The 112,849-nt window shown below is 68.7% G+C and carries 110 protein-coding genes, 1 tRNA gene and 1 pseudogene (2 of these 112 cut by a window edge); 46 read left to right on the top strand and 66 right to left on the bottom strand.

Annotated features, from left to right (window positions below; translation table 11 throughout):
• From nirB to GVY39_RS04910, 4 genes are all read left to right on the top strand, one after another.
• Positions 1-585, top strand: partial view of a nitrite reductase large subunit NirB gene (gene nirB, locus GVY39_RS04925; RefSeq protein WP_159920715.1) — the end only. 1,941 nt of this gene lie to the left of the window's left edge; the window shows 585 of its 2,526 coding nt (coding positions 1,942-2,526); the start codon falls outside the window, past its left edge; it ends in the stop codon at positions 583-585.
• Between the two features lie 64 nt (positions 586-649).
• Positions 650-1,051: a nitrite reductase small subunit NirD gene (nirD, locus tag GVY39_RS04920; protein WP_159920717.1), complete on the top strand. Its 402-nt coding sequence runs from the start codon at positions 650-652 to the stop codon at positions 1,049-1,051.
• Positions 1,052-1,057: 6 nt separating this feature from the next.
• A complete protein-coding gene (locus tag GVY39_RS04915; RefSeq protein ID WP_159920719.1) occupies positions 1,058-2,299 on the top strand; it encodes a uroporphyrinogen-III synthase in 1,242 nt (413 codons plus the stop codon).
• A complete protein-coding gene (locus tag GVY39_RS04910; protein WP_159920721.1) occupies positions 2,296-3,021 on the top strand; it encodes a sirohydrochlorin chelatase in 726 nt (241 codons plus the stop codon). The genes GVY39_RS04915 and GVY39_RS04910 overlap by 4 nt, the downstream gene beginning before the upstream one ends.
• A gap of 181 nt (positions 3,022-3,202) precedes the next feature.
• Here GVY39_RS04910 and GVY39_RS04905 read toward each other — a convergent pair whose 3' ends face one another.
• Positions 3,203-3,967, bottom strand: coding sequence for an SDR family oxidoreductase (locus GVY39_RS04905; RefSeq protein ID WP_159920723.1), 765 nt, complete (start codon positions 3,965-3,967; stop codon positions 3,203-3,205).
• A gap of 468 nt (positions 3,968-4,435) precedes the next feature.
• On the opposite strand from GVY39_RS04905, the gene GVY39_RS04900 reads away from it, so the two are divergent.
• A complete protein-coding gene (locus tag GVY39_RS04900; RefSeq protein WP_159920725.1) occupies positions 4,436-7,291 on the top strand; it encodes a TIR domain-containing protein in 2,856 nt (951 codons plus the stop codon).
• Between the two features lie 39 nt (positions 7,292-7,330).
• Here GVY39_RS04900 and GVY39_RS04895 read toward each other — a convergent pair whose 3' ends face one another.
• A complete protein-coding gene (locus GVY39_RS04895; protein WP_159920727.1) occupies positions 7,331-8,344 on the bottom strand; it encodes a GlxA family transcriptional regulator in 1,014 nt (337 codons plus the stop codon).
• A 141-nt stretch (positions 8,345-8,485) separates the two neighbouring features.
• Between GVY39_RS04895 and GVY39_RS04890 the strand changes: the two genes are divergently transcribed.
• Entirely contained in the window at positions 8,486-9,397 is a 912-nt protein-coding gene (locus tag GVY39_RS04890; RefSeq protein WP_159920729.1) for an NAD-dependent epimerase/dehydratase family protein, read from the top strand.
• A gap of 22 nt (positions 9,398-9,419) precedes the next feature.
• On the opposite strand, the gene GVY39_RS04885 is transcribed toward GVY39_RS04890, so the two are convergent.
• Positions 9,420-10,301, bottom strand: coding sequence for a sigma-70 family RNA polymerase sigma factor (locus GVY39_RS04885; RefSeq protein WP_159920731.1), 882 nt, complete (start codon positions 10,299-10,301; stop codon positions 9,420-9,422).
• 239 nt (positions 10,302-10,540) lie between these two features.
• Here GVY39_RS04885 and GVY39_RS04880 point away from each other — a divergent pair, with 239 nt between their 5' ends.
• The 4 genes from GVY39_RS04880 to GVY39_RS04865 all read left to right on the top strand — a co-directional run bounded on the left by GVY39_RS04880 (position 10,541) and on the right by GVY39_RS04865 (position 14,001).
• Entirely contained in the window at positions 10,541-11,713 is a 1,173-nt protein-coding gene (locus GVY39_RS04880; protein WP_159920733.1) for a serine hydrolase, read from the top strand.
• Positions 11,714-11,747: 34 nt separating this feature from the next.
• Entirely contained in the window at positions 11,748-12,194 is a 447-nt protein-coding gene (locus tag GVY39_RS04875) for a DoxX family protein (RefSeq protein WP_159920735.1), read from the top strand.
• A gap of 49 nt (positions 12,195-12,243) precedes the next feature.
• Positions 12,244-12,753 (top strand): carboxymuconolactone decarboxylase family protein, encoded by a 510-nt coding sequence (locus tag GVY39_RS04870; RefSeq protein ID WP_159920737.1) that lies wholly within the window; start codon positions 12,244-12,246, stop codon positions 12,751-12,753.
• A gap of 270 nt (positions 12,754-13,023) precedes the next feature.
• A complete protein-coding gene (locus GVY39_RS04865) occupies positions 13,024-14,001 on the top strand; it encodes an alpha/beta hydrolase family protein (RefSeq protein WP_159920739.1) in 978 nt (325 codons plus the stop codon).
• A gap of 18 nt (positions 14,002-14,019) precedes the next feature.
• On the opposite strand, the gene GVY39_RS04860 is transcribed toward GVY39_RS04865, so the two are convergent.
• Complete coding sequence (locus GVY39_RS04860; RefSeq protein ID WP_159920741.1) at positions 14,020-16,200, bottom strand: hypothetical protein; 2,181 nt, start codon at positions 16,198-16,200, stop codon at positions 14,020-14,022.
• A gap of 508 nt (positions 16,201-16,708) precedes the next feature.
• Between GVY39_RS04860 and GVY39_RS04855 the strand changes: the two genes are divergently transcribed.
• A complete protein-coding gene (locus GVY39_RS04855) occupies positions 16,709-17,038 on the top strand; it encodes a TfoX/Sxy family protein (protein WP_159920743.1) in 330 nt (109 codons plus the stop codon).
• Positions 17,039-17,044: 6 nt separating this feature from the next.
• Here GVY39_RS04855 and GVY39_RS04850 read toward each other — a convergent pair whose 3' ends face one another.
• Complete coding sequence (locus tag GVY39_RS04850) at positions 17,045-18,748, bottom strand: metallophosphoesterase (RefSeq protein ID WP_159920745.1); 1,704 nt, start codon at positions 18,746-18,748, stop codon at positions 17,045-17,047.
• A gap of 188 nt (positions 18,749-18,936) precedes the next feature.
• Positions 18,937-19,635, bottom strand: a complete 699-nt coding sequence (locus GVY39_RS04845; RefSeq protein WP_236565283.1) for a TetR family transcriptional regulator — start codon at positions 19,633-19,635, stop codon at positions 18,937-18,939.
• 194 nt (positions 19,636-19,829) lie between these two features.
• Between GVY39_RS04845 and GVY39_RS04840 the strand changes: the two genes are divergently transcribed.
• Both GVY39_RS04840 and GVY39_RS04830 read left to right on the top strand, forming a co-directional pair.
• A complete protein-coding gene (locus GVY39_RS04840) occupies positions 19,830-20,288 on the top strand; it encodes a nuclear transport factor 2 family protein (protein WP_159920747.1) in 459 nt (152 codons plus the stop codon).
• Positions 20,289-21,712: 1,424 nt separating this feature from the next.
• Positions 21,713-22,144 (top strand): nitroreductase/quinone reductase family protein, encoded by a 432-nt coding sequence (locus GVY39_RS04830; RefSeq protein WP_159920751.1) that lies wholly within the window; start codon positions 21,713-21,715, stop codon positions 22,142-22,144.
• On the opposite strand, the gene GVY39_RS04825 is transcribed toward GVY39_RS04830, so the two are convergent.
• Together GVY39_RS04825 and GVY39_RS04820 are read right to left on the bottom strand one after the other, a co-directional pair.
• On the bottom strand, positions 22,130-22,576 hold the full coding sequence (locus GVY39_RS04825; RefSeq protein WP_159920753.1) for a hypothetical protein: 447 nt from the start codon (positions 22,574-22,576) through the stop codon (positions 22,130-22,132). The two genes, GVY39_RS04830 and GVY39_RS04825, sit on opposite strands and share 15 nt — an antisense overlap.
• A 264-nt stretch (positions 22,577-22,840) precedes the next feature.
• On the bottom strand, positions 22,841-23,494 hold the full coding sequence (locus tag GVY39_RS04820) for a TetR/AcrR family transcriptional regulator (RefSeq protein ID WP_159920755.1): 654 nt from the start codon (positions 23,492-23,494) through the stop codon (positions 22,841-22,843).
• A gap of 74 nt (positions 23,495-23,568) precedes the next feature.
• On the opposite strand from GVY39_RS04820, the gene GVY39_RS04815 reads away from it, so the two are divergent.
• The 4 genes from GVY39_RS04815 (at position 23,569) to GVY39_RS04800 (ending at position 27,817) form a co-directional block, all read left to right on the top strand.
• On the top strand, positions 23,569-24,162 hold the full coding sequence (locus GVY39_RS04815; RefSeq protein ID WP_159920757.1) for an ester cyclase: 594 nt from the start codon (positions 23,569-23,571) through the stop codon (positions 24,160-24,162).
• An 18-nt stretch (positions 24,163-24,180) separates the two neighbouring features.
• The gene (locus GVY39_RS04810) at positions 24,181-26,808 is read left to right on the top strand and encodes an AAA family ATPase (RefSeq protein ID WP_159920759.1); all 2,628 of its coding nucleotides are present in this window, start codon (positions 24,181-24,183) and stop codon (positions 26,806-26,808) included.
• 11 nt (positions 26,809-26,819) lie between these two features.
• Positions 26,820-27,029, top strand: a complete 210-nt coding sequence (locus tag GVY39_RS04805; protein WP_201295150.1) for a transposase — start codon at positions 26,820-26,822, stop codon at positions 27,027-27,029.
• Positions 27,030-27,370: 341 nt separating this feature from the next.
• A complete protein-coding gene (locus tag GVY39_RS04800; protein ID WP_159920761.1) occupies positions 27,371-27,817 on the top strand; it encodes a cupin in 447 nt (148 codons plus the stop codon).
• 56 nt (positions 27,818-27,873) lie between these two features.
• Here GVY39_RS04800 and GVY39_RS04795 read toward each other — a convergent pair whose 3' ends face one another.
• Both GVY39_RS04795 and GVY39_RS04790 read right to left on the bottom strand, forming a co-directional pair.
• Positions 27,874-28,083: a hypothetical protein gene (locus GVY39_RS04795; RefSeq protein WP_159920763.1), complete on the bottom strand. Its 210-nt coding sequence runs from the start codon at positions 28,081-28,083 to the stop codon at positions 27,874-27,876.
• Positions 28,080-28,322: a hypothetical protein gene (locus GVY39_RS04790; protein ID WP_159920765.1), complete on the bottom strand. Its 243-nt coding sequence runs from the start codon at positions 28,320-28,322 to the stop codon at positions 28,080-28,082. Before GVY39_RS04790 ends, GVY39_RS04795 begins: the two co-directional genes overlap by 4 nt.
• A gap of 748 nt (positions 28,323-29,070) precedes the next feature.
• On the opposite strand from GVY39_RS04790, the gene GVY39_RS04785 reads away from it, so the two are divergent.
• The 3 genes from GVY39_RS04785 to GVY39_RS04775 are packed head-to-tail and all read left to right on the top strand — an operon-like array spanning position 29,071 to position 30,395.
• Positions 29,071-29,955, top strand: coding sequence for a helix-turn-helix transcriptional regulator (locus GVY39_RS04785; protein ID WP_236565285.1), 885 nt, complete (start codon positions 29,071-29,073; stop codon positions 29,953-29,955).
• Positions 29,945-30,151, top strand: a complete 207-nt coding sequence (locus GVY39_RS04780) for a DUF397 domain-containing protein (protein ID WP_159920767.1) — start codon at positions 29,945-29,947, stop codon at positions 30,149-30,151. Before GVY39_RS04785 ends, GVY39_RS04780 begins: the two co-directional genes overlap by 11 nt.
• Positions 30,152-30,188: 37 nt before the next feature.
• Positions 30,189-30,395, top strand: coding sequence for a DUF397 domain-containing protein (locus GVY39_RS04775; RefSeq protein WP_159920769.1), 207 nt, complete (start codon positions 30,189-30,191; stop codon positions 30,393-30,395).
• A gap of 109 nt (positions 30,396-30,504) precedes the next feature.
• On the opposite strand, the gene GVY39_RS04770 is transcribed toward GVY39_RS04775, so the two are convergent.
• The 10 genes from GVY39_RS04770 to GVY39_RS04725 form a co-directional block, all read right to left on the bottom strand.
• Positions 30,505-30,810, bottom strand: a complete 306-nt coding sequence (locus tag GVY39_RS04770; RefSeq protein WP_159920771.1) for a gas vesicle protein K — start codon at positions 30,808-30,810, stop codon at positions 30,505-30,507.
• Positions 30,803-31,042, bottom strand: coding sequence for a gas vesicle protein (locus tag GVY39_RS04765; RefSeq protein WP_159920773.1), 240 nt, complete (start codon positions 31,040-31,042; stop codon positions 30,803-30,805). The genes GVY39_RS04770 and GVY39_RS04765 overlap by 8 nt, the downstream gene beginning before the upstream one ends.
• Positions 31,039-31,833, bottom strand: coding sequence for a GvpL/GvpF family gas vesicle protein (locus GVY39_RS04760; RefSeq protein WP_159920775.1), 795 nt, complete (start codon positions 31,831-31,833; stop codon positions 31,039-31,041). Before GVY39_RS04760 ends, GVY39_RS04765 begins: the two co-directional genes overlap by 4 nt.
• A complete protein-coding gene (locus GVY39_RS04755; RefSeq protein WP_159920777.1) occupies positions 31,830-32,264 on the bottom strand; it encodes a gas vesicle protein in 435 nt (144 codons plus the stop codon). The genes GVY39_RS04760 and GVY39_RS04755 overlap by 4 nt, the downstream gene beginning before the upstream one ends.
• On the bottom strand, positions 32,261-32,557 hold the full coding sequence (gene gvpO, locus GVY39_RS04750; RefSeq protein ID WP_223521868.1) for a gas vesicle protein GvpO: 297 nt from the start codon (positions 32,555-32,557) through the stop codon (positions 32,261-32,263). Before gvpO ends, GVY39_RS04755 begins: the two co-directional genes overlap by 4 nt.
• Positions 32,558-32,621: 64 nt before the next feature.
• Positions 32,622-32,852 carry a gas vesicle protein GvpG gene (locus GVY39_RS04745; RefSeq protein ID WP_159920781.1) on the bottom strand — a complete coding sequence of 77 codons (231 nt, stop codon included), beginning with the start codon at positions 32,850-32,852 and terminating at the stop codon, positions 32,622-32,624.
• A 4-nt stretch (positions 32,853-32,856) separates the two neighbouring features.
• Positions 32,857-33,618 carry a GvpL/GvpF family gas vesicle protein gene (locus tag GVY39_RS04740; protein WP_159920783.1) on the bottom strand — a complete coding sequence of 254 codons (762 nt, stop codon included), beginning with the start codon at positions 33,616-33,618 and terminating at the stop codon, positions 32,857-32,859.
• Positions 33,618-34,028, bottom strand: a complete 411-nt coding sequence (gene gvpJ, locus GVY39_RS04735; RefSeq protein ID WP_195069460.1) for a gas vesicle protein GvpJ — start codon at positions 34,026-34,028, stop codon at positions 33,618-33,620. Before gvpJ ends, GVY39_RS04740 begins: the two co-directional genes overlap by 1 nt.
• Positions 34,025-35,179: an SRPBCC family protein gene (locus GVY39_RS04730; protein WP_159920785.1), complete on the bottom strand. Its 1,155-nt coding sequence runs from the start codon at positions 35,177-35,179 to the stop codon at positions 34,025-34,027. The genes gvpJ and GVY39_RS04730 overlap by 4 nt, the downstream gene beginning before the upstream one ends.
• A gap of 5 nt (positions 35,180-35,184) precedes the next feature.
• Complete coding sequence (locus GVY39_RS04725; protein ID WP_159920787.1) at positions 35,185-35,898, bottom strand: hypothetical protein; 714 nt, start codon at positions 35,896-35,898, stop codon at positions 35,185-35,187.
• Between the two features lie 309 nt (positions 35,899-36,207).
• Between GVY39_RS04725 and GVY39_RS04720 the strand changes: the two genes are divergently transcribed.
• Positions 36,208-36,663 carry a VOC family protein gene (locus GVY39_RS04720; protein WP_159920789.1) on the top strand — a complete coding sequence of 152 codons (456 nt, stop codon included), beginning with the start codon at positions 36,208-36,210 and terminating at the stop codon, positions 36,661-36,663.
• An 88-nt stretch (positions 36,664-36,751) separates the two neighbouring features.
• On the opposite strand, the gene narI is transcribed toward GVY39_RS04720, so the two are convergent.
• The 13 genes from narI to GVY39_RS04655 all read right to left on the bottom strand — a co-directional run bounded on the left by narI (position 36,752) and on the right by GVY39_RS04655 (position 52,280).
• A complete protein-coding gene (gene narI, locus GVY39_RS04715) occupies positions 36,752-37,510 on the bottom strand; it encodes a respiratory nitrate reductase subunit gamma (protein ID WP_159920791.1) in 759 nt (252 codons plus the stop codon).
• Positions 37,507-38,187, bottom strand: coding sequence for a nitrate reductase molybdenum cofactor assembly chaperone (narJ, locus tag GVY39_RS04710; protein WP_159920793.1), 681 nt, complete (start codon positions 38,185-38,187; stop codon positions 37,507-37,509). The genes narI and narJ overlap by 4 nt, the downstream gene beginning before the upstream one ends.
• Positions 38,184-39,893: a nitrate reductase subunit beta gene (narH, locus tag GVY39_RS04705; protein WP_236565307.1), complete on the bottom strand. Its 1,710-nt coding sequence runs from the start codon at positions 39,891-39,893 to the stop codon at positions 38,184-38,186. The genes narJ and narH overlap by 4 nt, the downstream gene beginning before the upstream one ends.
• A 71-nt stretch (positions 39,894-39,964) precedes the next feature.
• Entirely contained in the window at positions 39,965-43,648 is a 3,684-nt protein-coding gene (locus GVY39_RS04700; RefSeq protein WP_159920797.1) for a nitrate reductase subunit alpha, read from the bottom strand.
• A 587-nt stretch (positions 43,649-44,235) separates the two neighbouring features.
• Positions 44,236-44,919, bottom strand: a complete 684-nt coding sequence (mtnC, locus tag GVY39_RS04695) for an acireductone synthase (RefSeq protein ID WP_159920799.1) — start codon at positions 44,917-44,919, stop codon at positions 44,236-44,238.
• Entirely contained in the window at positions 44,916-45,491 is a 576-nt protein-coding gene (locus GVY39_RS04690) for an acireductone dioxygenase (protein WP_159920801.1), read from the bottom strand. The genes mtnC and GVY39_RS04690 overlap by 4 nt, the downstream gene beginning before the upstream one ends.
• Entirely contained in the window at positions 45,488-47,134 is a 1,647-nt protein-coding gene (gene mtnA, locus GVY39_RS04685) for an S-methyl-5-thioribose-1-phosphate isomerase (RefSeq protein WP_159920803.1), read from the bottom strand. Before mtnA ends, GVY39_RS04690 begins: the two co-directional genes overlap by 4 nt.
• A gap of 78 nt (positions 47,135-47,212) precedes the next feature.
• The gene (locus GVY39_RS04680; protein WP_159920805.1) at positions 47,213-47,554 is read right to left on the bottom strand and encodes a DUF1330 domain-containing protein; all 342 of its coding nucleotides are present in this window, start codon (positions 47,552-47,554) and stop codon (positions 47,213-47,215) included.
• Positions 47,555-47,725: 171 nt separating this feature from the next.
• A complete protein-coding gene (locus tag GVY39_RS04675) occupies positions 47,726-47,896 on the bottom strand; it encodes a hypothetical protein (RefSeq protein ID WP_159920807.1) in 171 nt (56 codons plus the stop codon).
• A 611-nt stretch (positions 47,897-48,507) separates the two neighbouring features.
• Complete coding sequence (locus tag GVY39_RS04670) at positions 48,508-50,250, bottom strand: NTP transferase domain-containing protein (protein ID WP_159920809.1); 1,743 nt, start codon at positions 50,248-50,250, stop codon at positions 48,508-48,510.
• An 82-nt stretch (positions 50,251-50,332) separates the two neighbouring features.
• On the bottom strand, positions 50,333-51,088 hold the full coding sequence (locus tag GVY39_RS04665; RefSeq protein ID WP_159920811.1) for a VOC family protein: 756 nt from the start codon (positions 51,086-51,088) through the stop codon (positions 50,333-50,335).
• A gap of 54 nt (positions 51,089-51,142) precedes the next feature.
• Positions 51,143-51,454 (bottom strand): MGMT family protein, encoded by a 312-nt coding sequence (locus tag GVY39_RS04660; protein WP_159920813.1) that lies wholly within the window; start codon positions 51,452-51,454, stop codon positions 51,143-51,145.
• 4 nt (positions 51,455-51,458) lie between these two features.
• The gene (locus GVY39_RS04655; protein ID WP_159920815.1) at positions 51,459-52,280 is read right to left on the bottom strand and encodes an alpha/beta fold hydrolase; all 822 of its coding nucleotides are present in this window, start codon (positions 52,278-52,280) and stop codon (positions 51,459-51,461) included.
• Between the two features lie 27 nt (positions 52,281-52,307).
• Here GVY39_RS04655 and GVY39_RS04650 point away from each other — a divergent pair, with 27 nt between their 5' ends.
• Complete coding sequence (locus GVY39_RS04650; RefSeq protein ID WP_370523769.1) at positions 52,308-55,739, top strand: ATP-dependent helicase; 3,432 nt, start codon at positions 52,308-52,310, stop codon at positions 55,737-55,739.
• 55 nt (positions 55,740-55,794) lie between these two features.
• Positions 55,795-59,706 carry an ATP-dependent DNA helicase gene (locus tag GVY39_RS04645; RefSeq protein WP_304654069.1) on the top strand — a complete coding sequence of 1,304 codons (3,912 nt, stop codon included), beginning with the start codon at positions 55,795-55,797 and terminating at the stop codon, positions 59,704-59,706.
• Here GVY39_RS04645 and GVY39_RS04640 read toward each other — a convergent pair.
• Positions 59,663-60,076 carry a hypothetical protein gene (locus tag GVY39_RS04640; RefSeq protein ID WP_159920821.1) on the bottom strand — a complete coding sequence of 138 codons (414 nt, stop codon included), beginning with the start codon at positions 60,074-60,076 and terminating at the stop codon, positions 59,663-59,665. The two genes, GVY39_RS04645 and GVY39_RS04640, sit on opposite strands and share 44 nt — an antisense overlap.
• 621 nt (positions 60,077-60,697) lie before the next feature.
• On the opposite strand from GVY39_RS04640, the gene GVY39_RS04635 reads away from it, so the two are divergent.
• Positions 60,698-61,753, top strand: a complete 1,056-nt coding sequence (locus tag GVY39_RS04635; RefSeq protein ID WP_159920823.1) for a TrkA family potassium uptake protein — start codon at positions 60,698-60,700, stop codon at positions 61,751-61,753.
• 46 nt (positions 61,754-61,799) lie between these two features.
• The gene (nudC, locus tag GVY39_RS04630) at positions 61,800-62,705 is read left to right on the top strand and encodes an NAD(+) diphosphatase (RefSeq protein ID WP_159920825.1); all 906 of its coding nucleotides are present in this window, start codon (positions 61,800-61,802) and stop codon (positions 62,703-62,705) included.
• A gap of 43 nt (positions 62,706-62,748) precedes the next feature.
• On the opposite strand, the gene GVY39_RS04625 is transcribed toward nudC, so the two are convergent.
• Positions 62,749-62,979 carry a mycoredoxin gene (locus tag GVY39_RS04625; protein ID WP_086007524.1) on the bottom strand — a complete coding sequence of 77 codons (231 nt, stop codon included), beginning with the start codon at positions 62,977-62,979 and terminating at the stop codon, positions 62,749-62,751.
• A gap of 218 nt (positions 62,980-63,197) precedes the next feature.
• Here GVY39_RS04625 and GVY39_RS04620 point away from each other — a divergent pair, with 218 nt between their 5' ends.
• From GVY39_RS04620 to GVY39_RS04610, 3 genes are all read left to right on the top strand, one after another.
• On the top strand, positions 63,198-65,345 hold the full coding sequence (locus GVY39_RS04620; RefSeq protein ID WP_159921293.1) for an ATP-dependent DNA helicase UvrD2: 2,148 nt from the start codon (positions 63,198-63,200) through the stop codon (positions 65,343-65,345).
• Positions 65,346-65,457: 112 nt separating this feature from the next.
• Positions 65,458-65,796 carry a hypothetical protein gene (locus GVY39_RS04615; RefSeq protein ID WP_159920827.1) on the top strand — a complete coding sequence of 113 codons (339 nt, stop codon included), beginning with the start codon at positions 65,458-65,460 and terminating at the stop codon, positions 65,794-65,796.
• Positions 65,797-65,934: 138 nt separating this feature from the next.
• The gene (locus tag GVY39_RS04610) at positions 65,935-66,258 is read left to right on the top strand and encodes a WhiB family transcriptional regulator (RefSeq protein WP_159920829.1); all 324 of its coding nucleotides are present in this window, start codon (positions 65,935-65,937) and stop codon (positions 66,256-66,258) included.
• Between the two features lie 160 nt (positions 66,259-66,418).
• Here GVY39_RS04610 and GVY39_RS04605 read toward each other — a convergent pair whose 3' ends face one another.
• From GVY39_RS04605 to GVY39_RS04595, 3 genes are all read right to left on the bottom strand, one after another.
• Entirely contained in the window at positions 66,419-67,762 is a 1,344-nt protein-coding gene (locus tag GVY39_RS04605) for an AarF/ABC1/UbiB kinase family protein (protein ID WP_159920831.1), read from the bottom strand.
• Positions 67,763-67,813: 51 nt separating this feature from the next.
• The gene (locus GVY39_RS04600; protein WP_159920833.1) at positions 67,814-68,686 is read right to left on the bottom strand and encodes a hypothetical protein; all 873 of its coding nucleotides are present in this window, start codon (positions 68,684-68,686) and stop codon (positions 67,814-67,816) included.
• Between the two features lie 85 nt (positions 68,687-68,771).
• Entirely contained in the window at positions 68,772-70,184 is a 1,413-nt protein-coding gene (locus GVY39_RS04595) for a zinc-dependent metalloprotease (RefSeq protein ID WP_159920835.1), read from the bottom strand.
• Between the two features lie 127 nt (positions 70,185-70,311).
• Between GVY39_RS04595 and GVY39_RS04590 the strand changes: the two genes are divergently transcribed.
• Positions 70,312-71,337, top strand: coding sequence for a PDZ domain-containing protein (locus tag GVY39_RS04590; RefSeq protein WP_195069449.1), 1,026 nt, complete (start codon positions 70,312-70,314; stop codon positions 71,335-71,337).
• Between the two features lie 18 nt (positions 71,338-71,355).
• Here GVY39_RS04590 and GVY39_RS04585 read toward each other — a convergent pair whose 3' ends face one another.
• A complete protein-coding gene (locus GVY39_RS04585) occupies positions 71,356-71,937 on the bottom strand; it encodes a PPA1309 family protein (RefSeq protein ID WP_159920837.1) in 582 nt (193 codons plus the stop codon).
• A gap of 210 nt (positions 71,938-72,147) precedes the next feature.
• Here GVY39_RS04585 and GVY39_RS04580 point away from each other — a divergent pair, with 210 nt between their 5' ends.
• Positions 72,148-75,153, top strand: a complete 3,006-nt coding sequence (locus GVY39_RS04580) for a UPF0182 family protein (protein WP_201295151.1) — start codon at positions 72,148-72,150, stop codon at positions 75,151-75,153.
• Positions 75,154-75,292: 139 nt separating this feature from the next.
• Here the strand turns inward: GVY39_RS04580 and GVY39_RS04575 are convergent, their stop codons facing one another.
• Positions 75,293-75,838 carry a transglycosylase family protein gene (locus tag GVY39_RS04575; RefSeq protein ID WP_159920841.1) on the bottom strand — a complete coding sequence of 182 codons (546 nt, stop codon included), beginning with the start codon at positions 75,836-75,838 and terminating at the stop codon, positions 75,293-75,295.
• Positions 75,839-76,349: 511 nt separating this feature from the next.
• Here GVY39_RS04575 and GVY39_RS04570 point away from each other — a divergent pair.
• Positions 76,350-76,423, top strand: a tRNA-Met gene (locus GVY39_RS04570).
• A gap of 93 nt (positions 76,424-76,516) precedes the next feature.
• Here GVY39_RS04570 and GVY39_RS04565 read toward each other — a convergent pair.
• Genes GVY39_RS04565 through GVY39_RS35190 form a run of 4 tightly spaced genes read right to left on the bottom strand, consistent with a single transcriptional unit; the run spans position 76,517 to position 78,271 of the window.
• A complete protein-coding gene (locus tag GVY39_RS04565; protein WP_159920843.1) occupies positions 76,517-76,846 on the bottom strand; it encodes an SH3-like domain-containing protein in 330 nt (109 codons plus the stop codon).
• Positions 76,843-77,553: a thiocyanate hydrolase subunit gamma gene (gene scnC, locus GVY39_RS04560; RefSeq protein ID WP_159920845.1), complete on the bottom strand. Its 711-nt coding sequence runs from the start codon at positions 77,551-77,553 to the stop codon at positions 76,843-76,845. The genes GVY39_RS04565 and scnC overlap by 4 nt, the downstream gene beginning before the upstream one ends.
• Positions 77,550-77,849: an SH3-like domain-containing protein gene (locus GVY39_RS35195; protein ID WP_159920847.1), complete on the bottom strand. Its 300-nt coding sequence runs from the start codon at positions 77,847-77,849 to the stop codon at positions 77,550-77,552. The genes scnC and GVY39_RS35195 overlap by 4 nt, the downstream gene beginning before the upstream one ends.
• Positions 77,846-78,271, bottom strand: coding sequence for an SH3-like domain-containing protein (locus tag GVY39_RS35190; RefSeq protein WP_159920849.1), 426 nt, complete (start codon positions 78,269-78,271; stop codon positions 77,846-77,848). The genes GVY39_RS35195 and GVY39_RS35190 overlap by 4 nt, the downstream gene beginning before the upstream one ends.
• Positions 78,272-78,916: 645 nt before the next feature.
• On the opposite strand from GVY39_RS35190, the gene GVY39_RS04545 reads away from it, so the two are divergent.
• Complete coding sequence (locus GVY39_RS04545) at positions 78,917-79,723, top strand: VOC family protein (RefSeq protein WP_159920851.1); 807 nt, start codon at positions 78,917-78,919, stop codon at positions 79,721-79,723.
• A 230-nt stretch (positions 79,724-79,953) separates the two neighbouring features.
• On the opposite strand, the gene GVY39_RS04540 is transcribed toward GVY39_RS04545, so the two are convergent.
• Together GVY39_RS04540 and GVY39_RS04535 are read right to left on the bottom strand one after the other, a co-directional pair.
• Positions 79,954-80,619 carry a response regulator transcription factor gene (locus GVY39_RS04540; RefSeq protein WP_159920853.1) on the bottom strand — a complete coding sequence of 222 codons (666 nt, stop codon included), beginning with the start codon at positions 80,617-80,619 and terminating at the stop codon, positions 79,954-79,956.
• Between the two features lies 1 nt (position 80,620).
• A complete protein-coding gene (locus GVY39_RS04535) occupies positions 80,621-81,778 on the bottom strand; it encodes a sensor histidine kinase (protein WP_236565288.1) in 1,158 nt (385 codons plus the stop codon).
• A 224-nt stretch (positions 81,779-82,002) separates the two neighbouring features.
• Between GVY39_RS04535 and GVY39_RS04530 the strand changes: the two genes are divergently transcribed.
• Positions 82,003-82,923, top strand: coding sequence for a sterol desaturase family protein (locus tag GVY39_RS04530; protein WP_201295152.1), 921 nt, complete (start codon positions 82,003-82,005; stop codon positions 82,921-82,923).
• A 233-nt stretch (positions 82,924-83,156) separates the two neighbouring features.
• Here GVY39_RS04530 and GVY39_RS04525 read toward each other — a convergent pair whose 3' ends face one another.
• Positions 83,157-83,963 (bottom strand): nuclear transport factor 2 family protein, encoded by an 807-nt coding sequence (locus GVY39_RS04525; RefSeq protein WP_159920855.1) that lies wholly within the window; start codon positions 83,961-83,963, stop codon positions 83,157-83,159.
• A gap of 222 nt (positions 83,964-84,185) precedes the next feature.
• On the opposite strand from GVY39_RS04525, the gene GVY39_RS04520 reads away from it, so the two are divergent.
• A complete protein-coding gene (locus GVY39_RS04520; RefSeq protein WP_159920857.1) occupies positions 84,186-85,535 on the top strand; it encodes a TIGR01777 family oxidoreductase in 1,350 nt (449 codons plus the stop codon).
• A gap of 434 nt (positions 85,536-85,969) precedes the next feature.
• Here the strand turns inward: GVY39_RS04520 and GVY39_RS04515 are convergent, their stop codons facing one another.
• On the bottom strand, positions 85,970-86,815 hold the full coding sequence (locus tag GVY39_RS04515) for a MerR family transcriptional regulator (RefSeq protein ID WP_159920859.1): 846 nt from the start codon (positions 86,813-86,815) through the stop codon (positions 85,970-85,972).
• A gap of 588 nt (positions 86,816-87,403) precedes the next feature.
• On the opposite strand from GVY39_RS04515, the gene GVY39_RS04510 reads away from it, so the two are divergent.
• On the top strand, positions 87,404-87,949 hold the full coding sequence (locus tag GVY39_RS04510) for a lipocalin family protein (protein ID WP_159921301.1): 546 nt from the start codon (positions 87,404-87,406) through the stop codon (positions 87,947-87,949).
• A gap of 155 nt (positions 87,950-88,104) precedes the next feature.
• A complete protein-coding gene (locus GVY39_RS04505) occupies positions 88,105-89,427 on the top strand; it encodes a deoxyribodipyrimidine photo-lyase (RefSeq protein WP_159920863.1) in 1,323 nt (440 codons plus the stop codon).
• A gap of 13 nt (positions 89,428-89,440) precedes the next feature.
• On the opposite strand, the gene GVY39_RS04500 is transcribed toward GVY39_RS04505, so the two are convergent.
• Positions 89,441-90,040 carry a hypothetical protein gene (locus GVY39_RS04500; protein WP_159920865.1) on the bottom strand — a complete coding sequence of 200 codons (600 nt, stop codon included), beginning with the start codon at positions 90,038-90,040 and terminating at the stop codon, positions 89,441-89,443.
• Between the two features lie 515 nt (positions 90,041-90,555).
• On the opposite strand from GVY39_RS04500, the gene GVY39_RS04495 reads away from it, so the two are divergent.
• The 3 genes from GVY39_RS04495 (at position 90,556) to GVY39_RS04485 (ending at position 93,034) form a co-directional block, all read left to right on the top strand.
• Entirely contained in the window at positions 90,556-91,092 is a 537-nt protein-coding gene (locus tag GVY39_RS04495; protein ID WP_236565289.1) for a hypothetical protein, read from the top strand.
• A 22-nt stretch (positions 91,093-91,114) separates the two neighbouring features.
• Positions 91,115-91,915, top strand: a complete 801-nt coding sequence (locus GVY39_RS04490; RefSeq protein WP_159920867.1) for a PIG-L deacetylase family protein — start codon at positions 91,115-91,117, stop codon at positions 91,913-91,915.
• Between the two features lie 768 nt (positions 91,916-92,683).
• A complete protein-coding gene (locus tag GVY39_RS04485; RefSeq protein ID WP_201295168.1) occupies positions 92,684-93,034 on the top strand; it encodes a hypothetical protein in 351 nt (116 codons plus the stop codon).
• 656 nt (positions 93,035-93,690) lie between these two features.
• On the opposite strand, the gene GVY39_RS33830 is transcribed toward GVY39_RS04485, so the two are convergent.
• From GVY39_RS33830 to GVY39_RS04475, 3 genes and pseudogenes are all read right to left on the bottom strand, one after another.
• Positions 93,691-94,725: a hypothetical protein gene (locus GVY39_RS33830; RefSeq protein WP_201295169.1), complete on the bottom strand. Its 1,035-nt coding sequence runs from the start codon at positions 94,723-94,725 to the stop codon at positions 93,691-93,693.
• Positions 94,726-94,815: 90 nt separating this feature from the next.
• Positions 94,816-95,216 (bottom strand): annotated as a pseudogene (locus GVY39_RS04480) (transposase); the annotation flags it as partial.
• Between the two features lie 171 nt (positions 95,217-95,387).
• Positions 95,388-95,987, bottom strand: coding sequence for a TetR/AcrR family transcriptional regulator (locus GVY39_RS04475; protein ID WP_201295153.1), 600 nt, complete (start codon positions 95,985-95,987; stop codon positions 95,388-95,390).
• 63 nt (positions 95,988-96,050) lie between these two features.
• Between GVY39_RS04475 and GVY39_RS04470 the strand changes: the two genes are divergently transcribed.
• A complete protein-coding gene (locus GVY39_RS04470; protein WP_159920871.1) occupies positions 96,051-96,455 on the top strand; it encodes a DUF6463 family protein in 405 nt (134 codons plus the stop codon).
• 18 nt (positions 96,456-96,473) lie between these two features.
• Here GVY39_RS04470 and GVY39_RS34240 read toward each other — a convergent pair whose 3' ends face one another.
• Together GVY39_RS34240 and GVY39_RS34235 are read right to left on the bottom strand one after the other, a co-directional pair.
• A complete protein-coding gene (locus GVY39_RS34240; RefSeq protein WP_321212363.1) occupies positions 96,474-96,746 on the bottom strand; it encodes an ATP-binding protein in 273 nt (90 codons plus the stop codon).
• A gap of 11 nt (positions 96,747-96,757) precedes the next feature.
• Positions 96,758-97,177, bottom strand: coding sequence for a nuclear transport factor 2 family protein (locus GVY39_RS34235; protein ID WP_159920873.1), 420 nt, complete (start codon positions 97,175-97,177; stop codon positions 96,758-96,760).
• Positions 97,178-97,351: 174 nt separating this feature from the next.
• On the opposite strand from GVY39_RS34235, the gene GVY39_RS04455 reads away from it, so the two are divergent.
• On the top strand, positions 97,352-98,134 hold the full coding sequence (locus tag GVY39_RS04455; RefSeq protein ID WP_159920875.1) for an SDR family NAD(P)-dependent oxidoreductase: 783 nt from the start codon (positions 97,352-97,354) through the stop codon (positions 98,132-98,134).
• 18 nt (positions 98,135-98,152) lie between these two features.
• On the top strand, positions 98,153-98,635 hold the full coding sequence (locus GVY39_RS04450; protein ID WP_159920877.1) for a biotin/lipoyl-containing protein: 483 nt from the start codon (positions 98,153-98,155) through the stop codon (positions 98,633-98,635).
• 8 nt (positions 98,636-98,643) lie between these two features.
• Here GVY39_RS04450 and GVY39_RS04445 read toward each other — a convergent pair whose 3' ends face one another.
• The gene (locus GVY39_RS04445) at positions 98,644-99,033 is read right to left on the bottom strand and encodes a lipocalin-like domain-containing protein (RefSeq protein WP_159920879.1); all 390 of its coding nucleotides are present in this window, start codon (positions 99,031-99,033) and stop codon (positions 98,644-98,646) included.
• A 29-nt stretch (positions 99,034-99,062) separates the two neighbouring features.
• On the bottom strand, positions 99,063-99,554 hold the full coding sequence (locus GVY39_RS04440; RefSeq protein ID WP_159920881.1) for a luciferase family protein: 492 nt from the start codon (positions 99,552-99,554) through the stop codon (positions 99,063-99,065).
• A 102-nt stretch (positions 99,555-99,656) separates the two neighbouring features.
• Here GVY39_RS04440 and GVY39_RS04435 point away from each other — a divergent pair, with 102 nt between their 5' ends.
• A complete protein-coding gene (locus GVY39_RS04435; protein ID WP_159920883.1) occupies positions 99,657-100,031 on the top strand; it encodes a helix-turn-helix domain-containing protein in 375 nt (124 codons plus the stop codon).
• Between the two features lie 126 nt (positions 100,032-100,157).
• On the opposite strand, the gene GVY39_RS04430 is transcribed toward GVY39_RS04435, so the two are convergent.
• From GVY39_RS04430 to GVY39_RS04400, 7 genes are read right to left on the bottom strand one after another with little or no spacing between them, the layout of a single operon-like run.
• Complete coding sequence (locus GVY39_RS04430) at positions 100,158-100,919, bottom strand: alpha/beta fold hydrolase (RefSeq protein WP_159920885.1); 762 nt, start codon at positions 100,917-100,919, stop codon at positions 100,158-100,160.
• Positions 100,920-100,921: 2 nt separating this feature from the next.
• Complete coding sequence (locus tag GVY39_RS04425) at positions 100,922-102,184, bottom strand: FAD-dependent oxidoreductase (RefSeq protein ID WP_159920887.1); 1,263 nt, start codon at positions 102,182-102,184, stop codon at positions 100,922-100,924.
• Positions 102,172-103,167: an MBL fold metallo-hydrolase gene (locus GVY39_RS04420; RefSeq protein WP_201296024.1), complete on the bottom strand. Its 996-nt coding sequence runs from the start codon at positions 103,165-103,167 to the stop codon at positions 102,172-102,174. The genes GVY39_RS04425 and GVY39_RS04420 overlap by 13 nt, the downstream gene beginning before the upstream one ends.
• Positions 103,125-104,057 carry an aromatase/cyclase gene (locus tag GVY39_RS04415; protein ID WP_159920889.1) on the bottom strand — a complete coding sequence of 311 codons (933 nt, stop codon included), beginning with the start codon at positions 104,055-104,057 and terminating at the stop codon, positions 103,125-103,127. The genes GVY39_RS04420 and GVY39_RS04415 overlap by 43 nt, the downstream gene beginning before the upstream one ends.
• Positions 104,054-104,308, bottom strand: a complete 255-nt coding sequence (locus tag GVY39_RS04410; RefSeq protein WP_201295155.1) for an acyl carrier protein — start codon at positions 104,306-104,308, stop codon at positions 104,054-104,056. The genes GVY39_RS04415 and GVY39_RS04410 overlap by 4 nt, the downstream gene beginning before the upstream one ends.
• A 24-nt stretch (positions 104,309-104,332) precedes the next feature.
• Positions 104,333-105,547, bottom strand: coding sequence for a ketosynthase chain-length factor (locus GVY39_RS04405; protein WP_159920891.1), 1,215 nt, complete (start codon positions 105,545-105,547; stop codon positions 104,333-104,335).
• Positions 105,544-106,812: a beta-ketoacyl synthase gene (locus tag GVY39_RS04400; protein WP_159920893.1), complete on the bottom strand. Its 1,269-nt coding sequence runs from the start codon at positions 106,810-106,812 to the stop codon at positions 105,544-105,546. The genes GVY39_RS04405 and GVY39_RS04400 overlap by 4 nt, the downstream gene beginning before the upstream one ends.
• Positions 106,813-107,011: 199 nt before the next feature.
• On the opposite strand from GVY39_RS04400, the gene accD reads away from it, so the two are divergent.
• Both accD and GVY39_RS04390 read left to right on the top strand, forming a co-directional pair.
• Positions 107,012-108,697 (top strand): acetyl-CoA carboxylase, carboxyltransferase subunit beta, encoded by a 1,686-nt coding sequence (accD, locus tag GVY39_RS04395; RefSeq protein ID WP_159921311.1) that lies wholly within the window; start codon positions 107,012-107,014, stop codon positions 108,695-108,697.
• Between the two features lie 10 nt (positions 108,698-108,707).
• Entirely contained in the window at positions 108,708-110,057 is a 1,350-nt protein-coding gene (locus GVY39_RS04390) for an acetyl/propionyl/methylcrotonyl-CoA carboxylase subunit alpha (RefSeq protein WP_159920895.1), read from the top strand.
• Between the two features lie 59 nt (positions 110,058-110,116).
• Here GVY39_RS04390 and GVY39_RS04385 read toward each other — a convergent pair whose 3' ends face one another.
• From GVY39_RS04385 to GVY39_RS04375, 3 genes are all read right to left on the bottom strand, one after another.
• Positions 110,117-110,983, bottom strand: a complete 867-nt coding sequence (locus GVY39_RS04385) for an AfsR/SARP family transcriptional regulator (protein ID WP_223521279.1) — start codon at positions 110,981-110,983, stop codon at positions 110,117-110,119.
• Positions 110,984-111,166: 183 nt separating this feature from the next.
• Complete coding sequence (locus tag GVY39_RS04380) at positions 111,167-111,838, bottom strand: class I SAM-dependent methyltransferase (RefSeq protein WP_159920899.1); 672 nt, start codon at positions 111,836-111,838, stop codon at positions 111,167-111,169.
• A gap of 122 nt (positions 111,839-111,960) precedes the next feature.
• A complete protein-coding gene (locus GVY39_RS04375; RefSeq protein ID WP_159920901.1) occupies positions 111,961-112,164 on the bottom strand; it encodes a hypothetical protein in 204 nt (67 codons plus the stop codon).
• A 464-nt stretch (positions 112,165-112,628) separates the two neighbouring features.
• Between GVY39_RS04375 and GVY39_RS04370 the strand changes: the two genes are divergently transcribed.
• Positions 112,629-112,849 carry the beginning of a mycofactocin-coupled SDR family oxidoreductase gene (locus tag GVY39_RS04370; protein WP_159920903.1) on the top strand. The gene runs 610 nt beyond the window's last position, so only the first 221 of its 831 coding nucleotides appear in the window; the start codon lies at positions 112,629-112,631; its stop codon lies beyond the right edge, outside the window.

Genomic DNA, 112,849 nt, shown 5'->3' with positions numbered 1-112,849 from the left:
TCGGTCGGCATGGCCGTGCTGCTGGAGAAGCGCTACCGCGGCCTGCGGTCGCCGCACAAGCTCAAGCTGGCGGTCTCCGGCTGCGCCCGCGAATGCGCCGAGGCGCGCGGCAAGGACGTCGGTGTGATCGCCACCGAGAACGGCTGGAACCTCTACGTCGGCGGCAACGGCGGCCTCACCCCGAAGCACGCGGTGCTGCTGGCCGGTGAGCTCGACGACGAGACGCTGATCAAGTACATCGATCGGTACCTGATGTTCTACATCCGCACCGCCGACCGTTTGCAGCGCACCGCCCCGTGGCAGGAGGCGCTGGAAGGCGGCATGGATTACCTCAAGCAGGTGATCTGTGAGGACAGCCTCGGCATCGCCGAGGATCTGGAGACGGCGATGGCCCAGCATGTCGCCGGCTACCGCGACGAGTGGGCCGCGGTGCTGGAAGACGAAGAGAAGCTGTCTCGCTTCGTGTCGTTCGTCAACGCCCCGGAGGAAGCCGATCCGACGATTTCCTTCGACGAAACCGGGGAGCGGAAGGTTCCCGTCCTGCTCGGACTGCCGGAAGTCCCGGTCGCCACGCAGGGGAAATGACCGCTTAACCGCTTGGAAACAGAACGTCGGTACCAATGAGTAAGGCGTTTGGAGGATGACACCGATGACCGTGATCGATACCCCCGGCATCGCCGCAGCTACCACCACAGGGTGGACGCAGGCATGCCGTCTCGACTACCTGATTCCCGGCCGCGGCGTTGCGGTGTTGCTGAAAGGCGGCCGTCAGGCCGCCCTGTTCCTGCTGGAGAACGGCATGCTGTATGCCGTCGGCAATATCGATCCGATCGGCCGGGCGGCGGTTATGTCGCGCGGGATCGTCGGCGATCGCGGCGGGGTGCCCGTCGTGGCCTCGCCGCTGCTGAAGCAGGCTTTCTCCCTGGTCGACGGGCGTTGCCTGGACGACGAATCGGCGATGCTGCCGGTGTACGCGGTGCGCGTGGACGACGGCATCGTTTCGATTTCCAACGAGCCGGTGTCCACCGCGCTCGCGTCCTCGGATGGATGAACGCCAATGACAACAGTTGACGCGGGCGAAAGCCTGGCCGGATTCACGGTGGGTATCACGGCGGCCAGACGGGCGGAGGAGTTCGCCACGCTGCTGGAACGGCGCGGCGCGACCATCGTCTCGGCGCCGGCCATCCGGATCATCCCCCTGTCCGACGACAACGAGCTGGAGCGGGTGACCAGGCAGCTGGTCGCCGATCCGCCGCAGATCACCGTGGCCACCACGGGAATCGGCTTCCGCGGGTGGATGGAGGCTGCCGAAGGCTGGGGCCTGGCCGAGGACTTGCGCGCGACGCTCGGGACCACCCGGATGCTCGCCCGCGGCCCGAAGGCCAAGGGCGCCATCCGCGCCGCGGAACTGCGCGAGGAATGGTCGCCCGCCTCCGAGTCCTCCGCCGAGGTGCTCGATCACCTGCTCGGTGAGGGCGTGGAGGGCGTCCGGATCGCGGTGCAGCTGCACGGCGCCACCACCGAGTGGGAGCCGGTGCCCGACTTCTGCGAGGTCCTGCGCTGCGCGGGCGCCGACGTCGTGCCGGTGCCGGTGTACCGCTGGGTGCCGCCGGAGGACCAGGGGCCGATGGACAACCTCATCGAGGCCATCGTCACCTCCGGCATGGACTGCGTCACCTTCACCAGCGCGCCCGCCGTGGCGTCGATGCTGATGCGCGCCAAGGAAACCGGGCTGCTGGAAGGGTTGCTGTACGCGCTGCGCGGTCGGGTGTTGCCCGCCTGCGTCGGCCCGATCACGGCGGCGCCGCTCGAGGAGCTCGGGGTGCCCACCTCGATGCCGGGCCGGGCCCGGCTGGGTGCGCTGGCCCGCCACGTCGCCGAGGAACTGCCCCGGCGCGCCAACCGGATTCACGCCGCGGGACACATCATCAGCGTGCGTGGCGCGTGCGTGGTGGTGGACGGTCAGGTGCGTCAGCTGGCGCCCGCCCCGATGGCCCTGATGCGCTCGCTGGCCCGCCAGCCCGGCCGGGTCGTCTCGCGTGAGGACTTGCTCGCCGCGCTGCCCGGCGGCGGGGATGACACGCACGCGGTGGAGACCGCCATCGCCCGTCTGCGCGCCGGACTCGGCACGCCGAAAGCGATTCAGACCGTGGTCAAACGCGGGTACCGGCTCGCGCTGGACCCGGCGGAATGTACCGACAACAACCCCAGGCCCACCGCGACAGGAGGACCGCAAGTGCCCGGCGTCGGAATTCCGACCCGGGCACCTCGGTACATCCAGGCTGCGGGGAGCTGGTGACCGCTCCCGCCCTGGTGCTGGTGGCCCACGGGACCCGCAGCACCAAGGGCGTGCAGATGATCGCGGCGCTCGCCGAAGCCGTGACGAAGCAACTCGGGGAGAGCCCGTGGGTGCGCACGGCATTCGTCGACGTGCTCGGTCCTTCGCCGTCGGAAGTGCTGCGCGATCTGGTGACGCCGACCGGGGAAACCGTTCCCGCCGTGGTGGTTCCGGCGTTCCTGGCCTCGGGTTATCACGTCTACCAGGATGTGCCGCGCGAGGTGGCCGACAGCGCCCATCCCGCCGTGGCGGTCACGCCCGCCATGGGGCCGGATCCGGCGCTGGCGCGGATCATGGCGATGCGGCTGCGCGCGGCGGGCTGGACGCCCGGTGACGCGGTGGTCTTCGCCGCCGCGGGCTCTTCGGACGCTCGTGCCCGCCAGGATGTCCGGCGCGCGGCCGCACTGCTGGCCGAGCGCCTCGGTTCCGCGGTACGTATCGGCTACGTCGCGACCGGTGCGCCGCGCGTGCCGGACGTGGTCGCCGAACTGCGCGCGGCGGGGGAGCGCCGGGTCTTCGTCGCCTCCTACCTGCTCGCACACGGCTTGTTCCAGCAGCGCCTGCGCGAGGCGGGCGCCGACGGCGTCGCCGAGCCCATCGGCGTGCACCCGGCGGTGGTCCGGTTGATCGCCGACCGCTACCGGGTCGCCGCGGGCGAGATGGTCCGGGCGCGGGCGCACTGAGCAGTACGCGTATGGGGCAAACGTGCCTCAGCGGAGGGTTGCAGGTGCGCGGGATCGTGGAGAGCGCCTGGCACTGCGGGCTGGACCGTCGCACCCTGGTGTGATTCGACCGTGGATGTCGCGATCGGCCTGGTGGTTCTCGTCGCGTCGGCATCCGGTGTGATGCGCCACGCCGATGCTCCTACTCGGCGGTGTAGGCGTTCGTGGGATTCGAAGCGACGAATTCCGCCCAGGTCTGCTCGCCATCGGGATGATCCGGACAGGTGTTCACCCCCGCCCGGAAAGCGCGCCCGACCCGTCCGGGCACCGGCAGCGCGACGATCCGGCGCGGACGCCGCCGGGCGTCCCGCCACACCCGAGCCAGCTGCGCCATCGTCAGCACCTCCGGACCCCCGAAGTCGGGAGCACGACCGAGCGGACCGCCCTCGACCAACTCGGCGATCCGCCCCGCCACGTCAGCGGCAGCGACCGGTTGGAAACGGAAGCTCGACGGCAACGGCGCCACGGGCCACCCTTCGACGGTCTGCAAGACGGCCCCGAGCAACTCGTGGAACTGGGTCGCCCGCAGGATCGTGTGCGGCACACCGCTGTCGATAATCGCTCGTTCGCAGGCCACCTTGTTGCGGTAATACCGGAACGGAATGTCATCGATCCCGACGATCGACACGTAGAGCAGGTACCGGACCCCGCGTGCGGCCCGGAGCAGATTCTCGGTCTGCGCTATATCCGGTCGGCCCATGCGACGGGAATCGGAGGCCGCGTGCACGACCACCTCGGTTCCGGCCACAGCCTCCGCCACGCCCGCGCCGCTGCGCAGATCCCCGATGTGTGTGCCCGCGCCCGAGCGACGTGAAAGCACCCGCACCTCGTGGTCCGCTTCACGCAACCGAGCGACCACGAGCCTGCCGAGCGCACCGGTTCCGCCGGTGACGAGAATTTCGGCCATGCACCATCATTACCGGTGACGCCCGGCGGCATGCGGGAGGTCGCTGTCACTGGTGAGTCGCTCGGAGCGTGATAGCCCAGCCGCCGAGGCGCTGTCTCGGTCGCTACCCTGCCAATTCGTGGTCGCGTGCCCCCCAATCAATTGGGGGATAGGCCCGAGACCCCCATTGCTGGTACCAAGTTGGGTGCGACAGTTGGATAGTCGCCACGGCGCCGCGGGAATCTCGACAATCGGGAGGGGGCCTTATGCCCGTGCAAGGACCGATTCCGCGTCGGGGGTCGGCTGAGACATCCGCAACGTGGGTGCTGGAGCTGCCGTGGGCACGGTAGCCGGAATATGCTCCGTCGCGCGGGCGCAAGGAAGTGCAGCGCCTACGTCGATGGATGCGACCGACCGCATTCCCGGTGAGCCGCGCCCAGGCGCGGTAGAGCGCGAGGCGAGTTCGTGAGCGTGCTGCGTCGAAGGCGAATGACGCGTTCGGACACCGGGTACGGGGCCTTCCTGTCCTACAGCGGTGACCGAGACCGGGCCTTGCTTCCCTCGGTACAGAACGCGATCGAGAAGCTGCCGCGACCGTGGTACCGCTTTCCGCGGATGCGTGTGTTCCTCGACTACAGCGGCGTCTCGATCGGTCCCGAACTGTGGGGCAAGATCGTCGCCGGTCTGTCGCGTTCGAAGTGGCTCGTCGTGATCGCGTCCCCCGAGGCTGCCCGGTCGGCGTGGGTCGACCGGGAGATCGAGTGGTGGCTGGCGAATCGATCTCCCGAGACGATCCTGCTGGTTCTCAGCGCCGGTTCTCTGGAGTGGGACGAGCAAGCAGGCGACTGGGACCGCGCCCGCTCGACCGCGCTGCCGCCGCGTCTGTTCGGGGCCTACGCCGCAGAGCCGGTATACAAGACGATCAAGTGGCGCGAGGGCGCGGACGGAGTCCCGTACCCGGACATCGACGCCATCGCGGTGAGCATTGCCTCGGTGGTCCGCGGCGTCTCCGAGGCGGACGTCAAGTCCGAGGGCTACCAGCAGACCAAGCACAACTTGCGCTGGGCGCAGGCCGCCATCGTCACGTTGGCCATGATGCTGGTCTCGGCGCTGGTCGCAGGGTTCGTTGCCTGGGTGCAGAGCAATCGCGCCGAGGAGCAGGCAGGGATCGCCACGGCCCGGCTCATGGCTTCTGTCGCCGACACCAGACTGACCACCGATGTTCGCGCGGCCCTGCTGCTGGCCGTCGCGGCATACCGTCTCGACCCGAGCCCGCGCCACCATGCCGCGCTGCTGCGGGCGAATCTGGCCAGTCCAGGCGTCGCCCGGTACGTTGCCGCGCCCGCGGACGTCGCTGTCCTGCGCAGCAGCGCCGACGGCCGAACCGTGGTCGCCGGACTCGCCGACGGGCAGGTGGTGACGTGGGCGCCCGGTGATCCGGCGACGACTCCCGTCGCGGGCTTGCCCGGCCGGATTCGGTCGGTGGCCGTCGCCGCGGACGGCCGGACCGTCATCGCCACCGATGGTGTGTCGACCACGTTGTGGCGCGGGGATTTCGGCCGACGCGATTTCGGCGCGCCGAATCAGCGCAGCGCCGATGTCGTCGCGATCTCCGAGTCCGGGAAGTTCGGCGCGGTCCACCGGAGCCATACCGACGCGGCCGGGAGCTTCGAAGGTGCGGTCGATGTCATCGACGCGCTGTCCGGAGGGGTTGTCTCCTCGCATCCGACCGGCCGAGAGATGCGGAGCATGGTATTTCCCGACGACACGACGTTGCGTCTGCTCGACACCGGCGGCCACGTGCGAGAGATCTCCCTGCGAGACGGGGCTGTCGCGGACATCTCACCCCTGGATGCGGACTACGTTTGCGGTGTCGGACAGAAGGTCGGAGAACTGTCGGCCGACGGGTCCTCGTTCACGTGTGGAGTCATGCCCGGCCTTCCGGTCCCGGTGTTCCGGCTGCGCGCGACCCCGGATGCTCCTCGCCCGGAGGACGGGTACGCCGGTGTCGCCATGCCCAGCCGCTGGTCGCCCGCCGTGCTCAGCCGCACGGGACGCACGGCAGCGGTGCCCAGCGACGGCCGTGGCTTCTATGTTGCCGACGTGACGGCCGGCATCAAGCCTCCGGAGCCGCCGCCGCTGATCACCGGCGCCGCCGTAGATTTCGACCGAGCGCTACTGCGGTTCCTCGGAACTTCCGAAACGCGGCTGGTGTCGGCCTCCGGGCCGCTGATCACCCTGTGGGACCTCGAGCAGCGTGACCGCCTGGCGAAATCCATCGCCGTGCCGATCGTCAAAGGATGCAACTCTTGTGAGCCCAGCTTGTCCCTCTCGCCGGACGGGCGCACCGCTGTGATCGAGGGTCAGCACAAGAATCCGGATACAGCCGTGCTGAACAGCGACGTGGTGATCATTCAACAACTCGGACCGGACTCGTCCCAGCAGCACCTCATACCAGGACTGTCCGCCACTCCCGCGTGGCGACCGGACGGCACCGTGCTGGCTCTCGCCGCGAATCCCGTCTCCGGCGCGGAACGTCGCGTACCCGCGCGCAAGCCAGAGGTGTCAACGCCGTTCGAGGTGGCGGTCCTGTCCTCTCCGCCCCCGTATCTACGCGTCCGCGCGGCCGGAGTATCGCCCTCTTCGCCCACCGCGGTGTCGATGGACAGCAGCGGCAGGGTGTACGTGCACAATTTGGCGACCGGCGGTATCGAGACGGAATCCCTGCTGGCAGGCGGCGCGGTCGACTCCGACGAGGCTCAGGAAGCGGTGATCGACGCGACCGGTGAGTGGCTGGCTGTGCGCGATGCCGACCACATCTCGGTCTACGACTCGTCCGAACGGCAGAGTGCGCACGATCTCGAGGGCAAGGACGTGCAAGCGATGCTGTTCGCCGGACCGCATCTGCTGATCCGCAGACAGGACAGTATCGAAATCTGGGATCGGACCGGCTCCATCCGTGAGCGGACGATTCCCTTCCGCGGCACTCGGGGCGCGACCTCGCAGCTTTCCGCCGCGGCGGACGCGGCCGTGGTCGTCGCGACAGACCAGGCAGGCTACTCGACGCTTTTCGCGGCCGACGGCACGAATCTGGGGGAGATAGAGCCCGATTCCGTCTGGCACGTCCAATCCGCTGTCGCCTTGTCCCCTGATGGACGGCGTCTCGTGACGGTAAGCCCCGGTCCCGAATTCTCCGGGGGCGCCGATGGCACGCTGATCGAACGCGACATCTCGCCGGAGGGCTTGATTCGGACCGCTTGCGCGCATGCCGCCACCGATCTCACCGACGCCGAGTGGGACGCCCTGATAGGGATCGCGCGTCCTGCCGAAGCCCGCTGTCCCTGAGGTGCACAGCCGTAGGTCTGAAGGGTGAAGCGACCCCGATCAGCTGCTAGGGGTTGCTCGTGGGAGGTCGGACTCAGCGGACCATTTTTCTTTCGTGTTCTGGTGCGCCGGTGAGCGGGTGAAGGACGCGCGATAGCTGCTCGGCGGCACTCCGACATGTCGAATCATGTGCTGGCGCAACGACTCCGCCGAGCCGATGCCGCTGTGCCTGGCCACCTGGTCCATCGGCAGCGTGGTGGATTCGAGCAGTTCCCTGGCGCGTTGCAGGCGCTGGAGCAGCAACCATCTCTGCGGGCTCATACCGGTCTCCTCGTGGAAGCGGCGAGTCAGCGTTCGGACGCTGGTGCGCGCGTGTCCGGCCAGGTCGTCCAGCGACAACGGGGTGTCGAGTCGTCGCAGCGCCCATGCGCGGGTATTGGCCAGGGTCACGCCCTTCTCCGCGGGTATGGGCGCGTCCACGAACTGAGCTTGCCCGCCGGGGCGCACCGGGGTGACGACGGCGGCTCGGGCGGCGGCGTTCGCCACCGTCGCGCCGTAGTCGGCGCGGATCAGGTGCAGGCACAGGTCGATCCCGGCCGCCGCGCCCGCGGCGGTGGTGATCGGGCCGTCCTCGACGAACAGCATGTCGCTGCGGACCGACACGTCCGGATGGTTCGCCGCCAGTTCGTCGGCCAAGGCCCAATGCGTGGTGGCGGTGCGGCCGGACAGCAGGCCGGCTTGCGCCAGGACGAAGGCGCCGCTGCAGATCGAGGTGACGCGTTTGCCCGCGGCCACTGCGCGACGCAGGGCGGTGAGCGTGGCGACGTCGGCATCGGCGCGGCTGCCGGTGCTCGGCACGACGACGGTGTCCGCTTCCTCGATCGCTTCCAGGCCGCGGGAGACCACCACGTCGAATCCGCCCAGGCCCGCGGGCAGTACGCCGGGCACGGCCGTGCACACCACGATGCGGTAGCCGGGTCGGCCGTCCACCATGGCCGCGCCGAGCACCGTTTCCGGCATGGCGAGGTCGAAAGCCTTGACCGGGGGAACCGCGACGACGGCGACAGTCTGCATGGCCTGATCCTTGGGATAGTTGGCAATCCGGCCAGTAGCCTACCCGACCGCGCGGCGGCAGGCTGAGTAGCACGCGATCAGCGAACGGTATGCGCTCCGGCGCTGGTCGTGTGAATGCTGTTGTAGTAGAGAGGAATTCGCATGCGTTCGCATGTCATCGTCGGTCGCGGAGCTACCGCTTCGGCCACCGCGAAGCTACTCGCCGAGTCAGGCGACCGGGTACGCATGGTCAGTCGCAGTGGCGCGGGCCCCGAGAACCCGAGCATCGAGCGCGTGGCGCTGGACGCGGTCGACACGGCCGCGCTGGCCGCACTCGCCGAGCAAGCCGACACCGTGTTCAACATGGCCATGCCCGCGTATCACACTTGGCCGCAGACCGTTCCGCCGCTGTTCGGGTCCATTCGCGCCGCCGCGGAACAGGTCGGCGCGACTTACGTGATGTTGGGCAACCTGTACGGCTACGGTCCCGCCGACGGCCCGCTCACCGAGCAGTCGCCGCTGGCGGCCACGGGACCGAAAGGCCGCGTACGTGCCCGGATGTGGCAGGAGGCCGAACGGGCCCACCGCGCGGGTCGCGTGCGCGCCGTCGAAGTGCGGGCCGGGCAATTCGTGGGCGCCGGCGCCGCCTCGCTGTTCTCGATACTGGCCGAGCCGAATATCCGCGGCGGCCGGTTGGCGTTGCTGCCCCAAGCGCTCGACCTGCCCCATGCCTACACCGCGATCGGCGACGCCGCGGCGGCCGCCGTCGCGGTCGCGCGCGACGAACGCGCCTGGGGGCGCGCCTGGCACGCGCCCACCATCACCGCGACCGTGCGCGAGCTGGCCGGACGATTCGCCGCGGCGGCCGGTGCGCCCGAGCCGCAGCTGGCGGTCATGAGCGATCGCGAGCTGGCGCTGCTGGCGATCACCGACCCGTTCTGGGGCGAGCTGTTCGAGACCTACCACATGTCGCACGCGACCTTCACCGTCGACGACTCGGCCATCCGCGACACGTTCGGCTTGAAGGCGTCCGACCCGGACGAGGTGTTCGCGGAGGTCGTGCGCGCCGCTTGACCGATCGAACAGCCGATTCGCCTTATCCGAGGACTGCGGTCAGGTCCAGGTGCGCGAGTCGGTCGTGGTCGGCGAGGATGTCGATGGCGGTGATACGGCCGCCGACGACAGTGAAGCTCATGATCGAGAACGGGGCGCCGTCGAGGGTGTTGACCAGTCCGGCGACGCCGTTGACGACCGCCGGGTTGACGGTGCAGAGGGTGGCCATGCGCTGGAAGGTTTCGGCTTGCCCGGCGACGGCTGTCGCGCCCCGGATCACGCGCATCGCCTCGCCGGCGTCGGCGCGCAACACCACGTCGGGGTCGAGCATTCGCAGTAGTTCGTCGAAATCTCCACCGCGTGCGGCGGCGAGGAAGGCATCGACGACGCGGCGTTGCCGGGACAGGTCCGGGTCGGGGCCCGGTGTCGCGCCTCGGACCCGGCGCCGCGCCTGGCTGGCCAGCTTCTTGGCGGTTTGCGGCGTGCGATCCACGATGGGCGCGATCTGTTCGTACGGCATGGCGAACATGTCGTGCAGGACGAAGGCGAGTCGCTCGGCCGGGCTCAGCGATTCCAGCACTATGAGCAGCGCCAGTCCCACCGAATCGGCGAGCAGCGCTTGTTGTTCCGGGCCGGGCGTGGTCTCGCTGGTGATCACCGGGTCGGGTAGGTGGTGGGCCTCTAACGGTTCCTCGTGGCGGCTCTTGCGTGCCCGCAGCATGTCCAGGCAGACCCGTCCGACGACCGTGGTCAGCCAACCGCCCAGGTTGCCGACGCCGGCGGCGTCGGTGCGGGCCAGGCGCAGCCATGCCTCCTGAACCGCGTCGTCGGCTTCGGTGAGCGAGCCGAGCATCCGGTAGGCGACCGACCGCAGGTGTGTGCGGTGCTCTTCGAACCGGTCGGCCAGGAACTGCTCATCGTGCACGGGATCCTCCTCGATTTCTTCCCGAACCGATGACGAACCGGCGACGGAAAACGTGACCCTATCCCTTCGCCGGTCCGTCGTGCGGCCTGGCCGACCCGTCGGCGAGATGCGCGGCCGAAGGGCTCGCCAGCGCTTCGACCAGGAGTTCTCCGTGCTGCGGTCACAGTCTGTTCCCGCTGTACGTCAGTGCACCGGAACACGATCCGCAAAGCCGGGCAACTGTCGAAGGGAACAACACTGTGAACGCGATCGAAGTACACGGCACCGTCGCCGAGGGCTACGAACAGGTGCGTGCCGAGTTCGCCACCGTGGTCGCCGAGGAGAACGGGGAATCGGGCGCGCAACTGGCCGCGTTCGTCCGCGGCCGCCAGGTGGTGGACCTGTGGGCGGGCGCGGAGGTCACCGGGACCACACTCACCGGCCTGCACTCATCTACCAAAGGGGCCGCGGGCCTGGTGATGGCGCTGCTGATCCAGGACGGGGCTCTCGACGTCGACAAGCCGGTCGCCCACTATTGGCCGCGGTTCGCAGCCGCGGGCAAGGAGCGCATCACGGTGCGAGACGTGCTCGTGCACCGAGCCGGGATCATCGGGGTCGACGGTGGTTGCACCGTCGCGGAACTGGCTGACGAGCAGATCATCGCCGAGCGGCTGGTGGAGCAGCGGGCCTACTTCGCGCCGCGCACCGTGCACGGCTACGGCGGGTTCGTCATGTACGCGATCCTGGGTCAGGTGGTGCGCGCGGTCACCGGAAGCACCATTCAGAAACTGTTCGAGCAGCGCGTCCGCGCCCCCTATGGGCTGGACGTATACCTGGGTCTGCCCGAGGAACTGGATCACCGGTACCTGCCGATCCTGCCGTGGCGGGCGACGCCGGAGATGGAAGCGGCCTTCGCCGCGAACTCACCGAACCCGCACAGTATGGCCGGGATCTCCTACAACCTCAACGCGCGCGGCTTCACCGCCGCCGACGTCATGGCGCTGCCCAACGACACGAAAGTGCGCCGCCTCGGGCAGGGTTCGGCCGGCGGCGTCGGCAGTGCGCGCGGCCTGGCGCGGATGTACGCGGCGGCCACCACCGGCGTCGACGGACGGCCACCGCTGTTGTCCCTGGAAACCATCGCCACCATTTCCGCAGTCCATTCCAGCGGCGCGGACTTGGTGCGCGGGAACCGCGCACCCTACACGTTGGGATTCGAGGCCAAGAGCCTGCTGCATCCGTTCCTCGGCGTACACGCCTTCGGGCACACCGGCTCCGCGGGCTCGGACGGATTCGCCGATCCGCACAGCGGTCTCACCTACGGCTACACCCGCCACCGCGCGGCGTTCGCGTTCAACGCACCCGAGAACGGACGGCTGGCCGCCGTCCTGCACCGCGCCGTGACCGACACCGACGTCGCGTCGGCCGCCTGACTCCCCTCCATCGACCATCAGGAGCGACACGAACATGTCCACTCACACCACCTCGAAAATCCGCACCCGCGGCGTGAAACTCGCGCGCTGGGTTCCCGTGGCCGCCGTGCTGGCCGAGACCGCGGTCGGCGCGTACTGGGACCTCGCGCGGATCTCCTATGTCCGTGAGTCGTTCGACCACCTCGGCTACCCCATGTACTTCGCGACCATCCTCGGCGTCGCCAAGACCGCAGCGCTCGCGGCGATCCTCACGCCAGGCCATCCCCGCACCAAGGAATGGGCCTACGCCGGACTGGTCTTCGTCTACGGCGGCGCCGCCGCGTCCCACGTAGCCGCCGGTGACGGCCCGGACAAGTGGGCGATGCCGCTGTTCTTCGCCGTCGCCACCTTCGCCGCGCGCGCCTGGCTGCCGCAGGGCGGCTCCACCACAGCCGCCCTGCGCGCACTCGGCGGCTCCCGACGCCGGCCCCAGTACGCCTGACCGATCACACCAACCACAGATTCACCCCGAGAGATAAGGAAACCGGACCATGAACGCGAACACCACCACCCAGCAGCGCAGCGGCTCCCGTCTGCCCAACCCACAGCAGCTCGTCCCGGCACTGGGAGAGGTCGGCGCGGCGCTGTTCAAGGCCACCGGCACCGGAGCGATCCCGCCGGCCACGGTCAGCCTGGTCCAACTGCGCGCCGGCCAGATCGTCGGCAGCACCTACCTGGCCATCCTGCACGCGGGCAACCTGCGCACCGCCGGTGAATCCGAGGAACGCATCGCCGCGGTGGCGACTTGGCGTGACGCCCCGTATTTCACCGAGCCAGAACGCGCCGCGCTCGCCTTGGTCGAGGCCGTTCTGCAACCCGCACCGCTCGGCGAGCGAGTGCCCGACGAGCTCTACGCCCGCGCGGCCGAGTACTACGACGACAAAGCCCTGGCCACGCTCGCGATGGCCATCGGCCAGGTGAACTTCTTCGTCCCGCTGGCCCTCATCGGCAAGCCGCTGCCCGGTCGGCCGCAGGCCGAGCAGTGGACCCCCGCCTTCTGACGGTTCGACACCACCGGCCGCGGGGCCGGGTCACCCGCCCCGGCTCCGCAGCGGCGCCGTCCCTCGCCAGGTCACCGACCGCGAACGGCCGAGGACGTGCCGACGGCCGTACCGGGGCCACATCAACTGTCGTTGCTAAACAATAGCTAGATTTGAGAAAATCGCCGAGTCTCCGCTGTTCATCCCACTTCAAATGCGAATTCGTGAGCATTCGGTAACATGCTGGATGGATGCCTCGAGGGCTTGGGCGGGCGTGATAGGAACTCATTCATGTACCGGCTCCTGCGATGCCTGGTTCCACTTCTCGCGGTATGCGCCGCCTTCGTCCCGCCCACGACAGCCGCCGCCGCTCCCGGCGCTCGCATCATCGATGTGCGCTCGCTGGGCGGGCGGGAATTCGAAGTCGTAGTCCATTCGGGAGCGATGGATCGCCCCATCACGCTGTGGGTCTCGCATCCGGGTTCCGGCGCACCCGCGCTGTACCTGCTCAACGCCGTGGACGGGGGTGAGGAGGGCGGGCCGTGGCCCCGGCGCACCGACGTCGCGGCGTTCTTCGCGGACAAGCCGGTCAACGTGATCGTGCCCATGGGCGGGCGCGCCAGCTACTACAGCGATTGGTCGCGCGACGACCCGGTGCTCGGCCGGAACAAATGGACGACGTTCCTGACCAGGGAACTGCCGCCGCTACTCGCGGCCAGGTTCGGGATGAACGGCCGCAACGCCGTCGCGGGACTGTCCATGTCGGCGACCTCCGCGTTGAACCTCGCGATCGGCGCGCCCGGCCTGTACCGGGCGGTGGGCGCGTACAGCGGGTGCCCACGCGTCAGCGATCCGATGGGCCAGGCGATCGTCGCGGCGCAGCTGGCGGTGTTCGGCGCGGACCCGGCCAATATGTGGGGTCCGCCTGGTGACCCGGCCTGGTCCGAACACGACCCGATGGTGCAGACAGAGCGGCTGCGCGGTGTGGCGCTCTACATCTCGGCGGGCACCGGCGTGCCGGGACCCCACGAGACGCTCAGCGATCCGGGCATCGACGGCAACCCCGGCCGGCTGGTCGACCGGCTGCTGGTCGGCGGGGCCATGGAAACGGTGATCAACGGCTGCACCCGGGCGTTCCTGGACCGCTTGAATGCCCTCGGCATCCCGTTCACGGCGAATCTGCGCCCCGTGGGCACGCATGCCTGGACGTACTGGCAGGACGACGTGCACGAGTCGTGGCCGATGTTCGCCAGTGCGCTGGGTGTCTGACCGGGCAGCCTGTCTCCGCTACGGATTCCAGGGGTCGAGCCCCCCTTCGGGATCGAGGTGGTCGAGGTTGGCCACCCGCCTGGCCGAGCGCATCAGGGCTTCGCGGTTGATGTCGGTCGGGTTCTCGTAGTAGGCCCGAGCCGCCTCCTGATGCATGGTCGCGACCCGGTGGCCGATCGCCCAGCGGGTGTCACGGCCCGCGCCGTCCCACTCGTCCGGGGTGATCGCCGCGCGCAATGCCCGGTCCGAATGCCAGTTCTGCTCGACCCGCTGAACGAACGCCTGGTCGATCGCGGCGCCGGGGGCCGGTGCGTTGCTGTGCCGGACGAAGCTGTCCGCCGAGATGACCGCCTGGGCGGCGAAGGCGTCGTGTGCCTCGTGGCCGACGTGATTGTCCACCGCCCATGCCGCCGCGATCGCCTTCTGCAACGGTGCGAAGCTGTACGGATTCTGCGATGCGGTCGATTCCTGGACGGAGTACGCCGTCAGCGCGTGCGTGACCCGCTCGTTGGTGGCGCCGGAGGAGAGCAGGACGGAATGGATACGCGAATCGGGAACCTTGTTGTCGCGTAGCACTTTCAGAGCGCGAGAGACGCCCAGTTGGGTGTGCATGCCCCCGGCCTCCGTGGCCGCGGCGACCGCGACACCTCGCCAGTTGGTGCGGGCGAGCTGATGCTCGATGTATCCCTCTTCGCGGCTGGTCAAGATCCTGTTGGTGGAGCGTTCGATCCTGCGTCGTGCGCCGGCCAGCGGATTCAGCGGATTGACCCTTCCGCCGGCGAGCCAAGCCGTCACCGGCGAGGTGTTGATGGCGCTGAGCGTGGTGAGCGTGTTCATCAGCCCCATGCCGGGCGAGGTCTTCCCAGTGCCGCCACCACCCATGCCGAGGGCTGTGCCGCTGCTGCCGGCCGCCTTGCTCGAACTGCCCTGGATCGCGAGACCGAATCGGTTGGCGATCCAGTCGTTGCCGCGGGTCAGGCCGTTGCTGAGGCGTCTGAGCTGGAATATGGCGACGATCTCGACGGTGCCCGCGATGACGATCACCGCCATGACCTGGCCGCGAGCCTGCGCGAACAGGTTTCCCATGAAAAGAATGTAGACACCGAGAAATATGGTGTACGCCGTCATTCGCGCCGCGGCGACGAAGCTGTCCACGACATTGCGGACCAGAAATGTCTGCGTGGGGCCGTACACGAACCCGCCCGCGGCGAAGCCGAATATCGACATGATTCCGTGGTAGATCGTGTCCAGCGCGGCCTTGATGACCTTGAGCCCCAGGTACATCGCGAAGATCAGCAAGATGCCGCCGCAGGTCAACAGCATGAATCCGGTGGCGACCTGCCCCATGGACGGATTCTGGGCCTTCGCTTGCGCGGCGGCGTCTCCGCATGCCTTCATGCCGCTGATCACCCGGGCGTCGTCACCGGCCGACACCCCGGCCGACCATGCCGACCGGCAGGCGGGCCGCTGGTCGACCGTATGCCCGAAATTCCACACTTGCAGCGGCTGCCGGGCGAAGTTGTCGGCCAGATCGCTCTGCATCGTCGCCACCAGTTGGGTCGGATTCGGGTCGGAGTTCCCGTTCAAGCCCGCCGCCACCGAGATGCCCAGATCACGGCCCTGGGCCAGCAAACCGTCCGAGGACAGCACATCCGCCAGTGGCTCGGCGAGGAACAGCGGCCCCAGTAACGCCACGCCCACCATCGTCACCACCTGCATGGTGGCCTTCGCGTGATAGCCGCGCACGATGAACCACCCGACGAAGAACGCACCGATGCTCGCCGCGGTGACCAGCATGAGCGGCGTCGCGATCTGATCGGCCAGAGCATCGGCCACGCCACGCAACGCCGCGCTGAACATGTCCAGCCACCGGAAGCTCAACGCGTAGCCGATCAGCCAGATCGCCGTCGTCACGATGGCTATGTAGCCGATGAACTCCAAGCCCAGCACGGCCCACAGGATGGTGGCGCGCGGCTTGAACAGGCTTTCGTCACCGGTCGCGAAGCGATAATCCGACAGCGCGATCCCCGACGAGTCGCGAACGTTCATCCAGCTGAGTCCGTCGATCTCGGATGTCTCCGCCGTGGCGCCCGCCGCGTCCTGGGCGACGGCAAGCGCGCCGATGAAACCGGGGAACACGAATAGCGCGAATGCGGTCAGGCCGAACCAGATCGCCCTTCGCCGCCAAGGACTCGCCATGACGAGTGACCGCAGGCCGGGCCCGCCGCCGTGGATATGCCGGATTACGCGGAACTCGCGGGGGACTCGGACCGGAAGCCGTTCGGACGAGCTACGGCTGACAGTGCGGGATCGCACCGCTGGGGAGCAGATGTGCACGGAAGAGTCCTTCGTCCCGTCTTCGGGGGCGCGGTCGACTGCGAATGCTGAAACCGGTTGCACGCGAGCGGTAATGACAGTTCCCACCCGCGTCTCATGCCCTGTATTACAGACAGGTACGGAAACATCCGCTTGAACGGTCAATGACATCCAGACGGCTCGGGGGTGTACGTACGTACCTGGAGGAGCACGTTGGAGACAGTGCGAAATGCACTGGCATACAACTGTTTTCGGTAACCGATGGCTACTCGCTCGGCGGGCGGGAGCCTGTGCAGACCGTCTCGACCTCGCAGAAGTGCGACAGAGGACACGTGAACGGCCGGGATCGCGAAATCACCGCGTTGTCGTACTCCGGGCGGACAATGCCGCTATGGCATACGACGAAGAGTTGGCCGAGCGAATCCGGGAGCTGATCGCGCCCGGCCCCGAACTCACCGAGCGCAAGATGTTCGGCGGCCTGAGCTTCCTGATCAGCGGAAATATGGCGGTGGCGGCCAGCGGGCAGGGTGGGTTGCTGGTGCGGGTCGGTCCCGGCGAAGGTGAGCGGCTACTCGGTGACGCCGCGCGGCCCATGGTCATGGGCGGGCGCGAGATGGTCGGCTGGCTGCTGGTTACCGATGTCGACGACGACGAAGTCCTGCGGGAATGGGTCGAGCGCGGCGTCGCCTACGCTCGCGCGCTCCCGCCCAAGAAGAAGTAGGCCGGCTCAGGGCCGCACCTGCCGCCGGAAGAGCACGCGGTCGAATTCGCGGCCGTACTCGTCCACCGCGACCACGTCCATCTCGCTGGCGAAGACGCCCGGCCGGACGTCGACGCGCAGGAACGAGTAGTTCCGGAAGCGGACCCGCGACCACGGCGCGGCTTCGTCCTGCTTGCCGCCGCCCGGCGTCCAGACGTAGCTGTTCGGCACCGTCGTGTCCGATAACTCGTTGCCCCGGAACGATTCTCGTGAGTCGGGCTGGAATTCGTAGCGCGGGCGTCCGCCACCGCCCACGGTGTAGTAGACGGTCCCGTCGGTCTCCGGATAGACGATCGAGTTGTCGCCCGCGACCTTCGTCGCTTGCCCGCCGCGGATCGGATCGGTGCGTTCGTAGACGTGATTGTGGCCTTGCAGCACCAGATCCACGTGGTAGCGGTCGAACAGCCCGACCCACGCGTCCCGCACGCCGCCGTCGCTGGCGTGCGCTTCGGTGGTCGAATACGCGCAGTGGTGGAAGAAGCAGACGATGAAGTCGATGCCGGGGTCGGCGCGGTAGGCGGCCAGCGTGCGCTCCACCCAACTCGTCTGCGCTCCACCGGAATAGCCGGTGTTCGCGCGGATCTCGTAGGAGACGTCGTTGGCGTCCAGTGAAAGCACCGCAACGTTGCCATAGGTGAACGAGTACGCCGCCGGGCAGCCCGCCGGACCGTTGCCGGGGAAGTCCAGGCGCGCGAGATGGCCGCCGTAGCCATGTTCGCCGTACGTCGCCTCCATGTCGTGATTGCCGGTGGCGAACATCCACGGCGTCTGCGCGGCGCTGGGCTCGATGGCGTGGAAGTAGGCGTCCCAGACGTAGGGGTTGTACTTGTCGAACCCGCTCGCCGGCCGCGCTCCGTGCCGGACGAACTGTCCGGGTTTGCCCGCGCCGGAGGGGTCGGCGTAGGCGATGTCGCCGGCGAGGATGTGGAAATCGGGCCGGGCCGCGGCGATCTGGCGCAGCACATTGCTCGCGTGCGGCGCGGCCGGATCGTTGTCGGCCTTGTAGTACTTGTCGTCGTAGTCACCGGGCGCGATGCCCTCCGGCAGCGCCGGAGTCTCGTCGGTGCCCTGGTCGCCCATCATGGTGAAGCGGAACGGAAGGATCGCGGCGCGTCCGGTGGGCATCGCGGGCGCGGCGGCACGGATGTCGCCGACGAATCCCTCGGAGGTCCGCCATCGGTAGAAGTGCGGCACGCGACCGGGCAGCCCGTCCACCGGGGCGTGGACGTAGAACTGTTCGGCAGCGAGCACTCCGCCGTCGGCTGTGGGTACCTGGGTGAGCAGGTTGCGCACTTCGGCCTCGACCGTCCCGCCCAGCGCCGGCGTAGGTCCGTGGTCGAGGTACACCGTCGCGCCCGCCGGGCGTCGCGACAACTGCGCCGCGAAACGCAACTGGCTCGCCGCATCCGCACCGAAGGCCACCCGCCGTCCACCCACCGCCAGCTGCGACTCCTCGGCGTAGGCGCGCCCGCCGAACGGCGCGGCGCCGACCGCGGCGACGGCTGCGGCCGCTGCCGCGCCCCGCAGGACATTGCGCCGCGACACCGGATGACGGCGCAGGTAGGCGCGATGCCAGTCGTGCTGCTCGGCCATGGTCATGTCGGCAGCGAGATAGCCGGGAATCCCGGTGTCCGGAACGTCGCCTGCTGGATTCAGCGGTGTGGACGGCATACCGCAGATGCTGTACCGGCCGGGCGTACCTGATCAATTCGGACACCGCACCGCGGGCGGGAATACCGTCGCGACAGCCGGACTCGCCGTCGTGATCGGCGCACGGTGCGGGGCTGAACCGCCTCGGCCTTCGTCCGGGGCGGCACCGGCGCGTGTGATCGATCCCTCCCGCAGGTATGCGTGACCTACTACGTCGGCGGCTGATCCGGGGTGTCCGGTGGCTGTGCTGGGGCGGCGGGAGGACCGGGGGAGAACGGGGAGACGATCGAAGGATCCCAGGGGAAAGTCCCAGCACCGTCGGTCCGCCGCGCGGTGGGCGCGGCCAGCGGCTCGTTGTTACCGGTCAGCCTGCGGACAGTCCGCTCGAGTGCGGGCAGGATCTCGGTGATGTCGAGATCGGCGTGCGCGAATCGGCCGATCAGCGCGTACGTCATGTGGGTGAGCACGAGCGCGATGTCCGCGGTGTACTCGGGATCGATATCGGCGAAGAGGGCGCCCACCGCGGGCAGCACGGCGTCGAAACCCTGTGCGTCCAGTCGACGGCCCGCCGGGCTGGATCGCACGCGATAGTAGGCCTCCAGCATCCGAGGATTGCGCTCCCACGGTTCGAAGACGTACCGCAGCAGACGAAGCAGACCATCGGTCAGCGACTCGCCCTCGAGCGTCGGAGCGGGGGCCGCATAGGTGTTCGTGGCCATCCACCGCTCGACCGCGGCGAGCATCAAATCGTCCCGGGTGGGGAACTGCTTGTAGACCGTGGCGAGGGAGACGTGCGCACTTCGGGCGACTGCCCGCAGTTGGACCGCGTCGTAACCGTCCGACTCCAGCATCGACACCACGGCGTCGATGATCTTTGCCGCCGAATCCCTTTCGTCTGACCTGGCCACGTACGTACCGTAATCCAGTCGCCGGATTCCGGACACTCACGCCGCGTACCGCCACGACCGTGGCGTCGCCGGGTCGCGGAGAGCGCGGCGGCACAGTTGTGGACGGCTGTGGACGCTCCGGTCGGCGCACTGACGCAGATGATCTTGTCTGTTTTCCGCTAGTCTGCCGCGTGGGACATTTGTACTGTGGGTCCATGACCACCGACAACCGGGCTATCGTCCAGGCCGCGTGGCGGGCGTTCGCCAGTCACGACGCCGAGCGGATCGCACCGTTTTTCACCGAGGACGCCGAATGGCTCGCCCCGGCGGACAACGCCACCGCGGTCGCGCTCGACATCCCCAGTCACATGATCGGCCGGCAGGCGATCACCGACTTCCTCGCCCACGAGTACACGAAATTGTTCGTCAGTGACGTCACTGTGGACTTTCGCGGCTTCTACCTGGACGGAGACCGGGTGATCGTGGAGGAAACGATGAGTGCCACGTTGGCGAACGGAAACGCCTACAGCAATGACTACTGCTTCGTCTTCGAGTTACGGGACGGCCTGATCCACAGGGTTCGCGAGTACATGGACACTGCGCGCGGGCACCGCGACGTCTTCGGAGGTGCTGCCGTAGCTGGTAGCGCCGAAACCGAGGCCGCGCACTCATAGATCAGGTGAGTGGGTGGCCGCGGCGGTGGCATTGTGCGGCGTCGTCGCCAGCGTGATCAGGCCAGAATGATAAGTACCAGTGGTGGCGAGCCGACCGAACACAGGACACCGTTGCCGCTCTTGGCCGGTTCTCGCGCCGATCGTGGTCAGCCGGAGCAGATCCGCGTGTGGAGCCGCGGACGCGGGCCAGGGAGTATGTGTCGGGCCTGGTCGCGGGTCTGGAGCGCAAGAACGGGTGGACGGTGGCCGAGCATGCCGGTGCGGTGCGGTGCGGTGCGGTGCGGTGCGGTGCGGTGCGGTGCGTCCGGACGGGATCCAGCGGATGCTGCGCATGGCGGACTGGGACGTCGACGGGGTTCGTGACGATGTGAGGGCCTATGTAGTGGAGCAGTTGGGTGATTCCGAGGGGGTGTTGATCTGCGACGAACGGGTTCGTCAAGAAGGGCACTCGTTCGGCGGGGGTTCAGCGGCAGTATTCCGGCACCGCCGGGGCTCGTCGGTAAATTACTGTCAGAGTTATCTTTGGGGCGAAGTGTGGGGTGACGGCGGGAAACTTGGGTATGTGTCGTCTGCGAGATTGTCGATCCGCTGCTGAGTTGCGGGTCGAGTTCGATCAATTCCTGCCGCATCTGGATGAACGCCGTCGTCGGCTCTACCTCGCCAGCGAGGCGATGGCGATGGGCCACGGGCGGGATTTTCGAAGTTCCGAACCTGGCTCGAGCGGCGGCGGATCGGGTATGTGGTGGCGGTGCCCAGTAGCGCGCCGGTCGTCATGTCGCTTGCCGGTAGCAGCCGCGCCGGCCAGATCGTGGCCGACGCGCCCCCGCAGGCGTGGAAGCGCCGTAGCTGCGGAAACGGCGCGAAAGGCCCTCGGGTGTTCGACTGGGCCGTCGCCACGGTGCCGACCGTGAGCGAGGCCGGACCCGGCTGGGGACGCTGGCTGCTGGCTCGTCGGTCGCTGACGCCAAAGGCGAACTCGGAACGGCCTACTACATGGCACCCACATACCTTGCTGTGACAGCCGCCAGCTCCCCAAAAGCATTGGCAGCGACCTCATTCCACTCACGGTCGGTGAGATCAGACGTCTCCTGGCATACCTGACCACACCGTCACCGAACCTCACCACTGCGTTGCACTGGTCGACCTGGCGCAGGCGCCACCAGCACCAGGCAAAACAGGCCCACTACCAGCGACGACGCCGGTTACATCACGAAGTGATGCTGGAGTACTGATGGGTTGAACAACCATCAGCCCTGTCGCGAGCCAGCTTGGTCTACCCAGCGATCCGGCGAGATGAACTGATGAACGCTCGCTTGTTGGTTCAGGGTCTCCTTCGAAGCCGCCGAATATGCCACGGGCTGGGAAGCCGGTGGGACGGTCGGGTGATTAGGCTGAGTGTCCTGTGACAGCATGAAAGGTGATCCATGCCTGGTGTTTTCGCGCATGTCCTAAAGGTGCATCAGTGGGTCTACGAGCACAGTGGTGGATTTGTCGGGCATCGGACGCTGCTCGGGAAGCCGACGCTGCTGCTACGGACGGTTGGACGCAAAACGGGGCATTTGCGGACCTCAGCGTTGGTTTACGGACGGGACGGCGAGGACTATCTGATCGCTGCGTCCAATGGTGGTTCGCCGCGACCGCCGGGGTGGCTGGCGAATCTGAAGTCGCAGCCGGCGTGCGAAATTCAGATCGTACGGCGGCGGATACGGGTGGTGGCACGTGCGTTGTATCCAGGCGACCCGCACTACACGCGCATGTTCCAGATCATGGACAAGGTTCTCGACGGACAATATACGGCCTACCAAAAACAGACGACACGACCGACCGCCGTGGTAGTGCTGTCACCTCTCGACTGACGCCGACAGATTCGAAAGAGCTGAATACGGCAGGGCACAGTCGGGCGCTGTCCCATTTATGTCCTGCCGGATTCGTCTCGGTTTGTCACGGCTCGCCCCAGGAAGTCCTACTCGATCAGTCGATGACAGGCTCCAGTTCGTCGTCTGCGACGGCACAATTTCTGCGAGCCGAACGGCAACGGAACCCAGAAGTTTGTCCAGTTCTATGTCCAGGTCGGTGACCAACCGATCGATTTCGCCGAACTTTTTCGCAAGCTCGAAGAATACCGGTTCTCGAAGAGCAGCGTCTGCCTGCTCACGCAGGTGTGGATTATTGCGATCGGCGATGACGTTACCTGGGTAGAAAACAAGCGGATCGGTGTTCTTTGCGATCACCCGGCGAATGAGCAACTCTTCTGCGTTCGCCAGCCATATACCCAGTGTGGGAGTCACCGACTATGACTGTGAGCATGCTGGAGCCGATTGCACACCTTCCGTGCAGGCTCAGTCGCCCGACAATCCAGCGGTCTGACTGCCATCCACCGGGACGGCGACGGCCGGACAGGCAGCGCCGACCCCGACGCGAAGGCGCAGCCTCCGGGGACCACTCCATTGATCGGGGACCGCCGCTGGTCCCTGGGCACGCTGCGCAAACGCATACATCACGGATCCCATATCCGCATAGATAGCGATCCAGCGCGTGCGTGGAACCGCTTCCTACGACCGCCGCGCCGACTCCTTACACTGCTGGATGAGGGTTGCTGCGAGCCATTCTTCGTAGCGGTCGGATGTCCAGCCTGCTTTGCGGACCAGGAGGTCGTACACCTCGGGGCCGGATAGGGCGTACACGACGGTGACGTATGAGTCGAGGTCGGCGATGGGGGCTGCGGCTCTGGCCGCTGCTGCTTCGCCGATCATGCGGAGCCCGGCCTGCCGCTGCTGGTGCGACTCGGCGTGCAGGTCGCGCAGCGTCGGCTCGACGTCGCCCGCCGCGGCGAGCACCAGCTCCAGACCCGCCTCACGGTCACAGATCATCCGCATGTTGCGCGCGTGGAGTCGCAGGACCTGTTCGGTGCTTTCGGCGTCCAGGGCCTCGCGGAACCAGGGGCGTTCCAGCATCGGAATCGGCTCGTCGTCACCAACAAGTCGCATGTCCCGCAACGCCTTCAGGATCTCCACCTTCGATCCGCACGCGGTGAACACGGTCGCGCGGGCGACGTTCGCTTCCTCGGCGATGGCATCGACCGAGGTCGCCGCGTAGCCGCGGGCCAGAAACAGGGTTTCGGCCGCGTTCAGGATGTCGATCCGTGTCGCGGCTGCCTGTAGCTGACGGCGGGTGGAGCGATGTCGGGCTTTGACTTCGCCGGTCATGGGTTCACATTATCCGTGATACTCGCTAGCATACCAGTCTAGTAATCATACTGATGGTCCGCAGGGAGCTGCTCATGGATGCGCGAGAGATCGTCGAGAACGAGTTCCGGATGCTTGCCACGGGTGATGTCGAACTCGCTCACCGTGTGATCAGCCCGGATCACGTCAACCACATGGCGCTCGACGAACCGCCCGCCTGCCGCGTGCCCGGCGTGCCCGGCATGCTGGCCACCGGCGTCTGGCTGCGTACCGCGTTCTCGGACCTGCGCTGGGACATCCTCGACTTCATCGAGTCCGGCGATCGCGCCTGCGCCTTCACCGAAATGTGCGCCGTCCACACCGGGCCGTTCATCGTCTACCCGCCCGGCGCGAAGCCCAAGGTATTCCCGGCGACCGGGCGCCCCATCCGGGTACGGCAAGCCCACATCGACACGTTCAAAGGCGGAAAGACCAACAGCCACATAGCCGTTCGGGACGACCTGGCGATGATGACCCAGCTCGGCTATCTACCACCCAACCCGCGGGCGATGTTCCGGCTCGCCAGGCACGAACTTCTCGGCCGCAACCGGCGGGCGGTTCGCGAGGTCACCCGCGCCGCTGCCGACGCCGCCGACGCCGCCAGCACGACCAACCACAACAGACATTCGGCTCGTCGATCACTCGACTGAACACAGAGAGGACCTGCGGTGCACTGGATCGGTAGCGCGCATGAGGTCACTAGTGCACTCGCGACAGTTCCTCAGCCACATTCGGCCGGCCAGTTATCGGCATTCGAGAACGCCTCGAAAAGTTCTGATTTCGTCGGTCGAGAGCGCGAACTCTCGACTATCGCGACGCTGCTGCTCGGCTCCACTCGGCTGATCACCTTGGTCGGCGCGGGCGGCATCGGCAAGACTTCCCTGGCGCACGAAGCGATCCGCAGATATCAGAAGGCACGACGGATTCCCCACTTTTGGGTGCGACTGTCGAGGTTGTCCAAGGATTGCGGTGTGACCGCCGTCGAGGAGGAATTCGCCAGAGCCGTTGTCGACGCGGACTTTTCGGGACGGTCAGCCTGGGACACACTGGTCGAGACGCTGACCGACCGAACGGGCGGAGGGCGGGCCGGGCAGTCGATCGTGGTGGTGGACAACTGCGAGCATGTGCTGCTCGCAGCGGGCCAAGTGATCACGAATCTACTGGCGGCGGCACCAGATGTGACGATCCTGGCGACCAGCCGAAAGCCGATCGACTGGACCGACGAGCGACTACTCCCTGTTCCGCCGCTCACGGAGGGACAAGCCCTCGCATTGTTTCGCGCTCGTGCCGAGCTGGCCGGGCATCCGATCGTCCACCGCGAACAGGTTCAGCAGGCGGTGTCGATCTGCACGCGAGTGCACAACAATCCGCTCTATATTCGGCTTGCGGCGGCTCGGCTGCACCGGCAGCCGCTGGCGATGCTGCTGCGCGACTTGACCGGAGAATCTGGTGATCGCCGCCTGCGTTGGTCGGGCGGACCCCGGTTCGGCGTCGAGGAACGGCATCGCCGCATCGCCGACGTCATCGCCTGGTCCTACGACCTCTGCGACGCCAAGGAGCGGCTGCTGTTCGAGCGGCTCGCGATCTTCGCCGCCGGGTACGACACCGCGTCCGAAGACGACGCGGGCTTCACCGACCGGGACGGGGGCGCCGATCTGGAGGCGATCGAAGCAGTATGTGCCGATGAGCATTTCGACGGCACCGCTGCGGTCATCACGCGAGCGGAGATAGCCGATCTGCTCGATCGCTTGGCCGACCACTCGCTGGTTTCACTGCACCTGACACCGACAGCGGTGCGCTATTCGCTGGTGGAGAGCCTGCGGATCTTCGCCGCCGAGCGGCTGCACGAGCGCTCGTCCACCGAGTGGCAGCGGTTGGCCGCGAAACACCGAAACTACTACTGCGGCAAAGTCGTTCGAGCGCAGGCCGAATGGTTCGGCCCGGCCGAGCAGGAACTGCTGCACTGGGCTCGGCTGGTCTGGCCCAACCTGGTGCGCGCCATCGACGAGAGTCTGCACTCGCCCGAAACCGCCGTCGAGGGCCTGCGGATCGCCGTCGGCGTCGTCACTATTCGCCTGCCGATCCTCAATGGCTCATTGCGCGAGGCATATTCACTGATCGAACGGACCGTGACGCTCGCGGAGCATTCGGCGCAGTTGCCGATGGCGTTGCGGATCGAAGCGAAAGCGCTGATGACCTGGCTCAGTCTGATGCGCGGCGCGAACGCGGATGCCGCACGCGCACTTGACGAATGTGTCGCACTATGCCTACCGGACCAGGCGGATCGAGCCCGTTGGCGTACGAACCCCGAACACGATCACGGATTGCCCGCATGGGTCGACCTCGCACACGGCGTCGAGCTACTGCTGGCGCGCGGAGACGTGCGAGCCGTCGCGGTGCTGCAGCGGGCACGGGAAAAGTTCACCGCGGCAGGAGATCTCGGCGCCTCGGCCACCAGCGAGCTGACCGGGGCATTGGCGGCGGCCCTGCTCGGCACCGCCGCGCAAGCACTCGACAGCGCACGCGACTACCTCGACCGAGCCACCCGCGCCGGGGCCCAGTGGGCGACGTCGTGGGCGCAGTTCGTGCTTGCGCTCGCGCTCACCATCCACGACGATCCGCGCGAGGCAATGCCGCTGGGTCGCCTGGCGCTGCGAGCGCACCTCGACATAAACGACCGCTGGGGCGTACTACTCGGCACCCACCTGCGCGCCTGGACCCTCGCCAAGTCGATCGTCATCGCACGCACCGAGAGCCGTCCAGTCCGCCGGGAACAGCTCGTCGAATGGGCAACCGAGATCGCACACCTACTCGGCGGCAGCAGCGAACTCCGCAAACGCATCCCCGCCGAACACACCAACCTAGGCCCTTTCGTGGCCGCGACCGACGCGGCCACCGAGGCCGCTCGCTCCGTGCTCGGCACACGCTTCGCCGCAGCGTACCGTTCGGGCGCGACGCTGCGAGCCGAACATCACGAAGCGGCACGGCTGGCACTCGGCGACATGCCACTCGGCCAGTCATCGATCCACCTCCCCGCTCGCAACCAGCCCTATACGCACTGGCAAGAACTTTCCGCCGCCGAACAACAGGTCGCCGTCCTCGCGGCCGCAGGCTGGACCAACACCGCGATCGCGGCCCGACGCGGCACATCGACCAAAACCGTTGACGCGCAGATGGCCTCGATCTTCAACAAGCTGCTGATCAACTCCCGCACCCGCATCGCCGCCCTGATACCGCCCGAGGTGCGCCCCCAGGTCACAGAGGAGGCAACCAAGCTCCCCCGGCGCGCCTGGTAGGACTTTGTCAGGTGGGTTGGGATGCTCACCAGCAGCTCCAGCAGTTCGTGACCACCTCGACCTGGGACCACACCGAGGTGAGGGCCCGGTTGACCGGGTGGGCGGCGAGGTTGATCGATCCGGACGCCCTCGTGGTCGATGACACCGGTATCCCGAAGGACGGGACGAACTCTCCTGGTGTGGCGCGGATGTATTGCGGGGCGCTGGGGGCTCGTCCGTAAATCACTGTCGGAGTTGATTTTTGGGGCGGGCGGTGGAAGTGACGTTGGAAGGCCGCCTCTGCCAGGGCGTCCCAATACGGTTCCGAGACCGCGACCAGGTGCGCGAAGTCCGCTCGAGACATGCCGGTCAGAGTCGGATCGGTGAGCATTTCGGTCACGGCGGGATCGAGCGTGCGGTGGGTCGGGGCTTGCTCAGGCGGGTGTGGTGCGCAGGGGGCCACGGTGTAGTTCCAGTCGCCGTGGAAGGCGTCGGGTGTGATCGGCAGGGCGTGGAATGCAACGAACTACAACTGTCGTGCAAGCGGAGGTGCGAGGCGACCCGGTGGGATTAAGCTGTCAGGATGACGCTCTCACTCCGCGTCGCAGTAGCGCCCGTCGTGCTCGCCGGTGCGCTGGCGGGTGCCGCGCCCGCCCATGCGACACCCGGTAGCGACATCACCGCGGTCACCCTCGGCCAAGCGCAGATCCCCGCCGGACTGCTCCCGTTCGTCGCGGGCACCGACCTCGTCGTCCGCGAGATCACGATCGGTCCCGGCGGCTCCACCGGTTGGCATTACCACGACGGCCCTGTCTTCGGCTTCGTCCGATCGGGCACGCTCACCCACCCCGGTCCCGACTGTGCCGCGCCCGTCTACCGCACCAGCGAGTTCATCTATGAGCCCGCGGGCGAATGGAACGTCCACGTCGGCCTGAACCTCGGAATCGAACCGCTCGTCCTCGACGTGGTCTACGCCCCACCCACCGGCAAGCCGCTGTTCGTCGACGCACCCGCCCCACCCTGCGCGTAGACGCTACCGGCGGCTGGAACGAGCCATACGGCGCTCGTGCCTCGCAGCAAGTCGACTCACGGCTCCAAGAAGAGGCGTTCGTTCGGTAGGCGGCGTAGGCCGGTGGTGTCGGTCAGGGCCACGGTCACCGCGTCGGTGTAGCGCTGGGTCTGGTGTTCCTGGAGGAAGAGCAGGGCGGCGGTCAGGCAGGCGGCGAAATCGAATCGCGTGCCGTGCAGGAACACCGACAAGCGGACGTCGGGTTCGTCGGGACGTGGGGATGTCACGGCGTCTCCGGTGCGCGGTCACGGAAGTAGCGGAAATTGTCGCGGCTGACGATCACGGCGGCGACGAAGGTGGAGCAGGTGCTGTAGTCGCAGTCGCAGTGCAGGTCGAGCGCTCGTATCGCGTTCTTGCGGCTGGACACCGGCCAGTGCGGGTTGTCGTGGGCGAACCGGGATCGCAGCGGGCCTCGTCGGCCGGTGCCGTCGGAAGGGAACAGCCAGGTGACGCGGTCATCAGGCACGGGACACCATCCGGCGGCCGCGAGGGTGATTCGGCATCTGATCAGCCCAGGCCCGGATACCTTCGAGCAAGACGCCGCCGGACGGCCGGTACGGGCCGCGCGGCGGCACGATCCAGTGGCGGATCGCGCCGGAAGAAGCGGTGGAGAGGGCAGCGCGATCGTCGCCCCGGACCGGGCCACGCTCACGTCCAGCCGGAACAACTCGGCGAACAAGCGGTCGTCGTCCGGCAGGTCCGCCTTCGTCAGAAAGGTCCATCTATCCGAACGAGGATGTCCCACAACCGGTCCCGGTTGCGCTCTCCGGCTTTGAATATGGGCTTTGACAGCTTGGCCCAATCGGGTCGGCATCGTAACGCCGCACACGTACCCGGCACGCAGGACGATCCGCCCCAACTCGGAAGGGTCGATCACAGCGGGCAGATCGCACTCGCGGCGGTAGTAGTGACACCTGGATTGCGGTGTGTCTCCGAACGATTGCATCTCCATCTGCGCTCCCCTCAGATTTGTTGCTGGTAGGTGCGCCGTGTCCCGGCCCGACCTTTTGCACAGAGGACGGGGAAAGTTCGGGGCGCTCCGAGCAGCCTCCGACTAGGCGCCCCCCAAGGAGAACGCTCGAGGTCAGCTTCCTGCAAGCCCGCCATGGGTTTTCATGAAGAGTTTTCGCAAATCCCCAGACGCATTGCCGTGAGTACTCGAGACTTTTCCCATCACAGGAATCGCCCACGGGCGCAACGGGAAGCGAGGGAGCGTGTCCGACGACATCGAGACGACACTGCCCAGACGTCAACTCGGTCGGTACTTACGGGAGGCTCGGCAAGCCGCGAATCTGACACTCGAACAAGTCGCGCCGATGATGCAGTGGTCGACGAGCAAGCTTCAACGTGTGGAGAAGGGGCAGTCGCCGAAGGTGCGGGAACTCGATGTCGAGGCGCTATGCCGTATCTACGATGTGGCCCCGGACCTGACAACTGCGCTCAAAGGGCTGGCGCAGCAGGCTACGGTCAAGTCGTGGTGGCACGCGTTCGATGACCTGATCGAAGGCAACTTCAACCTCTATGTCGGCCTCGAGTCCAGCGCGCACCGTCTAACCCTGTACCGGCCCGATATCGTCCCGGGCATACTTCAGACTCCGGACTACGCACGTGCACTGGACCGTGCATATTTCCCAGACGAGCCGGTGGAAGATCTCGAGCGACGCGCAGAGTTGCGACTCAAGCGTCAAGCCTTGATTCACCGTAAAACCAAGCCCGCGAGCGCCGCGTTCATCTTGAATGAGGCGGCCCTTCGATACGTTGTCGGCGGACCAAAGGTCATGGATGGTCAACTACGGCATTTGGCGAACATGCCGCCGAACGTGACGATACGCATCCAACCATTCTCTGCGGGCTTCCCGCTCGGCATCGCCCCAGGGCCGTTCGTGATCCTGGACTTCAGTCTGGATACGAAGGGCCGCGAAGTCGCGCCCAGCGTCGTCTACGTGGAGTCATACGCAGGTGACATGTACCTCGAACGGCCGAAAGACGTCGGCAGGTATCGTCAGGCTTACAACGTCATCCAGCAATCCACCCTGGATGTGCCGACGAGTAAGAGCCTGATGCGACAGGTAGCAAGGGAGTACGACAGTGGACGTTGACCTGTCCGGGGCGAAGTGGTTCAAGAGCAGCCGCAGCGGTGGGGGCAAGGAATGCGTGGAGGTCGCTCACCTGGAAGGCGGTCTGGTCGGCGTTCGGGATTCCAAGAACCCGACCGGCCCGGCGTTGATCTTCACGCCCGGCCAGTGGGACGCCTTCACCTCTGGTGTCGCGCAGGGTGCATTCGAGCGCGCGTAGCAATTTGTCGAGTGACACGTGATGAGGGAGCAAGTTCGTGAAAGTTGACCTGTCCGAGGCGCAGTGGCGTAAGAGCAGTCACAGCGGTGGGGGCCAGGAGTGTGTGGAGGTCGCTCATCTGGCAGGCGGCCTAGTCGGTGTTCGCGATTCCAAGAACCCGACTGGCCCGGCGGTGATCTTCACCCCCGGCGCGTGGGACACATTCACCGTTGGCGTCGCAAGCGGCGCGTTCGGGCAACCATAGGGCTCCTCCGGTACCCGCCGTGCGAGCGCCGGTCGGTTCCAGGATCAACGGCACGTGGCTGCGGCATTCGCCGAGGACGACCTGCACTATGTGCCGCTGATCTCGAGCATCAGCTGGGCGGTGGGTCGCGGGGCAGGAGGGTGCCGAGGGGGCCTAGGTCGATGTTGAGGTCTTCGGGGGTGAGGCCGAAGTGGTCGCGGAGTTCTTCCATGCGTTGTTCGAGCAGCATCAGCGTGGTGCCGATGCGTTCGATCTGGGTGTCGGTGAGGTCACCCGCGTCGACTCGGCGTAGTGCTTGGCGCTCCATGAGTTGGCGCAGGAGCTCCACCAGGGTGAGGACGAGGCTGACCAGCCCGCGTTCCACGGATTCGGGTTCGGTGTCGATACGCGGTGGTATGCCGCCGAATTCAGTCATCGCGTGGCGTCTCCAGCGCGCGGTGGTCGGTGGGTCCGAGTGGCACGGACAGGGTTGACAGGGTGCTGATGGAGGAGATGAGCGCCCGCAACGAGATCTGGACCAGGTCGACGTCCGCGATGGCGAGTTTGATGTCGCCGGTGATCACCACGCCTCCGGCGAGCACCCGGTCCAGCAGGTCGACCAGCGCGACGCGCCGTTCCCCCTCGACGTTCTGCGCGACCCGGCTCATGCCGATTCTCGTTCCACGCCCGCGAACGAATACGGCGGCCACGGGCCGGTGAGTTCGAGCCGGATACCGGGGAATTCCTCGCCCAGCGCGGTGACGGCGGCCGCGAAGTCGTCGGCGCGGTCGTCGTCGACGAGATATGTTCCGTTGAGCACCAACCAGTCCCTGCGGCCACTGAGTGCCGGATCGGTCAGCGCCTGCCGTCGTCCGGCCGCGGCGTGGTGCACCAGGCGGGTGTGGATCTGCTCGGCACGCTCGGCCGCGTCGCGTTCCACGGTTTCCTGGGCGGACAGTTGCGCGCGCCGCCGGGCCAGGTAAGCCGCGCCGGCGCCTTTGGCGTTACCTTCGCTCGCGGCGCGCGCCTCGGCCACGGCGGCGGTCAGGGCGGCGCGATCGCCGTAGGCTTTCACTCCCCACTCGGTGCGGCCGCTCACCAGCGCCAACGCCGCCGCGAAGTCGGCCCGCCGCTCGTCGAGCAACTCGCGTACCCGGTCGTCGTCGAGGAAGACGGTGGCCAGCCGGAGCGGAACGGTGGGACCTCGGCGCACCAGGGCCGACACTACGGCGTCGTGCGCGCGGGCCGTGCCCTCCAGCCAGTCGAGGTCCTCCAGATGCCTCCGTAGCGGCTGCTCTCCGAACACCTCCAGCGGCACCGAGCCGACGATCGCGGCCAAATCGTTCGAGACCACCGAGCGCACCGGCTCGCCCGCGACTCCGGTCAGCTCGCTCAATCCCTGCGCGCTGTTTCGGCTGGACGTCACCGCGTACAGCCAGACCCCGAGCCCATCGGTCACGAGCGATCTTCCCTCGGCTCGCGGCGGCGTTCTTCTCTCGGCTCGAGCCGGGGTTGTTCTCTCGGCTCGCGGCCGCGTTCGATGGAGGGACGGCGTTGGCCGCCCGCCTCCAGTTCGGCGATGCGGTCGCGGAGTTGCTGATTCTCGAGCTCGAGATCCCGGTCCTGCCGCTCCAGGGTGTGGGCCTTGCTGTTGAGCCAGGGGTCGGTCTCCCACCAGTCGATGCCCACCGCTTTGGCCGTCTCCAAGGACGCGATCACCAGGCGCAGCTTGATCGTGAGCAGTTCGATGTCGAGCAGGTTCACCTGGATGTCGCCCGCGATCACCAAGCCCTTGTCGAGGACCCGCTCGAGGATGTCGGCGAGGTTCGTCGAATGATGCTCGCCGCCGAAGGGCTGCGGTGCGGACGATCCGCCGCCGACCACCGTCATGTTCGAGCCCTTCCGATGTCGGTGCTGCCGCGGGCGTAGCGTCTGGTCCGGCGGTAGGCCAGCAGATTGCCGTCGACATCGATCTCGACTTCGTAGAGTGCGAGCATGTCCGCCGAGGACGGGATCCGGCGGTCCTCGAGTACCTCGATCTCCACCAGCCAGCCGTCCTCCGTCGGTTCCATCGACGTGACGCCCTCCACCTGCTTGGAGGTCAGCTCCACGAGGTGCCCGGCCGCCGTCGCGGCGGCTCGGGCGGGTGTGGGGGAGGACGATTCGTCCGATGCGGAGTGCACATCCTCCGAGTCGTCGGAAGTGGTCTTGCGTGCCACGCGAGTCACTCCTTCCGATCGATCGCGATCACGCCTGCCGACCGGTCATGCGATCCAGGACCGCTTGCTGCGCTTGTTTGCGCTCCTCTTCGGACAGCTGACCGGCCGCCGCGGCCGCATCGATCTCCTCGAGTTCCCGCCGCATGGTGGCGGGATCGTGCATCTGCTGCTCGACCTGGTCCTGGATCAATTCGCCCAACCAGATCACGCCACGCACCGGAGCGACGGGCAACGACAAGATCGATGACAGCAGACCCATGCCCTCACCCCTCCGCTGTGTGCTTGGTCACGAAGTCATAGGCCGCCATCGGACCGAGCAGGCTCAGCTCCACGCGGCCTTCCCAGTCCTCCCCGAGCCTGCGCAGCGTTTCCTCCAGGTCTTTCTGCCGGGCCAGCTCGACCAGCACCGCGATGTGGACGGCTTCCTCCTCGTGGCTGGGGTCCCGATGGTTGACGAGCGCGTCGAACTGCTCGAGCTCGGAAACGACCCGGTGGGTGTCCTCGGCTCGCTTGGCCTCGATGGCCTGATTGATCAGCTCGCCCAATGCGATCCGGGCATTGCGGGTCGCGTCCTCGGGTTTGTCGCGGATCTCGTCTCGCAGCCGCGCGGCCTCGTCGTTCTCCTCGAGCAGTTCCCGCAGGATCGTGTCCTCGACGTAACGGCCCCGGATCACGAACTGCGCACGACCCTCCAACTGCTCCAACGCGGCGCGGAACTCGTCCTCGTTCGCCCCGAGCAATTCGTTCTCCACCGCCTCGGTGTCGGTCATGACCGCACCGAACCGCAGCGGCAGCACCGGAGCGACCGCGGCCGAGCCGTCCAGCAGCTCGGCGTGCGCGGTCAAGTCATCGGGCGTACCCAGCGGCCGATCGGATTCGAGCGTGCTGATCAGTGCGGCGATCTCGCCGTGCCGCACCACCGCGACCTCGCCCGGAGGGTCGCCGACACCGGTGGCGTGCGGCTCGGGTTCCACGTCGGCGGGCACGATGCCGTAGACGTACACGGCGGCTTGATCGGTAGTCATCAACCCTCCCTGCGTTTGGGCCTGCTCGTCGTCTGGCGCTTGTCCTGCACGTCGCCGAGAAAGTCCATGACCTTCTCGCCCGCCGCCTCCAGCGCACCCTGTGTCTTGTGCTTCGCCGCGCCTTGGGTGACGTCGCCGACGATGTCGGTCAGTCCCTTCGGTTCGCTGGTGGAGATCTCCAGCCGGTTGACGGCTTCGGCGAAACGCAGATAGGTGTCGACGCTGGCCACCACGACGCGGGCGTCGATGGTCACCAGTTCGATGCCGACCAGCGACACGCGTGCGAACGCGTCGATGACCAGGCCTTTGTCGAGAATCGTGTCGATAACGTCGGCCAGGCTGGAGGAGTTCGGGCGCGCCATCGTGCCCGCTCCGCCGCCGCCTCCGCCTCCCGCGGGTTCGATGGTCATGCGTCTGCTCCTCGCCTCTCGCGCGACCGGCGGGTCACCGTGGTGCGGCGGCGGCGGGCAGCCGGTCGACGGCGGGGCGGCTCTTGTTCGTCCTCCTCGTCTTCCTCCGGCTCGTCCGCGTCCTGCTCGTCGGCCTCGTCTTCTTCGTCTTCGTCCAGCTGTTCCTCGTCGGACGTTTCGTCGTCCGCGTGATCGGCTTGCTCGTTCTCCTCTTCCTCGCGTCGTGCGGTCTCGTCGTCCTTGACGACCTTGCTGTCGCGGATCTCGCCGTGCCAGCCGACGATGTCGTCGGGGTGCAATACGGCCTCGGTCATGACGTGCCGCTGGAAGTGCTTGAGTTCCAGACGGCAGCGGCGACCAGCCGCGCGCCACATGTTGGCGGTCTTCTCGAAAAGCCCCTTGGGGTGGTACTCCAGCACCACGAGGATGCGGGTGAGGCCCGGCGTGATCTCGTGGAAGGTGACCGCGCCGTCGATGTGGCCCTTGTGGCCCTTGGAGCGCCAGACGATCCGCTCGAACGGCACCTGTTCGAGAATCGTGGACTCCCAGGTCCGCCTGGACCAGAACACTTTGCCGGTCCAGCTGAGTTTCTCGTCGGACACCTGCTCGACCTGCTCGAGCTTCTTGGTGAACTTCGGGAAGTCGGCGAACTGGGTCCATTGGTCGTAGGCCAGGTCGACCGGAACGCCGACGTCGATGTACTCGACGATATTGGTCAGTTTGATCTTCTTGCTGCCACCCTTGCCCTTGCCGCCGGTCAGCGATTCCTTCGCCGATTCGAATCCTTCGCGCAGGGTGTGGCCGAGCTTGCTCTTGCCCATGCTCATGGCCGCCTGCAGCGGCGAGGCGCCTCCGGCCAGCTTCTCCACGCCGGTCACCGCCGACAGCAGATTTCCTCCACCGCCTTCGGCGTACTCGGTCAACCGGCCCGCGGTCTTCGACACCTGATTCGTGAGGCCGGACACCGCGCGTTCGGCCAGCGTTCCGGCGAGGTTCTGCATCGATTGCTGTAGCACACCGGTCGGTGTGGCCGGAGGAGCCTTCTCTTTGGCGGTCGAGCCGGCCCGGCCTGCGGCTTTGGTGGCGCGGCCGACCGTGTCGGTGGCCGCCTTGCCGACTCCGGCCGTAGCGTCGCGCAGAGTTTTCGTCATCGCGCTCACCTCCTCGTGCGTCGGACGGGCGCTTCACCGGCATCGGCGCGACTGCGGCGTCCACGGACGCCGGACGGCTTTCGTTCCGCGGAGCCACGGTCCTCGCTGCGGGAGCTCGCCGCGCGTCTGGCGGCGGTGCTCGACCGGCGAGCGCGTGGCCGTGCGGCGGGTCGCTCGGTGTCGTCCTCGTCCGCGGGCTGGTCGGTGTCGTCCTCGTCTTCCTCGTACTCGTCCTCGAGGTCGTCGTCGGCGGACGCCGCTTGCTCGTCATCGTCGGCGGACGCCGCGTGCTCGTCGTCGGCGGACGCTGCCTGCTCGTCATCGTCGGCGGACGCTGCCTGCTCGTCGTCTTCGGCCGGTTCGTCGTAGGCGTCCTCGTCGGAATCCGTCTCCCGCGAGCGGCGGCGGTCCGCGTCCGCCAGAATCGTCGAACCTTGCTGCAAACGGGAGTTCAGCGCATCGATGCGGTTGCTGGCCGCGGTGACCGCGGCGGCGCGCGCGGCGCCCATCAACTCGCCGCGAACGGTGTCGGTGATCTTGGTCAACTCCGGTGACGATTTGAGCAGCGACGTCCCGCGCTCGAGCAGGTCCCCGGGCGTCCCCGCGGATCGCTTGGCCATCGCGGCGCCCGCCAGCGACAGCGCGAAGCGCATCTTGCGCGTGCGGCCCAGCACGTACCCGATGCCCACCCCTAACGCAATTCTCGATCCACCTTTCATTGCTCACTCCTTGCTCGCCTCGACGGCCACCGCACCGGTGGAGCCGGGCATGACGTTCCCGAAGTGGGATAGACCACATTGCGGTGGCCAAACCTCAGCGTATGCCTGGTTACCCAGCGGGTCGATGGGTTCTGCCTGCGAAGAGTGCGGGACGCGGGGACTGTCGAAGCGCTTCCAGCGATCACCTGGCCGAGAGCGGCCGCCACTCGCGGAAAATATTTCGGGAAACTTCGCGAACTATGTCGAACAGCCGCGGGCGACTCCGACCAGTAGGCGACAGCAGGTCACACCACAGCACAGGAGCACATCATGTCCGTCAACACCTTCTTCTGGTTCGACAACGCCGCCGAGGAAGCCGCCGCCTTCTACGCCTCGGTGCTTCCGAACTCGCGGGTGGTCGAGGTCTCCCGCAACTCCGATGGTTCGGCGTTCATCGTCTCGCTGGATCTCGACGGTCACGCGGTCACGCTGATGAACGGCGGGCCGGACCACCCGCTCACCGATGCCGCGTCGCTGCAAGTGGTGGTGGACACCCAGGACGAGGTCGATCGCCTGTGGGAGGCGCTCACCGCGCACGGCGGAAAGGCGGGGCCGTGCGGCTGGCTCACCGACCGCTACGGCCTTTCCTGGCAGGTGGTGCCCTCGGCACTGCCGAAACTGATGAGCGGTGACGATCCCGCCAAGACCATCGCCGTCGGCACCGCCCTGCGCTCGATGTCCAAACTCGACGTCAAGGTCCTCCGGGACGCCTACGACAACGCCTGATCGGGACTCCGCAGACGATGGGGACGCCCCACAATGCCGAAGACCCCGCCCGGACGCCATTGTCCGGGCGGGGTCTCCCGCGACGGCGTCAACGCCAGCGTTCGGGAGTGACGGGCGCCTCCCACGCCCGGGCGTAACGGCGCTTGTCAGGAGCGTCGTATTCCTTGCTGCGGTAGACCACATACGGCCGCACCAGGTAGCCGACCGGCGCGCTGAACATGTGCACCAGCCGGGTGTAAGGCCACAATCCGATCAGCGCGAGCACGACCAGCCCGTGCAGCTGGAAGGTCCACGGGGTGTCCACCATGAGTTCGGGCTGCGGGCCGAGGGTGAACAGGCTGCGGAACCACGGCGACACCGTCTCGCGGTAGTTGTAGGTCCCCCACAGCAGGTTGCTGCCCCAGGTGTTGAGCAGACCGGTGATCAGCGCGGCGGCCAGCAGCGCGTACATCAGCTTGTCGTTGCCGGTCGTCGCCTTGCGGACGGCCGGAACCGTGAAACGCCGGTAGAGCAGGATGGCCACCCCGGCCAGCACGGCGAGCCCGGCCACCGACCCCGCCGAGACGGCGATCAGGTGGTAGGCGTGCTCGGAGATCCCCACCGCGGCGGTCCACGATTCCGGGATCAGCACGCCGAGCACGTGACCGCCGAACACCCCGAGCATGCCGAAGTGGAACAGCGGGCTGCCCAGGCGCAGCAGGCGGCTCTCGTAGACCTGCGAGGAGCGGGTGGTCCAGCCGAACTGATCGTTGCGGTAGCGCCACAGGTGACCGAGCACGAACGAGGTGAACGCGACGTACGGCAGAATCAGCCACAGCGCGGTCGGCAGGTTCGGCGTTGCGTTCATCGTCGGCCTTCCGATCCGTCGAACAGGGAGGGGTCCATCGCGAAGGGTTCCAGCCCGACTTCCTCCTCGGGCGGACCCTGCGCGGCGAGTTCGGCGATGCGCCTCCGGTCCGCGGTGGTCGGCGGCGGCAATGTCGCCCCGATCGCCGCGAGCACTCCGGCATAGGGAGACCCGTTGTCCGACAGGGACAGCCGCAGCAGCTCCAGCACCGGAACATGCTCGCCGAGCAACCGTTCGCCGCCGATCGGATCGACGGTGGCGGCGAACTCCAGCAGCACCGGCAGGTGGTCGGGCAGTTCCTCGTCGCCGAGTTCGACACCGGCGTGCCGGTAGGCGTGCTTGAAGCGCAGCAACGCCATTCCGCGCTTGCGGGTGTCGCCGTAGGCGTAGAAGGTCAGGTGCAGGCTGGCGCGGCGGCGCATGTCGAAGGTCGCGACATAGTCCGCCGCGAGTTCCAGCGGCGGTGTCGTGCGCAGGTACTCGAGGCATTCGCTCAGGTGGGCGCGCACCTCGTCCGGCAATACGGTCGCGGCGTCGGTGAGTTGACCGATCATGGCCAGCGTCTGCTCACTCGGGTAGTCCAGCAGCAGCGCGGCGATCCGCCACACCAATTGACGGTCGCGCTGGGCCAGTTCGACCACCGGTTCCGGGCGGCGGCGCAGTTTCAGCAGGCTCATCGACCTGCTCCGGTCGGAGTGGAGGCAGGCTCACCGGCGACGGTGCCGCTCGAGCCGTTGGTGTGCCCGTTGCCGACGCCGTTCGCGTGCCCGTTGCCCGCGCCGTCGGCATGCCCGTTGCCGTTGGTCGGCAGCAAACCGTCGGTGCTCTTGCCGTCCCAGTTCAACAGGTTGATCCGGGACGACTTCTCCTGCGGCGCGGCATCATTGGAGTCGGTGAGGTGGAACTTCTCCACCATCTGGTCGAACGCCGTCATACCCGGCCCGCCGTCGGTGTCCAGGCTGCATCCGGTGGCGAGCGAATCCAGTTCGTGCGCGCGGGCTCCCGCGCCGGTCGGGATGACGTAGCGGTGCTCGTACTTGGCGATGGCCAGCAGCCGGTACATCGCCTCGATCTCCTCCGGCTCCAGCCGCACCGACGGCGCGATCGAGGGGTCCGGCTCCTCGCCGAGATTCACCGACCGCATGAACGAGCGCATCGCCGCCAAGCGTTGCAGGGCGGCGCGCACCGGCCCCACCTCGCCCGCGGTGAACAGCTCCGCGAGGTACTCCACCGGAATGCGCAGCGCGTCGATGGCGCCGAACAGGTTCGACGCGTTCTCGCCGTCGTGGCCGGTCTCGGTGAGCACGTCCACCACCGGCGACAGCGGCGGCACGTACCAGACCATGGGCATGGTGCGGTATTCCGGATGCAGCGGCAGCGCGATCTGGTAGTCCACGATCAGCTTGTAGACCGGCGAATCCTGGGCCGCCTGGATCCACTCCGGCGAGATCCCGGCCCGCTCCGCTTCGGCGACCACTCGCGGGTCATGGGGATTGAGGAACACCCCCAGCTGAGACGGGTAGAGATCCTTGTCGTCGGTGACCGACGCGGCCTCCAGCACGGCGTCGGCGTCGTAGAGCATGACGCCGATGTAGCGCAGCCGCCCGACGCAGGTCTCCGAGCACACCGTGGGCATGCCGACCTCCACGCGCGGGTAGCAGAAGGTGCACTTCTCCGCCTTGCCCGTCTTGTGGTTGAAGTAGATCTTCTTGTACGGGCAACCCGACACGCACTGCCGCCAGCCGCGGCACTTGTCCTGGTCCACCAGCACGATGCCGTCCTCGGCGCGTTTGTAGATCGCGCCGGAAGGACACGAAGCCGCGCACGAGGGATTCAGGCAGTGCTCGCAGATCCGCGGCAGGTAGAACATGAAGGTCTCTTCGAACTCCAGTTTCACCTGATCGGACAGCTTCGCCAGCAGCGGGTCCTTGCCGACCTGCTCGGGGCCGGAGCCGAGATCGTCATCCCAGTTCGCGCCCCAGGTGACCTGCGTATCCTCGCCGGTGATCAGCGATTTCGGTCGCGCGACCGGCGTGGTGTCGGTGGGCGGTGAGGACAGCAGGTTGTCGTAGTCGTAGCTCCACGGCTCGTAGTAGTCCTCGACCGTGGGCAGATCCGGGTTGGCGAAGATGTTCAGCAGCCGCTTGAGCCGGGACCCGGACTTCAGGGTGAGCTTGCCGCGCTTGTTCAGCGTCCAGCCGCCCTTCCACTTCTCCTGATCCTGGTACTGGCGCGGATAGCCCTGTCCAGGGCGGGTTTCCACGTTGTTGAACCAGACGTACTCGGTGCCGCCGCGGTTGGTCCAGGCCTGCTTGCAGGTGACCGAGCAGGTGTGGCAGCCGATGCACTTGTCCAGGTTCATCACCATGGCCAGCTGTGCCATGACGCGCATGTCAGTACCGCTTTCTCGCGTCGGGAAGTGCCTCGTGCGTCCTTGTGCCGCGCTCGTGCATGTCAGTACTCCACTTCCTGCGAGCGCTTCCGGATCGTGGTGACCTCGTCACGCTGATTTCCCGTGGGGCCGTGGTAGTTCAGCGCGAAGGACTGCTGCGCGTAGCCGCCGATGAGATGGGAGGGCTTGATCATGATGCGGGTGAGCGCGTTGTGGATGCCGCCGCGCTTGCCCCGTCCCTTGGTGTCCTCGCCGAGTCCTTCGATGCGCGGCACGTCCACCGCGCGGTCCTGGGCGTGGTACATGAACACCGTGCCCTCCGGCATCCGGTGACTGACGATGGCGCGGGCCACCACGATGCCGTTGCGGTTGATCGCCTCGATCCAGTCGTTGTCGGCCACACCGATCTTCGCCGCGTCGCGATCGGACATCCAGATCGTCTGCCCGCCGCGCGAGAGCGTCAGCATGTGCAGGTTGTCCTGGTAGGCGGAGTGGATCGACCACTTCGAGTGCGGCGTCAGATAGCGCACGGTGACGCCCTTGTCACCGACGTCGCCGATCGAGGGCTCGCGGAACAGCGCGGTCATGTCCAGCGGCGGGCGGAAGATCGGCAGCTGCTCGCCGAGCTCGATCATCCAGTCGTGGTCGAGGTAGAAGTGTTGCCGCCCGGTGAGCGTGTGCCAGGGCTTGAGCCGCTCGGTGTTGATGGTGAACGGCGAGTACCGGCGTCCGCCGGTCTCGCTGCCCGACCACTCCGGCGAGGTGATCACCGGCACCGGACGGGCCTGGGTGTCGGCGAAGGTGATCCGCTTGCCCTCGTGCTCGGCGGCCAGGTCGGCCAGCTGGGTTCCGGTGCGGCGTTCCAGCGCGTGGAAGCCCTCCACGGCCAGACGACCATTCGTGGTGCCCGACAGCGCGAGGATCGCCTCGGCCGCGTGCGTGTCCTTGGCCAGCGACGGGCGGCCTTGCGCCACGCCGGACACCACCGTGCCGTTCACCCCGGCGAGGTACTCGACCTCCTGGTCGGGGTAGGTGGTGACGCCCTTGGTGGTGACGCCGAGCGTGTCGATCAGCGGCCCGAGCGCGGCCATCTTCTCCGCCAGCTTCGGGTAATCGCGTTCGACGACGACCAGTTTCGGCATGGTCTTGCCCGGAATCGGTTCGCACTCACCGGCTTTCCAGTCCAGCACGCGCCCGCCCGCCTGGGCCGTCGCGTCCGGCGAGTCGTGCTGCAGCGGCACGGCGACGATGTCCTTGCGCTTGCCCAGGTGCTTCTCGGCCATCCAGGAGAACCCGCGCGCGATCCGGTGGAAGGCGTCGAAGTCGGTCTTGGCCTCCCACGGCGGCGAAATGGCGGGCGAGAAGGCGTGCACGAACGGGTGCATGTCGGTGGAGGACAGGTCGTGCTTCTCATACCAGGTGGCCGCGGGCAGCACGATGTCGGAGAACAGCGTGGTGCTGGTCATCCGGAAGTCCAGCGACAGCAGCAGATCCAGCTTGCCGGTGGCCGCGGTCTCCCGCCAGGTCAGCTCCTGCGGCCGCACGCCGGTGGCGTCGGTGGTCTGCAGGTTGGAGTCGGCGCCGAGCAGGTGGCGCTGGAAGTACTCGTTGCCCTTGCCCGAGGAGCCGAGCAGGTTCGCCCGCCACACGGTCAGGCAGCGCGGGAAGTTCTCCGGCGCGTCCGGGTCCTCGCAGGCGAAGCGCAGGTCTCCGGATTTCAGCCCGTCCACCACGTGCTCGGGCGCGGTCTTGCCCGCCGCCTCGGCCTCGTCCGCCAGGTCCAGCGGGTTGCGGTCGAAGGTCGGGTAGCTCGGCATCCAGCCCAGCCGGGTGGCCAGCGCGATGTTGTCGGCGGCCGTGCGGCCTGCGAACTTTCCGGTGCCGAGCGGCGAGGCGAACGACTCGGCGGTGAAGGGGTCATAGCGCCACTGGTTGTTGGTCAGGTACCAGAACACCGTGCCCTGCATCTGGCGCGGCGGGCGCTGCCAATCCAGTCCGAAGGCGAGAGTCGACCACCCGGTGACGGGGCGGCACTTCTCCTGCCCGACGTAATGCGCCCAGCCGCCGCCGTTCACGCCCTGGCAACCGGTCAGCAGGGTCAAGGTGAAGAACGCGCGGTAGATCTGGTCGGAGTGGAACCAGTGATTGGTGCCCGCGCCCATGAGGATCATCGAGCGACCGCCGGAACGGTCGGCGTTGTCGGCGAACTCCCGTGCGATGCGCTGCGCCTGGACGGCGGGCACGCCGGTGATCGTCTCCTGCCAGGCCGGGGTGTAGGGCTCGGCCGCGTCGTCGTAGCCGCTCGGCCAGGTGCCGGGCAGTCCGTCGCGGCCGACGCCGTACTGCGCGAGCAGCAGGTCGAAGACCGTGGTGACGCGCTTGCCCGCGACGGTCGTGGTCGGTACCCCGCGGGTGAGCACGCCGGGGGTGTCGCTGTCGAAGCGGGGAATCTGTACGGCCGCAGCATCGTCGGTGCGGCCATACAGACTCAGGAGGGGATCGACGTCCCCGAGATCGAGGTTCCAGCGCCCGGCGCCTTCTTCGCCGAACCGATGGCCCAGCGACCCGTTCGGCACCACCGGCTGCGCCCGCTCGTCCAGCAACACGGTCTGGAACTGCACGCCTTCGCCGGTGCGGCCCAGGTCGGCGGCGGTGAGGAACTTGCCGGGCACATACGCCCCGTCGCGCTCGTCCAGCGTGATCAGGTACGGCAGATCGGTGAAGCGCTTGATGTAGTCGAGGAAGCGCGGCGTCGACTTCTCGACGAAGAACTCCTTGAGCACCACGTGGCCCATCGCCATGGCCAAGGCCGCGTCGGTGCCGGGACGCGCGGCCACCCACTCGTCGGCGAACTTGGTGTTGTCGGCGTAGTCGGGGGAGACCACCACCACCTTCTGGCCGCGGTAGCGGGCCTCGGTCATGTAGTGCGCGTCCGGCGTCCGGGTCACCGGCACGTTCGAGCCCCACATGATGAGGTAGCCGGCGTCGAACCAGTCCGCGGACTCCGGCACGTCGGTCTGGTCGCCGAACACCTGCGGGGAAGCCACCGGCAGGTCGGCGTACCAGTCGTAGAACGACAGCATGGAGCCGCCGAGCAGCGAGATGAACCGGGCGCCGACGGCGTGGCTGACCATGGACATGGCCGGAATCGGCGAGAACCCGGCCACCCGGTCCGGGCCGTACTGCTTGATCGTGTACACGTGTGCGGCGGCGGCGATCTCGGCCGCCTCCCACCACTCGGCGCGCACGAAACCACCCTTGCCGCGGGCGGCCTTGTAGCTGCGGGACTTCTCGGGATCCTCGACGATCTCACCCCAGGCCAGCACCGGGTCCTTGAGCCGGGACTTGGCTTCCCGGTACAGCTCGAGCAAGGTGCCGCGCACGTAGGGGTAGCGCACCCGGGCCGGCGAGTAGGTGTACCAGGAGAACGACGCGCCGCGAGGGCAACCGCGCGGCTCGTACTCCGGCTTGTCGGCGCCCACCGACGGGTAGTCGGTCTGCTGCGACTCCCAGGTGATCACACCGTCTTTCACGTAGATCTTCCACGAGCACGAACCCGTGCAGTTCACGCCGTGCGTGGAGCGCACCACCTTGTCGTGCGACCAGCGATCCCGGTAGAACTCGTCGGCGCTGCGCCCGCCGACCTTGTGCAGCGTCCGGTGGTCGGCCGACACCTCGCCCCGGTGGAAGTATTTCCCCAGCCGCAGGAGGGCGTCCCCGGCGTCGACCGCCGGAGCGGAGGGCACGCGACCCTGGCTACGCGAATTAACCACGACGTCCCCTTCGAGCTGTGCAAATCGGGTTGATGTTCCGACTGTAAAGAGGCGCGCACAGCTGGCCAAACGTCTCTCTCACACCCCATTCGGGTCTGTGGTGAGTTGTGAGATCGCCGCAACGTGACGGTCACGGCCGGACAGGCCCGCCGGGATGCGCGCTGCGGGGCGACCAGGGAAGATGGACGATGACCTGGCCGGAAGCCGGTCGCGGAGATCAATTCCAGGCAGTGCCGGTGATGCTTTGGAAACGACCGGTTCTCTCGCGCTTTACATTTGTTAACACAATCGAGCGGGCTTCGGCGGCGTACCTTTTACCGATTTCCGTCCCGGTGCACTCCGGTTTCCCGCATGCGCACAGTTGCTTGGGTCACAATTCGCCGTGCGTTTGCCGATGGTCGGAAATTGTTGACGCCGAGGGCAGGATACGCCGAGATCCGGCCTCGAGGGGCCGACTTCGTCGAAGCGGCGAGATGCCCGCTCATTCGGTCCTGCGGGGGCGGCGCGAGCCCCTAGCTCGGGTCGCCGACAGCGCCAGCGCGGGATCGACGCCCACCGGGTCAGGCCGACGGATCGATATCCGCGAACGTGCTGACCCAATAGTGAGGCGGCCGTGGAGGATTGGGCTCGCCGGGCCGGGCGAGCCCGACCACCCGCCAGCCCGCGGTGACGGCGGCATCGAGTTCGTCGGGGTGGTCGGACAGGAACAGGATGCGCTCCGCGGGCGCGCCGATGGCGCTCGCGATCTTGTCGTAGGAGGACGACTCGCGCTTGCCGCCCGCCGTCGACAGATCGAAGTATCCGCTGATCAGCTCCGCGAGGCTGCCACCGCGCGCGAAGGCGAACCAATCCCGCTGATTGCGCACCGATCCCGAGGAGTAGACGTACAACGCCAGACCCGCCGCGTGCCACGCCGCGAGCGCGGGCGGCACATCCGGGAAGAACTCGCCGTGCAGCGCGCCGCCGCGGAAGCCTTCGGCGCAGATCAAGCCCTGCGCGGTCTTGAGCGGCTCGGCCTTCACATCGGTGTCGAGCCACTCGCGCAGGATCGCGGCGACTTCGTCCGGGCCCGCGTCCGGGCGACCGGCCAGCTGCCTGGTCGCCGCGAGGACGGTGGACGACGCCGGGCTGTCCTCGGCCAGCCAGCCCGGAAGCCGCTGCCGGGTGTAGCCGTACAGGTCTTCGCGGACGGCGGCGGTGGGGCTGGTGGTGCCCTCGATGTCGACGACTACGGCGACGGTCACGGCGCGGTCAGCAGCTGGTCGAGGGTGGGGAAGCCCGCGCTGATCTTGTCGCCGGTGAAGTCGCCGACCCAGCCGTCCTCTTCCTCGAAGAAGCGGATGGCGATGAAATCGGGGCGCTCGCCCATGTCGAACCAGTGCAGCGTGCCCGCGGGCACCGACAGCAAATCGCCGCCTTCGCACACCACCGCGCAGACCTCTTCGCCCAAGTGCAGGTAGAAGCAGCCGCGTCCGGCGGCGAAGAAGCGCACCTCGTCCTCGGCGTGCCGGTGCTCGTCGAGGAACTTCCCGCGCGCGCCCTTGGCGATCTCCGGCCACTGCGGGTCGGAGTCGTCGGGGTGGATGCGGGCGATGTCGATGTGCTTGAAGCGCCCCGACTCGTTCAGTTCGGCGACGTTCGCTCGGTAGTGGGCGAGCAATTCCTCGGAGGACACCGACGCGGCGTTCTCGACCACCGGCCAGCGGCCGAAGGTGATGCCGTGCTTCGCCAGTTCGGTGCCGATCAACTCGTCATCGGTGGTGCGCACACGCACGTCGGCCGCGTCGCCGGCGGCCATCACTTGCAGCAGGGTCATGTCAGTCCAATCTCGAGAACGTCGTCGCGCGGGCCGAACGCCGCCGCACTACCGGTGCGGATCACCAGTTCACACAATGCTTCCAGGCATTCGGCGCGGTCGCGTGCCTGAGCGAGATCATCACCCCACGCGGTGATCCCGTGTCCCGCGATGACCAGTACCGGGAGAGCGCCGGGATGGTCGAGGAGATAACGCTCGATGTCCTCGCCGATGCGGGGGACCTCGGGCCGGTTGGGGAAGACCGGGATGTCCGCCACGTCCGGATCGCCGCCGCCGAGCCCCTTGATCAGTTCGTAGCCGGTGATCCGGAGCGTGCCGAGCGCGCCGGGAACCGCGGACCGGGTGGCCAGCGCCGTCGCGAACGGCGGATGGATGTGCACCACCGCGTGGGCCGGGCGGGTCCGGTAGACGGCGGTGTGGATCGTGGTCTCCGCCGAGGGCCTTCGTCCGTGATCGGCAACGGGCGCCGAATCCGCCACGCGCACGGTGACCATGTCGTTTTCGGTGAGTTCGCCTTTGGACAGCCCGCTTCCGGTGACGAGCGCGGTGGCGCCGGTGCGCACCGAGATATTGCCCGCCGTGCCCGGCATCCACCCGCGCCGGTACAGCTCGCGGGCGATGTCGGCGATGGCCGTGCCGTGCGACCGATCGGATCGGTGCACCACGCCGCGCTCGGTGACCACCGCGGTCACCAGGTCGCCCGGCGTCACGTCGAAGGCCGGGTTGAAGACCTCGGTGTGCGCGGGAGCCGTTGCGACACCGCCGAATCCGGTCACCTCGGCCGCCGCGCGTTGTTCCACGACGATCTCCCGGCCGGTGGCCATCGCGAGATCGCGGGTCGATTCCGGGGCGACCACGACGAACGGTATGCCGTGATGACGGGCGGCCAGCGCGAGGCCGTAGGTGCCGATCTTGTTGGCGACGTCGCCGTTGGCGGTGACCCGGTCGGCGCCGACGAGCACGCAGTCGACCTGCCCGGTCGCCATCGCCCAGGCGGCGGCGGAATCGATGGTCAGCCGGTGCGGGATACCCGCTTCGGCGAGTTCCCAGGTGGTCAGCCGCGCGCCCTGTAGCAGCGGGCGGGTCTCGTCGACCAGGACGCGCTCGATCGCGCCGCGGTCGGACAGCACCCGCAGCGTGCCGATGGCGGTGCCGAACGCGCTGGTGGCCAGCCTGCCGGTGTTGCAGTGGGTGAGCACGCGCAGCGGACGGTCGGGACACAAGCTCTGCACCAGGTCGGCGGCGTGCGTGGCGGCGGCCCGGTTGACCCGGCCGTCCTCGGCCAGCATGTCCAGCGTCTCGGCGAGGACGGCGTCGGCGCCCCGGCCCACGTGGGCCCGCACCCGTCGCACCGCCCAGGCCAGGTTGACCGCCGTCGGCCGCGCCGCGGCGATCCGGTCCGCCTCGGCTCGCACCGCGGCCTCGTCGACCACGCCGTCAACGGTGTGCGCGGCGGTGGCGATGACGACGCCGAACGCGCCCGCGATGCCGATGGCGGGCGCGCCGCGGATGGCCAGCGTCTCGATCGCCTCGATGATCTCCTCGACCGTGCTCAGCCGCAGCTCACGTACCTCGTGCGGCAGTCCGCGCTGGTCGATGGTGACGAGCGCGCCGTCGTCCCAGACCAGAGAGCTGTCGTCCATCGGGCACATCCTTATCGCGTCGAGCCGTGTCGTGCCTGGTCAACGGTATCGGACGGCGGACGGCGGGCCGAAATCGCGTCAGACCGCCTCGGCGCGCAGCTCGGCGGCGCGTTTGCGCGGGTCGTAATCCGGGCCGACCCCCTCGATCAGCAGCAGGTCGCCGTCGATGTGATCGGCGCGCAGCGGCAGGATCTTCTGGTAGGCGGGCGAGTGGTACCACTCCCGCGCCTCGGTCATCCCGGGGAACTCGATCAGCACCATGCTGCCGGGCCAGCTGCCTTCCACCACCTCGGCCGGAGGTCCGTGGATGACGAAGCGGCCCCCGAAGGGGTCGAGAGTGGCCTGGATGCGCTCCAGGTATTCCAGGATGTCGGCATGGGGCCTGCGACTGCGGAGATGGGCGAAGCCATAGGCGGACATGGCGTGGGCGTTCCTCCGTTCGATGACACCGGAGATGGCGTCCGACCGACCGTAGGTCCGCTTCGCGCGGGGCGGCAATTACCTCGGAGGTAGTACAGCGGGGCCGGACACGACCGAGCCGCCGGTCCCGGGAGGAGTGGAGGGACCGGCGGCGCGGGTGGCGCAGATCAGCTACTGGCGGCGGTCCTGCTCGCCGCGCCGGTCGGGCATCTCGGACCTGGTGCCCCGACGGCCTTCCATATCCGAGCCCTCGCGCATGTCCTGCTCCTGGCGCTGTTGCTGCTGCTGCCTCGGCATCTGCTTCGGCATTTTTTTAGGCGTTTTCTTCGACTTTTCAGCCATCTCCACACGGTCCTTTCCGGGGGATTGATATTCGCCTAACGATCCAACGATAGCGAGCGTGTGTGACTTCCGGAAGAGGAAATGAAAAATATGGTCCGTAGCGGCCATTCGTGGCATTTCCCCAGGTCGGCGGGATGAACAGGCCGCGTTATAGTAACGAATCAGGTCATGCGGGCTTCGTCCGCGCATTTATGTTGGACAATCTGCCGGGCTGAGTCGCTCGGGGGCCGGCGCAATATATCTTGCGAATGCAAGCGGTTATCGGTATCGCGGTAAACCGCGCATCCGAGGTAATGGCTTGTTCAATTCTGCTTTCGCTGCGCAGCGTGCGCCGTCATCCGGGAGTCGAGCGGGTGACTCGTCGAAACCATTGCGGTGGTGTGCAATTCGCATCCAGCCTGTGCCGAGATGATGACCTCCGCGACTCCTGTCTACGTCTCGCACGCCGAATGACAAGTGTCCCAGTTTATTTCGCGCGTATGCACGAGGATGTCCGAAGCGTGGGGGTGATGCTGCCCCAACCATCAGCCGCTGGTGGTCGCCGAACAGTCGGCGTGCTCGAATCGCTCTATCCGGTGCACATCGACATGGGCTCGGACCGCTGGCGTTCCTCAGCGGCGCAGCGGCAGGAATTCGACGATCGCGCCGTCGACGGCGTCGGGCGGGACGACGACCAGACCGTCGCGGTCCACGAGGCCGCCGAGATGGGCGGTGCGGACGGTCGGGTCACCGACCCACCCGCCTTCATCGACGGCGCGAGCGGGAACGATGCGGGGCGCCTGACCGGCGATCTCGGCCGCGTTGTGCAGCGGCCCGCGCAGTGGGCGGGCCGCGGACGCCCCGGTGCGGCCCTCCACGATCGCGGGCGCGAGCGCCATGAGCGTGGCGACGGCGGCGAACGGGTTGCCGGGCAGGCCGAGCACCGTGGTGCCGGAGGCCAGTTCGGCGACGACGGTGGAACCTCCCGGACGCAGCCGCAGACGCGGCACCACGATCTCGGCTCCGGCGCGGGTCAGCGCGGCACGGAGCTGGTCGGCGGCCCCGCCGCCGGTCGCGCCGACGATCACCAGCAGGTCGTGATCCGGCGTGACGGTCAGGACCTCGTCGAAACCGTGCGGAGTGTCGCGCAGGTGTACCCGATCGGCGGTGCGAATGCCGTACCAGGACAGCAGATCCGGCAGGATCGGCCCGATCGAATCGCGGGTCTGGCCCGTCCGCAGCGGGCCCTCGCTGCGGATCTCGTCACCGGTCATGACGATGCGGGCGCGCACGGGGCCGCGCACCGGCGCCGCGGTGACTTCGACGCTGGCGGCCGCGGAGATCAACGCCGCGGTGACCGGCGTGCCTTCCGGCGCGACCGGATCACCGACTTCCCGGTCCTCGCCGCGGCGGCGGATGTCGTCGCGCGGTGGCGTGTCCGGCAAGCGATACAGCGTTTCGTCGGCGATGTGCGTGAACTCGTCGCGCAGCACGCCCGTGGTGCCGTCCGGGACGTGCGCGCCCGTGGCGATCCGCACCGCCTCGCCCGGCAGCAGCCCCACCGGCCGCCGCCCGCCCGCGAAGCCGATGTCCCGGCGCAAGCGCCACGGCCCGTCACCCGCCACCGCGTAGCCGTCCATCGCGGAGACGTCGAAGCGGGGCAGCGGCCCGGCGGCCGTCAGCGGGCCCGCGAGCGCGGCTCCGACCACCGAACGCAAGTCGGCGTCGTACGTCGTGAGACGAGATAGTCTGGCGCGCAGTATGCTTCGCGCATCGTCCAAAGCCAGCGGTGGGTGCTGCCGTGGCGCGCCGACCGTGGCCCTGGCCTCCCGGACCTGCTCCTCGGTGTCGCAGTCGCCGACCCCGGGCAACGGGATGATCGCGGCGGAGGCGGGCACCAGCGCCTTCATCGGCTGGTTGATCAGCGTCCCGAGCCCGTCCAGCGCGGAGGCCAGCGCGGAGCGCCGCCACACTCCGATCAGGTACTGCGGGCGTCCGGACTCGTCGGCCGCGAACACCGCGTCCGCGCCGGATTCGGTGGCGTGCCGGATGAGCTCGGCGATCGCCCAGGAGGACAGGAACGGCAGGTCGGCGGCCAGCACCACCACCAGCGGCGCGGCGGAGCCCAGGGCGCGCAGCCCCGTGTCGATGGCCGCCACCGGACCCGACCCGGGTGGCACCTCGCGAACCTGGATGATCTGCGGCGGGAGTTCGGGCCGGTACGGTCCGACGACCACCGTGTGCGCGCAGGAGGCCGCGGCGCCCAGCGACACCTCGAGCATGGAACGGCCGCCGATGACGATGGCGGGTTTGTCCACGCCGCCCATCCGGCTGGCCCGGCCGCCCGCGAGCACGATCGCGTCGGCGGCGATCACACGCCACGACCTTGAGCTAGGTACACCATGGCGGCCATGCTAATTCGTCACCGCCGGGAAGCCGGGGAGCCGACGGCGCCGATCAGGCGTTCGACCAGAACCGCGCCGGTGGCAGCAGCCGGAACTCGTTGAGCTCCGGATCGGCGAGCACGAGGTCGGTGTCCCGATCGGGAGCCGGGGCGGCGCGGTCGATCGTCGTGGCGCCCGCCGCGTGCAGCCTGGCCACCTCGGCGGCCCGGTCGTCGGCCGGAAATGAGGTGAGATCCAGGCGCAGCCTGGTCCGGCCTGTCCCCGCGTCGGGAGTGCGCACGAACTCCAGCCAGGAACCGAGGCCGGTCGGTGAACGCAGCCCGGCCAGCCGCTCGCCGCACCGCGCGGCGGGCCAGCCGGTGGCGGTCGACCAGAACTGACCGAGGAGCACCGGGTCGCGCGTGTCGACCACGATCGCCGCGATCGCGCCGGTGTCCACGTACTCCTCCCTGGGCTCGAGCACGCAGAACTCGTTGCCCTCCGGGTCGGCGAGCACGGCCCACGGCACCGCGCCCTGGCCGATGTTGACCGCTCGCGCGCCCAGCGCCAGCGCCCGGTCCACTTGGGTGCGCTGATGCTCCAGCGAGCGGGTGGCCAGATCCAGGTGCAAGCGGTTCTTGCCGACCTTCGCCCGCATCGCGGGCAGGAAGGTGAGTGCGAGTTCGCCACCGTCGGCGTCGGGGGCCGCGACGTCCACCTGGTCGGGCCGGTCGAGGGTCACGCTCCAGCCGAGCAGTTCGGCCCAGAAATCCGCGACCGAACGCGGCCGGTCGGCATCGAACACGACACATGCCAGGCGGGTGGGCATGAATCAACGGTACTGGCCGCCGATCCGGCCCGGAGGCATTTCCGGAAGCGGCGCTCAGCGGGCCGGAGGATCGGGTAACGGGAAGCGCGCGGCCCGCAGGTCGACACGGCCGTCCCGGGTCGGCACGCCTTCCTCTGCGAGCAAGCGCAGCTGGCGATGGGCCAGGTGCGCGGCCGGCCTGCCGCTCGCGCCGAGCACTCGATGCCAGGGCAGGTCGGCCGCGTCGGTGCGCATGATCCAGCCCACCGTGCGTGGCGTGGACAGTCCGACGGCCGCGGCGATGTCGCCGTAGGTGACGACCCGGCCCGGCGGGATCGACGCGACCAGGGCGCGCACCTGCTCGATCTGGGCGTCGGTGGTCGGCATCGGCTCAGAGCACCGAGCGCACGAGCTCACCGGTCTCGGCCGGATACGCCTGGGCGACCATGTGATCGCAGTTCCATTCGAGCACGGTCAGGTTGGCGCCCATGTGCTCGGTGAGCGCCGCCCGGAACTCCGGCGTGACGAACGGCGGGTGCACCTTCATCGCCTGCACCAGCACGGTGGGCAGCTCGGTGGGCGGCAGCACCCAGTGGCGGGCCAGCTGGCCCCAGTAGGAGTTGACGGCGGGCAGGCTCATCCGCCAGCCGAAGCGCCCGTTCGCGGTGGGCATCAGATGTTCGTCGAGTTCCGCTTGCAGTAGCCGCCGCTCGACGTCTCCCCAGCCGGTGTCGAGTTTGTCCTGGCGCGCGTGCTCGACGCTGTCGTAGTCGGCCGAGACCAGAGTGGACAGCGCGATCTCGTTGAGCCATTCCGGCTCCAGCGCGATGGCAGGATCGAGCAGAACGAGCTTGCGCACCAGGTCGGGATGACGATGCGCCAGGTGCAGCGCGCACGCACCGCCGAAGGAGTGCGCGACCACCACCACCGGCCCGTCCGCCTCCGTGGTGATCAGCTCGACCAGGTCCTCGACGATGGTCTCGAAATTCCACGGCGGCAGCGAGGTCGAGCGACCGTGCCCGCGCAGGTCGGGCGCGAGCACGCGGACGTCGGGCAGATGCCGGGTGGCCAGGTCCTCCCAGCGTTTGCCGTGACCGGTCACGCCGTGCAGGGCGAGCACCACCGGCCCCGTCGTCGGACCGAACCGATGGACATTCAAGACAGACACCGGTCCATTCTGACCTGCGCCCCGAGCGGCCGCAGCGCCGGTCATGCGGAGGCGTGTACCGGCGTGTCGGTCGTGTCTGTTGCAATAGCCCGCGTGGTGCGATCGGATGGCGCGGTGCGACTGGTTCGCCGGAATGTGGTGGCGCCCCGGCCGCGAGACTGGGGCGCCGACGTCCGCGCGCTGCTGGACGCCGCGGCCGAGGCCGGTCCCGCGCGCCCCGGGTGGCGGCCCTGGCAGGTACTCGGCGGCCCGGGCACCGGCAAGACCGCCCTGCTGGTGGATGTCGCCGCCGGGCGCATCGCGGCCGGAGCCGATCCGGAATCGGTGCTGGTGCTGACCCATTCGAAACAGGCGGCAGGCGCCGTGCGTGACGCCATCACCACGCGCCTGAGCGGACCGGAACCGGGCGCGGAGGGCGGTGTGCCCGGCGCCACACGAGAACCGCTGGTGCGCACGCTGCACTCGTACGCTTTCTCCGTGCTGCGCAGACACGCGATGGCGCACGGCAACCCGCCGCCGCGTCTGCTGACCGGCGCCGAACAGGACGCGGTGCTGCGCGAAATGCTGCGCGGCGACCTGGTGGACATGGCCGAGGGTGCGCGGAGTCTGTGGCCGGAGCGATTGCGGCCCGCGCTCGCGCTCGGCGGGTTCGCCGAGCAGTTACGCGATCTGATGCTGCGCGCCACCGAACGCGGCATCGGGCCGGAGGATCTGGTGCGCCTCGGCCGCGAGCACGCCACGCCGGAGTGGGTGGCGGCGGGCAGGTTCGCCATCCGCTATGAGCAGACGATGCTGTTGCGCTGGTCGGTCGGCGTCGAGGCGCCGGAGGCGACCGCGCCCGCCCTGGACGCCGCCGAACTGGTCGGCGCGGCGCTGGACGCGCTGGCCGCCGACCCGAATCTGCTTGCCACCGAACGCGCTCGAATCAGATACCTGCTGGTCGATGACGCACAGCACCTGGACCCCCAGGCGGCGATGCTGGTCGAGGTGATCGGGCACAGCGCGCGCACCACGGTGATCGCGGGCGATCCCGATCAGGCGGTCTTCGCCTTCCGCGGCGCGGACGCGCGGTTCGTCGCCGAACTCGACGTGCCCGGCGAGCGGCGCGTCGTGCTGCGGGACAATCACCGCTTCAGCGGTCAGGTGGAGCTGGCGGTCGCGCGGATCGCCGCGCGTCTGCCGGGCAGTGCGCCGCAACGCATCCCCGTGCCGGAACGCGCCGAACCCGGGGAGGACGGCACCGAGGTGCGGGTCCGCGTGCTGGCCACACCCGCGAAGGAAGCCGCGCTCATCGCCGACCATTTGCGCCGCGCGCATCTCACCGGCGGGGTGCCGTGGTCGCGGATGGCGGTGATCGTCCGTTCGGTGCCGCTGTCGCTGGCGCCGCTGCGCCGTGCCCTGCTCGCCGCGGGCGTCCCGGTGCAGCAGCCCGCGCTGGACACGCCGCTGGCGCGCAGGCGCGGCGCGGCCTGGATGCTGTTGTCGCTGCGCGCGGTGCTGGCGGGCGAGGCGGCGCAGCGGGACGCCGAACCCGCGTTCGAGCCGGAGGACGCCCTGGATCTGCTGTCCGGGCCGCTCGGCGGCGCCGACCAGATCTCCTTGCGCCGGTTGCGGCGCGGTATCCGGCGCGCGGTGCTGGAGTCCGTGCGCGCCGGGGCGAAGGCTCCGGACCCGGCCGGGGACTCGCCGCCGGATCGCGGCGCGGACCTCGACCGCCCCTCCGCGCAGATACTGCGCGACCTGCTGATCGGGACCGGCGATCCGGCGCTCCTGGATCGCCTCACCGACGTCGAGGCCGCGCCGCTGCGCCGGGTACTGGACACGTTGCGCCGGGCGCGCAAGGCGCGCGGGCGTGGCGCGGGCCTCGAGGACGTCCTGTGGGCGTTGTGGACCGGTTCCCGGCTGGAGCGACGCTGGGTGGCCCAGTCGGAGCGCGGCGGCGCGGTCGGCATGCAGGCCGACCGCGACCTCGACGCGGCCGTCGGATTGTTCGACGCGGCCGCGGCCTACGTCGACCGGTTGCCCCGCGCGAGCATCGAGGGATTCGTCGAATACCTGTCGCACCAGGAGATCCCGCAGGACGCGGCGCCGCGCACCGCGCCGCGCGAGGCCGTGGCGCTGCTGAGTGCGCACGCCGCCGCCGGTCGGGAATGGGACGTGGTCGCGGTCGCCGCCGTCCAGGAGGGGATCTGGCCCAATCCGCGCTCCCGTGGCACGCTGCTGCACACCGAGGAGCTGGTCGATCTCACCGCCGGGGTGTCCGACGCGGGGGAGCGGGTGAGCCGTGCGGCGCCGATCCTCGCCGAGGAACGCAGGCTGCTGCTCGTCGCGTGCAGCCGGGCCCGGCGGTCGCTGCTGGTCACCGCCGTGGAGTCGGTGTCGGGCGAACGTGACCTGGTGCCGTCGCGCTTCCTCGCCGAGCTGCTCGGGCACGACGACGACAGCGAGCCCGGTGCGCTGCCGGTGGTCGATCCCGGTCGCGCCCTGGTGATGCACTCCCTGGTGGCCGAATTGCGCGGCGTCGTCTGCGATCCCGAGGCCGACCCGCAGCGCAGGCGTCGCGCGGCACACCAGCTCGCCCGGCTGGCGGACGCGGGCGTGCGCGGCACCCATCCCGACGATTGGTACGGCACCGCCGAGCTCAGCTCGCGGCGTCCGCTGTGGAGCGAGGACGACGCGGCGGTGGCCCTGTCGCCCTCCACCGTCGAAATGCTGCGCACCTGCCCGCTGCGCTGGGCGCTGGAACGCAACGGCGGCACCGACGGCGACAACCCGCACGCCGTCAAGGGCAACCTCGTGCATACGCTGGTGCAGGCGCTGGCGGGCAAGGTGCCCGAGGGCGAAGTGCGCGCGGCGCTGGAGCGCGCCTGGCAGGCGGTCGACCCCGGGAGCGGTTGGCATTCCCGGCAGGAGCTGCGCCGCACCGAGGCGATGCTGGCGACCTTCTCGTCCTGGGTGCGCAACACTCGCGGCGAACTCACCCAGGCCGGTGTCGAGGTGCCGGTCGACTGCGTGTTGCCCGCGCGCACGGAAGACGAACGCGCCGTGCGGATCCGGGGCCGCGTCGACCGGCTCGAGCGAGACGCGCAGGGGCGTTTCGTGATCGTCGACGTGAAAACCGGCAAGTCGCCGGTCACCAAGCAGGCCGCCGTCGATCACGCACAGTTGGCGACCTATCAGGTGGCGGCGGCCATGGGCGCCCTCGACACTCCGGCGGAATCCGGCCCCGACGACGCGGCCACCGCGACCGGCCCGTCCGGCGAGCCCGGTGGGGCGCGGTTGGTGTACGTCGCCAAGCCGAGCAAGGCCGAAGGCGCGACCCAGCGCATGCAGCCGCCGTTGGACGCCGAGGCGCTCGACCAGTGGCGCGACACGATTCACCAGGCCGCGGCGTCCACTCAGGGCCCCAGCTACCTCGCCATGCGTAACGACGGATGCCGCCACTGCGCGGTGGCGGGCAGCTGCCCCGTGCAGGACCGCGGGAGGCAGGTGACCGACGAGTGAGCGCCTCGTCGGTCTCGCCGCGGTCGATCGCCGGGGCGGCGCGGTGACGGGCCGGGTGACGCCGCATCAGCTCGCGCAAGCGCTGGGCCTGCCGCCGCCGACCGACGAACAGGCCGCCGTGATCGCGGCCCCACCGGGCCCGACCCTCGTCGTCGCGGGCGCGGGCGCGGGCAAGACCGAGACGATGGCCGCCCGCGTGGTGTGGATGGTCGCGAACCGGCTCGTGCTGCCCGACGAAGTGCTCGGGCTGACGTTCACGCGTAAAGCCGCACAGCAGTTGACCGCCCGCATCCGGACCAGGTTGGCCCGGCTCGCTGGCGCGCCGCTGCTGCGCGAACTCGACCCGACCGGTCGGCTGCGCGCCCAGCTGACCGGCGCGGAACCGGAGATCAGCACCTACCACTCGTACGCGGGCAGGTTGCTCACCGAACACGGCCTGCTGCTTCCGGTAGAGCCCTCGGCGACGCTGCTGACCGAGACACAGCTCTGGCAGCTCGCCCATCAGGTGGTCCGCGCCTGGGACGGAGACCTGGAGACCGACCGCACCCCGGTGTCGGTCACCGAGGCGGTGCTCGCGTTGTCCGGGCAGCTGGCCGAGCATCTGGTCGAGCCCGAGGAACTGGCCGAGGCGCACACCGAGCTGGCGAAGCTGGTGCACACACTGCCCGCGGGTCCGCGACAGCGCGGCGGGCCCAGTCAGACCCTGCTGAACATCGTGCAGGTGCAGCGGGAACGGGTGGCACTGCTGCCGCTGGTGCAGCAGCTCGCCGAGGCTCTGCGCAGGCGCGGCGCACTGGATTTCGGCGCGCAGATGTCGCTGGCCGCGCGCCTGGCCGCCGAGCATCCCGAGGTCGCCGCCGCCGAACGCGCCCGCTTCCGCCTGGTCCTGCTCGATGAATACCAGGACACCGGCCACGCCCAGCGAGTCCTGCTCGCCGCCTTGTTCGGTGGCGCGGAGGACGGCACTCAGAGAACCGATGACGATTCCTCGGTGGAAGACCAGCTTCCGCCGGAGACAGCGTCCCCAATCGGTGACGGTCCGCAGGACGCCCACTTCGCGCCGACCTCCCAGCGCGCCGATGCCGGGGACATGACGCAAGAGTGCCGACCGCGGTTCGCCGGTGCGCACGACCCTCGCGCCGAGACCAGGAGGCACGACCAGCGGACCCCGCCGCAAGACCCGCGAGCGCAACGGCTCGCCGTGACCGCCGTCGGGGACCCGATGCAGTCGATTTACGGCTGGCGTGGCGCTTCGGCGGCGAATCTGCCCCGGTTCGCCACCGATTTCCCCACCGCACCGGGCGTGCCCGCCCCCACGCTGGCGTTGCTGACCAGCTGGCGCAATCCGCCGGAGGCGCTGGCACTGGCGAATCTGGTGGCGGAACCGTTGCGGCGCAAGGCGATCGAAGGCGGCGGCGTGACCGTCGACGCCTTGCGCGCCAAGCCCGATGCCGGAGCGGGAGTGGTGGCGCTGGCGCTGACCGCGACCGTGGCCGACGAACGCGAGTGGGTGGCCGAGCGGATCGCCGCGCAGTGGGCCGCCCGGCGCGCGGCGCAGCAGCCGCCGCCCACGTCGGCGGTGCTGGTGCGCCGCAACGCCGATGCCGCGCCGCTCGCCGAAGCCCTTCGCGCGCAGGGGCTCCCGGTGGAGATCGTCGGGCTCGGCGGATTGCTGGCCACCCCGGAGGTCGCCGACATCGTCGCCACCCTGCGGTTGATCGCCGAACCGGGCTCCGGCAGCGCCGCCATGCGTGTGCTGACCGGCGCGCGCTGGCGCCTGGGAGTGGCCGACATCGCCGCGCTCGCCCGCCGGGCCAGGGACCTGTCCATCCGGCCTCCGGGGTCGCAGGGCCCGGCCGAGATCGCCGACGGCGCGGCGCTGGACGAGGCGCTGCGGGAAGTGGCGCCGGAACCGGCCGAGCAGGCCGGGCTGGCCGACGCGATCGCCGATCCCGGTCCGCGGCAGCAGTATTCGCAGGCCGGGTTCGCCCGTATCGAGGCGCTGGGACGGGAGCTGGCCGCGTTGCGCGAACGCAGCGGGCAGCCGCTGGCGGAGTTGGTCGCCGACGTCGAGCGCACCATCGGCGTCGGCGTGGAGACCCAGACGCGACGAGCCATGGCGGGCACCGGGGCCGGACGCGAGCATCTGGACGCGTTCGCCGAAGTGGTGGCGGGCTACGCCGCGGACACCGGCGCCTCGCTCGGCGGACTGCTCGCGTTCCTCGCCGCCGCGGAGGAGGTCGAGAACGGCCTGGAGCCGGGCGAGGTCGAGGTCGCCAAGGACCGGGTCCAAGTGCTGACCGTGCACGCGGCGAAGGGCTTGGAATGGGAGATCGTCGCCGTGCCGCACGTGGTGGAGGGCGTCTTCCCGTCCAAAGTCGGTTCCGGCACGTGGCTGGGCGCGCTCGCCGAGCTGCCGACGTCGTTGCGGGGCGACCGGAAGCAGGACGACGCGGCCGAAGGCGTGCCGGTGCTCGATCTCACCGACCTCTACGACCGCGCCGACCTCGACCGCGCGATCAAGGCGCACAAGGAGGCGCTGGAGCGCCGCCGGATCGATGAGGAACGCCGCCTGTTCTATGTCGCGCTCACCAGAACCGAACGCGTGCTGCTCGTCTCGGCCCACCACTGGGCGGAGACCGGTAGCTCCCCGAAAGGGCCCTCGGATTTCCTGCTGGAGCTGAAGCACGCGCACCAGGACCCCGACAGCCCGGCATACGACGTCTTGACGATCGACCGCTGGGACGACCCGCCCGCGGCCGACGCCGTCAACCCGTTCACCGACAACCCCGCCACCGCCGAGTGGCCGCGCGACCCGCTCAGCACCCGCCGCGACCCCGTCGAACAGGGCGCGGCGTTGGTCCGTGCCGCTCTGGCCGATCTGCGCTCCCGCCCTGCCGACGCCGGTCCTGCGCCACACGACACCGCCCAGGGCCGCGGCCTCCTCGAAGGGCAGTTGCCGCCGCTGGACGACGCGTCGGCATACCCGGACGAACCGGCCTACTATCCGCCCGACGACGAGGTCCCACCGGACGAGTTCGCGGACGACTTCGAGGTCCTCGCGACCGAATACGCCGACCCTTACGCGGACATCGAGCCCTATTTCGGCTCGGCGCCGGACCCGGTGGAGGAGTACCTGTCCGCTGACGAGCCGTTCGCCGCGACCGGCTTCGCTCCGCCCCCGCCGGAGGACCCGTACCGGCCGGAGCACACTCATCCGGTGCCGGACCCGGACGATCCGGAAGGCTGGGCCGCCGACGTGGACGCCTTGCTGGCCGAACACCAGGCCGCCGCTGCCGCGGCCGAGGAGGTCGAGCTACCCGGTCAGATCGCGGCGACCGCACTGGTCGAGCTGCGCGCCGACCCCGCGAAACTCGCCGCCCGCCTGCGTCGTCCGCTGCCCTACCCGCCGAACCCGCTGGCCCGCCGCGGTACCGCGTTCCACGCCTGGGTGCAGCGCTGGTTCGGCTCCACCCGCCTGCTCGGTCTGGACGAACTGCCGGGCGCGGCCGACAGCGGCGCGGCCGACGCGGGCCTGGACGCCGAACTCACCGCGATGCAGGAGGCGTTCCTGAACTCGCCGTGGGCCGACCGCAGCCCCATCGAGGTCGAGATCCCGTTCGAGACCTCGATCGCGGGCACCGTGATCCGCGGCAGGATGGACGCGGTGTTCGCCGAACCCGGCGGCGGCTGGATCGTGGTGGACTGGAAGACCGGCGCCGAGCCCAGCGCCGCCGAAGAGCCCGCGGTGGCCATGCAGCTGGCCGTGTACCGCTTGGCGTGGGCACGGTTGATGGCCGCGCGCGAGGGACGGTCCGAGCAGGAGATGTTGCCCCGGATCGGCGCGGCGTTCCACTACGTGCGCACCGGGCGCACCATCGCGCCGAGGAACCTGGCCGGTCCGGACGAACTGGCCGAGCTGGTCAGGAACGCCGCGCCCGCCGGCTCACCGCCAGCGACGAAGTGATCAGCGGGATCTGCAGCGGAAGCCGCAGCGCCGCGCCGATCTTGACCAGCCGCGGGGCCTTCTCACTGGCCAGCACGTCCGCGGCGAACTGCACGTTGGCCGGGAACACCGCGATGAACAGCAGTGCCGCGAGACGTCCGCCGAACCCGCGGGTACGCGGGATCGCGAGCGCGGCGGCGACGCCGAGTTCGGCCACGCCGGAGGCGTAGGTGTAGTCGCGGGCCCGGCCCGGCAGCAAGCGCGGCACGATCGAATCGAAGGGCTTCGGCCAGACGAAGTGCAGCACCCCACTGCCGAACAGCAGGGTGGCCAGGGCCAGCGCGGGCCGCCGCCCGGCAGCGGCCACGGGTGTCAGCGTGTTTTCTGCCATGAGGCACCCTTGCATTCACCCGGCGGCCGCGTCGACCCGGGCCGACCTGATGCGGGCTCGGCGTTTCGCCCCCTCACCGCCCAATCCGACATGTCTCACCCCGGTGAGACCGAGCAAGCGCCGTTCGTGTGGACGCGACCTGCGGGCTCGAGCATGTACCGTTCGCGGCCCGGCTCGCGCCCGAGTGGCCGCTGCGTAAGCGACGAAGGAGCGAGCGCTCTTCGCGTGGACGCGACCTGCGGGCTTCAGCATGTGCCGTTGACGACCTGGCGCGCATCCGAGTAGCCGTGGCGGGTGCCGTCGACTCGACGGTGAGCCGTTGCGGGCATACATTTACGTCTGGTACTCGAATGCCGACGTGCCCGGCTCGGCTCGACTCCCGGTTTCGAGCGAAGCGAGACCGAGCATTGTCCGTTCGCGGCCCGGCTCGCGTCCGAGCGGCCGCCGCGTCCGCGACGAAGTCGCCAGCGGCGGTCGCTCGGACGCGAGCCACAAGGGGGCCGCGAACACCCAGCGCCGCAGGCGCTGGAGAATCAAACACAGTAGGCTGCCCTCCTGTGCCGGAGGGACAAGGAATACCGGAGATGACCGACACGAGCGACGAGCCGGCGGGTGTGTCCGGTGTTCGGTGATCGAGCGCGTGCTCTGGGGTTGGCCAATCGCCCCGATTTCGCCCTGGTCGGCGTGCTGCGCATCCCGGAAGTGCAGGCCAGCCCGTGGATTTCGCTGACCAGGCGGGTGCTGTTCGCGACGGCGCTGCTCTTCCTGGCCGCGCTGGTCGTGTACATCGGGCGCGACGGTTACCACGACAACTCGGGAAACGAGCTGTCGTTCCTGGACGCGTTCTACTACGCCACGGTTTCGCTGTCGACCACCGGATACGGCGACATCCACCCGGTGACGCCCGATGCGCGGTTGGCGAATATCGTCATCATCACCCCGCTGCGCATCCTTTTCCTGATCGTCCTGGTCGGAACTACCCTCAGCGTGCTGACCGAACGTTCCCGGCAGGCTTTCAAGATTCAGCGATGGAGGCACACCGTGCGCAATCACACCGTGGTCGTCGGATACGGCACGAAGGGGCGGACCGCGATCGACGCGATGCTCGGCGACGGCGTGCAGCCCGCCGACATCGTCGTGGTGGACACCGACATGGTCGCTTTGGAGGCGGCGGCGAACGCCGGGCTGGTCACGGTGCACGGCTCGGCCACCCAATCCGACGTGCTGCGACTGGCCGGTGTGCAGAACTCCGAGTCGGTGGTGGTCGCCACCAACCGCGACGACACCGCCGTGCTGGTCACGCTGACCGCCCGGGAGTTGAACAAGACCGCCAAGATCGTGGTGGCGATCCGGGAGGCGGAGAACACCCACCTGGTGCGGCAGTCCGGCGCGAACTCGGTGGTGGTGTCCTCGGAGACCGCGGGCCGCTTGCTCGGCATCGCGACGACCACGCCGACGGTCGTGGAGATGATGGAAGATCTGCTGACGCCCGAGGAGGGCTTCGCCGTCGCCGAACGTGAGGTGGAGCCGTCCGAGATCGGCGGCTCGCCACGGCATCTCGGCGATATCGTCCTGGGCGTGGTGCGCAACGGCGTGCTGCACCGGGTGGGCGAGCCGGAGGTCGACGCGATCGAGGCGCGCGACAAACTGCTCTACATCCGTCGATCGGCGAAGTGATCACGGCGCGGGCCGGGTGGTAGCCAGGGCGCGATAGTCTCGAACCGTGTCCGCTTTTCAGCTCAATAGTGTTCCGTTGTTGTCCCGTGCCGTCGTGGACCGGGCCGAGCAGATCCGGGGTGATGCCCAGGCTCTGAAGGAGGGCTGGGGCAGCGCGAGACTCTTGCGAGTCAACCGGCGCGGGCAGGCGCGGTTCGAGGAGGGCGTCCTGGTCCTGGAATCGGCACTCGAGTTGTCCGCCGAGCCGAGCCCGGCCGCGGTGTTCCTCGGCGTCGAGGACGACATCCACCTCTGGGCGGTGCGGGACCCGGAGCTGGAGGGCACGCTGACCGATTTGCGCGCGCTGGCAGGCGGCACCGTCGACGACCGCACCGCCGGGCTGCTCTCCACCGCGATCGCATTGCTGAACTGGCACGACAAGGCCGGATTCCACGGTGCCGACGGCACGGTGACGACCGCGGCCAAGGCGGGGTGGTCGCGCGTCACCGAGAGCGGTTACGAGGAGTTTCCCCGGATCGATCCGGCGGTGATCTGCCTGATCCACGACGGTGGTGACCGGGTGCTGCTCGCGCGTCAGCACAGCTGGCCGAAGTCGCTGTTCTCGCTGTTGGCCGGGTTCGTCGAGGCGGGCGAGTCGCTGGAACGCTGCGTGGAGCGCGAGATGCGCGAGGAAGTCGGCCTCGACGTGCGCGAGATCAGCTACCTGGGCAGCCAGCCGTGGCCGTTCCCGCGCTCGCTGATGCTCGGCTTCGCCGCGGTCGCCGATCCCGAGCAGCCGCTGGTCTTCTCCGACGGGGAGATCGCCGAAGCCAACTGGTTCACCCGCGCGCAGGTGCGCGAAGCGCTGGCGGTGGGCGACTGGTCGAAGCAGGGCGAGGGCGCCGAGCTGCTGCTGCCCGGCTCGATCTCCATCGCGCGCACCATCGTCGAATCCTGGGCCGCGATCGACTGAGCACATGCTCGCGCGCGGGTCGGGACGACCCGCGCGCGCCTGATCAGGACAGACCGGCGAGGACCTGTTTGACGGCCGCCAGCGACGGGTTGGTCGCTGTGGAGCCGTCGGCGAACTTGACGGTCGGCACGACGTGATTGCCGCCGTTGACACTGCCGACGAACTCGGCCGACGCCGGATCTTGCTCGATGTCGATCTCGACGTAGGTGATGCCCGCCTCGTCCAGCTGCTTCTTGAGCCTGCGGCAGTAGCCGCACCAGGTGGTCGAGTACATCGTCAGGGTGGGGTTCGCGTCAGTCACGGAGACTGCAACGCCGGAGACCCGCGCACTGTTCCAACTCGAACCTTTTTCCAACCGGCGCCGGCTTCTCACCGTCCACAGCGGTGGGGACCTGCGGCAAGGAAGGAAAGGCTCCGTCCGCGTGTGCCGCCGACGCGGGCGTGACACCGCTGCACGCGACGGCGCTACGGTGCGTGTCGGTGGCCGCTGACATGATGGACCGCGTGCCCGCTCTCGACCTCGCCGACCTCGATCCCGAGCAGGCCGCCGCCGTCCGCGCGCCGCGCGGCCCGGTGTGCGTGCTCGCGGGCGCGGGCACCGGCAAGACCAGGACCATCACCTATCGCATCGCGCACCTGATCGCGCAGGGGCACGTCAAGGCTGATCAGGTGCTCGCGGTGACGTTCACCGCGCGGGCGGCGGGGGAGCTGCGCACCCGGCTGCGCGCGCTCGGCCTCGGCGGCGACGCGACCCAGGTGCAGGCGCGAACATTCCACGCGGCGGCGTTGCGGCAGCTCAAGTACTTCTGGCCGCAGATCGTCGGTGACGTACCGTGGCGGCTGATCGATGCGAAGTTCCCCATCGTCGCGCAGGCGGCGCACCAGGCGGGACTGTCCACGGCCACCGACAGCGTCCGCGACCTGCTCAGCGAGATCGAGTGGGCGAAAGCCTCGCTCATCGCGCCGGAGGACTACACGGCGGCGGTGGCCGAGCAGCGGCGCGAGACCCCCTATGAGGCGCTGCGCGTCGCCGACGTCTACGCCGGTTACGAGAAGCTCAAGGCGACGCCGGACGGGCTGCTGCTGGATTTCGACGACCTGCTGCTGCATACGGCGGCCGCGCTGGAGGACTATCCGGCGGTGGCCGACGAATTTCGCGGCCGGTACCGCAGTTTCGTCGTCGATGAGTACCAAGACGTCACGCCGCTGCAACAGCGCGTGCTCGACGCCTGGCTCGGCGAGCGGGACGACCTCACCGTCGTCGGCGACGCCAACCAGACGATCTACTCGTTCACCGGCGCCACGCCGAGCTACCTGCTGGACTTCTCCCGTCGTTATCCCGATGCCACCGTGGTCCGTCTGGAACGTGACTATCGCTCTACTCCGCAGGTGGTGTCGCTGGCCAACCGGGTGATCGGGTCGGCGCGCGGGCGCATCGCGGGCACCAGGCTGCAATTGATCGGCCAGCGCGCCGACGGGCCCGAACCGGTGTTCGCCGAATACGACGACGCGCCCGCGGAGGCCGCGGCGGTGGCCAAGGCGATCGGCCGGCTCATCGAGGCGGGCACACCGGCCGCCGAGATCGCCGTCCTGTATCGGATCAATGCCCAGTCGGAGAGCTACGAGCAGGCGCTCACCGAGCGCGGCATCCCGTACCAGGTGCGCGGCGGTGAGGGTTTCTTCGCCCGAGCGGAGGTGAGGCAGGCCGTGCAGGCGCTGCGGCAGGTCGCGACCCGCGAGGACTTGCCCGATCAGGCACGCAGCGGCAAAGCGCTGGTCTCACTGGTCCGCGCGGCCCTCGCCCCGCTCGGCCTCACCGCCACCGAGCCCGCAGGCGCCCAGGCGCGCGAACGCTGGTCCTCGCTGGTCGCCCTGGTGCGCTTGACCGAGGAACTGGTCGGCAACGGCGAGCGGCTCGACCTGACCGGGCTGCTGCGCGAACTCGCGGCGCGCGCCGAGGCCAGGCATCCACCCACGGTGCAAGGGGTCACGCTGGCCTCGCTGCACGCCGCCAAGGGCTTGGAGTGGGACGCGGTGTTCCTCGTCGGCCTGTCCGACGGGACCATGCCGATCGCGCACGTTCTCGCCGACGACGGCTCGGTCGCCGACCAGGCGGCGCTCGAGGAGGAGCGGCGGTTGCTCTACGTCGGGGTCACCAGGGCGCGCGAACATTTGCGACTGTCCTGGGCGCTGGCCAGAAACGAAGGGGGCAGGCGCACGCGGCGGCGTTCGCGATTCCTCAACGGCCTCGTCCCCGACGATTCGCCCGCGTCGCGGATCGCGGCCGCGCCGCAGGCCCCGAACGGCGTCCGCCCGACCTGCCGGGTCTGCGCGAAGCCGTTGATCGGCACCTATGCGACGATGCTCGGCCGCTGCCGCCGTTGCCCGGCCGAACTGGACGCCGAATTGCTTGCGGCACTGCGGGACTGGCGTTCGGAGAAGGCGCAGGCACTGCGGGTGCGCGAATTCGTCGTGTTCACCGACACCACGCTCACCGCGATCGCCGAACAACTGCCCGCCGACGACGCCGCGCTGGCCGCGATCGCGGGCATCGGCGCCAAGAAGATCGACCAGTTCGGCGCCGACGTGCTCGCGATCGTCGCGTCCCGGCTTCGATCAAGGTCACAAAACCGCAGGTAGAAAATAGGTTGTGGCGCTGGAAGATCTTGCCTATGGTGGATTTCACGCACCGGGAGGGCATCTCGGCGCGCACAGTTACCGACAAACACGAGTACAGGAGGGAGGCAGAGCAATGGGCAACACCACGAACTTCAGCGCCAATGGCGTTGCGGTCTATGCGCCTATGGCGGCCTCCCGGGGGATCCTCGCCTTGCAGGGGATCGGTCTGTCCGAAATCGGTGGGTTCGGCACGTTCGGCACGCAAGTGAATTGCGCTGCCATGCACGCCTCGATCCGTACCGAAATCCAGGGCAAGCCCAGCGCGGGCTGGCACCCGACGGCTGCCGAGGCAGCACTCGGTGTCTTCGCGGATGAAGTCGGCTTCGAGCCGGCGGATCCGCGGGCAGCACGCCTCCGCACCGCACACCCAGCGACCGTGAACAGGACTCGACACAGATGTCGACCTAGGTAGGGAACTCTTCCCCGACCTCCTGGCCACGGATCGCGCGACAGCGAAACCGTGGCCAGTATTCTCCGGCCCTTCAGCCGACCGGCACCGGTTTCGCCGCTCAACGAAACGAACCGCTGCAACAAGCTGAAGGAGAACGACGTGTTCACCGCACAGGGTTGGCCGCAGGCCACTACTGACGTGACATGCCGAACCGTGGCGTCGACTACTCCGTCCCAGGAGATCACCAAGGTCCTGCCCTGCCGTGCTGGAGATCCGGACCTCTGGTTCGCCGAGAGCCCGGTCCAGTTGGAGCAGGCCAAGGCGCTGTGCGCGACCTGCCCCATCCGCAAGGGCTGCCTGAGCGCCGCCATGGATCGCCGTGAGCCGTGGGGTGTTTGGGGCGGTGAGATCTTCGACCAGGGTGTCGTGATCGCCCGCAAGCGTCCCCGCGGTCGTCCGCGCAAGGTCGCGGTCCCGGCGTGAGCCGGGGAGTGACTTCCCTCCCTCCGGTCGATGTGCTCGATTCGGTCGGTCCCGGCACGGGACGAGCCAACGAACGAGAAAGCAGACCAGCCGCCCACCGGTCGTCGGTGGGCGGCTGCTCTGCGTGGTGTCCGATCTGCGGCGCCTGCGGCGCTGAGAGTCAGGAAGCAGTACGTTCTTCGGTGAAACCGGGCATCCAGGTGCGGACGAGTTGCATGAACGGCAACTCGGCGTCGAGTTGCGCCAAGATGCCGACGGAACCGCCGAGCACGCGGAAGATCATCACGTATTCCGCCGGAAGTTGCAGTGCCCGCGCGGTTTTCATCTCCGGGCTGGACAACTCCGAGGCTTTACCCGCCACGCGCTGCATCCACCTGCGGGTGAAGTGGAACGAGTCGGTCTGGATCGGGTCGGTGAACGGGCGCAAATAGTCGGCGATCTCCTGGTGGGTGACCACCCGGCCGGGAATGACCCAGCCGTGGTCGTACAGCAGTTCGGTGAGTTCGGCGAAACGCTCCTCGACCGCGAGGGCCAGCATCCGGCCCAGCACCGGGGGAAAGCCGTCGGGCATCGGTGCGCAGGCGCCGAAATCGATGACCGCGAGCCTGTTGTCGGGCAGCATCATGAAGTTCCCCGGGTGCGGGTCGGCGTGCAGTAGTCCGACGACCTCCGGGGAGGAGAAGTGGAACCGGCCCATCAGCCCCGCGACACGATTGCGCAGCGCGAGAGTGCCCGCCGGGTCCTCGGCGCCCTGCTTGATGATCGTGGAGACGGCGATGCCGTCCAGCCATTCGGTGACGATCACTTTCGGCGCGCTGGCCACCACTTTCGGCACCACGATCTCGCCGTGCCCGTCGAAGCCCTTGGCGAAGGCGCGCTGGTTGGCCGCCTCGTTGCGGTAGTCCAGCTCTTCTTCGGTGCGTTCGGTGATCTCGGCGAGGATCGGCTTGACGTCCGCACCCGGGATCACGGAGGCGACCAGACCGGACATACGTGACAGTGTCTTCAGATCCGCGCGCAGGGCCTCGTCGGCGCCGGGGTACTGCACCTTGACCGCGACGGTCCGCCCGTCCGACCACACCGCCCGGTGCACCTGCCCGATACTGGCCGAAGCGGCCGGTGCGTCGTCGAAGTCACGGAAACGGGTGCGCCACTGGGTGCCGAGTTGCTGATCGAGCACCCGGTGGACGGTTGCGGCGGGCATGGGCGGCGCGGCGGCCTGCAGCTTGGTGAGCGCTTCGCGATAGTGCTCGCCGAACTCCTCCGGTACCGCGGCCTCCATCACGCTGAGCGCTTGTCCGAATTTCATCGCGCCGCCCTTGAGCTCACCCAGCACGGTGAACAACTGTTCGGCGGCCTTCTGGTTGAGCTGCGCGTTGATCTCGGACTTGTCGCCTCCGGCGAGCTTCTTGCCGAACCCGACGGCTGCCCGCCCGGCGATGCCGAGCGGGATCTTGGCCAATTTGGCGTTGCGGGACGAGCGACGGCGCACAATCTCAGACACGTACCCATCATGGCGGACGGACCAGCCGATCGGCCACGGCAATCTTGATCACTACCGAGTTCCGACGCCGAGTTCTGTGGAAACCCGTGCACAAGCGCACGCGGGATGGCGGCCCCACGCCCGCCGATCCAGGACGTGTGCATCCAGGTCGAGCTCCAGAGTAGCGTTCAACGTGGCCGGGCTGCGCCGCGGTGAGCAGGCGATGATCGCCTCCAGTTCGCCGAGGGCGACCGCCGTGGTCGCCGTGATCCCGGCGGGGGAGGCATGTCCGACGCGGCCCAGTAGCTGGGCGGCGAGGTGTGGCCAATCGGCGTCGTTCTGCGAGCGGATCAGGTCCGCGCAGCGCAGGCAGCTGGTGACGCCGGGCAGCACCAGCGGCCCGACGACGCCCTTGTTGTCTCGGATACGTAGTTGCAGATGAGGGATGCGATGCAGCAGCAGGTCGCTCACCAGCCTCGGGTCGGGCATCAGCGCGTCGGCGAGCACCACGAGGTCCGACTCCCACGACCGCACTACCGACGTACCGGACGGGTAGTCCCGGGAACGGCTCGGCCGCACTCCCAGCGCGCGCAGCCCGGCCGACACGGCGTCGGAGAGCGGACCGAGCCCGTGCACTCGCACCGCTCGCACCTGTCCGGCCCGGTCCTCCGGGTGGTCCAGCAGTCCGGCTTCGTCGACGAGGGTGAGCAATGCCGCGGCGCGCTCGGCGTCGATTCCGCATTCCCCGGCTCGCCAGATGATCTGCGGTTTGGTGCGCAGCCCGTCGAGCAGGCGGAGGAAGGCGAGAACGGTCTCGGCGTCCATGCCTTCCGGACCGAGCACCACCGCCGTTTCCGGATCGCACCCCAGCTGCACGACGCCGGTCGGGCGGACCAGGACGGTTACCCTGGGGCGCAACCGGGGACCGCGACACATCGTTGTCATGTCATCAGTATGCGGACCACGCGGTGTACGACTCGTCCCGAAACCCCCACTTATCCACAGGGTTTCGTGCCATCCACAGGATGGATCAGGAGGCTGCGCCGCCCTCTTTGCCCAGGTCGGGCCCGGTGTCGTCGTCCTCGCGCGCACGCGTGGCTTGCTCACGCGCCTCGGTCTCGGCCAGTTGCGCGAGCGGATCGTCGAACGCGGTGGCGCCGCCGCCGATCACCGAGTCGATGAAGCCCGCAGGGGAGTCCAGGTCATGAGAGTTCGGCAGCAGGTCGGGGTGCGCCCACACCCCGTCGCGCGCGGCCATGCCCGCGTCGCTGGTCAGCCTGCGCCACAGTGCGGCCGCCTCGCGCAGCTTGCGCGGCCGCAGCTCCAGGCCGACCAGGGTCGCGAAGGTCTGCTCGGCGGGCCCGCCGGTGGCGCGCCGCCTGCGCAGTGTCTCGGCCAGCGCGCCCGCGCCGGGCAACCGGTCGCCGACGGCGTCGCTGACCACCACCTGAACCCAGCCCTCGATGAGCGCGAGCAGCGTTTCCAGCCGTTCGAGCGCCTGCTTCTGCTCCGGCGTGGTCTGCGGCTCGAAGGTTCCCTGGGCCAGGATCTCCTCGAGCTTCGCGGGATCGGTCAGCGACATCGGGTCGATGCCCTGCGCGGCCTGCTCCAGCGCGGAGAAGTCCATGCGGATACCGCGCGCGTAGTCCTCGACCGCGCCGAGCACCTGCTGGCGCAGCCACGGCACGTGGGCGAACAGCCGCTGATGCGCGGCTTCCCGGGCGGCCAGGAAGACCAGGATCTCGCTCTCGGGCTGCTCCAGCCCCGAGCTGAACTCCGAGATCGCCGCGGGCAGCAGCGCGGCGGTGCCGGTGGGTCCGAGCGGGAGGCCGATGTCGGTGGAGGTCAGCACCTCCTTGGCGAGCTGGCCGAGCGCCTGCCCGAGCTGCGAACCGAAGGCCAAGCCGCCCATCTGGCCGAGCATGCCGACCATCGGAGCGGCGAACTGCCTGGCCTCCTCGGGCAGCGCCGCGGTCCACACCCCCGAGATCTGCTCGGCCACCGGGTCGCACAGGCGCTGCCAGGTGGGCAGGGTCTGCTCGATCCAGTCGTTGGCGGTCCACGCGACCGTCCTGGTGGCGCCCGCGGGCAGGGTGGTCGCGCTGTCGAGCCAGAGTTCGGCCAGGTGCGCGGCATCGGCCACCGCGCTCGCCGCGCCCGACGTCACCGGTGCGACGGTCGACCCGAGTTGCTGGCGGGCCAGCCGCTTGGCGACGTCGTAGTTCACCGGCCCGGCCTGTGCCGAGCCGGGCTGCCCCATCCCGCTGAGCATCTGGCCGAGCGAGGTCAGCATCTGCCCGAGTTGCGACGGGTCGAATCCGCCCGCGCCGGCCCCACCGATACCGAAACCGAACGGGTCGTTCGGACCGGGGCCGCTCGGCTCGTCGCCGCGCTTGCGATCGTCGTCGTCGCGGTCCGAGAATCCGAAGGGGAGGTCACTCATACCCCACAGGTTACGCGTGTACCACAGCGTCTCGATGTTCGCGCGGCGCGAAACCGGTGGCGGCGCGCCCGGGCGAAACGACCGCCTCCGGCGCCCGGCGAGGCGGGCTGTCATTATCGTGGTCCGGGTGAATCGTCGGATCCTCACCTTGGTGGCCGCCCTGATCCCGGTGCTCGTGCTCGGCGTCGTCGGCAGCGTGCTGACCGTGCCGTTCGTCGCACTCGGGCCCGGTCCCACCTTCAACACTCTCGGCACGGTGGACGGCAAGGAAGTCGTCGACGTGCGGGGCACCCAGGTCGATCCGACCACGGGCAATCTCAATATGACCACCGTCTCGGTGCGTGACGGGCTGAGCCTGTTCGAGGCGTTCGGCTTCTGGGCCAGCGGCAAGCACGGCCTGGTGCCGCGCTCGGAGGTCTACCCGCCCGGTGTGTCGCGTGAGGAGATCGACAAGTCCAACCAGCAGGACTTCAAGGACTCCGAGGGCAACGCCGAGGTCGCCGCACTGCACTACCTGAACCTGCCCACGGTCGTGCTGCTGCGCAAGGTCGCCGACGACGGGCCGGCTCACGACGTACTGCGTGCCGGCGACGAGCTGGTCAGCGTCAACGGCACGCCCATGACCTCGCCTCAGGAGGTCGTCACCGCGGTCTCGTCCCAGGCGCCCGGCAGCCCGCTGACAGTGGTGTACCGGCGCGACGGCGCCGAGCAGACCGCGACGATCGTCCTCGGTACCCGCCCCGGCGACCCCGCCAAGGGCTACCTCGGCGTGACGCCAGGGGAGGGCGCACGCCCGCCGATGCAGGTCACCTTCAACCTCGCCGACATCGGCGGGCCGTCGGCGGGCCTGATGTTCAGCCTGGCCTTGATCGACAAGCTCAGCCCCGGCGAGCTGGACGGCGGCAAGTTCGTGGCCGGCACCGGGACCATCGATCAGGAAGGCAAGGTCGGCCCGATCGGCGGCATCCAGTACAAGATGATGGCCGCGCGCGAGGCGGGCGCGGAGACCTTCCTGGTCCCCGCCGCCAACTGCAACGAGGCCAAGCAGCGGATCCCGGACGGGCTGCGGCTGGTGCGGGTCGAGAACCTCACCGGCGCGGTGCAGTCGCTGAACGAGATCAACACCGGCAAGGAGCCGGTGAGCTGTGGGTGAGATCGCCCTGGCCCGGCTTCACTCCAGGGTGTGGTGCAGCGCCTCGACCAGATTCGGCGCGAGGTTGGGATAGGTGCGCAGGTCCAGCTCGCCGAAATCGTCGGCGTCATCTTCGGGCCGCAGTTGCAGCAGGCACAGTGACGCGCCCTCACGCAGCACCGCGGCGAACAACCGCGCCTCCCGGCGCTGCGGATGCGCTTCGGCGGCGGCGCGCGCGGCCGCGTCGGCGGCCTCGTGGTCGGCCAGCAGCGGGGCGAGCGCGTCGTCGAGTGTCGACTCCGCGTCCGGTGGCAGCACCACGATCTCCTGCACCAGCACGCAACCGCGGACGGCAGGCGGCCAGCTGGTGGTGGCCAGGAATTCGTCCAAGGCGATCGAGCCGCCGGTGATGTCGTCGGGGAAGGCCTCCTGGGCGACCGGCGTCAGCTCGCCGCCCTCATCGAGCTGATCCTCCAGCTCCGGCTGCGCGGCGACCAGGTCGGCGGTCGGCACCAGGGCGAACATCTGTGGGGGACGACCCCACCCCTCGGCATCGACGAATTCCGCCACCTCCCGGACGGAGCGGGCAAGGACGAGTTCGGCGTGCAGGTCTGGAGTCACGCGAACATCCAATCAAACCGCCGAGCGGGCCAGCCGGAAACCCGGACGATCGGTTCTCCGGCGCGGCAAGCGCAACCCTGCCAGCTGCATGGTGTCCGATTTCCGTAGAGTGGGCCGGGACGGTCCGGAAGGACCACCCGCAACATCGGACTGCGGCGCATCGGCCGGGCGTATCGGTGCGAGCGTCGCCGGACCTTGGAGAGTGGCATCGTGGGCATGCGGCCCCCCACTGGCTTACCTTCGCTGTCCCGACGCAGCCGTGTGCTGTTGGTGGCGGCTGTCGTGCTCGCGGCATTGCTGCTGCTCGGGCCGCGGCTGACGGACACTTACACCAATTGGCTGTGGTTCGGTGAGGTCGATTTCCGCAACGTGTATCTCACGGTGCTGCGGACCCGGGTCTTGCTGTTCATCGCCGTCGCGGCCTTCGTCGGCTTGGTGGTCTGGCTGGCGCTGCTGCTGGCCTACCGGTCCCGGCCGGTGTTCATCCCGGTGGTGGGGCCGAACGATCCGATCGCGCGCTACCGCACCACTGTGATGAGCAGGCTGCGGCTGTTCGGCGTCGGCATACCGGTGCTGCTGGGCCTGCTGTCCGGCTTGGTGGCGCAGTCGAACTGGGTGACGGTGCAGCTGTTCCTCAACGGTGGATCCTTCGGTGAGAAGGACCCGGAGTTCGGTCTCGACGTGGGGTTCTACGCCTTCGACCTGCCCTTCTACCGGATGGTGCTGAACTGGTTGTTCGTCGCGGTGGTCATCGCGTTCTTCGCCAGCCTGGTCACCCACTACGTCTTCGGCGGACTGCGGTTGACCGGCCGCGAGGGCACGCTGACCCGCGCCGCCCGCGTCCAGCTCGCGGTGCTGGCCGGACTGTTCGTCCTGCTCAAGGCGATCGCGTACTGGTTCGACCGGTACGAATTGCTCTCCAGCAGCCGCAAGGAGCCCACCTTCACCGGCGGTTCGTTCACCGACATCAACGCGGTGCTGCCCGCCAAGCTCATCCTGCTGTCCATCGCGGTGATCTGCGCGCTGGCCTTCTTCGCCGGGATCGTGCTGCGTGATCTGCGGGTGCCCGCGATGGCCGCGGCGCTGCTGGTGCTGTCCTCGATCCTGGTCGGCGCGGTGTGGCCGCTGGTGGTCGAACAGTTCTCCGTGCGTCCCAACGCCGCGGACAAGGAAAGCGAGTACATCGAACGCAACATCGCCGCGACCAGGCAGGCGTTCGGAATCACCAACGACAGGATCGAATACAAGGACTACAAGGGCGAGAGCAACAAGAGCCCGCTCGATGTCCCGGTCGACGCCGCGACCATCGGCAATGCCAGGCTGCTCGACCCGAACATCCTCTCGCCCACCTTCACCCAGCTGCGCCAGCTGAAGAACTTCTACGGTTTCCCGGAGTCGCTGGACATCGACCGCTACAACCTCGACGGTGACGTACAGGACTACGTCGTCGCCGCCCGGGAGCTCTCGCCCGCGGCGCTGAGCGGCAACCAGACCGACTGGATCAACCGGCACACCGTGTACACCCACGGCAACGGCTTCGTCGCCGCTCCCGCCAACCGGGTGAACAAGCCGCCGTCGGAGGATCCCAACGCGGTAGGCGGCAGCGGAGACGGCGGCTATCCGATCTTCATGGTGAGCGACCTGTTCACCCCGTCGGACAAGCAGCGGATCAGGGTCGACCAGCCTCGGGTGTACTTCGGTGAGCTGATCTCGCAGTCGAATCCGGATTACGCGATCGTCGGCGCGATGGACGGCCAGCGTCCGCGGGAATACGACTCCGATACCGCGCAGTACACCTACACCGGCAAGGGCGGCGTGCCGATCGGCAACTGGATCAACCGCCTCGCGTTCGCGGCCAAGTATGCCGAGCGCAACATCTTGTTCTCCTCGGCCATCGACGACGATTCCAAGATCATCTTCAACCGCAGCCCGCGCGACCGGGTACAGAAGGTCGCGCCGTGGCTGACCACCGACGGAAACGCCTACCCGGCGGTGGTCGGCGGACGGATCGTCTGGATCGTGGACGCGTACACCACGCTGGACAACTACCCGTACGCGCAGAGCACCTCGCTGGAGGGCGCGGTCGAGGACAGCATCGACAAGAAGACCGGGCGTCTGCTGCCGCGCAAGTCGGTCAGCTACATCCGCAACTCGGTCAAGGCGACGGTCGACGCGTATGACGGCACCGTCACCCTCTACGAGGTGGACTCCGCGGATCCGGTGCTGAAGGCGTGGCGCGGGGTGTTCCCGGGCGCGGTGAAGCCGGAGAGCGAGATCTCGCCGGAATTGCGGGCGCACTTCCGTTATCCGGAGGATCTGTTCAAGGTCCAGCGTGAGATGTTGTCGAAGTACCACGTGGACGATCCGCGAGAGTTCTTCACCAACAACGCTTTCTGGTCGGTTCCGGCCGATCCGACCACCGAGGGCGGCACTACCGCCGACCAGCCGCCGTATTACGTATTGCTGGGTGATTCGAAAACGAACAGGCCCACGTTCAATTTGACCAGCGCGATGACCGGTTACAACCGGCCGTATCTGGCGGCCTATATCTCGGTGCGCTCGGACCCGGATGGGTACGGACAATTCACGATCCGGCGATTGCCCACGGACACACAGACATTGGGTCCGCAGCAGACGCAGAACCGGATGACGACGGCGCCGGAGGTATCGCGCGAGAAAACGCTGCTGTCGAATTCGAACAAGATCAAATATGGCAACCTGCTGACCTTGCCGGTCGCCGACGGCGGCATCCTCTATGTGGAGCCGTTCTACAACGAACGCAACACCGGGCCGAACACCGCCACCTTCCCGCAGCTGCTGCGGGTGCTGGTGAGCTACCGGGATGAAGCGGGCAACGTCAAGGTAGGTTATGCCTCGACACTGGCGGATGCGCTGAACCAGGTCATCCCGGGTGCGGGCGCGCTGGCGACGCCGTTCGGCGGTGACTCCGGCACCAGGCCGAAGCCCGGCACCGTCGCGCCGCCCGCGGACCAGGGCGGCAACAACGGGCCCGGCAACGCCGCGACCCCGCCGCCCGCGTCGGGTCCGCCGCCCGCGTCGGGATCGGCTTCCGGCAAGGACGCCGCGGCCGCCGAACTCAACCGGAAGATCGAGAATGTGCGAAATGCCATGCGCAGCGGAAACTTCCAGGACTTCGGCCGGGCGCTCGACGAGTTGGAAGCCGCCGTCAAGGCATATCAGGACGCGGGTCGCTGAATGACGCGGGTCGCTGAATGACGCGGGACGCTGAATGACGCGGAACGCTGAATGAAGCCGTCGTTCGAATAGGCGCGAAATACCGAAGGACCGCCATCGTCGCGATGGCGGCCCTTCGGTATCTGCGGTGCAGGACGCGTCAGCGACCGAACGAGTCGATCAGTGCGCTGTTCTGGCTCAGGATCTGCTGGAACTGCCCTTCGACGCCGTACTGCTTGGCCAGCTCGACCGCGGTGGACTTGGCCTGGTCGACCGCGGACTGCGCGGCGCTCACGGCGGGCTGGGCGGGCTCGGGAACGGCGGGGAGTTCCTCGGCCCGCACGAGCGGCTCGGGCTCGGAGGTGCCCGGGCGCAGGAACTTGCCACACGACGGCCACGCGCCGGCGCCCTGGGTGGCGAGCACGTTCTCCGCCACGCGGATCTGCTCTTCCTTGCTCGCGGTGTGGGCGTAGCCCTTGCCACCGTTTGCGGCCCAGGTGCTCTGCGAGAACTGCAGGCCGCCGTAGTAGCCGTTTCCGGTGTTGATTCCCCAGTTGCCACCGCTCTCGCACTGTGCGACGCCGTCCCAGTCGTGGGTCGCCGCGGAGGCCGAAGCGGTGGAGAATGCGAACGGGACGGCAACAAGAGCGCCGGTGATGGCGGCGAGGCCGAGGGCGCGGGTGCTGATCTTCCGGTTCTCAGTCATGGTCGTTTCCCTCCCTGCGCCCGCCGGCACGGCGATGGAGCTGCGCCGTGTCCCTGTCCCCAGGTCGTCGGGGATCCTCGAACCGCGGGACAGGGTTGCCGGTGTTCGGCGGTTCGAGTTCGAGCCCGTCTCGGTTGATCCGGGCCGTGGCCTGACGGTAACGAAGAAATCTCAGCAGATCACATCTGGATAACGCTGGAATTGTGTGAAACGAATAACCCGAATATCAGCGTTTTACCAGGTGGATAACGGCATCAACACGCGGATTCCGCGCTAAGTTATCGCATCGTTATGTGAGCGATATCACCACGATATAGTGAAATTCATCACGTTTGAAGGGCCTGCGCCGCGGCAATACTGATGTGCGCGGTGTGACACGGATATCGCTCGATTCGGGTGTCCGCCGCCCGCTCGCGCTGTCGGCTCCGCTGGCTGTTCAACTGCTGGAAACCGCTGATGAGCTGGCGATTTGCAGTGTGAGCGAACCCGTGTGTAATGTTGTTTTCACCGACGCGGGGTGGAGCAGCTCGGTAGCTCGCTGGGCTCATAACCCAGAGGTCGCAGGTTCAAATCCTGTCCCCGCTACAAGGGAAACGGCCCGGAACCAAAAGGTTCCGGGCCGTTTCCGTCTGTATGCGGCTTCCGGCTCGACAGCGGCCGGGCGGGGTCGGTGGACTTCTACTGTCGGTGGAACCGCTCACGAACGGCGTCCATGCGAGCGCGCAGTTCCTCCGGGGTGATCACGCCGCGATCCAGCAACGTGTGCGCCGTGACGACGACCGGGCGGGTGCGGACCGGGAAGTCCTGATAGATCGTCTCGCCGAGCGCGTCCTCGGCATGGCGGCGTTCCAGGTTGTCCAGAGCGCCGCGCCAGGACAGGCATTCGCACGTAGCCTGCATGCTGGATTCCCAGGGGTCGGGTCTGCGGTCGAGTTCGGGCAGCGTGCTCTCCCGCCGCACCCGTGGATCCAGCGTTTTCAGCAGGACTTCGTACGGACCACTCGTCACCGGTGTCCCTCCTTCCTCGCGGCGGACTCGACTCTGCTCGGTGGGTGCTGCGCGGTCCAGTCGACCTGGGGCAGCGCCACGCCGATCATCGTGTCCCGGGTGACGATGGCGGCCAGTTGCTCCTCGGTCCAGCCCTCGGTGCCCTCGGGGCGCATCGGCAGCACCATGAACCGGGACTTCTGATTCGAATCGTGCACCCGGATCTCGACGTCGGGCGGGAAGTGCAAGCCGAACTCGGCGAGCACCTCGCGGGGCCACCGGACCAGGCGACGACGGTAATTGGGGGTGCGGTACCAGTCCGGGGACATCCCGAGAACCGGTCGCGGGTAGCACGAGCACAGCGTGCACACGATGACGTTGTGCACCTGCGGCGTGTTCTCCAGCACGTAGAAGTAGGTGTAGTCGCTCGGGGTCCCGGATCCGGTCGGGTCACGCCAGTCGATGCCGACCTCTTTGCACGTCTCGGTGCCGTCGGCGAGCAGGCGCGCCTTGAAGTCGGGGTCCGTCCACGCCTTCGCGACCAGTCTCGATCCACCGTGCGGACCCACCGATTCGGCCCACTCGGTGAACCTGCGGTGGTCTTCGGCGGAGAAGAGCCCCTTCTCGATGGCGAGTTCACGCACTGCCGTCTCGAGCACTTCGAATTCGCTGATCTCCTCGCTCGCCTCGATCGGCGCGTGCGCGTCGTGATCGTGGGTCCGGCTCACCGGTCATCCTCCTCTGCGGGCTCGAGCCAGCGCTCGGAGACTTCCGTCTCCAGGGTGTCGACGTCGAAGCCGGTGTATTTGGGCCACAACTCCTGCTGACGGAACCGCACCACGTAGAACGGCTCCACGCGCCCGTCCTCGCGCCCCCATGCTTCGTCCTCCGGGATGATCCACTCCGGCCGGTACTCGACGACGACGCCGGTGTGCCCGCGGGTGTAGGCCTGCGTGCGGGTGTGGAACATCGACGTGGCCGAACGGACCCGGACGCGGTCGCCGATCCGGTACTTCCTGGTCATGCGCGCGCCTCCATCCGTGCGCGTACTTCGTCCAGCTTGGCCGACAATTCGTCGGGGGTGATCAACCCCTTGACGACCAAGGTCTTCGCCGCGACTGTCACCCAGCGCGCGTAGTAGGGCAGACCGTAATACAGCGTCGCACCGAGGTCGTTCTCCGCGCGCCGGCGTTCCTCGGAGTTCCAGACGCCACGCCAGCCGAGGCATTCACACGTGACGTAGGTGCTCATCTCCCAGGGCTGTTCCTCCTTCTCGCGATACTCGACCGGGATATCGGGTTGGCCGCCCACGTCGTGCAGCACGTGCCTGAGTGCGGCGAACAACTCGTTGGAGATCTCGTATGGTGAGTCGAGCGGGTCGCGCAACACCGGTGCGAGGTCCGCGACGCGATGCTGCAACTCGTCGAATCGATTCGGTGTGCTCATGATGTCTCCGTAGTGACGGATCCGGTGTCCACGGCAGCGCGGTTGCGGAGGGTGTGCGCGCGTGCGCCCTCGCCCGGCCGAGTGCGAGAGCCAACGAGCGCCATGGGGACTCCAACGGGACGGCAGGCCCGGTGATCGGGCAGGCGAGTGTAGTCGGACGACGAGGTGTGACCCCAGTCACTATCACATGGTCAGGCTGCCAAGGTTACACGCCAAGATCGATTTGCTGAAGGATGCCTGGGGCGCGGTGAGCGCGCCGGAATCCGCTCCGGACTCAGCGGTGCGGAGCTATTGACTCGAGCGAAAAGTGGAGGAGACTAGGTATTACACCGGAACACCGGATCGGTGAGCGCGCTGTCAGCCGAGACGTCGGTAGGCAGTGAAGACACCGATCCAAGAACCGGCTAGGCCCCCGGCAAGCCAGTCGAAACACCGGAGTCGTCAGCGACGACTGACGCTCACGGTTTCGACGAAGACTACCGGGGACTGATCTGTATAGGGGGTCTTTCGCCTGGATCCCGGGCTCGCCGACTCGATCGGCGCGGTCGGTCGAATCGGCTCACAAGACGGAATGCTGGTGGTTGACTAGCCGTGTGTCGGCTGTCCCGGCCGCACCTCGGCAACCCGTGTCAGGAGGCACCCGCAATGCCCACTCATGACGGAAGCTGGCCGCAGGGAACACCGTGCTGGGTCGACTGCCAGGTCGACGACCCGGCGCGCGCCCGCGAGTTCTATAGCGCACTCTTCGGCTGGGAGATCGAGGACAGTTCGCCCGAGGCGGGCGGATATCTGATGGCGATGCGCGCGGGCCGCGCGGCCGCGGGCATCGGACCCAAGCCGGAAGGCATGCCGATGCCGTCGGTGTGGACCACCTATATCGCGGCCGACAGCGCCGACGCCGTCGCGCAGAAGATCAACAGCGCGGGCGGTTCGCTGATGATGGAACCGTTCGACGTGCTCGACGTCGGCCGCATGTTCGTCGCTGCCGACCCCACCGGCGCGGTCTTCGGGATCTGGGAGGCCAAAGCGCATGCCGGGGCGGGCATCTACAACGAGCACGGCGCCTACTGCTGGAACGAACTGCACACCAGCGACTACAAGCAGGCACAGGAGTTCTACGCCGACGTGTTCGGCTGGCACTACACCGAGATCGGTGACGGGGAGCACTTCATCTACTCCACCTTCAGCCGCACCCAGGACGGCGACGCCGTCGGCGGCGTCAACGACTCGACGAAGATGCCGGGCGACAACCCGTCGTATTGGCTGGCCTGGTTCCAGGTCGACGACGCCGACAACGCGCTCGCGAAAGCGCGCGATCTCGGCGCAGCCGTCCTGTCCGGGCCCGACGACAGCCCCTTCGGCCGCATGGGCATCGTCCAAGCCCCGCAGGGTGAGGTCTTCGGCATCATCGACCCCACGACCACCGTCGGCGAACCGCCGACCGGTTCCTGAGCCGATCCGGCGGAGCGGTGCGGTGAGCCGCTCCGCCGGGTTGTCCTGCCCCGAGCGCGATCGGTCGCGTCACCGCCATCGCCGGCGCGGTGCCGCGCCCGGCGGAACACGTGCTCGGTCGACCATGCCGGGAACAAGGACGCCGCAGCCCGTCGAACGGGCACCGGCGCGATTCGCGGCACAGGTCGCGGCCCACGGCACATGGCCCGTGGTGCCCGCGCCTCGGCGGTTCAGTCCGAGCGGGCCGATCCGGGCGTGACCAGGCCGTGCTGGTGGGCGTAGACGACGGCGTGGATTCGGTCCCGGACGCCGAGTTTGGCGAGGATGCGGGAGACGTGCGTCTTCACCGTCTCCTCGCCGACGCCGAGCCGCGCGGCGATCTCGGCATTGCTGCGCGCGTCGGCCAGCAGTAACAACACCTCCAGCTCGCGGGCGGTGAGTTGCCGGACTTCCGGTGGCGTGTGGGGCGGGGTCAGCGTGCTCGCGAAGCGGGAGACCAGACGGCGGGTCATGGATGGGTCGATCAACGCGTCACCGCGCGCCGCGATCCGGATGGCGGCGACCAGTTCTTCCGGCGGCAGGTTCTTCAGCAGGAACCCGCTCGCGCCTGCTTGTAACGCGCGGTACAGGTTGGCGTCGCTGTCGTAGGTGGTGAGCACCAGGACGTGCGTTCCGCCCGCCGCCACGATCGCGGCGGTGGCGGCCAGCCCGTCCAGCTTCGGCATCCGGACGTCGAGAATCGCGACATCCGGTCGTAGCCGTGCGGTCTCGGCGATCGCGGCGCGACCGTCGCTCACCTCGGCGACGCAGTCCAGATCGACCTGGCTGTCCACGACGGCGCGCAGACCGGAGCGGAACATGCTGTGATCGTCGGCGATCAGGACGCGGATGGGCAATTCACGATCCTCCGATCGGCACCGACACCGTGGTGTGCCAATGGGTGGCGGAGCGGCCGTAGTCCAGTTCGCCGTCGAACAGCTCGGCGCGGCGGCGAATGCCGTCGAGTCCGCGCCGGACCGAGGTGTCGGCGGTGGCCGGTTCGCGGGCGAGGGGATTGGTCGCGCGCAGTACCACTCGCTTCGGCAGGTACTCCACGTCCAGTCGCGCGTGCGCGCCGTCCCCGTGCCGCAGCGCGTTGGTCAGCATCTCCTGCACGATGCGGTACAGGGTGATGTTCAGCGAGTCCGGCAGTTCCACCGCCACTCCGCGCGCGTTCACCTCGACCTCGAGTCCGGCCGCTCGGACGTGCTCGATCAGTCCGTCGATGTCGGCGAGTCCCGGCTGGCGCTGTCCGTCGTCCTCGCGCCCGTGCAACAGATCGAGCTGGCGGCGCAGATCGACCATCGCCGCCCGGCTACTGGACTCCACGGCCGAAAGCGATCGGGCGGCGGCCGCGTTCGCCGTGCCGCCCAGGGCCAGCCGCGCCGCACCGGCGTGGATGCCGATCGCGCTGACGTGATGTGAGATCACGTCGTGCAGGTCCCGCGCGATCGCCTCCCGCTCCTCGGTCACCGCGCGTTCCAGTGCGGCCCGATGCTCCTGCCTGCGCAGCCGGGCCCGTTGCTCGAGGTCGGCGATGTAGGCGCCGCGCGCGGCCGTATAGCGGCCGACGAGCCACGGCACGCAGCCGGCGGCCACCGTGGAGGCGACCAGCAGCCGCCAATCCTGCGCGGCGTTGCTGCCGGTGAGCAGGTGGCCCGTGGCGATACCGCCGCACAGCAGCAGCATCGTCAGCACGGATTTCGGTCCGGTCAGCCACGCCCCCGCGCGGTATCCGGCCACGAGGAAGCCCACGTCGGCGATCCGCGCCGGGAACCCGTGCCGATGCAGCAGGAATACGGCCGGCAGCCGCACCAGGACCTGCGCCACCGCCACCACCCCGGCAGTCCGGGGCGGCGCGGCCAAGGCCAGGTCGGCGGCCACGATCGCGATGATCGCGGCGGTCGTCCGCCACGGGTCGACGGCGAACACGCCGCCCAGCCCGAGCACGACCGCGTCGATGAGAGCCGCCGCCACGGCCACCACCACCGATTGCCGGGCAAGCGACCTGCTCACATCCAACAGTTCGCCACCGCCTCCGTCCGGTCCAGCGTCGAGTTCCGTGGGCGATCCTAGCGAGCGCGTCCGGCCACGCCGTGGATGTCGACAGCTCACTGTGCCCGCGAATCGAGCCGTGCGCGTCCCCCGCGCGGGGGACGCGCGATCCCTCGTCGGCGCGATGTGCCGGCGCCCGCGCGGCCGTAGCGTCGAAGGCCGACGGCAGACGTGGAGGAGGACTCATGGGCCGTGTGGAGTTGCTGAGCTACGCCATTCCCGCGTTCGCGGTGCTGATGCTGGTGGAGTGGATCGCCTACCGGCGCGATCCCGACCGGCCGGAGCACAGTGGATCGGCCCGTGACACCGCCTCCAACGTGGTGACGTTCACGGTGGGCAGGCTGACGAAGCCGCTGCTGCAGTACCTGGTGCCGTTCTCGGCGGTGGTGGGCGCGGCGGCGATCACGCCACTGCACTTGTCGCCACGGTCGTGGTGGGTCTGGGTGCTCGGCCTGGTCGTCACGGACCTGTGCTACTACTGGGCGCATCGCGCCGACCACCGCGTCCGGCTGATGTGGACCGCGCACAACGTGCATCACTCCAGCGAGTACTTCAACCTCTCCACGGCGATCCGTCTGTCCTGGCTGCATCCGATCCCCAGCGTCCTGCGCGGACTGGCATGGGTGCCCGCGGCGCTGCTGGGATTCCCGGCGTGGATGATCTTCCTGTTGCAGGGCATCGGCTTGCTCTACCAGTTCCCGATCCACACCCAGCGTGTGAAGGCGCTACCGCGCCCGATCGAGTTCCTGTTCAACACACCGTCGCACCACCGGGTCCACCACGGCTCGAACCAGCCCTACATCGACAAGAACTACGGCGGGATCCTCATCATCTGGGATCGCATGTTCGGCAGTTTCGCCGCCGAATCCGAACCGGTCCGCTACGGCCTCACCAAGAACATCGGCACCGACAACCCGTTGAAGGTCAACTATCACGAACTGGCAGCGCTGATCCGCGACGTGCGCGGCGCGAGTAGTTGGCGCGGGCGGCTCGGGTACGTCTTCGGCCCGCCCGGCTGGACGGAGCATGCCACGCCGGTCTCCGAGCGCGTCCAAGATCCGGTCCCCGGCCGCGCCGTGGAACGCGCCGGTCAGCTCGCGTCCTGATCGTGCCGACTGTTTCCGGGTTCCACGGTGACCGGTAGCCGGACGCCTCGACGCCCCTCGGCTACCGGCCGGTCCGGGCTTGGGCACGGATCGGCCCGGGGCGTCGCGTGCTCGGAAAGCCGTGCGGTGGCCTTCCCAGGGCGGGTTCAGCCCGGTCACCGGCGGTGAGTCCGGAACGAAGAGGTTCCCGATCACGGCGCCGGTGCGGCGCACGGCAGGAATGATCCGCCGCGTCAGTCGGCGTCGAGATAGAACCGCAGCGCCGCGATGCTGTCGCCGCCGGTGGCGAGCTCCACGACCGCGACCCCGTGTACCGCGCCGAGCCGGACACTCGCCGTGACGGTGCGACCCGCGGCGATCACCTTGCTCCAGCGCATGCTCCGCGCTCGATTCGTGAATTCCTCCACCGATACCGCCGTGCCCGCGGGCAATTCGATGTCGGCCCGGTGGCCGAGCAACTCGCGCACGCGGCTCAGATCGGTGCCCGCCGCGGCCGCGAGAAGCTCTGTGGTGGTGCGTTTTCCACCGCGCCCCACGCCGCCGAGCGCCTGCAACATGCCGAGCATCCCGCCGACGCCCTGGTTGGCGATCAGTTGCGGTCCGAGCTTCAGCGCCGCGGCGAACCCGGGCACGCCGGTGCGCAGCAGTTGCCAGATCATGCTCGCCAACTCCCAATGCGCGGCCAGATGGGCGATCTTCCAGGCCCCGTCCTCCTCGACCAGCCGATAACGCAGATGCATCGGGACGAGCACGGTGGCGCCGGTCGACATGGTGGTGACGATGGTCAGGTCGCGCAGCACCGTCGGCGGGTGGACCAGGTCGCGGTCGACCCGGAAGGTGATGGTGTTCGGCCCGATGAAGGTGTCGTAGAAGCGTTCGATGGCGGCGCGGCCGACGTGCGGGCGGGAGCCCACCGGGTCGTTGACCTCGGCACCGTCGGCGAACAAGCCGACCCACGCCGACTTGTCGTGCGCCGCGACCGCGCGCGGTGAGGCCTCGACGACCGCGAGCAACGCTGCGGCCGAGGGATCCAGCGGCATGGCAGAACCTCCGTTGACGCGAGCCGGACTCGACACATGGTAGAACAAGTTCTAATTCGGCCGTCGCGCCTCCTCGTCCGCGTGTCGAGTGCGGCGCAGTTCGAGCCAAAACGCTGCATCGGATGAAATGGTCATTGGGCAGTTCCTGGTACTTCGAAGTTTGTGCACCAATCAATGATGCAGAAACGGTGCAATGGGTTCATTTCGGGCTACAGTCGGGTGATGGGCATCGACTATGCGAGCGTCATCGATCTACCCCGTTCCGAGGTGTTCGCCTGGCACGCTCGCCCCGGCGCGCTGACCCGCCTGGCGCCGCCCTGGCAACCGGTGTCGCCGCGCGCGGAGTCGGACTCGCTCTCCGATGGGCAGGCGGTGCTCGGACTGCTCGGTGGTCTGCGGTGGGTGGCCCGGCACGATCCCCGGGAATACGACCCGCCGCGCCGGTTCGTCGACGCGGTCACCATCGATGGAGTCGGCTCGCTGCCCGCCGGACTGCTGCCGTGGCGGCACACCCACGATTTCGAGGTCGTCGACGAGACCCGCACGCGGGTGGCGGACCGGGTGGACGCGCCGGTCCCCGCCACGGTGCTGCGCCCCATGTTCGCCTACCGCCACCGGCAACTCGCCGACGATCTCGCGGCTCACGCGCGTGCGGCGCGGGAAGGTTTCCTGAGCAGGACGGTCGCGGTGAGCGGAGCGTCCGGGCTGGTCGGCTCGGCGCTGGCCGCGTTCCTGACCACCGGAGGGCATCGCGTGGTGCGGCTGGTCCGGCACGCACCGCGGGCCGCGGACGAAAGGCGATGGGACACCGCTGATCCCGCGCCGGATCTGCTGGACGGCGTCGACGCGGTGGTGCATCTGGCCGGAGCGTCCATCGCGGGCCGCTTCACCGAGGGACACAAGCGCGCCGTCGCCGACAGCCGGATCGGGCCGACCCGGAAACTCGCCGAGGTGGCGGTGCGGGCGGCGGTACCGGTCTTCGTGAGCGCTTCCGCGATCGGCTACTACGGCTCCGATCGCGGCGACGAGACGTTGACCGAGCAGTCGACGCGCGGTGACGGCTTCCTCGCCGATGTGGTCGACGGGTGGGAGGCGGCCACGGTCCCCGCCGCCGAATCGGGTGTGCGGGTGGTGCGCGTGCGCACCGGGATCGTGCAGTCCCCGCGCGGCGGCACGCTGCGGCTGTTGCGCCCGCTGTTCGCGGCCGCGCTGGGCGGACGCATCGGCGACGGCCGCCAGTGGCTGTCGTGGATCGGCATCGACGACCTGATCGATGTCTATCACCGGGCGCTGTGGGACACCGCGATGTCCGGAGCGATCAATGCCGTTGCCCCGCAACCTGTTCGCAATACCGAGTACACCGAGGTCCTCGCCGGAGTGCTGCACCGGCCCGCACTGTTGCGGGTACCCGGGTTCGGTCCCGCGCTGCTGCTCGGCAGTGAAGGCAACCGGGAACTGGCCTCCGCGAGTCAGCGCGTCGTTCCCGCGCGGCTGGCAGCGGCCGGTCACCGATTCCGTACGCCGACCCTGGAACCGGCGCTGCGGCATCTGCTCGGCAAGTCGGCGGCCTGACCTTTCCGGTCGAGGAGCGGTATCCGGCTGATGTCGAATTCCGGCGTAGGCCCGCGTCGAAGCGCTTTTTCGTCATCGGCGCCACCCGACAGTGCGAAACGTCGTCATCGCACGCCGCGAGTCGCAAGACGAGGCAGTGTCGCTCCAGGCGAGCGCCTGGGCTTACATCTGTCGTTCATTATGGGTGTGCTCGACAATTGCGCACTCACGCGGCGCAGCTGCGCCAGCGGCGAGACTCGAATCGGTGTGAGTCGAAGGTGCATCAATATAAGAGTGCTTTCGGTGGTGGTCAGGACGAGTGCGGCGTGGAGCCCGTAGCGCGAGCAGGTCGGGGAGCGCTGTTCGATCAGCTGGGCCACGCGGGTGAGCGCCGGGGCGCGCTCCTCGGCGCTGGAACTGCCGACGGCGGTCTCCGCCGCAGCGGGGGGTGCGGGTCAGGCGAGCCGGTCGGCGGCGTCGCGTAGGCTGTCGACTCGCTCCACGCCGTCGGGGAGGAAGACCGCCTCCCATCCCGGGCCGCCGACCAGCACCCGGGCGCCCGCGCCGAGACAGGCGCGCACCGCGGAGGTCAACGCGGTGGACTCCTGCTGCGACCACAGCAGCACGGCGGCGGGGCGGTCGAACCGGGCGAGGGTGTCGGCGAGTGCGGCGGCGGGCACGTCGGCGCCGAGCATCCGCGCTCCGGCGCCGCGTTCGGCGAGAGCCGCCCGCAGCACCTCCAACGGCAGCGAATGCGTCTCTCCGCTGGTGCAGGCGAGCACCACCGGTGTCGTACCGCCGAGCACGGGCGGCGGGTTCGTCCGGTGCAGCACCGAGATGACGCACCAGGACAGCAAGTGCTCGACATCGATGCAGCCCTCGCCGCCGAGCTGCCGATCGACGATGTCGGCGAAAGCGGGACGGCACAGCAGGTCCCACGTGTCCACCACCCCGAACGCGCGGACGTGCGCTTCGAGCTGGCTCGACACCGAGGTGGTGTCCAGCGCGAAGGCCGCGGCCAGCAGCGATTCGCGCCTGCCGAGCGTCGGCGCCGGCCCGCGTACCGCCGCGGCCGCCCCCGCAGGGCTCGCTCCCGCGCGGATGAGGGTCAGCATCCGCTCGAGCATGGCGATGTCGGCTTCGGTGTACAGGCGGTGCTTACCCGGGCGATGTTGCGGGGGGCCGATGTCGTAGCGGCGATTCCAGCTGCGCAGCGTCGCGGTCGGGATGCCGAGGCGTTCGGCGACCGCGCGCACCGTGTATCCGGCCGCGTCGGACACGGGGACGGAACCGGCGGGCATCGCCCTATTCTGCCCGCCGCCCCGTGGGGGATCCGTTCCGCCCGGGTGGTTGCGTTCTACGGCGAGGCCGCGCGGTCGTGGCACGGCGTCATCCCCGCCGCGCGTGGGCGGGGGTCGCGGCGGTCGAGTCGACCCCGACCGCGATGTCCTTGGCGCTCTGCGGTTGTCCGGGGAAGGCGTGCTCGAGCGTCACGGTGCCACCGAGATCCGAGCCGAGGCGGGCTGCGACCGACAGCCGGAAAGCATCGGGTGCGGAGGCGGATGCAGGCGTCGGAGCGTGCTCGCGCCATCCGGCCATGAGTGCCGTAGCGCGGGCGGTTGTGTCGTCCGTCCCGCCGCCCAACCCGAGCCGGATGAGGGCAGGCGGAAGCCTCGTCCGGCGGTCGCGATGCCGACGAGACGGGGCACCGTCGTCCGCGTCATGAGCTCTCCTGACAAATGGCCGTTGCATCAATTATGCATCGTTATTATGCTAATGTGGTTCGCATCGCCGATTTTCGAGGAGTTAGCGTGCACCGTCGCAATCTGCTGCGTACGTCGTCCCGCCTGCTCGCCGGGGCGGTGTCGGCGCTGTCGGCGACGGCTCTGATGGCCGGAGGCGCCACCGCGGCGCCAGGTCCGGCCGCCGGACCCGCGCCGGTACCGCGCCTCGAGCTGGACCGGTATCTGGGCACGTGGCGTCAGCTCGCCGCCGTCCCGCAGTACTTCAACCTGGCCTGCGCGCGCGACACCCAGGCGAACTACTCCCTCGATCCGCAAGGCAACATCGCGGTACGCAACACCTGCACGACGTGGGCGAACACCCGCAACGAGATCAACGGCACCGCGGTGGTCAACGATCGGGAGACCGGGGCACAGTTGCACGTCAGCTTCCCCAGCGTGCCGACCCAGGAGGGCTTGGAGGGCCCGACCAACTACATCGTCACCGCGCTCGGTCCGGACTACTCGTGGGCGGTGGTCACCGACCCGAGCCGGGTCTCGGGATTCGTCCTGGCGCGCGCCGCCTCCCTGGACGCGGGTACCTGGCAGCAGGTGCGCGCGGCGATCACGGCGGCGGGCCAGAACCCGTGCCTGTACCTGACCTCGCCGACCACCGGCGGTGACTCGCGCATCGTGCCGCTCTGCACGGGGTGAGCAAGGTTGCTCGGCGCTCGCGAGGGTCGCGTCGTCGGCGGTATGGCTGAGCCGCCCGATGCCGCTCCGGCGCGGCCCTCACGACCGCCGAGCACGACCGCCGTACCGGGAGGCTCGACGATGAACATCCATGCCGCCCGGCGGGAGCGTGTCCGATGACCGTCACGATCGCTCTGTTCACTCGTGACCTCCGGGTGCGGGACAATCCGGTGCTGACCGCGGCCCACCGAGAAGGCGCGGTGGTGCCGCTGTTCGTGCTCGACGACGCCATCCTCTCCGGCGGATTCGCCGCGCCCAACCGTGCCCGGTTCCTGTGCGCGGCCCTCGCCGAGTTGGACGACGAATTGCGCGCCGTCGGCGGCGGTTTGATCCTGCGCCGGGGTGAGGTGGCCGCGGAGGTGGACCGCGTCGTCGCCCAGGTGCACGCCGAAAGCGTGCACGTAGCCGCCGACGTCAGCGGCTACAGCAGTCATCGGGCGCGCGCGCTGCGCGAACGTCTGTCGCGCCGAGGCTGTCTGCTGCATTTGCATGCCGCCACCATCACCGCCGCCGATCCGGAGACACTACGGCCCGCCACCGGCCGCGACCACTTCGCGATATTCAGCCCGTATTTCCGGCGCTGGTCCGACGCATCGCAGCGCCGTCCGCTCGGCAAGCCGCGCGACCTCACGGTGCCGCAGGTGTCGAGCCTGCCGCTGCCGGACCCGGGCGAACTGTGCGCGGGCCCGACCTCGCCGCGGCTGGCCGTCGGCGGGGAGACCACGGGCCGCCGGATCATGCGCGACTGGCTTGCCGGACCGATCGAGCACTACGACCGCGACAACGACGACCTCGCCGCCGACGCCACCTCCCGGCTGTCGCCGTATCTGCATTTCGGCTGCGTGTCCCCGGTGGAGCTGGTGCAGCGGGTGGACACGGCCACCGCGGGCGGGCACGCCTTCGCCCGGCAGCTGGCCTGGCGCGACTTCCACCACCAGCTGCTGGCCGCCCGCCCGTCCGCGGCCTGGAGGGACTACCGCGACCGCTCGATCCGCTGGCGGGAGGACCACCAGGCGGTCGAGGCGTGGCGGGAGGGACGCACGGGCCACCCGATCGTGGACGCCGGGATGCGGCAGCTGCGCGCGGAGGGTTGGATGCACAACCGGGCGCGACTGATCACGGCCAGCTTCCTGACCAAGTCGCTGCGCGTGGACTGGCGGGTGGGTGCGGAGCACTTCCTGCGCTGGCTGGTGGACGGCGACTTGGCGAACAACCAGCTCAACTGGCAGTGGGTCGCGGGCACGGGGACCGACACCAGGCCGAACCGGGTGCTCAATCCGTTGCGTCAAGCCGAGCGCTACGACCCCGACGGCGCGTACGTGCGGCGCTGGGTGCCCGAGCTGGCGCACCTGCCCGGTGCGCGCATCCACCGACCGTGGCGCGCGCAGGTCGACCCGGCGGACTATCCGGCGCCGATCATCGATGTGGTGGGAATGTAGCGTCCACCGACCGTCACCGGGGTAGCTCGCCGCGCGGCTGCGCGGCCATCGCCGTCACGGCGTCGGCGACCGACTCGAATGCTCGCACCACGTTCTCCAATTCGTCGCCCACCTCCCGCATCCCGGCCACCGTCGCGAGGTCGTCGGTGTCGAAGTACCACCGTGCGAACAGGCGGCGGAAAGCGTCGTCGGCGTCGTCGGCCAGTCGCGAGATCTCGGCGCGATAGCGCGCGGGCCAGGTGGCATCGGTCGTTGTCGCGAACGATCGAGCCGTGCCCCGCCCGCACTCCTCGACGATGCCGATGACTTCGACGATTTCGTCCGCGAGCGTCGTCACGCCGTGCCGGTGCGCACGCTCGGCCACCGTCCGGAGGTGGACGACGACGCTGTGCAGGGCACTGCCGAGGCGACACCGGCCGGTCGCCGCAGGGCTGTCCAGCGGTGCGCACACGGTGCTGTCTGCCAGTATCGCGAGCCGCGCGTGCACCGCCGCGTGATCGGCGGGGACTCGACCGAGCCTGCCCAGCATCGCCGCGGCCAGCCCCACCGCGCCCGCCGAATGCTGGAAACGGTCGTGCGATTCACTCCAGGCCAACGGTTGCGACGACGACACATGTGCTCCTGACGACTGCTCGAAACGTGGACGTGATGCGATGATCCACTCCCGCGGCCCCGACCGGCGTCGCGACACGAATGATTCGAAGCGACAGGTGTCGTGGATCAACCCTTCCCGAGTTCCGTCCTACCGCTGCGCCACGAGCGCATGAACCATTCGAGCTCCGGCGTTCGCTTCCGAATCCCTCTCGCACGCGCTTGAATTGAGGTGTCGAGGATTTGCCATGTCCCAGGAAAGGGGCCTGTCATGGGCACCGTCGAAATCGCGATCACCATCGGCCGCATCATGGACACCTTGCAGAAGGCGCTGATTCTGCTCATTCTCTGATCACACCGTTGCCGGGCGAGCGGCCGAGGTCGCTCGGGAACCGGGACAAGCGCATCGTTCTGCTGGTCGATCAGTCGCCGTACACCGACCGGTGGAAGTCCCATGCATCGGTGACGAGGTCGCCGGAAGCGTCGCCCTGGCGGCGGTCGGCAACGGCGCGGGTGTCGCGAGCGCGGCGCCGGGCCATGACGACCGGGCGCAACCCTGTGCCCGAGCAGCGCCACAACGATCCGCAGCCCAGCCCGCATGGATTCTGGTTCTTCAACCAGTGGTCGATTACCTCGCAGGTAATCGACCCGGCGGGTGTCATCGGTCAGGCTCGACACATGGTGACCGACAGCATGCGGCAAACCCGATCTCCACTGGCCGGTGCGTTGCGCGGACTGGCGCTCGGCCGAGTCGTGCTGGGGGCGGCCGCCCTCGTGGGCCCGGCGAGGCTGGCGGAGGCGCTGGGCGTGCGCCCCACACCCGAACTCGATTACATGAGCCGGATATTCGGCGCGCGGGCGATCGCGCTGGGGCTCGGATACCTGACCGCGCCGCCCGAAGAGCTGCCGCGCTGGCAGCGTCTCGCGCTGATGGTGGACTTCCTCGACACCGCGCATGGCGGGATTCGCCTGCTGCGCAGTGACGTCCCGCGTCCGACCGCGGCCGCCCTGGTCGCGTTGACCGGCGGCTACCTGCTCGTCGGCGCTACCCGGCTGGCCGAGGACCTGCTGTGAGCGCATTTGGCAGACTGGGGCGATGGCGACCGTTGTGGCATTCCACGCGCACCCGGACGACGAGACGCTGCTGACCGGAGGCACGCTGGCCAAACTGTCGGCCGCCGGGCACCGGACCGTGATCGTCGTGGCCACCGACGGTCACATGGCCGATCTGGACGGCCGGAAACCGTTGCGGCTCAGCGAGTTGGAGTCCAGCGCCGCCGCTCTCGGCGTGCACCGGGTGGTGCACCTGGGCTACGCCGACAGCGGGCACGGCGCTGTGTTGTACGCGGACCCGCCGGACCGGAGGCGATTCGTCCGCGCCGATCCCGAGGAGGCGGCGCAACGGTTGGCGGCCATCCTCCGCGAGGAGAACGCCGAAATCCTGCTCAGCTACGACAGCAACGGCGGGTACGGCCACCGCGACCATGTTCGCGTGCACGAGGTCGGCAAGCGCGCGGCCGAACTCGCCGGTGTTTCGCGTGTCCTCGACGCCACCCTGCCGCGCGAAAGTTACGCGCGCCTGATCCATGTGCTGCGGTTGTCGCGAATTCCCCTGCCCGACGACCCATCCGCCCTCGTTTCGCGGTACAGTCCGCGCTCGGCGATCACCCACCGCATCGACGTCGCCGCCCATGCCGCCCAGCGCAAGACCGCTCTGGCCGCCCACCGCTCGATCATCGAGGGCTCCAGCCGCTTCGCCACCATCGCGAAGGCGCTCTCGGGCCTACCCACACCGGTCCTCGCCCGAGTGCTGCGCTGGGAATGGTTCGCCGAAGAGGGAGCTGCCTCCACCTCCGCCACGCCTCTCGACGACATATTCCGGCCCGCGCCTCGCTGATCGGCAGGGGCTATCGCACGGGAGTCGGCTACCGGAGTTCTTCATCCCCTCCGGCGGGCCGGCCGACTGCACCGGATTCTCTTCTCCGCCGGAGGGGACGGTAGTTCTTGCTTTCCGGGCAGTTCACCTACCCGGCCAACCAGACTCTTCATCTCCAACGACAGCGACTGTATACCGGCCTTCACAGGATGTCTACATTCTGGAGTGTAGTTTTCGGCTATCGGACGCTGAGGTCACGGTCTGTGGGGGCTCTGCGATTGATCGCCGAACCGATCGAGATCGCCGCCGACGAGGAAGGTATCTACACCGACGCCGACCGGAAGGTGGGGAGTGGGTACACGACCACCCCTCCGAGATCCTCACCCTCCGCCAGGAGATCACCGCACAGATACTCGACGTCGACATAGTGCGCGAACGTGTGACTCTGCCGCTCGAGGCGCTGCGAGAAGATCCGCCAGGTCGGGTCGGTACTCGATGACCCTGCCGCAAACTACGGGCGCGAAAGTCACTACTGTGTAACGAATTTTGGACATCCGACCGATAGCCGACTCGGGTGCGGTGAGCGCGCTCATCTCGAGTTGGAGGTCAGCTATGTCGCAGTGGAGGAGAAGTCCGCGCACCGTTCGGCAGTCGGTCCTGCTGGCCGCAGTCGCCGGGACCGTGGCGCTTGCTCCGGCCGCGCTTGTCATACCGGCATTCGCAACCCCTGATCGAACCCCGGTTACTACCGCACCCGTCACCACCGCGCCCGTGACGACGCTGCCGCCGGTGACGACCGCGCCACCGGTCACTACCGCGCCCCCGGTGACCACCGCTCCGCCGGTGACGACCACGCCGCCGGTCACCACTGTTCCGCCGGTAACGACCGAACCGCCCGTAACGACCCCCTCATTTCCGAAACCTGCTGAGCCGGAAGACCCTTACGGCCCCGACGGCTTCGACTTCTGGGGCTACGACCGGTGGGGTTATGACCGGTGGGGTTATGACCGGTGGGGCTACGACGCACAGGGCTACACCTCGCAGGGCTGCGCCCGCTCCGGCGAGGACCGACCCGACGCCGACCGGCTGGCCTGCGAACTGCGCAGGGCTCGACCGTCCACCGGCAGCGCGGGCCACTGAACCCCGGACACTCCTGCTGAACACCTCCCACATCGACTCGTAGCGCGCAAACCGCGCCGCGGGTCGATGTGCGTGGCCGGACACCGGTGCACAGGGCGGGGTCGGCGACGTCGTTCATGGTGTCCCGGTGCATGAAAGTGGCGCTCGAGTCGGAGAATTGACAAAGCCAGTTAGGGAGCCACGCACCGCGCCGCGTCAGGCGCACGGCCGAATCGATTGCGGGCTGCGGATCCACGCGGCCGGCAGTAACCAACCCTCACCAACGCGCGCACGCCGCTTCTCGAGCACAGAGGTCGGTTGGCCGACAGAGAGACCGACCGGCCCGACCCCCTGCGACCAGTCTCGATATCCCCGGCGGTTTGGACTCGGCGCCTGGTAGGACTTTGTTAGGTGGGTTGGGATGTGTTGTGGTTGACCGGTGTCGGGTGTGGAGATGGACGTGGTGCGTCCGGTGATCGAGGAGTTCGCGGCGGAGATGTTCGCTGGTTTCGCGCGTCGGGATCAGCGGGCCAAGGGGCAGTTGTAGCTACGGGGCTGTCCAGTCGCCCTGCTGCCGACGCCCTCATCCGCGTGGTCGACGCGCAAGGCAGGGTTGCTGGTCGTCGGCTTCGCCCGAACCCAATGTCGAAGTCGGCGACATTTCGACTCAGTGGGTGTTATTTCTTGACGGACAGCACCGCCAATTGCCGAGTGTCCGGATGCAGCCGGTGCGAATGCAGATCGAGATCAGCGTGGAAATGGATTACTTCCTTGTCGAGCACGGTCAGACCGGCCGCACCGAGCCAATCGAGCGCTGCGGCCTCCTCGGTCCACGAGATGTGGTGGCCCGGTATGGGGTCGGCCACCTCAATGGGCAGCGAGAAGAGGAAATAGGTGCCCGACCAAGCGCTGTCGACATATCGGTGCAGTGTCTCGGTCGGCTGCAGAGCGTGTTCGATCGAATCCTGGAACAGGTACGCCGGGTAACCGGCGGGCAGTTCATCGCGGTTCATGTCGTGCTCGATCAGCTTGATCGTACTACTCCAGTCCGGGCGCCAGTGCTCAAGCACCAACTCCGCGAACTCCAAACTTGTCGACTCGAATTCGCACAGCGCCATCTCGACCCGCCGGGTGGACAGATAGTGCCGGACGTAGCGCTGTGGCGTGCCGAAACCGATGTCGCACACCGCCTCCGGCGCGATGGTCTCCAGATATCCGAGCACGATCTCCTGCCGTCGATCATGCCAATTGCCGGCGAGCTGATTGTGGAGATGCATCGCCATACGCAACGAAGTGGAAGAGTACGACTCGTTCGAGTAGTTCATGATGGAGAGGTCGTAGAACATCCATGCATCGATGATCTCCTGCGGTGGGATGGATAGTCTGCGCTGCAGATACTCCAGCTCGGCACGACAGGCCGGTACCGCGAGCAGCGAATCGATCAACTTCGCCACCTGTTCTCTATATTCCATACTGCTATTGCTCTCGTTCGATCGGAGTCGACGCGGCGAAAACCGATCGCCCCGACCAGTCTTTTTCGGCACGCCTGGCCCGCACGGCTCCACCGCACTCAGCCGCCCTGCGCCTTGAGACGGCTTGTGATCGCCCTCACGATCGCCAGGTTCCCATGATGTGTCAACTACATAATTCCCAGGTGTGAAAAATCCGTGATCCAGCGCGTGCGGGCAGGTTGCCGGATAGATTACCGACACCGTCAATGCGATTCGACGACCACGAAAGCGCCTAGTAGGACTTTGTTGGGTGTGTAATCGTGTTGGGGTGGGGATGGGTTGGTGGCGGGTGTGGCAGTGGCCGGTCCAGGATCGGCCTTCGAAGTGGTCCAGGCCGAGTCCGTCTTTGAGTTCGCGGTAGTCGTGTTCGATGCGCCAGCGATCTTGGCCAGCCGCACCAGGTCCCGTAGCGGAATCGTGGGTGGGAGGGTGGCCAGTCGGTAGTCGGTGGGTTCGGGCGCACCGGTCGGCCATTCGGCCGGCAGCCAGCATTCGGGCAGGCTGCCGTCGGGTGCTCGGGTGATGTTGCGGTTGGCCGGACGCACTCGCAGCGCGAGGAACCGGGATCGCATCACCGCCCCGGGATTGGATGCGGTCTTGCGGCTGCCGCGGCGCTAGGTCACGAACCGTCCGCCCGAGCGGCCGGTGGTGGTGATCTTTGTCTTGGCGGTGACGGGTTTGTCGGGGTTCCTTCGGGAAACCGGTGTCATCGACCACGAGGGCGTCCGGATCGATCAACCGCGCCGCCTACCCGGCCAACCGGGCCCTCACCTCGGTGTGGTCCCAGGTCGAGGTGGTCACGAACTGCTGGAGCTGGTGGGTGGATTGCACAGAACGGACACCCACTCGCACAAGTGGGTGGCTCAGCTCGAGGGCTCGGACAGCAGTACGGTCGCCGTCGCTTCGGCGACCGTGCGAGTGAGATCCGGCAACCCGGCGCGGTCGCCGTCCAGGATCAGCAGCCAAGCGAAGACAGGGCCGAGCAGAAGTGCGTGCACGGTCGTGAGATCGGGCTGTGCCGCCAATTCGCCGCGGGCGACCGCGCGGCCGAGCACCTCGGTCACCGCCTGGCGTTCGCGTTCGAGAAAGGCCTCGGCGAAGCGGGCGCTGAGTGCGGGGTCGGCGTAGATGTCGGCGAGCAGGCCCGCGAGCACGTCGTTCGGCGCCCGGCCGAGCTGTGCGGCGATGGTCTCGGTCAGCGCGGCCAGGTCCGAGCGGAGGGTTCCGGTATCGGGAGGTGCCTGTTCCCGCATGTCGTGCACCGTGGCGGCGAAGATCATCTCTTGCTTCGTGGCGTAGCGGCGGTAGATCGCGGCCTTGCCGATCCCCGCTTTCATCGCCACGGCGTCGACGGTGAGTCCGGCGTAGCCGCGCTCGGCCAGTAGGTCGCGTGTGGCGCGCACGATGGCGAGATCGACGTCACTGTCGCGCGGACGCCCGACGCCTTGTTTCGGTTTCGGCACGCGCCTACTATACGGAACTATCAGTATCGGAACTGTTGGTTCCGTAATCGAAGGGTGGATTTCATGATCAAGTGGGCCGGTCGCCTCCTCGTGTTCCTCGGAGTCGGGCACACGCTCGGCAGCTTGCTGCTGGTGGCTCCCGATCACGCGGACTCGTGGTTCAGCGCGAAGCTGTGGCGGCCCGAGGAAGGAATCAGCGAGATGAGCCCCGTGATGGCGTCGTTCTGGCTGACCACCGGCAGCTTCGGCGTGCCGTTGATCGTGGTCGGGCTGATCGTGCTGTGGCTGGATCGGCGGGGCATGGTGCCGCCGCCCTTCGTCGCGTGGACGCTCGGCATCTGGGCCGTGGTCGCCGCCGTCATCCTGGAACCGGCTCCCTGGGTGCTCGCCTGGATCGCGGTGGGGCTGCTGGCGTTGGGCGCTCGGCGTGCGCCTGCGCCGGAGTTCAGCGGTACGGGTGCACGGTGACGGCACCGGGGTCGCTCGTCATCGTTGAGACGGGACTGGCTCACCTGTGGTCGGCGTATCCGCGGGCTCGCGGGGCAGCACCACTGTGAAGATCGACCCGCGTCCCGGTTCGCTGTCCACCGATGCCCGGCCGTCGTGGGCGGTGACCAGGGTCTGGACGATGGACAGGCCGAGTCCGGCCCCGCCGCTGGCGCGGGTGCGCGAGGCGTCGGCGCGGTAGAAGCGTTCGAACACGCGGGCGGTGTCCGAGGGTGACAGGCCGGGACCGGCGTCGATCACCTCGACTGAGATCGGTGTTCGGATCAGTCGTGGACGACGCGCCGTGACCTGGTGAGCAATGCGCCGTCGACGCGGACGAGCACGTCGTGCACGACGCAGCTCGGCGCGATCTCCGGCTTGCTGTTCGGGCGGATCTTGACCACCAGGCAGTAGGCGGTGGACACGATGGCCCCGTCCTGGCGTGGTTGCAGGTTGATCATGTTGAACCAATGCCTGCGCTGCATCGGGTCGGATTCGAAGCGCTTGTGGAACTCGACCAGGTCGGTGATGATGCCCGCCCTGGTGCGGGCGGGAGGGATGCCCGGCGTGTGCTCGAATTCCGCGTCTTCGGTGAAGGTCGCGGCGTAGCCGGGGATGTCGCGGTTGTCCAGCCGCTGCATCTGCTCGGCGTAGAACTGCTGGACCTCGGCGTACAACTTGGTGCGGCTTGCGACGGTGGTCATGGTTGCTCCTGTCGTTGCGGCGGGCCTGGGCCGCACGCCAGGGTGGTCCACGCCGCTAGAGCCTCGGTCGAGTCGCGGTCGGCGTCCTGCGGTTGACCGGATCTATAGGACGCGGGTCGACCCTGGTGGTCGAACAGCCCGGAGAGTTCGGAAAAGTCGACCGATGGAGGAGTCATGGCGGAAAATCGGCGCGTCGCGCTGGTCACCGGAGCGACCAGCGGCATGGGCCTGGAGATCACCAAAAACCTGGCGGCCCAGGGCATCGCGGTGTTCCTCTGCGCTCGCGACCAGCAGCGGGTGACGGACACGGTGAAGAGCCTGCAAGACGAGGGGCACGAGGTGGACGGCACCGTCTGCGACGTCGCCGACGCCGCGCAGGTCCGCGAGTACGTCGATGCGGGTGTGCGGCGCTACGGGCCGATCGACATCCTGGTCAACAACGCCGGCCGCAGCGGCGGCGGCGTCACCGCGCAGGTGCCCGACGAACTGTGGTTCGACGTGATCAACACCAACCTCAACAGCGTGTTCCTGATGACGAAGGCGGTGCTCAACGCGGGCGGCATGCTCGAGCGCGGCAGCGGCCGGATCGTCAACATCGCCTCCACCGGCGGCAAGCAGGGCGTGGTGCACGGCGCTCCGTACTCCGCGTCCAAGCACGGAGTGGTCGGTTTCACCAAGGCGCTCGGCCTCGAGCTGGCCAAGACGGGGATCACCGTGAACGCGGTGTGTCCCGGATTCGTGGAGACGCCGATGGCCGAGCGAGTACGGGAGGTGTATTCCGGGCTGTGGGGTGTGGACACCGACGAGGTGCACGCCAGGGTCAGCGCGCGGGTGCCGATCGGCCGCTATGTGCAACCGTTCGAGGTGGCGGCGATGGTCGACTACCTGATCGGTCCCGGCGCGGGCGCCGTCACCGCGCAGGCGTTGAACGTCTGTGGCGGCCTGGGCAACTACTGAGCGCGAGGAGTGACGGCAATGACCGCAGTAGAAGAAAACGCCGCCGCCGCCGGGCATGAGGACTACCTCCGGGTGCTGGAGGCGATCCAGACCGGCGCGTTGCAGCTGCTGGCGGGTTTCCCGCAGCAGCCGAGCGCACTGCGCTTCCAGGTGGGGGAGGTGACCGTCGAGGCCGAGTGGCAGGCGTCCGCTGCCCCGGCGGCCGCCCCGATCGCGGCGGCGGCGGTGCAAGCCGTCGCCGCCTCGGAGACTCCGGCGCTGGGTGCGGTCGTGCGCGCACCGAGCGTCGGCGTGTTCTACCGGTGCCCCGAACCTGGCGCCGACCCGTTCGTGGAAGTCGGCGACCGGGTGAGCGCCGGGCAGCAGATCGCCATCGTGGAGGCGATGAAGTTGATGATCCCGGTGACGGCCCAGGCCGGCGGCGTGATCACCGGGATACTCAAGGAAGACAACGAGCCGGTCCAATTCGACGAGCCGTTGTTCTCCTATTCGCCGGAGTGACAGGGTGTTCAGGCGGGCGGGTGGCTGCGACGCCAGGTGAGTATCCGGCGTTGTTCCCGCCCGCCGACCTGTGCGGCACCGATCAGCGTCAGCACGTCCGCGTTCAGCGACATCTGCCGCACCTGCTCGGTCTGCGCCCACGCCGGGTTGGAGCACACGCTGATCGCGTGCACCACCTCTGTGCCGGATCGCCGCCAGGTGCCCGCGTAGCCCATGAACGGCGTGGCTCCCGCGGCTGCGTCCGTGCGCATCATGCTCACCGACATGTAACCGTGCGCGCCGTAGATCAGCAGGCCGCGCGGCGCGGCGCCGAGCGGCCCCTCGCTGGTGACGCCGTGATCGTCGATGTCGTAGTAGGACAGCAGTTCCCAGGTGCCCACAAGATCGGTCGCGTTCATGGCACCGACGATGACGGCTGCCGCTCTAATCACGCTGTAGCCGGTCGGCCGGCGAAGCGGTGACTGATCCGCACCAGCTGCCAGACGATCTCCAGCTCCTCCTGATCGCGCGGCCCGTAGACCATCACCAGCGTCTCGGGCAGGTACCCCTGCCGAGCCATCGGATGCGGCTCCGCCCAACCCTGCCGGACCGCCTGCGCCACTACATCTTTCGGCAGCGACATGTGCAGGCTGCCGTCGCCGTGCCCGTGCAGATGGGCGAATTCGGTGCCCGCGAGGTAGGCCTCGTCGGGGCCCTGGGCGATCGTCGGCCGCAGGTGCACCGCGCGGGTATCGGGCAGGGACACTCCGCTGCGGCCGAGGAGGACGCCGTCGAGCGTGGTCATCCGCGACCAGAGTCGCTCTTGCAGTTCCGGTGGGGCGATCTGGTCGAGTTGCTGGTGCGGATTGTGCGCCCGGGTGCGCGGCCGCTCGCCGGAGCGGCGCGGCAGATCCAGGCGCTCGTCCACTGTTGTCGTCATGGCTGTGTCCCTTCGGATTTCGCGTGCTCGCGACACCTGGATACACAGTACTTTCCAAAGTATAGTAGTAACCAAGGGGAAAGTGACTTACCGGAGGGACGTATGACAACCGCGTCGGAAACGCCCGTCGACCCCTGTCCGATCACGCCGGTCATCGACCTGGTGTTCGGCCGCTGGTCCACCCAGGTGCTGTGGGTCCTCACCCACGACGGCAGGCTGCGCTTCACCGAACTGCAACACCGGATCCCCGGCCTGACCCCCAAGGTCCTCACCCAGCGCCTGCGGCAGCTCGAACGCGACGGCCTGGTCGCGCGCACCTACCATCCCGAGGTCCCACCGCGCGTCGAGTACGAGGCGACCCCGCTGGCGAAGACGCTGACCCCGGTGTTCGGCAGCATCGTGGCCTGGTCCTCCGAACACCTCGGCGAGGTCCTCGCGGCACGCGCCGCCTATGACGCGGGTGCGACCGCGGGCTGATCCCGGACCAGCGCGGGCGAACACGAGGCTGAGGCAGGCGCCGCGTCCGCGGACGTGAGGGGACGCCGAGCGCAGGTGCGCTCGGCGTCCCTCGTGAGCCGCGCCCCTCGCGCGGCAACCGACGAGCTACGGTGCTGCCGCTGGGCGAGCGGAAAGCGCGAGCAGGCACTGCGCCAATTCGCGCGGCATCGTGATCATGCAGTCGTGCCCGGTGGGGAGCACGTGCAGGCGCTCGGCGGGCAGATCGGCGGGCGGCAGGGTCCGCGGCATGGCCGCGCGCATCGCTTTGAAGTCCTCGCCGCCTTCGCCGCAGTGCACGTGCGTTACCGGAATAGCCGCCAGCGCTCGCGGATTCGTCAACCTCATCGGTTGCTGGAAGGTCTTCAGCGATTGTGGTGTCTGCATGGACGCCAGCCAGCTGAGGTCGGGTTCCTCCGTGACGCCGTACAGTCCGCCGTCGCCGCTCGGTTCGGTTTGCGGCGGCACCCGCCAGCCGTCGCCGGTGGCGGCCGCCGCGGCGGCGAAGGCGTCGACCATGCCCGGCATGATGTCGGCCACCGCTTCGCCGTCGCGGGGCACGAAGGTATCGAGGTAGACCAGTTCGGCGATGCGGTCGGGCACGGCGTCGGCCACGGCGGTGACGACGATGCCCGCGTAGCTGTGACCCACCAGGACGATGTCGGTGAGGTCCTCGGCGGTGATCAGGTCGATCAGGTCCTGGACGTGGGTGTCGAGGCCGACGTCCGCGGTGAGCAGGTGGGCGCGGTCGCCGAGACCGACCAGCGAGGGGGTCAGGACGCGGTGGCCCGCGTCTTCCAGCAGCGGGATCACCCGCTGCCAGACCCATCCGCCGTGGAAGGCGCCGTGGATGAGCAGGTAGGTCGACACGATCAGTTCTCCCTGAGTTTCGTCAGTGCCGTGATGTTCTCGGTCGAGTCGGGCGCCAGCGGCACCGGCTCGGGACGGATGCCGAGGCCGATCACCCGGGCGATCAGCCGGGGCAGGCGCGGGAAACGGCGGAGCAGCCGGACCAGCAGCGGTCTGTCGGTCCCGGGTCGCCCGGCGCTGGGGTAGAGGTCGGCCAGCAGGTGCAGTTGCGCGAATTGCACCACGCGCATGGGGAATTCGCGGCGGCGCTGGATGGTGCGCAGCTGCGCCGTGGTCGGGATCGCGCCTGCGGTGAGGATCGGCGCCAGGAGCCGGGCGGTCGCGATGGCATCCTGCACCGCCAGATTGATCCCGACCCCGCCCGCCGGGGACATCGCGTGCGCCGCGTCCCCGATCGCCACCAGCCCCGGCCGGTACCAGCGGCGCAGCCGGTCCACTCGGACATCGAGCGGCTTCACGTCGTCCCAGTCCAGGATCTCCGCCTCCAGATGCGGTGCGAGCGCGGGATAGATGGCGGCCAGATCCGCGCGGAAGCGGGCCGGCCCCGCCTCCCGGATCGTCGCGAAGCCCCCCTTCGGGATCATGTACGCGACCTGGAGATAGTCTCCGCGGTCGATACAGACGATGAAGAATCCGTGCCCGCTGCGCACGGTGGGCAGCCGTTCGCCTTCCGGCTTGCCTACCCGGAACCAGAGCACGTCCATCGGCGCCGCGCTGGCGGCGACCTCGAGCAGCCCCGATCGGCGCACGATCGAATGCCGTCCGTCGGCGGCGATCACCAGGTCGGCGCTGATCTCCAGCGGGCCATCGGCCGTCTCGGCGCGTGCGCCGACCACCGTGCCGTCGCGCTGGACCAGCTCGGTGACCTCCGCTCGCTGCACCAGCCGGAAGCCGGGGTAGCGGCGGCCCGCCTCGGCGAGGAAGTTGAGCACGTCCCACTGCGGCATGAACGCCACGAACGGAAAGGGCCCGGGCAGAGCGCTGAAGTCGGCGAACACCACCGGGCCGGTCGCGGTCGCCATCGGCAGCTGGGGCAATTCCACGTGCGGCAGCGCGAGGAACTCCTCGGCCAGGCCGAGTTCGTTCATGGCGAGCAGCGTCGAGGTGTGCACGGTGTCGCCCCGGAAATCCCGCAGGAAGTCCGGATGCTTCTCCAGCACGAGCACTTCCACGCCGGATCGTGCCAGCAGCAGGCCCGTCATCAGTCCGGCCGGGCCGCCGCCGATCACGCATACCTGTACCGATTCGGTTCTCACGCCAGGCATACCGGCACCTGCCCGCCGTTGTAGACCACCATCTCCTCGAAGATCGCCGGCACGTCCAGCGCCTCGCCGAGCAGGCCGCCGGTGAGTTCCGCGTCCGCGCGATAGAGGTTGCCGACCAACCGTTCCTGATCCAGCAAGTCGGCGAACTCGCCGTGGTCGGCCTCCAGCGCGATCGCCAGCGGTGTCAGTCCGAGCGCGCGTCCCTCCGCGGCGAGGTCCTGCACCCAGCGCAGATACCGCAGCGTCTGATCGAAGATCTCCGGCCCGGTGACCGGGCCGTGCCCGGCGACGACCGTCTCGGCGCCCAGCGCGGCCAGCCGCCGGACCGTGGTGATCGAACCGCTGATCGATCCCATCAGGCAGAACGGCGCCGCGCCCGCCATCACCAGGTCACCGGCGAACAGCACGCGCTCCTCGGGCAGCCACGCCACCACGTCGTTGGTGGTGTGCGCGGCCGTCCCGAAGTGGAGGAGCTCCACACGGCGCAGGCCCTGGTGCAGCGTCAGGTGGTAGCTGAACGTGATGCTCGGCGGAGTGACCCGCACGTCGCCCCACTCGACCTGCGGCCACAGCTCGGTCAGCGCCAGCCCGGTCTCGATCATCTCGGGCCGGATCCGGTCGTGGCCGACGACGACGGCCGTCGGCCCGAACAGGTGGTTGCCGAAGTTGTGGTCGCCGTGGTGATGGGTGTTCACGATGGTGCGGGCCGGGCCGGTACCGAGCCCGTCGACGAACTCGACGAGGGCGCGGCCGCGTCCCTCGGTCGCCAGCGTGTCGATCACCACCGCGCCGTCCGGCCCGGTGAGCACACCGGCGTTGCTGACACACCAGCCGCCGCGGGTGTGGGTGTAGGCGTAGACACCGTCGGCGATCTCGTGCACGTGCGGTGTCACGGCGGCCTCGGCGGCGGTCATGTCGGCGGCGGTCATGTCGGCGGCGGTCATGTCGGGGACTTCGTCGTCGCGGCGTAGCGCTGTGCGCACCGCAGCGTGTTGCGGCTGTTGCTCGACAGCGCCTCGGTCAGGTAGGCGCGGGCGTCGGCCAGATCGGTGTCCGAGCCGAGTACCTCGCGCGCGGCCACGGGGTCGATCGCGACTGTGTGCCGCGCGGTCACCACCGCGCCGTCCGGCCCGTCGGCGAACTCCCACGTGCCGCTGTGGCCGAACAGTATCGTGGGCGGCACCAGCTGCTTGTAGTCGATCCGCTCACCGGGGAAACACACCCGGATCGACTCGGTGGTGTGCGCGATCCCGCCCGCGGTCACCGTGTCCATCGCCATCAGCTGCACGCCCTCGGAGTCCTCGGTGAGGTCGACGCGGCCCACGTGCGGCACATGCTCGGGCCAGCGTTCGCTGTGGTAGACGAAGTCGTAGACCTCGGAGGCCGAGCAGTCCAGCGTCACCGTGTCGGCGAAGGTGTGGATCACCTCTTCGACGGGGTGGCCGAGCTCGGCGATGCGGGCCAGCGCCGCCAGTTCGACCTCGCTGTTGCGGTCCACCGACGCGGCGACCCGCTCCGGATCGGCGCCTTCCACCACCGTGAAGTGGTGGTCCAGCGTCACTTTCGTCGTGCCGGGACCGATCTCGCGGAACGACCAGCCGCCGCCCATCGACGCGATCGGCGCCTGGCTGCGCTCCTGCTCGAAGACGATGCGGCGCTGTCCGGCGTCCAGTACCCGCCGCGACGTCCAGTTCTTCACCACCCCGCCGACGGTCGCCCACAGGCGGAAGCGCTCCTCGTCCGGCCCGCGGTGCAGGTGGCGCACCAGCACGCTCGGCTCGAAGATCACCGGCCACCTGGTCACGTCGGCGATCAGGTCGTAGACGACCTCGGGCGCGGCTTGCACCACCTTGGTGTGGCTCATCACGCTCATGCCGCGCCCCGCAATTCGGTGTTGACGATGTCGACCAGCTCTTGCGGCGTCTTGACCTCGATGAGCTGTTCTTCCGGGATGGTCACGCCGAAGTCGCGCTGGATGCGCGCCGCGGTCTCGATGAGCGCGAGCGAGTCGTAGCCCAGTTCCTCGAACTCCACGGCGGCGATGTCGCCGGCGAGTTCGGCGAGGTCCTCGCCGCCCGCGCAGTCCACGAGAATCCGGCGCAATTCGGTGATGGTCATGGTCATGATCGGCTCCTGGGGAAGTGGTACTCAATCGGATACGGCGCGCACGACGACCGCGGAGTTGAACCCCCAGCGCCCACGAGCCAGGACGAGCGCGCCGCCGACGGTGGCGGTGCGCGCGGCGCCGAGGACCAGGTCGATCCGGTAGTCCTCGGCGAGGGTGGTGGTGCCCGCGGTCGGCGGGATCACCGAGTCGCGCATCGCCAGCAGCGCGGTCACGATGTCGAGCGGACCCGCGCCGGAGAACAGGCGTCCGGTCAGCGGTTTCGACGCGGTGACCGGAACGCCGCCCGGCCCGAACACCGCCTCGATGGCGGCGGCCTCGTCGCGGTCGCGGTCGGGGATGCCGGAGGCGTCGGCGAACACCACATCGATGTCATCGGGCGTCATCCCCGCGTCGGCCAGCGCGAGTTCGGCGGCGCGGCGCAGGCCCGACGGGCGACCCGAATCGGGCGGTGGATCGAATGTCGAGGCATACCCGGCGATTTCGCCGTGCACCTTGGGCACGCCACGGGCCCGCGCGGCGGCGGCGTCCTCGACGACCAGCATCGCGCCGCCCTCACCGGGCACGTATCCGGCCGCGGCGGCGTCGAACGGCAGATAGGCGCGCTCGGGGTCGGTCGCGGCGCTCACCGCGCCGCTGGACAGATGCGCCGCCCAGCCCCACGGGTCCAGCGCCGAGTCGACGCCGCCGGTGACCACCAGCGGCGTTCCGCGCCGCACGGTGCGCCGCGCGTGGCCGACCGCGTCCAGCCCGCCGGCCTGCTCGGCGACCAAAGCGCTGCTCGGCCCGCGCATTCCGTGCCGGATGGAGATCTGGCCGGTGTTGACCGCGTAGAACCACGCGAAGGACTCGTACACGCTGACGTGCTCGGAGCCCAGCGACCACAGCTTCTTGAACTCCCGGTGGGTGAATTCGAAACCACCGGAGGCGTTTCCGGTCACCACGCCCATCTCGTAGTCGGTCATCGTGGTGGTGTCGACCTTCGCGTCGTCCAGCGCCCACTGCGCGGCGACCAGCGCCATCCGGGTCGAGATGTCCGTCTGCGGCAGCAGCCGGCTCGGCAGGTGCTCACCGGCGTCGAAATCGGCCAACTGGCCGGCCAGACGCGCCGCCGAGCGACTGGTGTCGAACCGGGTGAGCGGCGCGATTCCGCCGCGCCCGGCCAGCACGGCATCCCAGAAACGCTCCACGCCCATACCGTTCGGCGCGAGCACTCCCATTCCGGTCACCAGGATCATGCCGCCACCGCCTCCGCCTTGCGCAGCACCATCGCGCTCTGGAAGCCGCCGAACCCGCTGCCCACGGTGAGCACGGTGTCCATCCGCTGCTCGCGGGCGACCAGCGGCACGTAGTCCAGATCGCATTCGGGGTCGGGTTCGTGCAGGTTCGCCGTCGGCGGCACCACCTGGTGCTCCAGCGCCAGCAGCGAGGCGGCGATCTCGACCGAGCCGATCGCGCCGAGCGAGTGCCCGACCATCGACTTGATCGAGCTCATCGGCGTGGCGTAGGCGTGCGTGCCGAGACTGCGCTTCACCGCGGCGGTTTCGTGCCGGTCGTTCTGCCTGGTGCCGGAGCCGTGGGCGTTGATGTAGTCCACGGCGGTCGGGTCGATCCTGGATTCGTCGAGCGCGACCCGGATGGCCTCGGCCATCTCGCGGCCGTCCGCCTTGAGTCCGGTCATGTGGTAGGCGTTGCACCGGGTGGCGTACCCGGTGATCTCGGCGTAGATGTGCGCACCCCGCTTGCGTGCGCTCTCGTACTCCTCGAGCACGAACATCGCGGCGCCCTCGGCGAGGACGAACCCGTTGCGGGAGTTGTCGAACGGCCGCGAGGCCACCTCCGCCTCGTCGTTACGTGGTGTGGTCGCCTTGATCGCGTCGAAGCAGGCCACGACGATCGGTGTGATCGGTGTGTCCGACGCGCCGGACACCATGACGTCGGCCGAGCCCTCCCGAATCAGCTGCACCGCGTGCCCGACCGAGTCCAGCCCCGAGGTACACCCGTTGGAGACCATCGCCACGGGCCCCTCCGCACCCACGCTCCAGGCCACTTCGGCGGGCATCACGCTGGGGATCATGTAGTCGAACATGTGCGGGGAGAGGTAGCTCTCGTCGACCAGCCAGTTCTTGCCGGAGTCCGACAGCACCAGGTATTCGCGCTCGAGACTGGTGGCCGCGGCGACCGCGCTACCGAGGCTCACGCCGAGCCGGTGCGGATCGACCGCCGCGAGGTCGAGCCCGCTGTCGGCCACCGCCTCCCGCGCGCAGACCACGGCGAACTGCACCGCCCGGTCCATTCGCCGAATCTCCCTGGGCGACAAACCTTCCCGCGCCGGGTCGAAGTCGGCCTCGCCGGCCACCTGGGACCGGTACGGGGAGGCGTCGAAGAACGAGATACGGCGCGTCGCGGTACGGCCTTCCGACAGCAGCTTCCAGAACTCGTCCTTGCCCGACCCGCCGGGCGCGCGGACCCCGAGCCCGGTGACGACGACGCGGCGGCTCATCGCGCACCACCGGATGCGTTCAGATTCATGGCGATTCTCCCTTCGATGGTGCGATCGAGCATCGAGGACGGCCCTCGAACATCGCTCGAGCGAACGAGTCGAGTTGTTCTCGAGCGGCGGGGCGCAGGCTGTCGCTGTGATCGCCCGGCCGGCGCCGCCCGGACCGACCACCCGTTCCCGAGCACAGGAGACACGCGTGATGAAGTCAGCACACGACCAGGAGGTCGCGGACTGGGTGCTCTGCCCTGCATGCCTGATCCCGCTGTACGGCAAGCGGTTCGCCCGCGACCTCGGCGTCTGCGGCGAATGCGGCAGGCATACTCCGATCACCGCGCGGCAGCGCATCGGACAGCTCGCCGACGAGGGGCGTTTCGAGCCGCTGCCGGTCGCCGTCACCGACGACGACCCGCTGACCTTCACCGACACGAAGTCCTACCCGGACCGGCTGGCCGCCGCCCGCGCCCGCACGGGCCTGCACGACGCGGTGCTGTGCGCGCAGGCCGCGATCGAGGGCAGGCCGGTGGTGATCGCCGCCATGGACTTCCGCTTCCTGGGCGGCAGCCTCGGCACCGCGGTCGGCGAGATGATCACCGCCGCCGCGGAGACGGCGCTGGCGCGGCGTATTCCGTTGATCATCGTCACCGCATCGGGTGGCGCCCGGATGCAGGAAGGCCCGCTGTCGCTGATGCAGATGGCCAAGACCAGCGCGGCGCTGGAGCAGCTGGACCGGGCGGGCGTGCTCACCGTCACCGTGATCACCGACCCCACCTACGGCGGTGTAGCGGCCTCCTTCGCCACTCTCTCCGACGTGCTGATCGCCGAGCCGGGCGCGCGCCTGGGCTTCGCCGGGCGCCGGGTGATCGAGCAGACCATCCGGCAGGAATTGCCCCCGAGGTTCCAGACGGCCGAATTCTTGCTGGAACGCGGGCTCATCGACATGATCGTGCCGCGGGCGGGTCTGCGCCAGGCGCTCGGCGCGCTGGTGCGAACCGCGGCCCAGGTCGACCCGGCGGAGACGTTCGTCCCCGCCGACGCCGGAGCGATCACCGATCCGGCCCGCATTCCCACGACCGATCCCTGGACGCAGGTGCGCCGGGCGCGGGCCCCGCAGCGGCCGACCGCACTCGACTACTTCGCCCTGGCCTTCGAGGAGTTCCGCGAGTTGCGCGGCGACCGGATCTCCGGCGACTGCGCCGCCGTGGTGGGCGGAACGGCATGGCTTGCCGGGCGGCCGGTGATGCTGATCGGCCACCAGAAGGGACACGACCCGAAGGAGCTGATGGAGCGCAACTTCGGCATGCCGACCCCCGCCGGTTATCGCAAGGCGGCGCGGTTGATGCGGCTGGCCGAGAAGCTCGGCCTGCCCGTCATCACCTTGATCGACACACCCGGCGCATACCCGGGCGCGACCGCCGAAGAGCAGGGGCAGGCGATCGTCATCGCGGAGAACATCCGGTTGATGTCCGCGCTGCGGGTGCCGGTGATCAGTGTGGTGATCGGTGAGGGCGGCAGCGGCGGAGCTCTGGCGCTCGGCGTCGCCAACCGCGTGCTGATGTTCGCCAACGGCACGTATTCGGTGATCAGCCCGGAAGGCTGCGCGGCGATCGTATGGAACGATCCGGCGGCCGCGCCCACGGCCGCGGCCGCGCTGGCGCTCACCGCGCGGGACCTGCTGGGTCTCGGCGTGGTCGACGCGGTGCTGCCCGAGCCGGGTGACGACGTGGGGTCGGCTCCCGTGGCCGCGGCCGAACAGCTGCGCCGCGCCCTCGCCGCGACCCTCGGCGAACTCGCCGGACGCAGCGGGACGGAGCTGGCCGACGAGCGCCGTGCCCGCTTCCGGCGCTTCGGCGCGCGGCAGCAGGTCCTGGTCCGGTCGGTCGCGTGAGGGTGTGGCCATGTTCGAGAAGATCCTGATCGCCAACCGCGGCGAGATCGCGCTGCGCGTCGCGCGCACCTGCCGTGAACTCGGCGTGCGCACCGTGGCGGTGCACTCGGTCGCCGACGCCGATTCGGCGGTGGTGCGTTTCGCCGACGAAGCGGTGCAGATCGGCCCCTCCGCGGCCAAACGCAGTTATCTGAACGCCGCGGGGATCCTGGCCGCCGCCGAGCTCACCGGCGCCGAGGCGATCCATCCCGGATACGGATTCCTCTCGGAGTCACCGGATTTCGCCGACGCCTGCCGGGCGGCGGGCGTCACGCTGATCGGGCCGCCCGCCGAGGTGATGGCTCAGCTCGGCGACAAGCAGTCGGCGCGCACCCTGATGGCGAAAGCGGGCCTGCCGTTACTGCCGGGCAGCCTCGACCCGCTCGAGCTCGACGAGGCCCACGCACTCGCGGATTCGATCGGCTTCCCGGTGATCATCAAGGCGGCCGCGGGCGGCGGGGGACGCGGCATGCAGGTGGTGCACGAGAGCGCGGCGTTCCCGCGCGCCTATCAAGAGACCAGGGCGACGGCGCGAATGCTGTTCGGCGACAGCCGCGTGTACCTGGAGAAGTACCTCGCCGCGGCCAGGCACGTGGAGATCCAGGTGCTGTGCGACGGTCACGGCAACGGCGTGCATCTGGGTGAACGCGACTGCTCGGTACAGCGCAGGCATCAGAAATTGATCGAGGAATCACCGGCTCCGCTGCTGCCGGAAGGGCTTGCCGAGACAATGGGCAGGTCTGCCGTCGGCGGTGTGGTCGAAGCGGGCTATGTCGGAGCGGGAACCGTGGAATTCCTGGTCGACCGGGACGGAAATTACTATTTCATGGAGGTGAACTGCCGAATTCAGGTGGAACATCCGGTCACCGAGATGGTGACCGGCATCGATTTGATCGCCGAACAGATCCGGGTCGCGGCGGGGCACCCGCTCGGCTTCGCGCAGGATGACATCGTCCTGCGCGGTGCGGCGATCGAATGCCGGATCAATGCCGAAGACCCTGCCGCCGAATTCGCGCCCGCTCCGGGGGTCCTGGCGGAATTCACGCCACCCGGAGGGCCTTTCGTACGCGTCGACACGCATGCGCACGCCGGTTATTCGATACCTCCGCACTACGATTCGCTGCTGGCCAAACTGGTGGTGTGGGCGCCGGACCGCGACCGGGCGCTCGCCCGGATGCGGCGAGCGCTGGAGGATTTCCGGATCTCCGGCGCCCGCGTCGCCACCACTCGGGATTTCCTGCGCGAGGTGCTCGACCACCCTGCCATGCGCGCCGCGACGCATACCACCGGGTTGGTGGACGAGATCCTCGGGCGGGAGTGAGCGCGACCGGACTTCGCCCGGCGCGACGCGCGTCGCGCCGGACGGACGCCGCGGCGGCGTCAGGCGGGCTCGGCGGCGGCGCGCAACTCGGGGGAGGACCACCCGATCAGATAACCGGCGTGCCGGCTGTTGAGCATCGCGCTCACCGAGACGTCGGATGCGGCCAGGATGTCCTGGTGCAGCTTCTGGAGCTTCTGGCAGGGGTCCAGCCCCAGTTCGTCCTGCATGCACCTGCTGAACTGCTGATAGGAGGCCAGAGCGCGGGCACGCTGCCCAGAGCGGGACAAGGCGAACATGTAGTACGCCTGCAGCCGCTCGTGCAACGGATGTTGCATGGTCAGCCGCGCGAGGTCAGGACATACCTCGCGGTGCCTGCCGAGGCGCAATTCCGCCTCCACGCGCAGTTCGACGTTGGTCAGCCGCAGGTGGTCCAGATGCGAGATCTCCGCGGCGAGCGGATGGCCGCCCTCCACGTCGACCAGCGCCGGCCCGCTCCACAGCGCTTCGGCCGCGCTGAACAGATCCACCGCGCGCTGGTCGTCTCCGGTCTTGGCCGCGCACCGGGCCGCCGCGGACATGGACTGGTAGTCGCGCAGATCGAACACGCAATCCTTGACGTCGAAGGAGTAGCCCTTGCTGCGGGTGCGCAGAAAGCGTTCGGCCACCTCGGCCTGCCCCATCCCGAGCTGCTCGGCCATCTTCTTGCGAATTCCGAGAATATATGTCTGCACGACGGTCACCGCGCTGCGCGGGGGATCGTCGTTCCATAGTTCTTCGATCAGTGTCGTCACCGGAACGACCGTGTCGTGCCGGACCAAGAGTAATGCGAGCAACTGCCGCTGCTTCTGTGCAGTCGGCGTCGCGTTGTGGTTGTTGAGAGCAAGCGTCAATGGGCCTAGAACGCGAGCGCATACCGAATACTTCACTGGGAGCTCTCCTACGGGCGACTATCCCCCCGACCGACGTGAGATTCTCGATTCCCACCGCTCTGTAGGCACCGTCCACAGTAGCTAGAAAACGGTATCGACGCCGTGAATCCTGAGTAATATCAGAGTTAACAGTACGCGGTAGACTTTCGAATTCGGTTTCAGCGCAAGGATATTCGCCCGTTATTTGCGCGGTGATCGGGTGCGGCGAATTCGTAGGATGTTGTCTTTTCGGGTGCCCGGCTGTCCCTCGGGGCCCGCGTGCTCGCGTTCGGCGAGCTCGTCGACTTCGACCTGCCATTCGGCCGGGTCCGGCGCGAGGCCGGCGAGCACCTCGGCGGTGGTCGGAAAGTGCACGTGGGCGGGCGGTTCCGTGACCCAGGAGGGCCATTCCGCGTGCCCGACGATCAGCAGCAGACCCCCGGGCGCCACCGCCTCGGCGGCGCGGCGCAGGATCCGCATCCGCTCACCGTCCTCGGCGGGCGGTGAATGCAGATACTGCGCGGTGACGAGATCGAACCGTCCGGGCGGGAAGGTGTGGGCGAGATCGTGCCGCTGCCAATTGATTTCGCTGGTAAGTCCCTGTCGTGCCGCCTGCGCCCTGGCGCGGCCGAGCGCGGTCTCCGACACGTCCACCGCGGTGACCCGCCAGCCGCGCTCGGCCAGCCAGATCGCGTCGGCGCCTTCGGCGCAGCCCAGATCCAGTGCCGTACCGGGGGTGACCCCTTCGATCTCCCGTACCAGCAGGAAGTTCGGCTGTCCCGACCAGACCCGCTCGCGTTCGCCGTAGAAGGTCTCCCAGTACTCGACCGTCGTCGGTGTCGTCCGGTCGGCGTGGTGGTGTGTCGCACTCATGCGTTCCACGATCCGACGAATCGACCGATTCGGCAAATATCGTTGCCGGTTCGGCAACCTGCACGGCGACCGCTCGTGCCGCGGCGGGGCGGACGGCGCGGTCGCGCCCGCCCGCACGCGGGTCAGCAGTCGTCGAGCGGGTCGCGCAGGATCATGCCCTCGGCGGCACGCAGGCGCGTGGTCATGGTCGTCAGAAGATCGACGGAATCCTCGGACAGGCCGATGACCGTGTGTAGCAGCCTGCGCAGCCGCGGGCTGGTGATCCGTTCGGCCACGCTGCTGTCGTGGTCGGTGGGTTCGGCGTCGAGCTGTCGGTCGAGATCCACGGGAAAATACTCACAATCGGTCATCGGGCCCCCAGGAACCATTGTGGATGCGCCGGACCGTGCCAGGAACGATGCGTCGGCACGGGCGGGGTCGTTCTGGGCGCAGCGTACATCGCGCACAGTTGGTCGCTGGACCGGGTCGGAATGGATGCATGTGGCCTCCCTGCCGCAGTCGGGTCGGCTCGTCCGTGCCGTGGCCGTGCCCGCCTCGGTGCCGAGACCGCAACCATTGTTCCACTGCCCCTGCGGAATTCGGCAATCCGCTACTGTCGGTGCAGGTCGCGGACGTGCGGCGTCGCGTGCGGATGGTCAGGTCGGGGTACGATCACCCGGTCGTCGGTTCCCAATTTTGGGAAATCGACCCCTGTGCGGCACGCCCGCCCCGAAATCGGGAGTTCACGCCGCGCGCCCGTGACACGATGAGTGGCGGCCGAAGCAGGTACCGAACCGATGAAGGACCCGCCATGGGGAATCTCGACGACAGGGTAGCGGTGATCACCGGTGGCGCCCGCGGACAAGGCCGCGCGCACGCCGTGGCGCTGGCGAAGGCGGGGGCGGACATCGTGGTGTGCGATATCGCCGCACCGTTGCCCGGCCTTCCCTACGCTCTGAGCACCCTCGACGACTTGGCCGAGACCGCCGCGCTGGTCGAGCGGACCGGCCGCCGCTGCATCGCCGTGCAGGC

Origin of the sequence: Nocardia sp. CY15 (genome assembly GCF_009829295.1) — a bacterium.
In the GTDB taxonomy this organism is placed as follows: domain Bacteria; phylum Actinomycetota; class Actinomycetes; order Mycobacteriales; family Mycobacteriaceae; genus Nocardia; species Nocardia sputi.
This window is presented reverse-complemented; position numbering and strand designations above follow the sequence as displayed.

Excerpts from the sequence above, each read along its gene's own strand:
- nirD (WP_159920717.1), top strand. The coding sequence starts at position 650 with ATGACCGTGATCGATACCCCCGGCATCGCCGCAGCTACCACCACAGGG.
- GVY39_RS04915 (WP_159920719.1), top strand. The coding sequence starts at position 1,058 with ATGACAACAGTTGACGCGGGCGAAAGCCTGGCCGGATTCACGGTGGGT.
- GVY39_RS04905 (WP_159920723.1), bottom strand. The coding sequence starts at position 3,967 with ATGGCCGAAATTCTCGTCACCGGCGGAACCGGTGCGCTCGGCAGGCTC.
- GVY39_RS04900 (WP_159920725.1), top strand. The coding sequence starts at position 4,436 with ATGACGCGTTCGGACACCGGGTACGGGGCCTTCCTGTCCTACAGCGGT.
- GVY39_RS04895 (WP_159920727.1), bottom strand. The coding sequence starts at position 8,344 with ATGCAGACTGTCGCCGTCGTCGCGGTTCCCCCGGTCAAGGCTTTCGAC.
- GVY39_RS04890 (WP_159920729.1), top strand. The coding sequence starts at position 8,486 with ATGCGTTCGCATGTCATCGTCGGTCGCGGAGCTACCGCTTCGGCCACC.
- GVY39_RS04875 (WP_159920735.1), top strand. The coding sequence starts at position 11,748 with ATGTCCACTCACACCACCTCGAAAATCCGCACCCGCGGCGTGAAACTC.
- GVY39_RS04870 (WP_159920737.1), top strand. The coding sequence starts at position 12,244 with ATGAACGCGAACACCACCACCCAGCAGCGCAGCGGCTCCCGTCTGCCC.
- GVY39_RS04865 (WP_159920739.1), top strand. The coding sequence starts at position 13,024 with ATGTACCGGCTCCTGCGATGCCTGGTTCCACTTCTCGCGGTATGCGCC.
- GVY39_RS04860 (WP_159920741.1), bottom strand. The coding sequence starts at position 16,200 with ATGGCGAGTCCTTGGCGGCGAAGGGCGATCTGGTTCGGCCTGACCGCA.
- GVY39_RS04855 (WP_159920743.1), top strand. The coding sequence starts at position 16,709 with ATGGCATACGACGAAGAGTTGGCCGAGCGAATCCGGGAGCTGATCGCG.
- GVY39_RS04850 (WP_159920745.1), bottom strand. The coding sequence starts at position 18,748 with ATGCCGTCCACACCGCTGAATCCAGCAGGCGACGTTCCGGACACCGGG.
- GVY39_RS04840 (WP_159920747.1), top strand. The coding sequence starts at position 19,830 with ATGACCACCGACAACCGGGCTATCGTCCAGGCCGCGTGGCGGGCGTTC.
- GVY39_RS04830 (WP_159920751.1), top strand. The coding sequence starts at position 21,713 with ATGCCTGGTGTTTTCGCGCATGTCCTAAAGGTGCATCAGTGGGTCTAC.
- GVY39_RS04820 (WP_159920755.1), bottom strand. The coding sequence starts at position 23,494 with ATGACCGGCGAAGTCAAAGCCCGACATCGCTCCACCCGCCGTCAGCTA.
- GVY39_RS04815 (WP_159920757.1), top strand. The coding sequence starts at position 23,569 with ATGGATGCGCGAGAGATCGTCGAGAACGAGTTCCGGATGCTTGCCACG.
- GVY39_RS04800 (WP_159920761.1), top strand. The coding sequence starts at position 27,371 with ATGACGCTCTCACTCCGCGTCGCAGTAGCGCCCGTCGTGCTCGCCGGT.
- GVY39_RS04770 (WP_159920771.1), bottom strand. The coding sequence starts at position 30,810 with ATGACTGAATTCGGCGGCATACCACCGCGTATCGACACCGAACCCGAA.
- GVY39_RS04765 (WP_159920773.1), bottom strand. The coding sequence starts at position 31,042 with ATGAGCCGGGTCGCGCAGAACGTCGAGGGGGAACGGCGCGTCGCGCTG.
- GVY39_RS04755 (WP_159920777.1), bottom strand. The coding sequence starts at position 32,264 with ATGACGGTGGTCGGCGGCGGATCGTCCGCACCGCAGCCCTTCGGCGGC.
- GVY39_RS04745 (WP_159920781.1), bottom strand. The coding sequence starts at position 32,852 with ATGGGTCTGCTGTCATCGATCTTGTCGTTGCCCGTCGCTCCGGTGCGT.
- GVY39_RS04740 (WP_159920783.1), bottom strand. The coding sequence starts at position 33,618 with ATGACTACCGATCAAGCCGCCGTGTACGTCTACGGCATCGTGCCCGCC.
- gvpJ (WP_195069460.1), bottom strand. The coding sequence starts at position 34,028 with ATGACCATCGAACCCGCGGGAGGCGGAGGCGGCGGCGGAGCGGGCACG.
- GVY39_RS04730 (WP_159920785.1), bottom strand. The coding sequence starts at position 35,179 with ATGACGAAAACTCTGCGCGACGCTACGGCCGGAGTCGGCAAGGCGGCC.
- GVY39_RS04725 (WP_159920787.1), bottom strand. The coding sequence starts at position 35,898 with ATGAAAGGTGGATCGAGAATTGCGTTAGGGGTGGGCATCGGGTACGTG.
- GVY39_RS04720 (WP_159920789.1), top strand. The coding sequence starts at position 36,208 with ATGTCCGTCAACACCTTCTTCTGGTTCGACAACGCCGCCGAGGAAGCC.
- narI (WP_159920791.1), bottom strand. The coding sequence starts at position 37,510 with ATGAACGCAACGCCGAACCTGCCGACCGCGCTGTGGCTGATTCTGCCG.
- narJ (WP_159920793.1), bottom strand. The coding sequence starts at position 38,187 with ATGAGCCTGCTGAAACTGCGCCGCCGCCCGGAACCGGTGGTCGAACTG.
- narH (WP_236565307.1), bottom strand. The coding sequence starts at position 39,893 with ATGGCACAGCTGGCCATGGTGATGAACCTGGACAAGTGCATCGGCTGC.
- GVY39_RS04690 (WP_159920801.1), bottom strand. The coding sequence starts at position 45,491 with ATGACCCTGCTGCAAGTGATGGCCGCCGGCGACGCGGCCGACGTGCGT.
- mtnA (WP_159920803.1), bottom strand. The coding sequence starts at position 47,134 with ATGGACGACAGCTCTCTGGTCTGGGACGACGGCGCGCTCGTCACCATC.
- GVY39_RS04680 (WP_159920805.1), bottom strand. The coding sequence starts at position 47,554 with ATGTCCGCCTATGGCTTCGCCCATCTCCGCAGTCGCAGGCCCCATGCC.
- GVY39_RS04675 (WP_159920807.1), bottom strand. The coding sequence starts at position 47,896 with ATGGCTGAAAAGTCGAAGAAAACGCCTAAAAAAATGCCGAAGCAGATG.
- GVY39_RS04665 (WP_159920811.1), bottom strand. The coding sequence starts at position 51,088 with ATGCCCACCCGCCTGGCATGTGTCGTGTTCGATGCCGACCGGCCGCGT.
- GVY39_RS04660 (WP_159920813.1), bottom strand. The coding sequence starts at position 51,454 with ATGCCGACCACCGACGCCCAGATCGAGCAGGTGCGCGCCCTGGTCGCG.
- GVY39_RS04655 (WP_159920815.1), bottom strand. The coding sequence starts at position 52,280 with ATGACCGGCGCTGCGGCCGCTCGGGGCGCAGGTCAGAATGGACCGGTG.
- GVY39_RS04640 (WP_159920821.1), bottom strand. The coding sequence starts at position 60,076 with ATGGCAGAAAACACGCTGACACCCGTGGCCGCTGCCGGGCGGCGGCCC.
- GVY39_RS04625 (WP_086007524.1), bottom strand. The coding sequence starts at position 62,979 with ATGTACTCGACCACCTGGTGCGGCTACTGCCGCAGGCTCAAGAAGCAG.
- GVY39_RS04620 (WP_159921293.1), top strand. The coding sequence starts at position 63,198 with ATGATGGACCGCGTGCCCGCTCTCGACCTCGCCGACCTCGATCCCGAG.
- GVY39_RS04615 (WP_159920827.1), top strand. The coding sequence starts at position 65,458 with ATGGGCAACACCACGAACTTCAGCGCCAATGGCGTTGCGGTCTATGCG.
- GVY39_RS04600 (WP_159920833.1), bottom strand. The coding sequence starts at position 68,686 with ATGACAACGATGTGTCGCGGTCCCCGGTTGCGCCCCAGGGTAACCGTC.
- GVY39_RS04595 (WP_159920835.1), bottom strand. The coding sequence starts at position 70,184 with ATGAGTGACCTCCCCTTCGGATTCTCGGACCGCGACGACGACGATCGC.
- GVY39_RS04575 (WP_159920841.1), bottom strand. The coding sequence starts at position 75,838 with ATGACTGAGAACCGGAAGATCAGCACCCGCGCCCTCGGCCTCGCCGCC.
- GVY39_RS35195 (WP_159920847.1), bottom strand. The coding sequence starts at position 77,849 with ATGACCAGGAAGTACCGGATCGGCGACCGCGTCCGGGTCCGTTCGGCC.
- GVY39_RS35190 (WP_159920849.1), bottom strand. The coding sequence starts at position 78,271 with ATGAGCACACCGAATCGATTCGACGAGTTGCAGCATCGCGTCGCGGAC.
- GVY39_RS04545 (WP_159920851.1), top strand. The coding sequence starts at position 78,917 with ATGCCCACTCATGACGGAAGCTGGCCGCAGGGAACACCGTGCTGGGTC.
- GVY39_RS04530 (WP_201295152.1), top strand. The coding sequence starts at position 82,003 with ATGGGCCGTGTGGAGTTGCTGAGCTACGCCATTCCCGCGTTCGCGGTG.
- GVY39_RS04525 (WP_159920855.1), bottom strand. The coding sequence starts at position 83,963 with ATGCCGCTGGATCCCTCGGCCGCAGCGTTGCTCGCGGTCGTCGAGGCC.
- GVY39_RS04520 (WP_159920857.1), top strand. The coding sequence starts at position 84,186 with ATGGGCATCGACTATGCGAGCGTCATCGATCTACCCCGTTCCGAGGTG.
- GVY39_RS04515 (WP_159920859.1), bottom strand. The coding sequence starts at position 86,815 with ATGCCCGCCGGTTCCGTCCCCGTGTCCGACGCGGCCGGATACACGGTG.
- GVY39_RS04510 (WP_159921301.1), top strand. The coding sequence starts at position 87,404 with ATGGCCGGAGGCGCCACCGCGGCGCCAGGTCCGGCCGCCGGACCCGCG.
- GVY39_RS04505 (WP_159920863.1), top strand. The coding sequence starts at position 88,105 with ATGACCGTCACGATCGCTCTGTTCACTCGTGACCTCCGGGTGCGGGAC.
- GVY39_RS04495 (WP_236565289.1), top strand. The coding sequence starts at position 90,556 with ATGACGACCGGGCGCAACCCTGTGCCCGAGCAGCGCCACAACGATCCG.
- GVY39_RS04490 (WP_159920867.1), top strand. The coding sequence starts at position 91,115 with ATGGCGACCGTTGTGGCATTCCACGCGCACCCGGACGACGAGACGCTG.
- GVY39_RS04470 (WP_159920871.1), top strand. The coding sequence starts at position 96,051 with ATGATCAAGTGGGCCGGTCGCCTCCTCGTGTTCCTCGGAGTCGGGCAC.
- GVY39_RS34235 (WP_159920873.1), bottom strand. The coding sequence starts at position 97,177 with ATGACCACCGTCGCAAGCCGCACCAAGTTGTACGCCGAGGTCCAGCAG.
- GVY39_RS04455 (WP_159920875.1), top strand. The coding sequence starts at position 97,352 with ATGGCGGAAAATCGGCGCGTCGCGCTGGTCACCGGAGCGACCAGCGGC.
- GVY39_RS04450 (WP_159920877.1), top strand. The coding sequence starts at position 98,153 with ATGACCGCAGTAGAAGAAAACGCCGCCGCCGCCGGGCATGAGGACTAC.
- GVY39_RS04445 (WP_159920879.1), bottom strand. The coding sequence starts at position 99,033 with ATGAACGCGACCGATCTTGTGGGCACCTGGGAACTGCTGTCCTACTAC.
- GVY39_RS04440 (WP_159920881.1), bottom strand. The coding sequence starts at position 99,554 with ATGACGACAACAGTGGACGAGCGCCTGGATCTGCCGCGCCGCTCCGGC.
- GVY39_RS04435 (WP_159920883.1), top strand. The coding sequence starts at position 99,657 with ATGACAACCGCGTCGGAAACGCCCGTCGACCCCTGTCCGATCACGCCG.
- GVY39_RS04425 (WP_159920887.1), bottom strand. The coding sequence starts at position 102,184 with ATGCCTGGCGTGAGAACCGAATCGGTACAGGTATGCGTGATCGGCGGC.
- GVY39_RS04415 (WP_159920889.1), bottom strand. The coding sequence starts at position 104,057 with ATGAGCGTGATGAGCCACACCAAGGTGGTGCAAGCCGCGCCCGAGGTC.
- GVY39_RS04410 (WP_201295155.1), bottom strand. The coding sequence starts at position 104,308 with ATGACCATGACCATCACCGAATTGCGCCGGATTCTCGTGGACTGCGCG.
- GVY39_RS04405 (WP_159920891.1), bottom strand. The coding sequence starts at position 105,547 with ATGATCCTGGTGACCGGAATGGGAGTGCTCGCGCCGAACGGTATGGGC.
- GVY39_RS04400 (WP_159920893.1), bottom strand. The coding sequence starts at position 106,812 with ATGAGCCGCCGCGTCGTCGTCACCGGGCTCGGGGTCCGCGCGCCCGGC.
- accD (WP_159921311.1), top strand. The coding sequence starts at position 107,012 with ATGAAGTCAGCACACGACCAGGAGGTCGCGGACTGGGTGCTCTGCCCT.
- GVY39_RS04390 (WP_159920895.1), top strand. The coding sequence starts at position 108,708 with ATGTTCGAGAAGATCCTGATCGCCAACCGCGGCGAGATCGCGCTGCGC.
- GVY39_RS04380 (WP_159920899.1), bottom strand. The coding sequence starts at position 111,838 with ATGAGTGCGACACACCACCACGCCGACCGGACGACACCGACGACGGTC.